Source organism: Micromonospora sp. NPDC023869 (genome assembly GCF_055559695.1).
Window position 1 is genome coordinate 1 of the sequence record NZ_JBVHKD010000005.1, and the last position, 112,576, is coordinate 112,576.

Annotated in this window: 106 protein-coding genes and 4 pseudogenes (1 of these 110 cut by a window edge); 63 read left to right on the top strand and 47 right to left on the bottom strand. The window is 71.9% G+C overall.

Going from position 1 to position 112,576, the window contains the following annotated elements:
* Positions 1-177 precede the first annotated feature (177 nt).
* Together ACZ31C_RS16060 and ACZ31C_RS16065 are read right to left on the bottom strand one after the other, a co-directional pair.
* Positions 178-751 (bottom strand): annotated as a pseudogene (locus tag ACZ31C_RS16060) (flavoprotein).
* Positions 748-2,003, bottom strand: a pseudogene (locus ACZ31C_RS16065) (hypothetical protein). The pseudogenes ACZ31C_RS16060 and ACZ31C_RS16065 overlap by 4 nt, the downstream one beginning before the upstream one ends.
* Before the next feature lie 17 nt (positions 2,004-2,020).
* Between ACZ31C_RS16065 and ACZ31C_RS16070 the strand changes: the two are divergent.
* The 3 genes and pseudogenes from ACZ31C_RS16070 to ACZ31C_RS16080 form a co-directional block, all read left to right on the top strand.
* A pseudogene (locus tag ACZ31C_RS16070) lies at positions 2,021-2,455 on the top strand (pentapeptide repeat-containing protein); the annotation flags it as partial.
* Positions 2,456-2,808: 353 nt separating this feature from the next.
* Positions 2,809-3,513: a hypothetical protein gene (locus ACZ31C_RS16075; RefSeq protein WP_465795958.1), complete on the top strand. Its 705-nt coding sequence runs from the start codon at positions 2,809-2,811 to the stop codon at positions 3,511-3,513.
* Positions 3,514-3,527: 14 nt separating this feature from the next.
* Entirely contained in the window at positions 3,528-4,187 is a 660-nt protein-coding gene (locus ACZ31C_RS16080; RefSeq protein WP_465795959.1) for a hypothetical protein, read from the top strand.
* A gap of 128 nt (positions 4,188-4,315) precedes the next feature.
* On the opposite strand, the gene ACZ31C_RS16085 is transcribed toward ACZ31C_RS16080, so the two are convergent.
* The gene (locus ACZ31C_RS16085; protein ID WP_465795960.1) at positions 4,316-4,864 is read right to left on the bottom strand and encodes an NUDIX domain-containing protein; all 549 of its coding nucleotides are present in this window, start codon (positions 4,862-4,864) and stop codon (positions 4,316-4,318) included.
* A gap of 136 nt (positions 4,865-5,000) precedes the next feature.
* On the opposite strand from ACZ31C_RS16085, the gene ACZ31C_RS16090 reads away from it, so the two are divergent.
* A complete protein-coding gene (locus ACZ31C_RS16090) occupies positions 5,001-5,906 on the top strand; it encodes an aldo/keto reductase (RefSeq protein WP_465796231.1) in 906 nt (301 codons plus the stop codon).
* 57 nt (positions 5,907-5,963) lie between these two features.
* On the opposite strand, the gene ACZ31C_RS16095 is transcribed toward ACZ31C_RS16090, so the two are convergent.
* Positions 5,964-6,512: an SMI1/KNR4 family protein gene (locus ACZ31C_RS16095; RefSeq protein ID WP_465795961.1), complete on the bottom strand. Its 549-nt coding sequence runs from the start codon at positions 6,510-6,512 to the stop codon at positions 5,964-5,966.
* Between the two features lie 116 nt (positions 6,513-6,628).
* On the opposite strand from ACZ31C_RS16095, the gene ACZ31C_RS16100 reads away from it, so the two are divergent.
* The 5 genes and pseudogenes from ACZ31C_RS16100 to ACZ31C_RS16120 form a co-directional block, all read left to right on the top strand.
* Entirely contained in the window at positions 6,629-7,561 is a 933-nt protein-coding gene (locus ACZ31C_RS16100; protein WP_465795962.1) for an oxidoreductase, read from the top strand.
* A gap of 295 nt (positions 7,562-7,856) precedes the next feature.
* Positions 7,857-10,151, top strand: coding sequence for a M48 family metalloprotease (locus ACZ31C_RS16105; protein WP_465795963.1), 2,295 nt, complete (start codon positions 7,857-7,859; stop codon positions 10,149-10,151).
* Positions 10,148-10,570: an effector-associated constant component EACC1 gene (locus tag ACZ31C_RS16110; RefSeq protein WP_465795964.1), complete on the top strand. Its 423-nt coding sequence runs from the start codon at positions 10,148-10,150 to the stop codon at positions 10,568-10,570. The genes ACZ31C_RS16105 and ACZ31C_RS16110 overlap by 4 nt, the downstream gene beginning before the upstream one ends.
* A gap of 87 nt (positions 10,571-10,657) precedes the next feature.
* Complete coding sequence (locus ACZ31C_RS16115) at positions 10,658-12,322, top strand: sigma-70 family RNA polymerase sigma factor (RefSeq protein WP_465795965.1); 1,665 nt, start codon at positions 10,658-10,660, stop codon at positions 12,320-12,322.
* Positions 12,323-12,646: 324 nt separating this feature from the next.
* Positions 12,647-12,955 (top strand): annotated as a pseudogene (locus ACZ31C_RS16120) (hypothetical protein); the annotation flags it as partial.
* Positions 12,956-13,147: 192 nt separating this feature from the next.
* Here ACZ31C_RS16120 and ACZ31C_RS16125 read toward each other — a convergent pair.
* The 4 genes from ACZ31C_RS16125 to ACZ31C_RS16140 all read right to left on the bottom strand — a co-directional run bounded on the left by ACZ31C_RS16125 (position 13,148) and on the right by ACZ31C_RS16140 (position 16,631).
* Complete coding sequence (locus tag ACZ31C_RS16125; RefSeq protein WP_396749382.1) at positions 13,148-13,753, bottom strand: DUF305 domain-containing protein; 606 nt, start codon at positions 13,751-13,753, stop codon at positions 13,148-13,150.
* A complete protein-coding gene (locus tag ACZ31C_RS16130) occupies positions 13,738-14,550 on the bottom strand; it encodes a lytic polysaccharide monooxygenase (protein ID WP_465795966.1) in 813 nt (270 codons plus the stop codon). Before ACZ31C_RS16130 ends, ACZ31C_RS16125 begins: the two co-directional genes overlap by 16 nt.
* 87 nt (positions 14,551-14,637) lie before the next feature.
* The gene (locus tag ACZ31C_RS16135) at positions 14,638-15,948 is read right to left on the bottom strand and encodes a sensor histidine kinase (protein ID WP_465795967.1); all 1,311 of its coding nucleotides are present in this window, start codon (positions 15,946-15,948) and stop codon (positions 14,638-14,640) included.
* Complete coding sequence (locus ACZ31C_RS16140) at positions 15,945-16,631, bottom strand: response regulator transcription factor (protein WP_465795968.1); 687 nt, start codon at positions 16,629-16,631, stop codon at positions 15,945-15,947. Before ACZ31C_RS16140 ends, ACZ31C_RS16135 begins: the two co-directional genes overlap by 4 nt.
* 108 nt (positions 16,632-16,739) lie before the next feature.
* Between ACZ31C_RS16140 and ACZ31C_RS16145 the strand changes: the two genes are divergently transcribed.
* Entirely contained in the window at positions 16,740-17,258 is a 519-nt protein-coding gene (locus ACZ31C_RS16145; protein ID WP_465796232.1) for a DNA mismatch repair protein MutL, read from the top strand.
* A gap of 21 nt (positions 17,259-17,279) precedes the next feature.
* Here the strand turns inward: ACZ31C_RS16145 and ACZ31C_RS16150 are convergent, their stop codons facing one another.
* From ACZ31C_RS16150 to ACZ31C_RS16165, 4 genes are all read right to left on the bottom strand, one after another.
* Positions 17,280-18,107 (bottom strand): DUF72 domain-containing protein, encoded by an 828-nt coding sequence (locus ACZ31C_RS16150; RefSeq protein ID WP_465796233.1) that lies wholly within the window; start codon positions 18,105-18,107, stop codon positions 17,280-17,282.
* A gap of 162 nt (positions 18,108-18,269) precedes the next feature.
* Positions 18,270-19,184, bottom strand: a complete 915-nt coding sequence (locus ACZ31C_RS16155) for an alpha/beta fold hydrolase (protein ID WP_465795969.1) — start codon at positions 19,182-19,184, stop codon at positions 18,270-18,272.
* A gap of 82 nt (positions 19,185-19,266) precedes the next feature.
* A complete protein-coding gene (locus ACZ31C_RS16160; protein WP_465795970.1) occupies positions 19,267-20,013 on the bottom strand; it encodes a hypothetical protein in 747 nt (248 codons plus the stop codon).
* Between the two features lie 125 nt (positions 20,014-20,138).
* On the bottom strand, positions 20,139-21,386 hold the full coding sequence (locus ACZ31C_RS16165; protein WP_465795971.1) for a family 16 glycosylhydrolase: 1,248 nt from the start codon (positions 21,384-21,386) through the stop codon (positions 20,139-20,141).
* Positions 21,387-21,577: 191 nt separating this feature from the next.
* Here ACZ31C_RS16165 and ACZ31C_RS16170 point away from each other — a divergent pair, with 191 nt between their 5' ends.
* A complete protein-coding gene (locus tag ACZ31C_RS16170) occupies positions 21,578-22,303 on the top strand; it encodes a Clp protease N-terminal domain-containing protein (protein WP_465795972.1) in 726 nt (241 codons plus the stop codon).
* A 4-nt stretch (positions 22,304-22,307) separates the two neighbouring features.
* On the opposite strand, the gene ACZ31C_RS16175 is transcribed toward ACZ31C_RS16170, so the two are convergent.
* Both ACZ31C_RS16175 and ACZ31C_RS16180 read right to left on the bottom strand, forming a co-directional pair.
* The gene (locus tag ACZ31C_RS16175) at positions 22,308-22,826 is read right to left on the bottom strand and encodes a hypothetical protein (protein WP_396749364.1); all 519 of its coding nucleotides are present in this window, start codon (positions 22,824-22,826) and stop codon (positions 22,308-22,310) included.
* A 107-nt stretch (positions 22,827-22,933) separates the two neighbouring features.
* On the bottom strand, positions 22,934-23,116 hold the full coding sequence (locus ACZ31C_RS16180) for a hypothetical protein (RefSeq protein WP_465795973.1): 183 nt from the start codon (positions 23,114-23,116) through the stop codon (positions 22,934-22,936).
* Between the two features lie 168 nt (positions 23,117-23,284).
* Here ACZ31C_RS16180 and ACZ31C_RS16185 point away from each other — a divergent pair, with 168 nt between their 5' ends.
* On the top strand, positions 23,285-23,944 hold the full coding sequence (locus tag ACZ31C_RS16185) for a GNAT family N-acetyltransferase (protein WP_465796234.1): 660 nt from the start codon (positions 23,285-23,287) through the stop codon (positions 23,942-23,944).
* 204 nt (positions 23,945-24,148) lie between these two features.
* Here the strand turns inward: ACZ31C_RS16185 and ACZ31C_RS16190 are convergent, their stop codons facing one another.
* Positions 24,149-25,618, bottom strand: a complete 1,470-nt coding sequence (locus tag ACZ31C_RS16190; RefSeq protein WP_465795974.1) for a glycoside hydrolase family 3 protein — start codon at positions 25,616-25,618, stop codon at positions 24,149-24,151.
* A gap of 163 nt (positions 25,619-25,781) precedes the next feature.
* Here ACZ31C_RS16190 and ACZ31C_RS16195 point away from each other — a divergent pair, with 163 nt between their 5' ends.
* Positions 25,782-26,957 (top strand): ROK family transcriptional regulator, encoded by a 1,176-nt coding sequence (locus ACZ31C_RS16195; RefSeq protein ID WP_465795975.1) that lies wholly within the window; start codon positions 25,782-25,784, stop codon positions 26,955-26,957.
* A 76-nt stretch (positions 26,958-27,033) separates the two neighbouring features.
* Here the strand turns inward: ACZ31C_RS16195 and ACZ31C_RS16200 are convergent, their stop codons facing one another.
* Positions 27,034-28,044, bottom strand: a complete 1,011-nt coding sequence (locus ACZ31C_RS16200; protein WP_465795976.1) for an ABC transporter permease subunit — start codon at positions 28,042-28,044, stop codon at positions 27,034-27,036.
* On the bottom strand, positions 28,041-29,048 hold the full coding sequence (locus ACZ31C_RS16205) for an ABC transporter ATP-binding protein (RefSeq protein ID WP_465795977.1): 1,008 nt from the start codon (positions 29,046-29,048) through the stop codon (positions 28,041-28,043). Before ACZ31C_RS16205 ends, ACZ31C_RS16200 begins: the two co-directional genes overlap by 4 nt.
* Positions 29,049-29,145: 97 nt before the next feature.
* Here ACZ31C_RS16205 and ACZ31C_RS16210 point away from each other — a divergent pair, with 97 nt between their 5' ends.
* On the top strand, positions 29,146-29,988 hold the full coding sequence (locus tag ACZ31C_RS16210; protein WP_396749349.1) for an ABC transporter ATP-binding protein: 843 nt from the start codon (positions 29,146-29,148) through the stop codon (positions 29,986-29,988).
* 80 nt (positions 29,989-30,068) lie between these two features.
* A complete protein-coding gene (locus tag ACZ31C_RS16215) occupies positions 30,069-30,968 on the top strand; it encodes a ribokinase (protein WP_465795978.1) in 900 nt (299 codons plus the stop codon).
* On the opposite strand, the gene ACZ31C_RS16220 is transcribed toward ACZ31C_RS16215, so the two are convergent.
* Complete coding sequence (locus tag ACZ31C_RS16220; RefSeq protein WP_465795979.1) at positions 30,950-31,972, bottom strand: helix-turn-helix domain-containing protein; 1,023 nt, start codon at positions 31,970-31,972, stop codon at positions 30,950-30,952. The two genes, ACZ31C_RS16215 and ACZ31C_RS16220, sit on opposite strands and share 19 nt — an antisense overlap.
* Before the next feature lie 71 nt (positions 31,973-32,043).
* Here ACZ31C_RS16220 and ACZ31C_RS16225 point away from each other — a divergent pair, with 71 nt between their 5' ends.
* On the top strand, positions 32,044-32,499 hold the full coding sequence (locus ACZ31C_RS16225) for a rhodanese-like domain-containing protein (protein WP_396749341.1): 456 nt from the start codon (positions 32,044-32,046) through the stop codon (positions 32,497-32,499).
* A gap of 22 nt (positions 32,500-32,521) precedes the next feature.
* Here ACZ31C_RS16225 and ACZ31C_RS16230 read toward each other — a convergent pair whose 3' ends face one another.
* From ACZ31C_RS16230 to ACZ31C_RS16240, 3 genes are all read right to left on the bottom strand, one after another.
* Positions 32,522-33,340 (bottom strand): hypothetical protein, encoded by an 819-nt coding sequence (locus ACZ31C_RS16230; protein WP_396749339.1) that lies wholly within the window; start codon positions 33,338-33,340, stop codon positions 32,522-32,524.
* A gap of 45 nt (positions 33,341-33,385) precedes the next feature.
* Positions 33,386-33,868, bottom strand: a complete 483-nt coding sequence (locus ACZ31C_RS16235; protein ID WP_350693489.1) for a DUF6232 family protein — start codon at positions 33,866-33,868, stop codon at positions 33,386-33,388.
* A 78-nt stretch (positions 33,869-33,946) separates the two neighbouring features.
* A complete protein-coding gene (locus tag ACZ31C_RS16240) occupies positions 33,947-34,426 on the bottom strand; it encodes a DUF6232 family protein (protein ID WP_350693491.1) in 480 nt (159 codons plus the stop codon).
* A 100-nt stretch (positions 34,427-34,526) separates the two neighbouring features.
* Between ACZ31C_RS16240 and ACZ31C_RS16245 the strand changes: the two genes are divergently transcribed.
* Together ACZ31C_RS16245 and ACZ31C_RS16250 are read left to right on the top strand one after the other, a co-directional pair.
* Entirely contained in the window at positions 34,527-35,300 is a 774-nt protein-coding gene (locus ACZ31C_RS16245; protein WP_465795980.1) for an enoyl-CoA hydratase/isomerase family protein, read from the top strand.
* Between the two features lie 68 nt (positions 35,301-35,368).
* Entirely contained in the window at positions 35,369-36,991 is a 1,623-nt protein-coding gene (locus tag ACZ31C_RS16250) for an acetolactate synthase (RefSeq protein ID WP_465795981.1), read from the top strand.
* A 21-nt stretch (positions 36,992-37,012) separates the two neighbouring features.
* Here ACZ31C_RS16250 and ACZ31C_RS16255 read toward each other — a convergent pair whose 3' ends face one another.
* The 3 genes from ACZ31C_RS16255 to ACZ31C_RS16265 are packed head-to-tail and all read right to left on the bottom strand — an operon-like array spanning position 37,013 to position 38,148.
* Positions 37,013-37,429, bottom strand: coding sequence for a PLD nuclease N-terminal domain-containing protein (locus ACZ31C_RS16255; RefSeq protein WP_449947752.1), 417 nt, complete (start codon positions 37,427-37,429; stop codon positions 37,013-37,015).
* 30 nt (positions 37,430-37,459) lie between these two features.
* Entirely contained in the window at positions 37,460-37,762 is a 303-nt protein-coding gene (locus tag ACZ31C_RS16260; RefSeq protein WP_396749328.1) for a DUF202 domain-containing protein, read from the bottom strand.
* Positions 37,759-38,148 carry a DUF202 domain-containing protein gene (locus tag ACZ31C_RS16265; RefSeq protein ID WP_350693499.1) on the bottom strand — a complete coding sequence of 130 codons (390 nt, stop codon included), beginning with the start codon at positions 38,146-38,148 and terminating at the stop codon, positions 37,759-37,761. The genes ACZ31C_RS16260 and ACZ31C_RS16265 overlap by 4 nt, the downstream gene beginning before the upstream one ends.
* A 40-nt stretch (positions 38,149-38,188) precedes the next feature.
* Here ACZ31C_RS16265 and ACZ31C_RS16270 point away from each other — a divergent pair, with 40 nt between their 5' ends.
* The 4 genes from ACZ31C_RS16270 to ACZ31C_RS16285 all read left to right on the top strand — a co-directional run bounded on the left by ACZ31C_RS16270 (position 38,189) and on the right by ACZ31C_RS16285 (position 41,339).
* Complete coding sequence (locus ACZ31C_RS16270; RefSeq protein ID WP_465795982.1) at positions 38,189-38,986, top strand: GNAT family N-acetyltransferase; 798 nt, start codon at positions 38,189-38,191, stop codon at positions 38,984-38,986.
* Positions 38,983-39,396: a hypothetical protein gene (locus ACZ31C_RS16275; protein ID WP_350693502.1), complete on the top strand. Its 414-nt coding sequence runs from the start codon at positions 38,983-38,985 to the stop codon at positions 39,394-39,396. The genes ACZ31C_RS16270 and ACZ31C_RS16275 overlap by 4 nt, the downstream gene beginning before the upstream one ends.
* A 191-nt stretch (positions 39,397-39,587) precedes the next feature.
* On the top strand, positions 39,588-40,367 hold the full coding sequence (locus tag ACZ31C_RS16280; RefSeq protein ID WP_350693504.1) for an electron transfer flavoprotein subunit beta/FixA family protein: 780 nt from the start codon (positions 39,588-39,590) through the stop codon (positions 40,365-40,367).
* A gap of 12 nt (positions 40,368-40,379) precedes the next feature.
* Complete coding sequence (locus tag ACZ31C_RS16285) at positions 40,380-41,339, top strand: electron transfer flavoprotein subunit alpha/FixB family protein (protein ID WP_465795983.1); 960 nt, start codon at positions 40,380-40,382, stop codon at positions 41,337-41,339.
* 101 nt (positions 41,340-41,440) lie between these two features.
* Here the strand turns inward: ACZ31C_RS16285 and ACZ31C_RS16290 are convergent, their stop codons facing one another.
* Both ACZ31C_RS16290 and ACZ31C_RS16295 read right to left on the bottom strand, forming a co-directional pair.
* On the bottom strand, positions 41,441-42,235 hold the full coding sequence (locus ACZ31C_RS16290) for an anti-sigma factor (RefSeq protein ID WP_465795984.1): 795 nt from the start codon (positions 42,233-42,235) through the stop codon (positions 41,441-41,443).
* Positions 42,189-42,791, bottom strand: coding sequence for an RNA polymerase sigma factor (locus ACZ31C_RS16295; protein WP_465796235.1), 603 nt, complete (start codon positions 42,789-42,791; stop codon positions 42,189-42,191). Before ACZ31C_RS16295 ends, ACZ31C_RS16290 begins: the two co-directional genes overlap by 47 nt.
* A gap of 229 nt (positions 42,792-43,020) precedes the next feature.
* Between ACZ31C_RS16295 and ACZ31C_RS16300 the strand changes: the two genes are divergently transcribed.
* From ACZ31C_RS16300 to ACZ31C_RS16365, 14 genes are all read left to right on the top strand, one after another.
* Entirely contained in the window at positions 43,021-43,851 is an 831-nt protein-coding gene (locus ACZ31C_RS16300; RefSeq protein WP_465795985.1) for a DUF4397 domain-containing protein, read from the top strand.
* Positions 43,848-44,498 carry a class F sortase gene (locus ACZ31C_RS16305; protein WP_465795986.1) on the top strand — a complete coding sequence of 217 codons (651 nt, stop codon included), beginning with the start codon at positions 43,848-43,850 and terminating at the stop codon, positions 44,496-44,498. Before ACZ31C_RS16300 ends, ACZ31C_RS16305 begins: the two co-directional genes overlap by 4 nt.
* A 49-nt stretch (positions 44,499-44,547) precedes the next feature.
* Positions 44,548-45,723 carry a cysteine desulfurase family protein gene (locus ACZ31C_RS16310; RefSeq protein ID WP_465795987.1) on the top strand — a complete coding sequence of 392 codons (1,176 nt, stop codon included), beginning with the start codon at positions 44,548-44,550 and terminating at the stop codon, positions 45,721-45,723.
* Positions 45,724-45,849: 126 nt separating this feature from the next.
* Positions 45,850-46,923, top strand: coding sequence for a tRNA 2-thiouridine(34) synthase MnmA (mnmA, locus tag ACZ31C_RS16315; RefSeq protein WP_465795988.1), 1,074 nt, complete (start codon positions 45,850-45,852; stop codon positions 46,921-46,923).
* A gap of 16 nt (positions 46,924-46,939) precedes the next feature.
* A complete protein-coding gene (locus tag ACZ31C_RS16320) occupies positions 46,940-47,941 on the top strand; it encodes a methionine synthase (RefSeq protein ID WP_465795989.1) in 1,002 nt (333 codons plus the stop codon).
* A gap of 35 nt (positions 47,942-47,976) precedes the next feature.
* The gene (locus ACZ31C_RS16325; protein WP_465795990.1) at positions 47,977-48,354 is read left to right on the top strand and encodes a VOC family protein; all 378 of its coding nucleotides are present in this window, start codon (positions 47,977-47,979) and stop codon (positions 48,352-48,354) included.
* Positions 48,355-48,381: 27 nt separating this feature from the next.
* Positions 48,382-49,398 (top strand): ADP-ribosylglycohydrolase family protein, encoded by a 1,017-nt coding sequence (locus ACZ31C_RS16330; RefSeq protein ID WP_465795991.1) that lies wholly within the window; start codon positions 48,382-48,384, stop codon positions 49,396-49,398.
* A gap of 148 nt (positions 49,399-49,546) precedes the next feature.
* Positions 49,547-51,682, top strand: coding sequence for an NAD-dependent DNA ligase LigA (gene ligA / locus ACZ31C_RS16335; protein WP_465795992.1), 2,136 nt, complete (start codon positions 49,547-49,549; stop codon positions 51,680-51,682).
* Positions 51,683-51,837: 155 nt separating this feature from the next.
* Complete coding sequence (locus ACZ31C_RS16340) at positions 51,838-54,327, top strand: putative bifunctional diguanylate cyclase/phosphodiesterase (RefSeq protein WP_465795993.1); 2,490 nt, start codon at positions 51,838-51,840, stop codon at positions 54,325-54,327.
* Between the two features lie 189 nt (positions 54,328-54,516).
* On the top strand, positions 54,517-54,822 hold the full coding sequence (gene gatC / locus ACZ31C_RS16345) for an Asp-tRNA(Asn)/Glu-tRNA(Gln) amidotransferase subunit GatC (protein WP_350693519.1): 306 nt from the start codon (positions 54,517-54,519) through the stop codon (positions 54,820-54,822).
* A gap of 73 nt (positions 54,823-54,895) precedes the next feature.
* On the top strand, positions 54,896-56,371 hold the full coding sequence (gatA, locus tag ACZ31C_RS16350) for an Asp-tRNA(Asn)/Glu-tRNA(Gln) amidotransferase subunit GatA (RefSeq protein ID WP_465795994.1): 1,476 nt from the start codon (positions 54,896-54,898) through the stop codon (positions 56,369-56,371).
* Positions 56,372-56,536: 165 nt separating this feature from the next.
* The gene (locus ACZ31C_RS16355) at positions 56,537-57,694 is read left to right on the top strand and encodes a putative Ig domain-containing protein (RefSeq protein ID WP_465795995.1); all 1,158 of its coding nucleotides are present in this window, start codon (positions 56,537-56,539) and stop codon (positions 57,692-57,694) included.
* 97 nt (positions 57,695-57,791) lie between these two features.
* Positions 57,792-59,285 (top strand): Asp-tRNA(Asn)/Glu-tRNA(Gln) amidotransferase subunit GatB, encoded by a 1,494-nt coding sequence (gene gatB / locus ACZ31C_RS16360; RefSeq protein WP_465795996.1) that lies wholly within the window; start codon positions 57,792-57,794, stop codon positions 59,283-59,285.
* A gap of 126 nt (positions 59,286-59,411) precedes the next feature.
* The gene (locus ACZ31C_RS16365; RefSeq protein WP_465795997.1) at positions 59,412-61,769 is read left to right on the top strand and encodes a transketolase-like TK C-terminal-containing protein; all 2,358 of its coding nucleotides are present in this window, start codon (positions 59,412-59,414) and stop codon (positions 61,767-61,769) included.
* A 93-nt stretch (positions 61,770-61,862) separates the two neighbouring features.
* Here the strand turns inward: ACZ31C_RS16365 and ACZ31C_RS16370 are convergent, their stop codons facing one another.
* The gene (locus ACZ31C_RS16370; RefSeq protein ID WP_465795998.1) at positions 61,863-63,455 is read right to left on the bottom strand and encodes a metallophosphoesterase family protein; all 1,593 of its coding nucleotides are present in this window, start codon (positions 63,453-63,455) and stop codon (positions 61,863-61,865) included.
* 66 nt (positions 63,456-63,521) lie between these two features.
* Positions 63,522-64,685 (bottom strand): PQQ-dependent sugar dehydrogenase, encoded by a 1,164-nt coding sequence (locus tag ACZ31C_RS16375; protein WP_465795999.1) that lies wholly within the window; start codon positions 64,683-64,685, stop codon positions 63,522-63,524.
* Between the two features lie 94 nt (positions 64,686-64,779).
* Between ACZ31C_RS16375 and ACZ31C_RS16380 the strand changes: the two genes are divergently transcribed.
* On the top strand, positions 64,780-65,706 hold the full coding sequence (locus tag ACZ31C_RS16380; RefSeq protein ID WP_465796000.1) for a 2-hydroxyacid dehydrogenase: 927 nt from the start codon (positions 64,780-64,782) through the stop codon (positions 65,704-65,706).
* Here the strand turns inward: ACZ31C_RS16380 and ACZ31C_RS16385 are convergent.
* Complete coding sequence (locus tag ACZ31C_RS16385) at positions 65,700-66,077, bottom strand: PH domain-containing protein (RefSeq protein ID WP_350693533.1); 378 nt, start codon at positions 66,075-66,077, stop codon at positions 65,700-65,702. The two genes, ACZ31C_RS16380 and ACZ31C_RS16385, sit on opposite strands and share 7 nt — an antisense overlap.
* Before the next feature lie 197 nt (positions 66,078-66,274).
* Between ACZ31C_RS16385 and ACZ31C_RS16390 the strand changes: the two genes are divergently transcribed.
* Entirely contained in the window at positions 66,275-68,530 is a 2,256-nt protein-coding gene (locus tag ACZ31C_RS16390) for an EAL domain-containing protein (RefSeq protein WP_465796001.1), read from the top strand.
* Between the two features lie 22 nt (positions 68,531-68,552).
* Here ACZ31C_RS16390 and ACZ31C_RS16395 read toward each other — a convergent pair whose 3' ends face one another.
* Entirely contained in the window at positions 68,553-69,575 is a 1,023-nt protein-coding gene (locus tag ACZ31C_RS16395) for a LacI family DNA-binding transcriptional regulator (RefSeq protein WP_465796002.1), read from the bottom strand.
* A 292-nt stretch (positions 69,576-69,867) separates the two neighbouring features.
* Here ACZ31C_RS16395 and ACZ31C_RS16400 point away from each other — a divergent pair, with 292 nt between their 5' ends.
* The 5 genes from ACZ31C_RS16400 (at position 69,868) to ACZ31C_RS16420 (ending at position 76,588) form a co-directional block, all read left to right on the top strand.
* Positions 69,868-71,139 carry an ABC transporter substrate-binding protein gene (locus tag ACZ31C_RS16400; RefSeq protein ID WP_465796003.1) on the top strand — a complete coding sequence of 424 codons (1,272 nt, stop codon included), beginning with the start codon at positions 69,868-69,870 and terminating at the stop codon, positions 71,137-71,139.
* A gap of 71 nt (positions 71,140-71,210) precedes the next feature.
* Positions 71,211-72,104: a carbohydrate ABC transporter permease gene (locus ACZ31C_RS16405; protein WP_465796236.1), complete on the top strand. Its 894-nt coding sequence runs from the start codon at positions 71,211-71,213 to the stop codon at positions 72,102-72,104.
* A complete protein-coding gene (locus tag ACZ31C_RS16410; protein ID WP_465796004.1) occupies positions 72,101-73,021 on the top strand; it encodes a carbohydrate ABC transporter permease in 921 nt (306 codons plus the stop codon). Before ACZ31C_RS16405 ends, ACZ31C_RS16410 begins: the two co-directional genes overlap by 4 nt.
* A complete protein-coding gene (locus ACZ31C_RS16415; RefSeq protein ID WP_465796005.1) occupies positions 73,018-75,474 on the top strand; it encodes a glycoside hydrolase family 2 protein in 2,457 nt (818 codons plus the stop codon). Before ACZ31C_RS16410 ends, ACZ31C_RS16415 begins: the two co-directional genes overlap by 4 nt.
* Before the next feature lie 484 nt (positions 75,475-75,958).
* Positions 75,959-76,588, top strand: a complete 630-nt coding sequence (locus ACZ31C_RS16420) for a DUF4352 domain-containing protein (RefSeq protein ID WP_465796006.1) — start codon at positions 75,959-75,961, stop codon at positions 76,586-76,588.
* Positions 76,589-76,740: 152 nt separating this feature from the next.
* Here ACZ31C_RS16420 and ACZ31C_RS16425 read toward each other — a convergent pair whose 3' ends face one another.
* The 9 genes from ACZ31C_RS16425 to ACZ31C_RS16465 form a co-directional block, all read right to left on the bottom strand.
* The gene (locus tag ACZ31C_RS16425; protein WP_131052024.1) at positions 76,741-77,055 is read right to left on the bottom strand and encodes a hypothetical protein; all 315 of its coding nucleotides are present in this window, start codon (positions 77,053-77,055) and stop codon (positions 76,741-76,743) included.
* A gap of 73 nt (positions 77,056-77,128) precedes the next feature.
* A complete protein-coding gene (locus ACZ31C_RS16430) occupies positions 77,129-77,254 on the bottom strand; it encodes a hypothetical protein (RefSeq protein ID WP_465796007.1) in 126 nt (41 codons plus the stop codon).
* Complete coding sequence (locus tag ACZ31C_RS16435; protein ID WP_465796008.1) at positions 77,251-77,511, bottom strand: hypothetical protein; 261 nt, start codon at positions 77,509-77,511, stop codon at positions 77,251-77,253. The genes ACZ31C_RS16430 and ACZ31C_RS16435 overlap by 4 nt, the downstream gene beginning before the upstream one ends.
* A 14-nt stretch (positions 77,512-77,525) precedes the next feature.
* Positions 77,526-77,789 (bottom strand): hypothetical protein, encoded by a 264-nt coding sequence (locus ACZ31C_RS16440; RefSeq protein WP_465796009.1) that lies wholly within the window; start codon positions 77,787-77,789, stop codon positions 77,526-77,528.
* A 92-nt stretch (positions 77,790-77,881) separates the two neighbouring features.
* Positions 77,882-78,313: a hypothetical protein gene (locus ACZ31C_RS16445; protein WP_465796010.1), complete on the bottom strand. Its 432-nt coding sequence runs from the start codon at positions 78,311-78,313 to the stop codon at positions 77,882-77,884.
* Positions 78,261-78,965: a hypothetical protein gene (locus tag ACZ31C_RS16450; protein ID WP_465796011.1), complete on the bottom strand. Its 705-nt coding sequence runs from the start codon at positions 78,963-78,965 to the stop codon at positions 78,261-78,263. The genes ACZ31C_RS16445 and ACZ31C_RS16450 overlap by 53 nt, the downstream gene beginning before the upstream one ends.
* Positions 78,962-79,222, bottom strand: a complete 261-nt coding sequence (locus ACZ31C_RS16455) for a hypothetical protein (RefSeq protein WP_465796012.1) — start codon at positions 79,220-79,222, stop codon at positions 78,962-78,964. The genes ACZ31C_RS16450 and ACZ31C_RS16455 overlap by 4 nt, the downstream gene beginning before the upstream one ends.
* 157 nt (positions 79,223-79,379) lie before the next feature.
* Complete coding sequence (locus ACZ31C_RS16460; RefSeq protein ID WP_465796013.1) at positions 79,380-79,574, bottom strand: DUF397 domain-containing protein; 195 nt, start codon at positions 79,572-79,574, stop codon at positions 79,380-79,382.
* A complete protein-coding gene (locus ACZ31C_RS16465) occupies positions 79,567-80,448 on the bottom strand; it encodes a helix-turn-helix domain-containing protein (protein ID WP_465796014.1) in 882 nt (293 codons plus the stop codon). Before ACZ31C_RS16465 ends, ACZ31C_RS16460 begins: the two co-directional genes overlap by 8 nt.
* A 462-nt stretch (positions 80,449-80,910) precedes the next feature.
* On the opposite strand from ACZ31C_RS16465, the gene ACZ31C_RS16470 reads away from it, so the two are divergent.
* The 3 genes from ACZ31C_RS16470 to ACZ31C_RS16480 all read left to right on the top strand — a co-directional run bounded on the left by ACZ31C_RS16470 (position 80,911) and on the right by ACZ31C_RS16480 (position 83,703).
* Positions 80,911-82,689 carry a hypothetical protein gene (locus tag ACZ31C_RS16470; protein ID WP_465796015.1) on the top strand — a complete coding sequence of 593 codons (1,779 nt, stop codon included), beginning with the start codon at positions 80,911-80,913 and terminating at the stop codon, positions 82,687-82,689.
* Positions 82,690-82,843: 154 nt separating this feature from the next.
* A complete protein-coding gene (locus ACZ31C_RS16475; protein ID WP_465796016.1) occupies positions 82,844-83,248 on the top strand; it encodes a helix-turn-helix domain-containing protein in 405 nt (134 codons plus the stop codon).
* A 35-nt stretch (positions 83,249-83,283) separates the two neighbouring features.
* Positions 83,284-83,703 carry a VOC family protein gene (locus tag ACZ31C_RS16480; protein WP_465796017.1) on the top strand — a complete coding sequence of 140 codons (420 nt, stop codon included), beginning with the start codon at positions 83,284-83,286 and terminating at the stop codon, positions 83,701-83,703.
* 88 nt (positions 83,704-83,791) lie between these two features.
* Here ACZ31C_RS16480 and ilvD read toward each other — a convergent pair whose 3' ends face one another.
* Positions 83,792-85,639, bottom strand: coding sequence for a dihydroxy-acid dehydratase (gene ilvD, locus ACZ31C_RS16485; protein WP_465796018.1), 1,848 nt, complete (start codon positions 85,637-85,639; stop codon positions 83,792-83,794).
* Between the two features lie 110 nt (positions 85,640-85,749).
* On the opposite strand from ilvD, the gene ACZ31C_RS16490 reads away from it, so the two are divergent.
* From ACZ31C_RS16490 to serA, 5 genes are all read left to right on the top strand, one after another.
* Complete coding sequence (locus tag ACZ31C_RS16490) at positions 85,750-88,110, top strand: putative bifunctional diguanylate cyclase/phosphodiesterase (RefSeq protein WP_465796019.1); 2,361 nt, start codon at positions 85,750-85,752, stop codon at positions 88,108-88,110.
* Between the two features lie 233 nt (positions 88,111-88,343).
* Positions 88,344-90,209, top strand: a complete 1,866-nt coding sequence (locus tag ACZ31C_RS16495) for an acetolactate synthase large subunit (RefSeq protein ID WP_465796020.1) — start codon at positions 88,344-88,346, stop codon at positions 90,207-90,209.
* A gap of 80 nt (positions 90,210-90,289) precedes the next feature.
* Positions 90,290-90,805 (top strand): acetolactate synthase small subunit, encoded by a 516-nt coding sequence (ilvN, locus tag ACZ31C_RS16500; protein WP_350693563.1) that lies wholly within the window; start codon positions 90,290-90,292, stop codon positions 90,803-90,805.
* A gap of 120 nt (positions 90,806-90,925) precedes the next feature.
* Complete coding sequence (gene ilvC / locus ACZ31C_RS16505; protein ID WP_396749245.1) at positions 90,926-91,939, top strand: ketol-acid reductoisomerase; 1,014 nt, start codon at positions 90,926-90,928, stop codon at positions 91,937-91,939.
* A 293-nt stretch (positions 91,940-92,232) separates the two neighbouring features.
* A complete protein-coding gene (gene serA / locus ACZ31C_RS16510) occupies positions 92,233-93,831 on the top strand; it encodes a phosphoglycerate dehydrogenase (protein ID WP_350693566.1) in 1,599 nt (532 codons plus the stop codon).
* 99 nt (positions 93,832-93,930) lie between these two features.
* Here serA and ACZ31C_RS16515 read toward each other — a convergent pair whose 3' ends face one another.
* Entirely contained in the window at positions 93,931-94,290 is a 360-nt protein-coding gene (locus ACZ31C_RS16515; protein ID WP_449947213.1) for a hypothetical protein, read from the bottom strand.
* Positions 94,291-94,637: 347 nt separating this feature from the next.
* A complete protein-coding gene (locus ACZ31C_RS16520; protein WP_465796237.1) occupies positions 94,638-95,483 on the bottom strand; it encodes an FAD:protein FMN transferase in 846 nt (281 codons plus the stop codon).
* Between the two features lie 216 nt (positions 95,484-95,699).
* Between ACZ31C_RS16520 and ACZ31C_RS16525 the strand changes: the two genes are divergently transcribed.
* Both ACZ31C_RS16525 and ACZ31C_RS16530 read left to right on the top strand, forming a co-directional pair.
* Entirely contained in the window at positions 95,700-96,731 is a 1,032-nt protein-coding gene (locus tag ACZ31C_RS16525; protein ID WP_350693569.1) for a 3-isopropylmalate dehydrogenase, read from the top strand.
* 241 nt (positions 96,732-96,972) lie between these two features.
* A complete protein-coding gene (locus ACZ31C_RS16530; protein ID WP_465796021.1) occupies positions 96,973-98,070 on the top strand; it encodes a branched-chain amino acid aminotransferase in 1,098 nt (365 codons plus the stop codon).
* 118 nt (positions 98,071-98,188) lie between these two features.
* Here ACZ31C_RS16530 and ACZ31C_RS16535 read toward each other — a convergent pair whose 3' ends face one another.
* Both ACZ31C_RS16535 and ACZ31C_RS16540 read right to left on the bottom strand, forming a co-directional pair.
* Positions 98,189-98,935 carry a tyrosine-protein phosphatase gene (locus ACZ31C_RS16535; RefSeq protein ID WP_465796022.1) on the bottom strand — a complete coding sequence of 249 codons (747 nt, stop codon included), beginning with the start codon at positions 98,933-98,935 and terminating at the stop codon, positions 98,189-98,191.
* Between the two features lie 63 nt (positions 98,936-98,998).
* Positions 98,999-99,511, bottom strand: coding sequence for a PRC-barrel domain-containing protein (locus tag ACZ31C_RS16540; protein WP_465796023.1), 513 nt, complete (start codon positions 99,509-99,511; stop codon positions 98,999-99,001).
* 310 nt (positions 99,512-99,821) lie between these two features.
* Between ACZ31C_RS16540 and cimA the strand changes: the two genes are divergently transcribed.
* Positions 99,822-101,405, top strand: a complete 1,584-nt coding sequence (cimA, locus tag ACZ31C_RS16545; RefSeq protein ID WP_465796024.1) for a citramalate synthase — start codon at positions 99,822-99,824, stop codon at positions 101,403-101,405.
* A gap of 140 nt (positions 101,406-101,545) precedes the next feature.
* Here cimA and ACZ31C_RS16550 read toward each other — a convergent pair whose 3' ends face one another.
* A complete protein-coding gene (locus tag ACZ31C_RS16550) occupies positions 101,546-102,541 on the bottom strand; it encodes an endonuclease/exonuclease/phosphatase family protein (protein WP_465796025.1) in 996 nt (331 codons plus the stop codon).
* A 375-nt stretch (positions 102,542-102,916) separates the two neighbouring features.
* Here ACZ31C_RS16550 and ACZ31C_RS16555 point away from each other — a divergent pair, with 375 nt between their 5' ends.
* From ACZ31C_RS16555 to ACZ31C_RS16590, 8 genes are all read left to right on the top strand, one after another.
* Positions 102,917-103,411, top strand: coding sequence for a hypothetical protein (locus ACZ31C_RS16555; protein ID WP_465796026.1), 495 nt, complete (start codon positions 102,917-102,919; stop codon positions 103,409-103,411).
* A gap of 192 nt (positions 103,412-103,603) precedes the next feature.
* Entirely contained in the window at positions 103,604-104,656 is a 1,053-nt protein-coding gene (locus ACZ31C_RS16560; protein WP_465796027.1) for an AAA family ATPase, read from the top strand.
* Positions 104,656-105,672: a DUF58 domain-containing protein gene (locus ACZ31C_RS16565; RefSeq protein ID WP_465796028.1), complete on the top strand. Its 1,017-nt coding sequence runs from the start codon at positions 104,656-104,658 to the stop codon at positions 105,670-105,672. The genes ACZ31C_RS16560 and ACZ31C_RS16565 overlap by 1 nt, the downstream gene beginning before the upstream one ends.
* A complete protein-coding gene (locus tag ACZ31C_RS16570) occupies positions 105,669-106,628 on the top strand; it encodes a VWA domain-containing protein (protein ID WP_465796029.1) in 960 nt (319 codons plus the stop codon). The genes ACZ31C_RS16565 and ACZ31C_RS16570 overlap by 4 nt, the downstream gene beginning before the upstream one ends.
* Positions 106,629-106,681: 53 nt before the next feature.
* A complete protein-coding gene (locus ACZ31C_RS16575) occupies positions 106,682-107,536 on the top strand; it encodes a S1C family serine protease (protein WP_465796030.1) in 855 nt (284 codons plus the stop codon).
* Positions 107,537-107,646: 110 nt separating this feature from the next.
* The gene (locus ACZ31C_RS16580; protein ID WP_350693586.1) at positions 107,647-107,925 is read left to right on the top strand and encodes a hypothetical protein; all 279 of its coding nucleotides are present in this window, start codon (positions 107,647-107,649) and stop codon (positions 107,923-107,925) included.
* A 24-nt stretch (positions 107,926-107,949) separates the two neighbouring features.
* Positions 107,950-108,375 (top strand): alternative ribosome rescue aminoacyl-tRNA hydrolase ArfB, encoded by a 426-nt coding sequence (gene arfB / locus ACZ31C_RS16585; protein ID WP_396749215.1) that lies wholly within the window; start codon positions 107,950-107,952, stop codon positions 108,373-108,375.
* Positions 108,376-108,498: 123 nt separating this feature from the next.
* On the top strand, positions 108,499-109,647 hold the full coding sequence (locus ACZ31C_RS16590) for a cellulose binding domain-containing protein (protein WP_465796031.1): 1,149 nt from the start codon (positions 108,499-108,501) through the stop codon (positions 109,645-109,647).
* Between the two features lie 46 nt (positions 109,648-109,693).
* Here the strand turns inward: ACZ31C_RS16590 and ACZ31C_RS16595 are convergent, their stop codons facing one another.
* Positions 109,694-110,560: a 3-methyladenine DNA glycosylase gene (locus tag ACZ31C_RS16595; protein WP_465796032.1), complete on the bottom strand. Its 867-nt coding sequence runs from the start codon at positions 110,558-110,560 to the stop codon at positions 109,694-109,696.
* Between the two features lie 33 nt (positions 110,561-110,593).
* Positions 110,594-111,877 (bottom strand): hypothetical protein, encoded by a 1,284-nt coding sequence (locus tag ACZ31C_RS16600; RefSeq protein ID WP_465796033.1) that lies wholly within the window; start codon positions 111,875-111,877, stop codon positions 110,594-110,596.
* Between the two features lie 238 nt (positions 111,878-112,115).
* Here ACZ31C_RS16600 and ACZ31C_RS16605 point away from each other — a divergent pair, with 238 nt between their 5' ends.
* Positions 112,116-112,576 carry the 5' portion of a fumarylacetoacetate hydrolase family protein gene (locus ACZ31C_RS16605; protein ID WP_350693595.1) on the top strand. It continues 343 nt past the right edge of the window, so 461 of the gene's 804 nt are visible here — the first part of the coding sequence; it begins with the start codon at positions 112,116-112,118; the stop codon falls past the right edge of the window.

The following is a 112,576-nucleotide window of genomic DNA, read 5'->3' on the forward strand; positions in this document are numbered from 1 at the left end:
AACGCCTTCGTCCTCACCATGGCACTACCACCGGAGCACACCCTGCACTGGTCATACTGGCGGCGAACATCCCAAGCCCAAGCCCGACGATCCCATTACCAGCGCAGACAGGCGAAGTGACGTTGGAGTACTAACCGGACGCTGAACTGCGCCCCCGCCTCGGGCCCCTGAAGTGGTTCAGCGATGGTCACTGCTGCCTCTCGCGGACCTGCCGAGCGGGCCTCGGGTTGCAGTGTCGAACGCCCCCGTCCAGGGGAAGGCTTGCTGCCGCTCGGCTCCGCTACCGGGCGGGTGTGGTTCCCAGCGGTCTTCGGGCCGAGGAGGATGTGTACCCCTTCGTCGCGGAGGCTGGTGACGGCGCGACGGAAGGGTAGGCGCGTGGCGAGGGCGGCGTTGACGAAGGGACGATGACGGTCGTTATCTGCCGTCCGATCAGTTCGGCGACTGCGGTCATGGCGTAGTTGTCGGCGAGACCGAGGGCGATCTTGTTGATCGAGTTGTATGTCGCGGGTGCGATGACCAAGGCGTCGACGACGGGTGGTGAGCGGCGGCCGGAGGGCACTCGGTAGCTGGAGCGCACGGCGACGCCGGTCAACTCCTCGATCGCAGGTACGTCGATGAAGTCGAGGCCGTTGGGCGTGGCGGTGACGGCGGTCGTCCAGGAGTGCTTCTGCGCGGCGCTGATCAGTTGGGTCACGTCGGCGGCGGGGCCAGCAGCGCAGACGACGATCTGGAGGTGGCCGCCGGTCATAGCGGGATCCCGGCCCCTCGTGCAAAGTCGACGACGGCGGTGCGGGCCGAGCCCTTGGCAAGGAGCGCCAGGTCGGTGGCGATGCGCTGAACGGCTGGGCGGCAGCGGATCGCCTCGGGTGCCACCTCGTACGCGGTGCGCAGCGCGCTCAGGCTGTGCTCGTGACGTCCCCACTGGGTGTAGGCGCGGGCGACATCGACGTACAGCGAGGCTTTGCGTTCGGCGATCGTCACCTTGTCCAGGGGTACGGTGCGCGCGATGCCGATAGCCGTTCCGGCGTCGCCGAGGGTCAGGGCGACATTGACCCGGTGAAACAGCACGTTGGCGGCACCGAACCCGGTCCACCGGTCGTTGCCGTCGTAGCCGAGTCGGGCGGCGACGCGGCTCGCTTCATCGAGCATCGCTTGCGCGGTATCACGGTCGTCGTTGCGGGCGGCGGCGACGGCACCTCGGAGGACGAGGGCGCCATAGACGGCTACCGCTTCAGTCGACGCGAGGCGCGTGTCCCGGTCGAGCACACCGGCTGCGTTGCCGGCAAGGGTCACTGCCTGCTTGTCGTGGCCGTTGCTCATCAGGGCGTGAGTCATGATCCGGGCACTGGTGGCGAGCGCGACCGGCTCCGCACTCGTCGCAGCGGCTCGGGTGCTGCGCTCGGCCGCGACCAGGGCCATGCCTCGGTCGCCGACCTTGAGCAGGACGCTGCCGACGACGTGGTAGAGGTCCGTTGCCAGGACTTCGATATGCCTTCTCTGTTCGCCCTGCGCGCTGGCTCTGGCGGGTTCGAGTGCGGACAGCAGCGTTACGAGCTGGTCGAGGGCGCGTTCGTACCGGCAGGCTTGGTAGTCGATCTTCGCTGCGGCCACGGCGCGGGAGAACTGTTGAGCGGACAGCGTCACCGCGTTCGGAACGCGTGGCGAGACGAGGGCGTCGAGTAGTGGCGCCACGCCGGGCGCAGCGCCGACGCCGATCGTCGCCCCGCGTAGCAGATCTCTTCGTCGCACGTCACCATCCGAGCCCGAGTCACCCTGTCCGTCATCGCCAGTATCCGTTTCCACACCGGCATTCGGCAGCTTGGTGTTCACGGTTGCACCGCAGGTGCGCGTCGCCAGCAGGGCCTCGTCGCCCTGTTGCTCCACTTGGCCACGGTCCGTCGGGCCGCGCCTAAGTGCTCGGCGAAGGCGGTCACGCTCATCCGCAGCGCATTGCGCAGCGCGTTCGCCTCCCGGCCGGTCCAGGTCGTCACCGGAGCCATCGCACGTCCCTCCGCAACGGACAGTCCTCGGCCCGGTGATCCTCACCGACATCAGCATCGAACGGTGCGCGTTCACGGGATCCCGGTTCACCGGTAGCCGGCTCGTCGACGTCCGCCTCAAAGACGTCCTGTTCGACAACTGCCGGTTCGACAACGCCACCCTGAACCGCGTCAGTGCCGCCGGTTCGGTGGCCTTCACCGACTGCACCTTCGGACACGGCAACTGGTCGTCCTGCCGCCTGCCCGGCGTCGCCCTGCGTTCCTGCGATCTGAGGCACCTGGAGTTGGAATCCTGCCGCCTCGACGGTGCCGATCTGCGGGGCAGCCGATTGCATGACCTGAGGACACCGTTGGACAACCTGAAAGGCGTCGTCCTCGGTGAGGATCAAATTCCTGATCTCGCCCGTCAAACCGTCGAGGCCCTGAACATCATCGTCCGCGCCGAGGGCTGATCGAAGCCGAGAAACACGCTGATCGCCTTGTCACTTCGGCAGCCATTCGATCGCGGCCAGCTCTGTGCGCTTGTCCGCCACTGCGAGGTCGACGCCGAGGGCCAGCACCGCACCACTCTAGGTGCCGAGAGCGCAGCAGGACATGGCTCGACCGACGGTCGCCAGCCGACGTTTGGCTGTGTTCGAGATCCGGTGTGCTGAGTCAGAGCCGGGCGTGGCTGCCGCGTCGAGGGGAACCGTCGTCGGCTCCGTCCATGTTGGTCGTGCTGCATCGTCTTCCAACACATGGATCGATGGATGTTGACTAGGCTCTTGGGCGACCGGGGGAGGATCACATGTCATCGCGTACGGGGATGAGTGCGTTTCTTGCGGTGGTGTTGTCGGTTGTGCTGGCCGGTTGCGGCACAGATAGCGGCACACCACCACCGGCCGGACTGAGCCCATCGCCAGCGACCGCAGCGCCAGCGCCCAGCGAGGCGGCCTCGGTTGAGCCCGAGGCCGCGCCGGTCAATCCCGTCGAGGTGCTTGCCCGCAATACCCGGCGTGCGTATGCGGCGTGTGGCGGCTGCGGAGGAGTGCTCGCCCTTTCCGGTGTCGACCTACAGGCGGCGATCGACTCTTTGGTTGCCGAGCACTCCAAGCAGGCCGGCCCGCCGCTGACGCGAAAGAACGCGGAGCTTGCCCTCTACGGGCCGTCCGGGACAACGCCGAAGGTGGCGGGGGACAACGTCCAGGGGTACGACGTGTTGTTCTATGACGCGTCGGGCAAGCTGATGCTGGGACGCCAGGTCAAGACGTTCGCCGGCAAGCCCAACCAGTTTCCGAACCGACTCCGTGCCGCGGCGCCGACCATGAAATATGAAGGAGAGCTGCTGGTCCAGGTAGCGCCCGGTGTCGATGCGGCGGCCGTGGAGGGCATGATGAAGGGCTTCTGGGGCAACCGCTCCGATGCGCGGCTGGCGGCCTATCAGAACATGTGGGTGGCGTTTCGGTCTCCGGACGGAAGGCCGCTCGGTTTGTGGATGCCGGGCGCGCGCGGCATGGGCGTGCCGGGCTGAACGGGGGACGACCTGTGGGGATAGACGCCAGCTTGTTCTGCCTGTGTCGACGGGCCCAGCTTGTCCTCGGCAAGCCCGTACGGCATTCGTGGGACGACATCATCTACTTCGCCTACGCGCATCCGAGTGCGCCCAACCACAGTCAGTCGCGGGAGATGTCGGGGGCGTTGTGGAGGATCTTCGCTGAGCATGCCGGCCACCAGTTGCAGGTGATTTACGACTCTCAGCTGGAGTACGACGAGATGTGGGAGCCACCCGGGCCGCCAGCCATGATCGGCGGCGACGAGCCGGATGATATCGAGTTCAGCGACTATCTGGCTGGCTGGCCAGAGGACTCTTTCGCCGACTACTCGAGTGACGGGTGGGATGTGTCGAAGACCGGTTACCTGGCCTGTTTCCGTTGTCGGGAACGGCTCTGCTTGGGGCAGGCGGTACGTGGTGCCGGCGGTCGGGTGCTGTTCTTCCACCGTGGTGGTCCAGAGACTCCCGCCAACTCCCGGCAGCCGGTGCTCAACCGGGCGGCCTGGCGGTTTCTAGCCCACCACTCGACGCATGAGATGCCGATCGTCGTTGGCCCACCATACGACAGAGACATCGACGGTTACGTCGAGATCGGCGGCCTGCGGCCTGACGATGTCCCGTTTGACGACTACCTTGCCAACTGGCCCGGGTAGGCCGTGGCAAGCACCCGGGCACGTCACTCGCACCAACGGACGACGTCACGCCGACAGCCCACCCGAGGCGCGTCACGGTGGTGCTCCCTGGGTGCTCGGCCGCCATGGACCGGCGCGCTCAGAGTGGACTAGGGAACACATCGGTTTGGCGCAAACGGGCAAAGCCGGGTAGCGCGTGGACCGGTGAGACCTAGCTCGACGCCGTCCTCCAGATAGACGCCGCCGTATCCGATGGCGGCGATCGCTGCGGCGACCCGTCGGGCCAGCCGGGGGATGAGCACCTCGCCGATTCGCTCCGGCTCGACGAACTCGATGCGGCTGACCTCGGCGGGGCACAAGCGGATCGCCGCGATCTGCTCCGTGGTGAGTGTCCCGCCGTCGAAGACGAACATGAGGCCGCCATCCCACGGCGGGCTCGGCGGCACCCAGTCGACGCAGAGCAGCTCTCCGGTGGCGATCGAGAGACCCAGTTCCTCCCTGACCTCGCGGGCGCACGCCTCCGCCGGGGACTCGTCCGGTTCCACCGCCCCGCCGGGGATCTCCCGCGCGTCCTGGTATGTCGGGCAGACCACCAACACCCGACCGACCTCGTCCCGCAGGACGATGCCGGCAGCGGCGCGTACGCGTGTGAGGCCGGCGAGGTAGGAGGGGGCGGGCCCGCTCGACGTCTCGGCCATGCACCGAGCCTACGGCCTCGTCCGCGAATGAGACTCGGGTGTGGTTCCTATGCTTGGGCGACGGATCCCGCCCATCTCTGGAGGAACGATGCGGCAACGTGAACTGTCCGGTGGCTCGGGAATGAAGGTCAGCCAAATGTGTCTCGGTGCCATGCCCTTCGGGACCGAGATCGACGAGCCGACCTCGTTCGCGATCCTGGACCGGTTCGTCGAGGCCGGTGGCACCACCATCGACACCGCGAACTGCTACTCGTTCTGGGTGCCCGGTGGGTCCGGTGGCGAGAGCGAGGCGGTGCTGGGTCGATGGTTGGCCAGCCGGGGCAACCGGGACGACCTGGTGCTGGCGTCGAAGGTCGGCTCCGGGCTGGGAGCCGACGGTGGGGCCGAGGGACTCGGCGCGTCGGTGATCCGGGAGCAGCTCGCCGGCTCGCTGAAGCGGCTCGGCGTCGACCATCTCGACGTCTACTACGCCCACCGGGAGGACCGCGAGACCTCCGACGAGGAGACCCTGGCCACGTTCCACGAGGCGGTGACCGAGGGCAGGGTACGGGCGCTGGGCGCCAGCAACCACGCCGCCTGGCGGCTGGCCGAGACGCGGGCGTTGGCCTCGGCGCGGGGCTGGACGCCGTACACGGTGGTCCAGCAGCGCTACTCGTATCTGCTGCCGCGTCCGGCGACCGTGCTGCCGGAGGGCGGGCACGTGCACGCCGGTGACGAGCTGCTGGACCTGGTACGCAGTCGCGATCTGACCATGTTCGCGTACAGCACGCTGTTGTGGGGCACCTACACCCGGGCGGACAAGCCGTTGCCGGAGCACTACGCGCACCCGGGCACCGAGCGTCGGCTGCGGGTGCTGGGGGAGGTGGCGGCCGAGGTGGACGCCACCCCGAACCAGGTGGTGTTGAGCTGGCTGATGGGCGGAGAGCCGGCGATCGTGCCGATCGTCGGGGTCAGCTCGGTGGCGCAACTCGACGAGTGCCTGGCGGCGGCCGACCTGAAGCTGCCGACCGAGCTGCGTCAGCGCCTGAACGAGACTGCCTGAGCTGAGCAGGATCGCAACGTGACGGGCAGGGGACACGCGCGACGTCCCCTGCCCGGCTCAGTCGGCGGCGCGGGCGCGGGCCTCGTCCCAGAGGGACATGTCGCCGGGGTCCTCGCCCGCCTCCGCCGCGTTCCACCACCCGGTGTCCTCGACGTAGTGGGTGAGCCAGGCATGCAGGCTCGGCGAGTCGACGTACCAGGCGGCGTCGGGGTCGCCCGGGTTGGGTTCGAAGAGCAGCACGGTGCCGTCGACGGATCGACAGTCCACACAGGCGTACATGCCGCAGCCCCAGTCGAGGATGGGCAGGACTCCTTCGGGCCAGGCCCATTCCGTACCGGCGTCGTCGGTGCGGGCGGTGAGGTAGATGTCGACGGCCTGGTCGCCGTCGGCTCCGTCGACCAGGCCGAGCAGTTGGTAGTCGGGGCCGAAGCCACCGTTGGCCAGTTCGCCGTAGAGCTGTGCGAGCAGCGGGTGCAGGCGGAAGCCGAGCCGCTGCTCGGCGCGGGCGATGGCGTCCGGAGACAGGGGTGCCGGCAGGTCGTCGGCGATGTCGTCCGCACGGATCCGAGCGGTGATCCGGGCCAGCAGGGCGTGGTGGTCGGGCACGGACAGAACCCTGCCACAGCCCACCGACGCCGACCGCGCTTGACGGGACGGCGGTACGCGGTAAGCCTTGTCACGCCTGCGATGCCGGTCGTCGGCGGTGGGCCGAGGGGTGACGGATGAGGCGCTGGACGTACGACGATGTTCCCGACCAGCGGGGTCGTACCGCGATCGTCACCGGCGCCAACACCGGTCTCGGGCTGGAGACCGCCCGGCTGCTGGTGGGTCGGGGTGCGCGGGTGGTGCTGGCCTGCCGTGACCAGGGTAAGGGCGAGGCGGCCGTGACGCGGATCCGTGCGCAGTTCCCGGCGGCCGAGGTGCGGTGTATCCGGCTGGACCTGGCGGATCTCGACTCGGTCGCCGAGTTCGCCGCCGCGTACCGGGCCGAGCACGACCGGCTGGACCTGCTGGTCAACAACGCGGGTGTGATGTATCCGCCGCTGCGGCGTACCCGGCAGGGCTTCGAGTCCCAGCTCGGGGTGAACCACCTCGGGCACTTCGCGCTGACCGGTCGGTTGCTTCCGGCGCTGCTGGCGACCGAGGGGTCCCGGGTGGTCGCGGTGGCCAGCAACGCGTACCGCACCGGGCGGATCGACTTCGACGATCTGAACTGGGAGCGGCGGCGCTACGGGCGGTTCGCCGCGTACGCGCAGAGCAAGCTCGCCGTGTTGCTCTTCGCGCTGGAGTTGGACCGTCGGCTGAGCGCGGGTGCGCCGGTGCGGGTGACCGCTGCCCATCCGGGGTGGACGTACACCGGTCACAGCCAGGGCCGGGACCGGTTCGTCGACGTCGTCAACGCCGTCGGGCGGTACGTGGCGATGAAGCTCGACGACGGGGTGCTACCGACGTTGCGGGCCGCGACCGACCCGGGGGCGGAGAGCGGCAGCTACTGGGGGCCGGCGCACCGGATGGAGAACTCCGGTCCGCCGGTGCGGGCCGGCCGCAGCGCGCGGGCGCTGGACGTGGCGGTGGCGGCGCGGCTGTGGACGGAGAGCGAACGGCTGACCGGCGTGCCGATCACCGTCGACCCGATCGGCCGTACCGGGCACTGAGGGGCGTGCGGCCGGGCCGGGGAACTGCGCCGCGACCCGGTGGTGATCCGTGGAAGTTCCATCTTTGCCGGCGCTCGCGCGGGTAAATCATCGACGCAGATGTCGAATTGCCGCATCCGGTGGATTAAGGGGCGGAGTAAACGGGGTGGCGCGGCAGGCATAGACCGGAGTAGGGTCTGCGCCTACCCCGCTACGTCTCCCGACTGATTCATGGCCCGGCGGCCTCCCGAGGAAACAATTCTCCGATGGGTGCCGGGTCGCCCTTTGCCCTGTTCGGCCTCGTGGAGGAGTTTCCGTGCAGCAGCACGATCCCGATGCGGCGCAGCCTTACGGCGATCAGCAGAATCAGATTGCCGACACTTCTTCCCCTTCGACGTCACCGCCACTGCCACCGCCCTCTCCACTGCCACCGCCGTCTCCACTGCGCGCGTCCGTCGGCGAGGGGGCTCGATCCGACCCTGGCGGGGGCCGGCTGGCCAACCGTCCGCCCGGCTATCCGAACGCCGTCGTCTGGCTGCGGGTCGGCATCCTGCGGGACTGGCGCGGCGTCCTGGGTGCCTTCCTCGCGGCCTGGCTCTACGTGCCGGTGGCGTTGTTCACCGCGGTGGTGAGCGCAACGGTCGCCGCACTCACGCTCGCGTTCACCGGCGGCGGGATGGTCGCCGACCAGGTGCCGCACGCGGTACGCGACGCCCCGATCATCGGTGGCCTGATCGATTCCTTCCTCCAGCAGTCCGGTGGCCCGATCGGCGCTTTCGTCGGCGCGGCCATCGCATTCCTGATCGGTCTGCTGATCGTTCCGGTCCTCCGGTTCAACGAGGTGGACGGTCTCGTCTCCCTGCTGGCCCAACTGGTCGGAATGGTGGGCGCGGCCATCGTGCTGGGCCTTCTCTACACGCTCTACCGGGTGTTGCTGGAGCACCGATTGTTGCGGGTGTCGGGCGCCCGTGAGCTCAGTCGACGGGAACGCGATCTGATTCTCCCGATCCTGCACGATTGCGCGCAGCGGCTCGGTCTGCCGAATGTGCCGCGACTGCTGGTCGAAGACGATCTCGTCAGCACGAACGCGCGCGCGTACGCCCGGCACGTCGTGGTCACCACCGGTCTGCTCACCGACTCGCCCGAGGAGATCGCCGCACTGCTCAGCCACGAGCTGGTGCACTGGCGCACCGGTGACGAGATCACCTCGGCCTTCGTCCGGGGTGTCGGGCTGCCCCTGGTCCTGGTGCACGCGGTGCCCACCTGGCTGATGCGCAGGTTTCCGCACCCGGCCACGAATCTGTTCGTCTTCCTCTTCTTCTGGCCGGTCCTGCTGACCATGAAGTACCTGGTGCAGCCGCTGCACCGCGCCGACGTGCGGGCGGCGGAGTACCGGGCGGACCTCGGCGCGGTGGCGGCGGGGCACGCCGACGGTCTGCGGGCCGTCCTGGAGCGTCGCCGGTCGTTCGAGAGCGGGCGCAGTGGCTGGGACGAGGCCGTCTGCGCCGAGCACCCGCCGAACGAGCTGCGCCTGGACCGGCTGGAGCAGGTCCAGGCCGCAGGCGACGTCCCGGACACCGAGACGCCACCGAGGCGGGTGGTCGCGCCGGCAGAACTCTTCGGTGGCGACGACCCGGTCAGCGTCCGGCGACCGGCCCTCATCGGTGCCGCCGTCCTGTTGTCGCTCTGCCTGGTCTCCAGCCTGCTCGGGGTCGTGCAGTGGGGCTTCTTCCGGCCGGTGACCGCCGTCGACGGGTACTTCTCGGCGCTTGCGGACCGGGACGTGGACGACCTGGCCGGATGGCTGAGCCCGGAGGTCGAGGCGGCGGTGCGCGGCGACGACCTGCTCGGCAGGATGGTCGAGTCGGCCGACTACCAGCCGCCCTCCGACGTCGACGTCACGGCGATCGAGCGGGAGGAGGACGACGCGACCGCGACGGTCTCGTTCCGGCTCGGCGAGGAGCGCATGGAGGCCGAGCTGACGCTGCGTCGGGACGACGGGTCGACGGCGGGCATCTTCCGGGGCTGGCACGTCGTCGGTGGTGTGTCCAGCCTGGACGCGGTCGCCGGTCAGCCGGGCCTCCTGGTCAACGGGGTGGCGGTCCCGGAGGGCCCGGAGGGGCAGTCGGTACTCTCCGTGCCGGGCGTGTACGTCGTCACCGCTGCCGCCAGCCCGCTGAGCGAGACACCGGCACAGCAGATCACCGTGCTGCCCGGTGCCGGTGCCGCGACGCCGATCCAGGTCGTGCCCGAGTTGAAGCCCGCCGCCCGGTCGACGGTCGACGCGCAGGTGAAGGAGTACCTCGACGGCTGTGCGCGGCAGACCGTCGCCGCACCGCAGGACTGCCCGTTCCGGTTGAGCGGCTACCAGGGTGCCAAGGGGATCACGTGGACGATCACCAGTTACCCCACGCCGCAGATCGACCTGCTCGGCCCGGCGGCGGCGCAGGTCAGCACGCCGTACGAGGAACGGGGCGAGGTGCGGGTGACCGGGACCTACGAGTCCTACTTCGGCGAGGAGGAGTTCAGCGACACCTACACGCTCGCGGTCACCGGCATGGTCACCGCCGCCGGTGAGGAGCTCACCTTTCAACCGGAGGTGGACGAGTGAACACCGGCGGGTCCGCAGCGGGACGCCAACCCGTCCGGCTTCAGATGATCACCACGCTCCGACAGCCGGCCCAGGTTCCGCTCGTCGACTGGATCCACCGGCGGCCGGAGTTCCGAGCCGGGGTACGGGACCTGAGCGGGCGTACCGGCGGGCGGGCCGGCTTCAGTGAGGCCGTCATCATCGCGGTGGTGGCGCAGAGCCTGTTGCCCGGGTTGTTCGCCCTGCTGCAGACGTGGCTCAGCCAGCAGCCCAGCGGTGCCACGGTCCGGATGCGGGTCGGCGAGTCGGAGGTGGAGGTGCAGGTGACCGGGCGGACCGATCCGCGACAGTTGCTGGACCAGGTCACCCGGACCCTCCAGGAGAACCGCGAACCTCCCCGCCCCGAACCGGACTCCGACTCGGCGCGACCGCCCTCGTGAAACCGGCCATGGACCGGCGACAGTCGATATCGTGTGATGTCGTGCTCGGCGGGACCCGCCCGTACGAAGCGGCCTAGGCGGTGCGGTATGACGATCACTGCGGACCACGCCGCGTTGGTCGTCGCCGCCCAGGCGGGGGACCGGACGGCACGCGACCAGCTCGTCTCGGCGCACCTTCCGTTGCTCTACAACCTCGTCGGCCGGGCGTTGAGCGGGCATCCGGACGTGGACGACGTGGTGCAGGAGACGCTGCTCCGGGTGGTCCGTGACCTGCCGACCCTGCGGGCACCGGAGAGCTTCCGCTCCTGGCTGGTGGCGATCGCGCTACGTCAGATCGCCAGTCACCGGCACCGGGTCCGAGCCGCTGTCGACCGGGTCACCATGGTCGACGCGGTGGACCGGATGCCGGGCGGCGGAGATGTGGAGAGCGAGGCGATCCTGCGCCTGCACGTGTCGGACCAGCGTCGCCAGGTGGTGGAGGCGATCCGGTGGCTCGACCCGGCGTACCGGCCGATGCTGGCGCTCTGGTGGCAGGAGTGCGCCGGTCGGCTGACCCGGGGTGAGGTCGCCGCCGCCACCGGCACGACGGTCGCGCACGTCGGCGTGCGCCTGCACCGGATGCGGGAGCAACTGGACCTGGGCCGGACCATCGTCGCGGCGCTGTCGGCCCGTCCGCGCTGCCCGGACCTCGCGTCGACGGTGGGTGGCTGGGACGGACAGCCCACACCGGTGTGGCGCAAGCGGATCGCCCGGCACGTCCGCGACTGCCCGTACTGCGGGGCGGGCGCGGTCGACCGGGTGCCCGCCGAGCGGCTGCTGCTGGGCATCGCGTCGCTTGCGGTGCCGGCCGGCCTGACCGCCGCGTTGATCGCCAAGGGCCTGCTGGCCGGGGCGGCCGGCGGCACCCCGGTCCTGGCGGCGCACACCGTCGCCGGGGCCGTGGCGGTCGGTGGGACGACGGTCGGTGGAGCGACGGCCGCCGGTGGTGCCGCGATCGGTGGAGCGACGGCGGTCACTGGTGGGGCTGCCGTTGGCGGCACGGCCGGGCAGGGCGGCTCGTTGCTGGGCATGTTGACCCAGGCGGTGGTGGCGCATCCGGTGGCGAGCGTCGCCGCCGGGGCGGTGCTGATCGCCGGCACCACCGCCGGCGTCGCGCTCCGGCCGGATCCCGCGCCCGCGCCGCCGCCGGCCGTCGCGGCGCCGGTGACGTCGTCGGCCGCCCCGCCGCGTCCCAGCCCGACTCCGGCGGCCACCACCCCGTCAGCGTCACCGTCCGCGTCACCGACGGCGGTACGCCCGCCCGTGCCGACCGGGACCATTCCACCGGGTACCTGGTCGTTGGAGTCCGTACGGGCACCGGGCCGGTACCTGACCGTGGACGGTGACGTGGCCGGGCTCGCCGAGGTGACCGGGGCCAGCAGTGCCCAGGCCCGTCGACGCGCCACCTTCACGGTCGGTCGAGGTCTCGCCGACCCGGGCTGCGTCACCCTGCGCAGCGCCGACGGGCGTTACCTGCGGCACGCGAGCCTGCGCCTGCGCCTGAGCCCGGACGAGGGCACCCCGTTGTTCCGCGAGGACGCGACCTTCTGTCCCGAACGTGGCGCGACGGCCGCCTCGGTGACGATGCGTTCGCACAACTATCCGCACCTCGTGGTGCACGAACGCGATGTCGGGTTCTGGATCGACTTCCCCGACGGTACGCAGGCGTTCGCGCGGGCGAGTTCGTTCCGGGTCCGTACCCCCTGGTCCTGACCGCCGGGGACGCTTAGAGCGACCGGCAATAGGGCGGTGGAGGCGAGGCGGGTCATGGCCGAGGATGGCAAGGCGGAGGAGGAGGCCATGCCGGTGTGGCATGGCCGACGACGACAACGCCGCCTGCCGACGTGCCAGGGCTCGCCGCAGCCCCGCCAGCCCTGTTGCTGGTCGCTCTCGTCCGGTCGGCGACGGATTTTTCGTAATGCCGGTCCCGCGTGCGCGCCTCCTACTGCGTGAGGCGTCGGCGGCTCACCACCGGTCGTACGCCGCACGCCGTTCGTCCGAGTCGGCGGGAGTGGATATGCGGGTGAGGCCACGGTCATGACCGACGAACTCCCGCCGCCGACCCCGCACCAGGTCGTGGCCGAGCCGGCCGAGCATCCGCCGATGCGTCCGCTGTGGTTGTGCCGCCACTGCGGTCACCCGTGGCCGTGTACGCGCGGCAAGCTCGCCCTGTTGGCCGACTACGAGGGTGCCCCGGTCAACCTCTTCGTCTATCTGGCCGGCTGTCTGCACGAGGCGATCGACGACCTGCATCGCCTCGATCCCTGCCAGACCGGCAGCGCCGCCGACATGTTCGACAGGTTCCTGGGCTGGCCGAACCAACTGAACCGGCGGTACCGGGTGACGCGGATGAGCGGGCACGGCGACCGGCCGACGGGAGGTCGACCGGTGCTGCCCGATCGCGCGGAGCATGCCGACGAGGGCGGTCGGCAGGAGCAGGACCGGCTCGGTTAGCGCCGAGTCCGGTGGCCGCCGGTTAGTACGGGGGACGGCCGGTGCCTCGGCCGTCCCCCGAACTGCCTCTGACGGGCGCGGTGACTACTTGGTCATCAGTTTCAGCATCTGCTGGATCCCGCCCTGCCGGGAGGCGCGTACCCGTTCGCCGAAGGCCTTGGTCTCGGCGTTCTCGCCGCCGGTGCGGACCAGGTTGGCCAGCTCCATCGCGTTGTGCTGGTGGGCCAGGAAGAGGCTCAGGAACGCCGAGTCGAACTCGGTGTCCTTCACCGTCGTCAACGCCTCGATCTCGGCGGGTCCGGTGCCGGGCAGTCCACCGTGGTGAGCGTGCAGGTTGGGCGCGGTGTCGACCTCGGTGGACTTGCCCCAGCTCTTGAGCCAGCCCTCGATCATCGACAGCTCGTCGGACTCGGTGACCTGCACCGCCTGGGCCAGGGTCTTCAGCTCCGGGTCCTGGGCCCGCTTCACCGCGGTGGCGGTCATCTGCAGGGCCTGCCGCTGATGGTGGACGAACATCTGCAGGAACATCACGTCGGTGTCGTTGTACTCGTCGCCGGCCGTGATCTCGGCGACCGTCGTGTCACTCGTCGACACGGGCGGCGGCTGTGCGGCGGGCGAGCTGCACGCGCCGAGCAGGAACGGGACGACCAGGGCGGCGGCGACCAGTCGGCGCCTCACAGCGGCAGCCACAGCGCGAGGGTGTAGATCGAGGGCTCCCAGCTGTTGATCGCGGTGTGGCCCTGCCGGCACTCGTACCGCTTGCCCTCGAACGTCACCACGTCACCGGTGCGGTAGCTGACCCCGGCGGCCCAGGCGTCACCGGCCGGCGGCGGGGCCGCGCTGGTCGGTGCGGCGGTGGTCGGCGCGGTGCCCGGCCGGGTCGGCGCGGTGGTGGTCGGTGCGGCGGTGGGCGCGGTGGTGGTCGGTGCGGCGGTGGGCGCGGCCGTGGTCGGACGGGGGGCGGGCGCGGCACCGCCGCCGCCGACGATCAGGTCGACGCAGTTGTAGAAGGCCATCGGGGTGTCGCCGATGTTCCAGACCGCGAGCAGCCGCTGCCGACCCGGGAAGTTGCTCAGGTCGATGGTGTGCGACACGGTCGCGTCCGGCTGGGCGTTGCCCTCGTCGATCCTGGCGACCCGGTTGCCGTCGATGAAGTACTCCCAGTCGGCGGTGCGGTGCCGGGCGGTCAGTACCCAGGTGAGCGTCACCGAACTACCCACGTTGCGGGCCGGCCAGTCGCGGGACTCGTCGGAGAGGACGGACCACTGGGCCACTCCGCCGTCGCACCGCTGGGACCCCTTGGGCGCCTCGACGCTCTGCGGCTCGAACTGGATCGGGCCGCAGTCGGTGACCGTCCCGGCCGCGCAGAGTGCCTGTCGGCTCGGCGGGTTGGACACGTATCCGTGGGCCTGGGCGGGCGAGGAGACCGCCAGGGTCGAGGCGACCATGCCGAGGGCCACCAGTGGGTAGGTGATCTTCCTGCGCATCTGAACTCCATACGGCTCGCTGCGGCTGTGACGGCGAGGACGCTAATGCGCGGTTCCATAAAGGAGCCTTAACGGCTCCGGAAAGGATCATGAAAGCCGGTGACTGCTCCCGAGTCGCTCCGGAGCGTGGTCGACCGACCTGAGCAGGATCCCGACCCGGGCACCGCCGAGCGGACTGCGGGTGACCACCAGGTGACCACCCGAGGTCTCGGCGGCCCGCCGCACGATGTCCAGACCGAGGCCGGTCGACCCGGCGGCGCTCACGCCCCGCTGCACCGCCCGGGTCGGGTCGGCGATGCCCGGCCCGGCGTCGTCCACCACCACTCCGTCGGGGGACACGCTGACCCGGAAGGCGGTGCCGTCCGGAGTGTGCGCGAAGACGTTGCCGAGCATCGCGTCCACCACCAGGATCAGCTCGCTGCGCGGCATCGGCAGGACCACCGGCACGTCGCCGCCGGTCACCTCCCACGGGCGCTCCTGGTCCTCGGCCAGCACCGACCAGAACGCCAACCGGTCGGCGAGCACCTCCACCAGGTCGGCGCTCTGACCGTCCCGCCCGTCGGTGCCGCGCCGCACCCCGCGGATGATCGAGTCGAGTTCCTCGTCGAGCAGGTCGCAGGCCTGCCGCATCCGCTCGCCGATCGGGCCTGGCGGCATCGCCTCGGCATCGAGACGCAGTGCGGTCAACGGCGTACGCAGCCGGTGGGAGAGGTCGGCGGCCAACTCGCGTTCCCGGTTCATCAGCAGGCGTAGGTCGTCGGCCATCGTGTTGAACGACCGGGCCGCGTCCTGGAGTTCCCGGGGGCCGTTCGGCTCGGCCCGAGCGGTCAGGTCACCGCCGCCGAGCCGCCGAGCCGACGCGGACAGGTCCCGGGTGGCGCGCACCAGCCGGCCGCCGAGCCGGTCGGCGAGCAGCGTCGAGCCGGCCACCAGGACGATCGCCAGGCCACCGAGGACGAACCAGGCGGTCCGTACGCCACGGCGCAGTTCGGTCTCCGGCACGAACACCTCGACGATCACGGTCCGGCCGTCGGCGAGCACGGTGGGTTGCAGGTACGCGACACCGTCGCCGGCCGGGGCCAGCACCGAGCGGCGGTCCCCGGCGGCGTCGCGTACCTGCGCGTCGGTGACGTGGGTGCTGCCGATCGGCGCGCTATCCGGCAGGTGCACGGCGAGCCTCCCGGCGCTGCCCGCCGTGGTGCTGGCCACGGCGTTGGTGAGCAGCGTCGGGTCGGCGTCCATGCCCAGCACGGTGACCAGCGCGGTGGCCTGCTGGCGGGCCTCGCTGACGGCCCGGTCCCGGGCGATCTGCCCGGTGGCGATGGCCAGCGGCACCAGGAAGGCCAGCGCCACCATCGAGGTGATGGCGATGGCCAGCCGGTTCAGCGCCCACCTCATCGCGGGTCGACCATCATCACGCCCACGCCGCGCACGGTGCGCAGGAAGCGCGGCCGGGCGGCCGTCTCCCCGAGCTTGCGCCGCAGCCACGAGATGTGCACGTCGATGGTCTGTTCCTCACCGATCTGCGCCTGGTGCCAGACCTCGTTCATCAGCTCCCGGCGGCTGACCACCTGACCGACCCGCTCGGCCAAGTACGCCAGCACGTCGAACTCGCGCCGCGTCAGTTGCAGCGGTTGCCCACCCAGTTCGGCCAGGCGTTGCCGGGGTCGGATGGTCAGCTCGCCCACGCTGATCGACGGTGGGGTCTCGTTCGCGGTGGGCCGCGCCCGGCGCAGCACCGCGTCGATGCGGGCCAGGATGTGCCCACCGGAGAACGGCTTGGTCACGTAGTCGTCGGCACCGGCGCCGAGCAGGCTGATGATGTCGGTCTCGGAGCGGCGCGCGGTCGCCACGATCACCGGTACGTCGGACACCGAACGGATCATCCGCAGCGCGTCGGCACCGTCGATGTCGGGCAGCCCGAGATCGAGGATGACCAGGTTCGGTCGCTCGGTGCTGACGATCCGCAACGCCTCGGCGGCGTGCCCGGCGGGCCGTACCACGTGACCGGCGTCGGTCAGCGCACGGGTGAGGGCGGCCGCGATGTTCCGGTCGTCCTCGACCAGCAGGATCATCGCCATGGCGTACACCATATGGGTAGATGAGACGATGTCTTCGTGCGATCTTCCTGGTGGGCACCGATCGCGGGGTGGTGCGTCGCCACCGCGTCGAGCATCGTGCTCGCGTCCATGGCGATTCTGCCCGTGTTGCGGGAGCCGGTCGCCCAGGACCAGGCGCTGAGCCCACCGCCTGCGGTGGAGACGCCCGGACCGCCGACGCCACTGCCCTCGTCGGCACCGCCGCCGCCGACGTCGGCGTCACCGCCACCCAGCGTGAGCCGGACCCCCACCCCGAGCGCCACGCCGGAGCCGGTGGAGAGCCGCCGCCCGACGACCAGACCGAGCCGGACCACGGCCCCGACCGTGACCACCGAGGACGGTTGGACGGTGACGGTGGGCGACGACGGCGTCCGCAGCTACGTCCGCTCGTTCCGGGTGGAGGGCGGCCAGGCGGTCGTCCGGATGACCTCGGCGGGCGTGGTCGAGCTGGTCACGGCGACCCCGGCGGACGGGTACGCGGTGCAGAAGGTGCAGAACTCGCCGGACAACATGGCGGTCTACTTCAACGCGCCGAACAGCAGCTTCATCATCCACGCGATCTGGTGGGACGACCGCCCGTTCGTGCAGGTCAGCAAGGTCGGCTCGTAGCACGGGCCGCCGACCGGCGGGTCAGAACAGGGTGGTGGGCTCGATCGGGATCGGCTCGGGCAGCGGTGCCAAGTCGGGCACGCGGGCACGGACCTCGTCGTGGAAGCGACGGGCGAGCACGGGGGCCTCGGCGTTGTCAGGGGTGTGCACGAACACGGTGGGGGAGCGGCCCTCGCGCAGCCAGTCCACGGTGACGTCGACCCAGTGCTGCCAGCCCTCGACCGTCCGGTCGGTGTCGTCGCGGCCGAGATACCGCACGATGGGCCGGTCGGTCAGCGCGTGGGTGCGTAGCGGCATCCGTGGCTTCTTGGTCCAGGCGTCGCGTTCGGCGTCACTGGTCGGCGGGTCGGCGAAGAAGGCGGTGGTGTCGAACGGCACCCATTCGGCGTCCGCCTCGTCGAGCGTGGTCTCCAGCAGCCGCGTGGCGCGCGGCTCGGTGAAGAAGGCGGGATGGCGGACCTCCACCGCGGCCCGGTGGGTGGCGGGCAGCCGGCGCAGGAAGCGGGCCAGCGTGGGTACGTCGTCCGGGCCGAACGAGCCGGGAAGCTGCACCCAGAGGGCGTGGGCGCGCGGGCCGAGCGGTGCCATCGCGTCCAGGAAGACCCGCATCGGCTCGGTGACGTCGGTGAGCCGACGCTCGTGTGTGACCACCTTGGGCAGCTTGACCACGAACCGGAAGTCCGGACCGGTCTGCTGCGCCCAGGTGGCCACCGTGTCCCGGGTCGGGGTGGCGTAGAACGTCGTGTTGCCCTCGACCGCGTCGCACCACCCGGCGTAGTGGCGCAGCCGCTCGGAGGTCGGCAGCGGGTGCGCCAGCAACCGACCCTGCCAGGACTTGTGCGTCCACATCGCGCACCCGACGTGCAGCCGCATACCGCCGACTCCTTCCTCCGCCACTGGTCCGGCGACAGTGCGGGTACCCGGCCGGGCTTGCTTCGCGGCCCGGTGCGGCGCGACCCCGGCTCGACGTACCGTAGCCGGGTGTCCGCTGGCCGGCTGCGGCCGGCCGGGTCAGCGGGCCGGGCCGGCGGAGTCGCCCGGGGCGAGGGACGCGATGAAGTCGAGAATGCGCTGGTTGACCAGCTCGGGACGTTCCAGCGGCAGCCCGTGGCCGGCACCGGCCACGATCTCGGTGCGGACCGAGGGGATCAGCTCCGCCGCCCGGGCCGCCGCCCGACGGGGATCCAGCAGCGAACTGCGCCCGGCCACCAGCAGCTGCACCGGCACGCGGATCGCGCGTAACTCGTCGTCGTCGAACCGGCGAGCTGCGACCGGGCGACCCGACCGCCAGTGCCGGGCTGCGATCATGATCGGGGCCAGTTGCTCGGCGGACTCGACCAGGGCATGGTTGGCCAGCCGCTGGGCGAACCAGGGCCGGGTGCGCCGGGGGGCCAGTGTCGCCAGCGCTCCGGCCAGCATGTTCGCGTAGAACCTGAGTGGCACCTTCTCCAGGCCCCCGGGATCGAGCAGGGTGATCGAGGCCAGCCGGTCGGGCCGGTGCAGGGCCTGGGCGAGCGCCAGGAATCCGCCGTACGACAGGCCGACCAGGTGAACGCCGTCCAGCCCGAGTGCGGTGAGCGTCTCGTCGAGCCAGGCGGCGTTGTCGGTCGTGCTCGGCACCGGTCGGCGTTGCACGCTGCGACCCGGGTCGTCGACGGTGTCCACCGCGTAGACCGGGTGGTGGATACCGAGCGGGCCGGCCTGCGGATACCAGTTGCTGGAGTTGCCCTGAGCACCGTGCAACAACACGATCGGCTCACCCGTGCCGGTGCCGTGGTGGTGCACGTGGACGGTGCCGAACCGCGTCTCGACGTCCCACTCCTGTCGAGGGTGCGGCCACGCGCCCATCGCCGCCTCGTAGGCGGCGAGGAACCTGCTCCGTGCCTGGTCGCTGGTGAATCGTCCGATGCCCGGCGTCGCGCCCACATCGACCTCCCCATGTGGTAGTGCGACCGTACAGCGCCGCGAGCATGTCGCACGGTGGCCGCGCAGGCGGACTCTCGGTCGGCTAGCCGTCGCCGTCGGTGCGGTCGACGGTGAGGCTGGAGACGCCGGAGGTGGCGTCGATGTCGTAGCGGTCCGTGGCCGACTCCCACTCCGGTGGCGTCAGCACCGTGCCGCCGGCCACACCGGACTGGGTGGACCCGTCGACGGTGACCGATCCGGCGCCACCGCCCGCGCGTACCCGCACCGGGGCGTCACCGGCCAGGCGGACGACGACCTGGTTCGCACCGCCACTGAGGACGGTCCGCTGGGTGCCCTTGGCCGACGGCAGGGTCAGCTCGATCCGGCTCGCCCCGGCGGTGAACTCGACGTCGCCGAGCTGGGCGCCCCGCAGGTCGAGGTGCTGTTCCTTGGCGCCGCCGCCGAGGCGCAGGTGCCAGCGTACGGAGTGGTGCAGCACCACCTCGACGATGGCCGGCCCGTCCTGACCGGTGCCGCGCAGGCTGGTGAGCACGTTGCCGTCGGTGAGCGAGACCGCGGGACGCACGCCCGCGTCGCGGGGCGTCGACACCCGGTACGCGTCCGCGCCGAGGTCCTCGGTGCGTAGCCGGACCACGTCGGCGCCGTCGAGCAGGACGAAGGTGGCCTCCCGCAGGTCGTCGGCGCTGCCGGTGACGACGTGCCCGGCCCGGCCGTCGCCGCGCACCGTGACCCAGGTCCAGGCAGAGACCAGCACCACCACCAGGACCAGCAGCGCTCCGCCGAGCCACCACCAGAACCGTCGCCCGTCGGTCGCTTGAGCGTTCTCCACGTCGCCTCCCGTACCTCGGTGACCGCAGTGGGCTACTACCCGCCGGGCCCGTCACCGACTCTTACGGCTGGGAAGGCGCGTGGGCTCACCGCCGACGGCGGTGAGCCCACAAGTACCGCTTGCGGTCAGGCGCGGGACCACTTCTGGTTGGCGGTGCCGGCGCAGTCCCAGAGTTGCAGGCGGCCGCCGTTGTTCGCGTTGTTCTCCCGGACGTCGACGCACCGGTTCGCGCTGAGGTTCACCAGGTCACCGGCGGGGCTGAGGGTGAACCGTTGGGCCGGGTTGCCGTTGCAGGCGACCAGGTTGACCTCGGTGCCGTTGGCGGTACCGGCCCAGGCCGGGTCCATGCACTTGCCCATCGCGCGCACGGTGCCGTCGGCGGCGAAGGTCCACGCCTGGGCGGCGGTGGTGTTGCAGTCCCAGATCTGCAACGGCGCCCCGTCGTACGGGTTGGCGCTGGGGATGTCGATGCACCGTCCACTCTGCTGGCCCCGGATCCGGGTGGTGCCGGTGTTGCCGTCCGGGACGTAGCCGTAGACCCGCACGTAGTCGACGAGCATCTGCTGCGGGAACTGGGTGCTGCCGTCCGGGTAGCCGGGCCAGTTGCCGCCCACCGCGACGTTGAGGATCATGAAGAACGGGTGGTCGAACACCCAGCGGTTGCCGCCGAGCCGGCTCGGGTCGACGCGGAAGAACTCCTGGCCGTCGAGGTACCAGCGGATGCTGTTCGGTTCCCAGTCGACCCGGTAGGTGTGGAAGGCGTCGGCCAGCGGCTGCCCGATGACGCGGCTGCCGGTGATCCCGCCACCACCGGAGTAACCCGGCCCGTGGATGGTGCCGTGCACGGTGTTCGGCTCGCGACCGACGTTCTCCATGATGTCGATCTCGCCGGAGGCCGGCCAGCCGACGTTGCCGAAGTCGTTGCCGAGCATCCAGAAGGCCGGCCAGATGCCCTGACCGCGAGGGATCTTGATGCGGGCCTCGAACCGGCCGTACGCCTGGCTGAAGGTGGCGGCGGTGAGCAGTCGGGCCGAGGTGTACTCGCACCGACCGTAGTGGCACTGGTAGTTGGCCGGGTTCTCCCGGCGCGCGGTGATGACCAGGTTGCCCTGCCCGTCGTGCACCGCGTTGCTGGTGCTGTTGGTGTAGTACTGCCGCTCGTTGTTGCCCCAGCCGTGGCCGCCGATGTCGAAGCGCCACTTGGACTGGTCGACCGGCGTGCCGGCCGAGGCGTTGAACTCGTCCTGCCAGGTGAGTCCGCCGATGGCGGCGGCGGCCGGTGCGGCGGTCACGGGTACGACGAGCAGGCTGGCGACGACCGCCGCGGCGAGGACGGCGGCGCTCCTTCGGAGCCTGCGGGAGATGGTGGACACGATGGGTCTCCTTGGGGGTGGGCGGATGAGGCTGGCGCCCCGGCGAGGAGGGGAGAGCGCTCTCCACATCGCAGTCTGTCGATTTCAAGAAAATTAGTCAAGGTTGTTAACAGCGATCATGGGGTGAGGCGACGCTCGGTGATCGTCAACTCTTGGTTGACGACTGTGGCCCGTCAACCTATGGTTGACGAATGACGAATCCGGTCCAGATGAACAATCCCGTCCGGCTCGACGACCTGATCCAGGCCATCAAGCAGGCCCACCCCGACGCGCTCGACCAGCTCACCGGCGCGGTCATGGTCGCCGACCACATCGGTGACGTCGCCGACCACCTCATCGGTCACTTCGTGGATCAGGCCCGCCGGTCCGGCGCCTCCTGGACCGACATCGGCCGCAGCATGGGGGTGAGCAAGCAGGCCGCGCAGAAGCGCTTCGTGGCCAAGGGCGACGCCGGGCCGACCGACCCGCAGCAGGGGTTCAACCGCTTCACCCCGCGCGCCCGCAACGTGGTGATGGCCTCGCAGAACGAGGCCCGCACCGCCGGCAACGCCGAGATCGGCCCGCCGCACCTGGTGCTCGGGTTGCTCGCCGAGCCGGAGGGGTTGGCCGTGAGGGTGCTGGTCGCCGGCGGCGTCACGGTCGAGGCGGTCCGCGAGGCGGCCACCGCCGCGCTGCCGCCGTCGGTGGGCGAGGTGCCGGATCTGATCCCGTACGACGCGGCCGGCAAGAAGGCGCTGGAGCTGACCTTCCGCGAGGCGTTGCGCCTGGGGCACAACTACATCGGCACCGAGCACATCCTGCTGGCGCTGTTGGAGCAGGAGGGCGGCGAGGGTGTACTGACCGGCCTCGGCGTGGACAAGGCCGCCGTGGAGGCGGGCACCGCGGCGGCCCTGGCCAAGGTCCGGGTGTTCGAGTAGCGGATCAGGATGCGGTGGAGAAGCCGTACCGGTCGGCGTGCTCCGGGTCCTCCGGCTCGATCTGGCGCAGCCCGGCGTCGGCGAGGCGCTTGTTGACCTCGTCCAGATGCTCGCGCACCAGCCGGGCCTCCTCCTCGGTGACCCGCCCCCGGTGCGGCTTTCCGGCGTGTTCGATGGTGCTGTAGTCGATCTTCTCGGTGGCGCGCCGCGCCTTCGGTGGGCGTACCCGCTCGGCGGTCTTGAGCAGTTGGGCCATCGGCATGTCGGTGGCCATCGCGTCGAACTCGCTCGCGGTCAGCACCACCCGACGCGGCTCACCGTTGCCGTGCCGGTCGTGGATCTCGACCACCGCCACGTCCAGCGCGGCGTCGTCGAGGCTCTCCACCTCCACCGGCGTCGCGTCCAGCTGCACGGGCCCGGCCACCAGGTCAGGATGCTCGACGACGACGACGCGGACCGCCTCGTCGTCGGGGCCCAGCACCGTGCCGCTGAAGTCGGAGACGCGAATCGTCTTCTTGCCCATGTGCGCAGTTGCTCCCGTCGTGACCTGTCGGAGGACCAGCTGACGTTACCCGACAGGTGTGCGAAAGGACGCGCTGGCTCGCCGGGTCGCCCCGGGTGCGGGTGGCCTCAGAGGGTGTTGAGAGGGCTGCGGGAGGAGTAGCCCGCCGGCAGCTCGTTCAGATCGTGCCAGGAGAGTGTGCCGAGGTCGGCGCGGTGGCCGCGGTACGAGGGCTGGCCCGGGAAGCGGTCGGCGCACCCCAGTGCCCGTCGGGTCTCCTGCGCGGAGCGGTCATTCGGCTGAATCGGCATGTCCCCCACCGTTCCAAAGAAAGTTGTCCATGTATGGAAATGGATATGACGGTTGGTCGATGGATCGGGTTCCCGGACGAGGCGTTGGTCACCCGATCGGTGCCGCCGCGCGGAGCGCCCGTCGTACCGTGATCGGTGGAGGCCGGAGCGACGCTGCGGAGGTGGACCATGCTCGACCGGCGGCTCCACCTGCACCTGGCGACCTGGCTCGGGCAGTGGCCGGCAGGTCCCGGGCTGCACGTGGTGTGCTCCACCCGGCGCGCCCGCCCGGCCTGGGACGGCCGGTTGCGGCCGGCCGTCGCGATCACCGCCGGTGCGAGCACCGTGCTCTCGGTGGCCCCGGACCGGGTCGCGGCGGTCCGCGAGCTGGCCCGGCGGCCGGAGTCGCTGCCGGACGCCTTGCCGACGGCGGTCGGCCATCCGAGCTGGGTGGTGCACGACGACGTGTTCCGCTGGAGCGTCGCCCCCGCGCCCCTGCCCGATGTCGGTGAGTGGGTGCCGTCCGGCGCCGCCGGCCTGCCGTCCTGGTTACGCCTGTTCGACCGGCCGGTCCTGGTGGTGCGGGACGACCGGGGGCGCTACCTGGCCGGCGTCGGCGTCAAGCGGCACGACCGGCACGGGCACGAGTTGGCGGTGGGCACGGTGCCGGCCGCCCGGGGGCGTGGGCTGGCCCGGCGGCTGGTGGCCCAGGCCGCGCGTCGGGTGCTCGCGGACGGCGCGGTGCCGACCTATCTGCACGCCCGGGACAACGCCGCCTCGGCCCGGGTGGCGGAGGCGGCGGGCTTCCCCGACCGGGGCTGGCGGTCGTACGGCGTCTATCCCGGCTGATCGTCGACCTGACGGCAGGGCGCGGACCGTGAATCCCGGGCCGGATCCACGGTCCGCAGCCTCCCCCCAGGCCCATGTGCGGCTCGATGCGATCACGCTACGTATCCGGCTGGTGGTCGGCAAGTAGCCACCGCGTGGTCCGTGGTGTCGAAAAGTGGACTTGACCTGGCCGGACAGGTCGACGCGGATCGGCTGCGGGGTGACTCAGCGTATGGCTCCGGAGTGTCCGGTCAGGCCCAGCGCCTCGGCGGCGGCCCGCCCGTTGGCGTGGCTGGCGCCGAAGGTGGTGACGAAGGCCCGGACGCCGGCCGGTCGCCAGGCGGCCGGCCACCCCATCTCGACCACCGCCACCGGGTGTGTGGCGGCCAGCGTGGCGGCCAGTTCCGGGCCGCCGGGCAGTCGGTGCAGGTGGCGGCCGACCAGCACGATCGGTCGGGTGCCGGCCCGGCGACGCAACGTCTCCGGGTCGGCCTCGGTCGCCACCACCCGGATCTCCTCGGTGCCGTCGAGGTGCGGGCCGAGTCCCCACGGCACTCGCCCCTCGGCGATGGTCGAGCGGGCGTGCAACTGCACCACCAGTGGCTGGTCGAGCCCGGCCAGGATGCCCTCCACCCGTACCGCCCGGCGCGCGGCGGCATACCCCAGACCGTCCGGGACGGTGATCTCCGGGCGCGCGGTCCGGGTCCAGGCGGCGAGGGCGGTGACGCGGTCGGCGGCCTGCTCCACCCGGGCGCGGTCGAGCCGGCCGTCGCCGAGCGCGGCGACGATCTCGGCGGCGACGGTCTCGACCAGGTCCGCGTCGACCGCGGCACCGATGCAGAGCAGGTCGGCTCCGGCGGCCAGCGCCCGCACCGCACCCGGAGCGATGCCGCCGGCGGCCAGGGTGGCGCCCCGCATCTCCAGCGCGTCGGTGACTACGACGCTGTCGAAGCCGTACCGGTCGCGCAGCAGGTCGGTCAGGACGGCGCGGCTGAAGGTGGCCGGCAGGTCGCCGGTGAGCGCGGGGACCCGGATGTGTGCGGTCATCACCGCCTTCGCCCCGGCGGCGATCACCGCGGCGAACGGTGGCAGGTCACGTTGGCGTAGGAGATCGGGCGACGCGTCCACGGTGGGCAGCTCGTGGTGGGAGTCGGCGATCGTCGCGCCGTGGCCGGGGAAGTGCTTGGCGCAGGCGGCCACCCCGGCGGCCTGGAGCCCGGTGGTCGCCGCCGCCGAGTGGGCGGCGACCCGGACCGGGTCGGCCCCGAACGAGCGGGTGCCGATGACCGGGTTGTCGTCGGCGCTGTTGACGTCGACGGTGGGTGCCAGGTTGACGGTGATGCCCAGGTCGGCCAGCTCCGCGCCGATGGCGTGATAGACCCGGCGGGTGAGGGCCACGTCGCCGATCGCGCCGAGCGCCGCGTTGCCCGGGTACGGGCTGCCGGTGGCGTGCGCCAGCCGGGTGACGTCGCCGCCTTCCTCGTCGATGGCGATCAGCACGTCGGACCGTCCGCCCCGCAGCGCGGCGGTGGCGGCCGCCACCTGCTCGGGCCGGTGGATGTTGGTGCCGAACAGGGTGTGTCCGGCCAGCCCTTCGGCGACCAGCTCGACCGCCCAGTCGGGCGGGACCGGCCCCGGGTACGCGGCCAGCAGGGTGCCCAGCGCCAACCGGCGGAGTCCTGGATCGATCCCCACGGGGGTGTCTCCTCTCGGTGCCGGCCGGTGCGGATCTCGTACCGGGTCGGCCGAGAGCCCTGCTTCCACCCGGCCGATACGCTACGGCTACCCGTTCCAAGGTCGGTTTACTGTTACCAATGCTAGATAGTTAGCAAAGTTTACTAATACATGAGGACATGGCATGAGTGCGACCCGGTTGCCCGGCACCCCACGTCTGTTGCGCGCCCTCAACGACCGTGCGGCGCTGGAACTGCTGCTGGAACAGGGGCCGCTGACCCGGGCTCGGATAGGCGAGCTGACCGGCCTGTCCAAGGTCACGGCGTCCCAGCTCGTGGAGCGGTTGGAGGAGCGTGGCCTGGTCGCCCGGGTGGGTGAGCAGGCCGGCGGGCGGGGGCCGAACGCCCAGCTCTATGCGGTGCGACCGGGCAGCGCGCACGTGGTCGGCGTGGACGTCGGCCCGGAGCGGGTGGTGGCCGCCTGTGCCGACATCACCGGGGCGGTGATCGGGCGGGTCGAACAGTCCACCCAGGACACCGATGACCCGGTCGGCGTGGTGCACAACGCGGTGGTGCAGGTGGCCGGTAGCGCCGGTGCGCACCTGTCGAGCGTACGGCGGATCGTGCTCGGCACCCCCGGCCTGGTCGACCCGGGCACCGGCGACATCACCTTCGCGTTCAACCTGCCGCGCTGGCACCGGGGCCTGCTCGCCGCGCTCCGCGACGACCTGGACACCCCGGTGGTCTTCGAGAACGACGTGAACCTGGCCGCGGTGGCCGAGGCGCAGTCCGGCGCGGCCCAGGGCGTGTCGGACTTCGTGCTGGTCTGGGTCGGTGCCGGCGTCGGTCTGGCGATCATGCTGGGCGGCCGGCTGCACCACGGCAGCAGCGGCGCGGCCGGTGAGATCGGCTACCTGCCGGTGCCCGGCGCGCCCATCCCGCGCGACGTCTCCCGGCGGGCCAAGCCGGCGTTCCAGCAGGTGGCCGGTGCCGACGCGGTCCGCGCGCTGGCCCGCGAGCACGGCTACCCGGACACCGAGGCGGCCGACGCGGTCCGCGCCGCGATCGCCGACGGCACCGCCGGGGGGCCGATGCTCGACGAGGTGGCCCGTCGGCTGGCCCTGGGCGTGGCGAGCACCTGCGTGGTGCTGGACCCGCCGCTGGTGGTGCTCGCCGGTGAGGTGGGCCAGGCCGGTGGGGCGGCGTTGGCCGAGCGGGTGCAGCACGAGGTGGCCGCCATCACGCTGGTCCGCCCCCGGGTGGTCGCCACCGGGCTGACCGAGGAGCCGATCCTGCACGGCGCGTTGCGCACCGCGCTGGACGCCGTCCGGGACGAGGTCTTCGGTTCCACGGTCGGCTGAGCCGCCGTCCATGTGAAGGAATTCTTCAGTATTGGGCCGGAGGCGGCAAGGAGTCGCCGCCTCCGGTTCCCGGTGCTCAGGTCAGGTCGCGACGCCGGAACAGCGCGAAGGCGGCCACGGTGAGCCCGACGGTGAGCGACAGCAGCACGGCCAGGGCCGGTCGCCAGGTCAGCGTGTAGAGACCGTCGCAGTATCCGGAGAGCAGGTTGGTGCAGGCGCTGTCGTCCCAGAGCTCGACCTTCCCGGTGAGCCACGCCCAGACGTAGCTGGTCAGCATGAGCTGGTCCGGCCGGGCCACCTCCACGATCTCCAGCACGATCCGGCCGCCCAGCTCCCACACCACCAGGTACGCGGCCACCGCCCCGAGCGCCGCCGAGGTGTGCCGGCCCATCGTGGCGATCGCGAAGCCGATCGCCGTGGCCAGGAGCACCAGCACCAGGCCCCGGACCCAGATCGCGCCCAACCCGCTCCAGAAGGCCGGGTTCGTCGGCCCGGGATGACCGGCCAGTTGGGCGATCACCCAGAAGGTGACCAGATAGGCCGCCGAGGCGAGCAGGGACAGCGCCAGCACCGCACCGAGCAGCGTGCCGAGCTTGGTGCCCAGCACCGTCATCCGGCGCGGTCGCCACAGCAGCAGGTTCACCACCCCGCCGGAGTTCAGGTCGGCGCCGATCGCCGAGGCCCCCACCAGGAAACCGAACAGCACCAGGAACGCCACGAGGAAGAACAGCAGCGGCTCGGCCTGCCGGGTGAAGGTGAACACGCCGCTGAGGTAGTCGGCGGCCACCGGCAACCGGTCTATCCGTGCCGGATCGACCTCGCTGCAGTCGGACGGCAGGTAGTCGTCGTTGTCCCGGGGATGCTCGCCCCGCTGCCGGGCCAGGCACCGGTCGAACTCCAACTCCAGGCTGCGCCGGTCGTCGGCGGCCTGCTGCTGGGCCGTGGCCAACTCGGCCGGGCTGGGACTGTGCGAACCGGCGATGGTGGTGCCGGCGGTGACCACGAAGGCCAGCGCCAGCAACGCCACCATGAGCTGGACGAAACGGCGGGCGGCCAACCGCTCCGCCTCGGCACGGATCAGGTTCACGCGCCCACCTCCCGGATCCCGAGGTCGATCTCCCGACCGTCAGTGGGGTCGTCCGCCGTGCCGTCCACCTGTCGGGGCACCCCCGCCGGCCCCGGTGCGCCGGTCAGATCCAGGAAGACGCTCTCCAGATCCGGTCGCAGCGGAGTCAGCTCGCGTACCCAGACGCCCTGCTCGCCCAGCGTCCGGTTGACCACCGCCGGATCCGGCACCCCGCCCACCACCAGGTGGTCGGCGTGCCCGGTGACCGCCAGTCCGGCCGCCGCCAGCAACTCCTCGGCCCGGGCCAGGTCGTCGGCGCGGACCAGGCACTCGTGCCGGTCGTGGCCGGCGAGCACCTCCGCCACCGGTCCACTGGCGGCCCGCCGACCTCGCGAGATGATCGTGACGTGGTCACAGATCACCTGGATCTCGGCCAGGATGTGGCTGGACACCAGCACGGTCACCCCGCGTTCGGCCAGCGCCCGCATCAGATCGCGCATCTCCCGGATGCCCGCCGGGTCCAGCCCGTTCGCCGGCTCGTCGAGGATCAGCAGCTCCGGTCGCTTGAGCAGCGCCGAGGCCACCGCCAAACGCTGCTTCATGCCCAGCGAGTAGCCCTTGACCCGCTCGTGCGCCCGGTCGAGCAGGCCGACCTGCGCCAGCACGTCGTCGACCCGGGCGATCGGCACGTCACCGGCCAGCGCGAGCAACCGCAGCGTGCGGTACGCGGTGAAGTTGCCGAAGAACTGCGGACTCTCCACGATCGCGCCCACCCGGCCCGCCACCTGGGGCAACTGCTCCGGCGCGGAGGCACCCAGCACCCGCATCCGGCCCTGGTCGGCGCGGACCAGCCCGAGCAGCGCCCGCAACGTGGTCGTCTTGCCCGACCCGTTCGGACCGAGGAACCCGTGCACCTGACCGGCCTCGACCAGCAGGTCGAAGCCGTCGACCGCGACGCGGCTACCCCGGCGCAGGCTACGGAAGGTCTTCCGTAGACCCTCGATCTCGATGACCGCACTCGTCATGAGCCGCCCTTCGGGTGAGGAATGACACGGCGCCTCACCCTACGGCCGGCGCGTACGCCCATGGGGGCAGCCCGCTGCTGCGTGGTTGGATGGGCGGGTGACTGGTGACCTGATCCCTGGCGCCGGTGGCGCCACCCCCGCCCCCTCACCCGTGGACGCGGATCTGGTGGTCAGCCTCGACGGCGTCGCCGTACGCCGGTCCGGCACCGCCCTGCTGCACGATGTGGACTGGCGAGTCGAGCTGGACGAACGATGGGTGGTGCTGGGCCCCAACGGCGCCGGCAAGACCACGTTGCTCAACCTCGCCGCCGGGCGGCTGCACCCGACCACCGGCACGGCGCACGTGCTGGGCGAGCGGATCGGCCGCACCGACGTGACCGAGCTGCGTACCCGCATCGGGCTCACCACCGCGGCGCTCGCCGAGCGTCTGCCCGCCGACGAGCGGGCCGTGGACGTGGTGATGACGGCGGCCTGGTCGGTGGTGGGCCGCTGGCGGGAGAGCTACGACCCGGCCGACGAGTCCCGCGCCCGGGCGCTGCTCGACCAGCTCGGTGTCGGCGCGCTGACCGACCGGACGTACGGCACGCTCTCCGATGGCGAGCGCAAGCGGGTGCAGATCGCCCGGGCGCTGATGACCGACCCAGAACTGCTGCTGCTGGACGAACCGGCGGCCGGGCTCGACCTCGGTGGCCGGGAGGACCTGGTGGGCCGTCTCGCCGAGCTGGCCCAGGACCCGGACGCTCCGGCGTTGGTGCTCGTCACGCACCACGTGGAGGAGATCCCGCCCGGCTTCACCCACGCGCTGCTGCTGCGCGACGGCGCGGTGATGGCCCAGGGGCTGCTGGAGGACACCCTCACCGCCGACAACCTGACCAAGACCTTCGGCCTGCCGCTGCTGGTCGAACGCCACGGCGAGCGCTACACCGCTCGCGCCGCGTGAAAGGAGGGGTCCCCTGCTAACGCCTGCGGTATAGCAGGGGACCCCTCCTTACACACACGAGCCAGCCGCAGGAGGCTTCCGTGCGCCAGACCCGGGTCGTCGTGGTGGGCAGCGCGAACATGGACCTGGTCGCCACCGCGCCGGCCCTGCCCCGGCCGGGGGAGACCACGCTCGGCACCGACTTCGTCACGGTGCCCGGCGGCAAGGGGGCGAACCAGGCCATCGCCGCCGCCCGCGCGGGTGCCGCCTGCACCTTTCTCGGCGCGATCGGGTCCGACTCGTTCGGGGTGACCCTGCGGGCCCGGATCACCGCCGCCGGGGTCGACGCCAGCCACCTCCGCACCAGTTACGGCGCCTCCGGGGTGGCCCTGGTCATGGTCAACGCCGAGGGCGAGAACGCCATCCTGGTGACGCCGGGCGCGAACGGCGCGATGACCGCGCTCACCGAGGCCGAACTGGCCGCCGTACGCGACGCGGACGTGCTGGTCGCCCAGTTGGAGATCCCGGTCGAGACGGTGACCGAGGCGGCGGTGGCCGCCAAGGACGCGGGCACCCGGGTAGTGCTGAACGCCGCGCCGGCCGTCCCGCTGCCACCGGACCTGCTGGCCGCCGTGGACCTGCTGGTGGTCAACGAGAACGAGGCGCAGACGTACACCGGGCGGGGCCGGGACGAGCCGCAGGCACTGCTCGACCTGGTGCCCCGGGCGGTACTCACCCTCGGCGGGCAGGGCGCCTGGTACGGCGACCGGGACGGCACCGCCGTGCACGTGCCCGCCGTGCCGGTGGACACGGTGGACTCGACCGCCGCCGGAGACGCGTTCACCGCCGCGCTCGCGGTGGCCTGGGGCGAGGGCCGGGACCTGGTCGACGCGGTCCGCTGGGCGGCGGCGGCCGGCGCGGCCTGCGTCCGTCGGCTCGGGGCGAGCGTGTCGCTGCCGCACCGGGCCGAGATCGACCAGCTCTACGTCCCGGCGCCCTGACCGGCGCGGCCGGGGCCGGTCGCGCGCGCCGGGGCGCTGTCGCCGTCGGCGCGGAACGCCCGGCGGTACGCCGACGGTGAGGTCCGCATCGCCCGGGCGAAGTGGTGGCGATAGGTGACCGACGTGTCGAAGCCGACCGCGGCGGCGATCTCGGTGACCGGTGCGTCGCTCGTCTCCAGCAGCGCCAGGCTGGACCGGATCCGCTGGTCGATCAGCCACCGGATCGGGCTGGTGCCGGTGGCCCGGGCGAAGTGCCGCAGATAGGTGCGCGGTGACATGTGCGCCTGCCGGGCCAGCGTCGTCACCGTCAGCGGCTCGCTCAGGTGCGTCAACGCCCAGGCGAGGCTGCCGGCGATCCGGTCGTCGTCCGGGCCGGTGCTCACCGGGGACTCGATGAACTGCGCCTGACCGCCGTCGCGGTGCGGCGGGATGACCAGCCGTCGGGCCACCGCGTTGGCCACCGCCACCCCGTGGTCCCGTCGGACCAGGTGCACGCAGAGATCCAGGCCGGCGGCGCTGCCCGCGCTGGTGGCCACGTCCCCGTCGTCCAGGTACAGCACGTCGGGGTCCACCGTCACCTGCGGGTGGCGGCGGGCCAGCAGGTCGGCGTACCGCCAGTGGGTGGTGGCCCGACGCCCGTCGAGCAGGCCGGCGCCGGCCAGCGCGAACGCGCCGGAGCAGAGGGAGACCACCCGGGCGCCGCCCCGGTGCGCCCGGCGCAGGGCGGCGACCAGCTCGGGCGACGGGGTGCCGTGCACGTCGGGCACCCCGGGCACGATCACCGTCCCGGCGGCGGCCAGGTCGTCCAGGCCGTACGGGCTGTGCAGGGCGGCACCGCCGATCAGCGGCACCGGGCCGGGCCGCTCGGCGCAGAGCCGCAGGTCGTACCAGGGCACGCCGAGCTCGGGCCGGGGCAGCCCGAAGACCTCGGTGACGATCCCGGTCTCGAAGAGCGACATCCCCGGGTACGCGAGCACGGCGACGGTGCGGTCCGCCGGAGTCATGGCGGGATGTTAGCGCAGTACGGCGTCGCCGCCACTCGTCGTCGACGCCGTACCGGTCGAGGATCGGTGCCATGACCCGTGCCTTCGCCGTACCGGCCGCCGCGCCGGACGCCGCCGTCACCCACTTCCTCGCCCGGCTCCGGTACGAGACCGACGTCTCCGACGTGCACGCCGACCTGACCGCCGGGGTGCCCGACCTGGTGGTGGTCGACTCCCGCAGTGACGACGCCTGGGAACAGGGCCACCTGCCCGAGGCCCTGCACCTGCCCACCGCCCGGATCGCCGACCGGGCGGCGGCGACGGTGCCGCCCGGAGCGCGGGTGGTGACGTACTGCTGGGGTCCCGGCTGCGACGGCGCCACCCGGGCGGCGCTGGAGTTCGCCCGGCTCGGCTACGCGGTCAAGGAGATGCGCGGCGGCTACGAGTACTGGGTCCGGGAGGGCCTGCCGGTGGTCACCGGGACCGGGGTCACGCAGCGGCCGGTGGACGAGCTGACCGCCCCCCGCCGCGCCGATTGCGGCTGCTGACCGCAGCCCAGCTCGGGCGGGGTCACCCGGCGTCGTCGCTCAGCTTCTCGCCGCGCCGACGCAGCATGCCCAGGCCGGGAATGCCGGCCACGGCGAGCTTGAGGTCCCGGGTGACGTCGAGCAGGTCGTGCAGGTCCGGACCGACCCGGTCCAGGGTGGCCAGGATCGGCAGGACGTCCGAGGTGAGGTGCTCCCGCAGCCTCGGCAGCTCGTCGACCAGGCGGACGGCGGCCGTGACCTCCTCCTCGCTGAGCTGCTCGACGAAGTGGTTGGCCATCGGGGCGGCCCGGCGCAGCGCCGGCTCGTACGCGGCCAACAGTTCGGCCGCGGTCGCCGCCGCCTCGGCCGCCGCGCCCACGGTGCCGGCGGCCCGCCCGGCCACCGACGTCGCGGCGTCGACAGCGCCCTCGGCCGCGCGGGCCACCCGGTCGGCGTTGGCCACCACCGTGGCGGCGGCCGTCGACACCTGCTCGGCGTTGGCCACCACCGTCGCGGCGGCGGCCGACACCCGCTCGGCCTCGCCGATCACCCGAGCCGCCGTGCCGGTCAGCTCGGTGGCCTGCTGCACGGCGGTGGTGGCCGCCGCGCTGATCACCGCCACCTCGCGGACGGCCACGTCGGCGTCGGTGAGCATCTGGTCGGTGCGCTCCAGGGTCTGCTCGACCCGGTCCACCACGCCCTCGATCCGGTCCACCACGCCGTTGATCCGGTTCAGCAGCTCCTCCACGCCGTCCAGCACCGCGAACGCGCGGGTCGGGACCGCCGCGAACGACGCGGCCTGGTCGAGGGCGGAACGGGTGAGACCGACGACCGAGGTCGGCCGGGGAAGAGGGATCGCCATGGCGTCAAGTGTGCGCCGTCCCGGCCAGCGGCACCGCGCGGCCGGTCACCAGTGGTCTCCCTGCTGCTCGACGGCGCGCTGCACCGCGCGGTAGATCTGCCCGAACCGCAGCGCGTCGGGGGTGCGCAGCACCATCACCTCCTGGCCCCGGTACTGCACCCACAGCTCGTTGACCCGGTTGCCGCGTTCGTACGAGCGGTCCAGCCAGCCGAGCGGGATCTCCAGGAACGGCACCAGCGCCAGCGCGATGACCACGCAGGCGGCGAAGACGATCAGGGCGGGCATCCACTCGCCCCGGTCCGAGGCGGACCAGGCCAGCGAGATCACGCAGACCAACCCGACCAGTGGGGGCAGGGAGAGCAGCAGGACCAGGACGCCCCGGCCGAGCACCCGCCCCCGTACGGCGAGGGTGGTCTGCCCCTTGGCGTGCCAGACGTAGGTCACTTCGGCCATCGGGATGACGTGTCCTGCGGCCCGGATCGACTCCGACGTCACCTGCACCGTGTCGTCCCGGTAATAGAGCGCCATCACTAAGCCTAACCACCTCCGGGCGTTCCGTGTCTGTCACGCGGAGGTCAGCATCGCCTCACACGGAGGTCAACCCGGTCAGCGACGGCGGGGCGGCCGGGCCGGTTCGTTCGCCTCCATGGCCCGTTGCACGGCGCGGTAGATCTGCCCGAAGCGCAGCGCGTCCGGGGTCTGGAGCAGTCGGACCGGGTGTCCGCGCCAGCGGATCCAGACCTCTCGTTGGCGGCTGCCCCGGGCGTACGAGCGGTCGAAGTACTCGAAGAGCTGGTCGGCGATGGGCCCGGCGGCCAGGCCGATCAGCACGGAGGTGCCGATGACGGCGACGGTGACGGTCGGGGACTTGTCGAGCCAGATGCCGATGACGATGCCGATGACGGCGAAGACCAGCGGGACGACCATCGCCGCGCCGAGGGCGCCGCGTCCGGCCAGCACCCGCCAGGACAGGCTGCCCCGGTGGTGCCAGACCTCGCTGATCTCGGTCAGCGGGTACGAGTCGCCGTCGACGGTGACGGCGCGGGAGGTGACCTGAACGGACCTGTCGTCGTAGTACGTGACCATCGCGGGAACTCCGGGTGGTGGGACTGGCGGCCAGACTACGTGTCCGACCAGGTGCGCCGTAAGGTTGGCGGGCGACTTCGACGAGGAAGTGAGGCTCAGCGTGGGTGAGTTCGTGCGGCTGGAGACCAGGGACGGCATCGGCACCATCCGGTTGGATCGGCCACCGATGAACGCGCTCAACACCCAGGTGCAGGAGGAGTTGCGGGCCGCCGCGTCGGCCGCCACGACCGATCCCGAGGTCCGCGCGGTCATCGTGTACGGCGGCGAGAAGGTCTTCGCGGCCGGCGCGGACATCAAGGAGATGGCCGACATGTCCTATGTGGACATGTCCGACCGGGCGGCCGACCTGTCCAGCGCGCTCGGTGCGATCGCCCGGATCCCCAAGCCGGTGGTGGCCGCGATCACCGGGTACGCCCTCGGTGGCGGCTGCGAGCTGGCGCTGGCCTGTGACTGGCGGGTGGCGGCCGAGGACGCCAAGCTCGGCCAGCCCGAGATCAAGCTCGGCATCATCCCCGGTGCCGGTGGCACCCAGCGGTTGGCGCGGCTGGTCGGGCCGGCGCGGGCCAAGGATCTGATCATGTCCGGCCGGATGGTGGACGCCGACGAGGCGCTGCGGATCGGTCTGGTCGACCGGGTCGCGCCGGCCGGTGAGGTCTACGACGCGGCGGTGGCGCTGGTGCAGCCGTACCTGCGCGGCCCGGTGCAGGCGCTGCGGGCGGCGAAGCTCGCCGTGGACGGCGGCCTGGACATGGACCTGAACTCCGCCCTGGCCTGGGAGAGCCAGCTCTTCGCGGGGCTGTTCGCCACCGACGACCGGCGGGAGGGGATGGCGGCGTTCGTGGCGAAGCGGAAGCCGGACTTCACCGGCCGATGAAGATGGTTCACATTCCAGCTACCGGCCAGTAGCGTGTGACTCCGGTCGGCCGACGAGAAGGAGCGGGAATGACGGAGCGGATCGAGGGGCACGGCGGGGAACTCGCACTCGCGGCGCTGCGCGCGTACGGGGTGCGGGAGATGTTCACCCTCTCCGGCGGGCACGTGTTCCCGCTCTACGACGCCGCGTACAAGGCCGACTTCCCGATCTACGACGTGCGGCACGAGCAGTCCGCGGTCTTCGCCGCCGAGGCGGTGGCGAAGCTCCAGCGTCGCCCCGGCCTGGCCGTACTCACCGCCGGGCCGGGCGTGACCAACGGGGTGTCCGGCCTGACCAGCGCGTACTTCAACGCCTCGCCGGTGCTGGTGCTGGGTGGCCGGGCCCCACAGTTCCGCTGGGGCTCGGGCAGCCTCCAGGAGATGGACCACCTGCCGCTGGTCGCCCCGGTCACCAAGCACGCCGAGACGGTGTTCACCGCCGACGACATCCCCCGGGCCGTCGCCGCCGCGCTGCGCACCGCGCTCACCCCGCACCGGGGGCCGGTCTTCCTCGACTTCCCGCTGGAGGCGATCTTCTCGGTGGGCGACGCCGAGTTGCCGACGGCGACGGGCGTCGAGCCGGTCGAGGCCGACCCCGACGAGGTGGCCGCCGCCGCGCGGCTGATCGCCGGTGCGGCCCGCCCGGTCATCGTCGCCGGTTCCGACGTGTACGCCGGTGACGCCGTGGACGCGCTGCGCGCCGCCGCCGAGGCGCTCACCGTGCCGGTCTTCACCAACGGCATGGGTCGGGGCGCGCTGCCGCCGGAGCACCCGCTGGCCTTCGCCAAGGCCCGCCGGGTCGCCCTCTCCGGCGCCGACGTGGTCGTCGTGGTCGGCACGCCGCTGGACTTCCGGCTCTCCTTCGGCGACTTCGGTGACGCCACGGTGGTGCACGTGGTGGACGCGCCGAGTCAGCGCGCCTCGCACGTCGAGCCGGCCGTCGCCCCCGCCGGTGACCTGCGGGCCGTGCTCACCGCGTTCGCCGAGTACACCGGCGAGCGGACCGACCACGGCGACTGGGTGGCGCAGTTGCGCACCGCCGAGGATGCCGCCAAGGCCCGCGACGCCGAGGAGATGGCCGCCGAGACGGACCCGATCCGGCCCGCCCGCGTCTACGGGGAGCTGCGCAAGGTCCTCGCCCGCGACGCGGTCACCATCGGCGACGGCGGCGACTTCGTCTCGTACGCCGGGCGCTACCTGGAGCCGGCCCAGCCCGGTACCTGGCTCGACCCCGGCCCGTACGGCTGCCTGGGCACCGGCATGGGCTACGCGATGGGTGCCCGGATCACCCACCCGGACCGCCAGGTCTGCGTGCTGATGGGCGACGGCGCGGCCGGGTTCTCGCTGATGGACGTCGAGTCCCTGGTCCGGCAGAAGCTGCCGGTGGTGATGGTGGTCGGCAACAACGGCATCTGGGGTCTGGAGAAGCACCCGATGCGGGCCATGTACGGCTACGACGTCGCCGCCGACCTCCAGCCCGAGCTGCGGTACGACCACGTGGTGAGCGCGCTCGGCGGTGCGGGGGAGACGGTCGCCAAGGCGGCCGACCTGGGACCCGCCCTGGCACGGGCGTTCGACGCGGGAGTGCCGTACCTGGTCAACGTGCTCACCGACCCGGCCGACGCGTACCCCCGCTCCTCGAACCTGGCCTGAGCGCGGACCCCGCCCCGGCGGTCACACCTCGGGGCGGGGTTCCTCGCGCGGCGGGTCGCCCTCGCGTCGGCGCAGGTCGTCCTCGCGCCGACGCAGGTCCTCCTCCCAGCGCTGGAAGAGTTCCTGGTCCTCCTTGCGGGACCGCTCCTGGATCGAGCGCAGGAACTCGGGGTCGTCGTCCGGGGCGAGCGGCCGCTGGGGCCCCCGCTCGGCCGGACGCGCGCCCGTCGACCACATGCCGCCACCGTCGGCCTTGCGCTTGCGCCCGGCGACGAACCAGGCGATCGAGCCGATCAGCGGGGCGAAGAGGATCATCAGCACCCAGGCGATTCGGGGTAGGTGACGGATGTCGTCTTCCTCGGCGGACAGGCAGCTGATCAGGGCGCAGACGGCGAGGACGACCTGCACCACGAAGAGGAGGATGTACAGCCGGGCCATGTACCCATCATGTCCTACCCGACGAGATGGTCACACCCCGCGCAGCACCAGCAGCACGCCGAGCAGGGCGAATCCGGCCGTACCCAGCCCGACCAGGGCGAGCGTACGGCCCCCGCCGGCGACCGCGCGGACGGTGATGCTCCGCCGCCAACAGAGCGTGACCACCGCCACCCACCCCAGCACGGCCAGCGCGGCCGGCAGCGCCCCGACGGGGCCGCCGCTGAGGGCGAGCCGGACGGCCAGCAGCACCACCACGGTCATCGCCAGCGCGGTGCGCCGCCAGGCCAGCCGGGTCCGCTCGGGTTGCAGCCCGGGGTCGCGGGTCGCGCTCATCGGCCCACCGCGCCCACCAGTACCGCCACCGTGAGCAGCAGCGCGCCGAGCGCGACGACCAGGGCGAGCACGGCCGGGAACCGGGACGCGGGCAGCTCCCTGCCGAGCCGGATGGCGCGTTCGCTGCGCGCCCAGTGGTCCACCGCCCGCAGCGCGACCACCCCGCCGAGCAGCAGCAGCGCCACCGAGATCACCTCGCGCAGGTAGGACGCCGGCATCTCCGGCAGGAACTGCGCGGCGGCGAGCCCGCCGGCGATCAGCGCCAGCCCGGTACGCAGCCAGGCCAGGAAGGTCCGCTCGTTGGCCAGCGAGAAGCGGTAGTCGGGGGTACGCCCCACCGACCGCATCTCCTGCGGGTCGAACCAATTCTTGATCAACTGCCACACGCAGGTGATTATCCGGTTCCGGTCGGGCATAACTGGAAACATGACGGATCTTGACGCGATCACGTTGCGCACGGCGTACGACACCCACCTGCGGCCGGGACTGCCCGATCCGGTGCCGGACGGGGTCCTGGTGGAGCGGGACGGTCCGTTGTTCCGGGTGCTCGGGCTGGACGGCCGGGGCCTGGTGACCTATCGCGATCTCGGCGGTCTGAGCGGCACCGAGCTGGACGAACTGATCGCCCGGCAGGTGGCGGTCGCCGTCGAGCGCAGCGAGCCGGTGGAGTGGAAGCTGCACGGTCACGACGACCCGGCCGATCTGCCGCAGCGGCTGCGCGCGGCCGGGTTCACGCCGGAGGCGGAGGAGTCCGTCATGGTCGGGCCGGTCGCGCCGCTGGCCTCCGCGCTGCCGGTGGTGCCGGAGGGCGTACGCCTGCGCGAGGTGACCGGCCGTGCGGATCTGGAGCGGATCGCGGAGCTGGAGACGCAGCTCTGGGGCGAGGACCTGTCCGGCCTGGCCGACGGGCTGGCCCGCGAGATCGACGCCGACCCGCAGTCGATCACCGTGGTGGTGGCCGAGGCGGACTCGACGGTGGTCAGCGCGGGCTGGGTGCGGTATCCGGCGGAGACCACCTTCGCCACGCTCTGGGGCGGTTCGACCCGGCCCCAGTGGCGGCGGCAGGGGATCTACCGGGCGCTGGTCACCTACCGGGCCCGGTCGGCCGGTCAGCGGGACCGGACGCTGTTGCAGGTCGACGCCGGTGCGGAGAGTCGTCCGCTGTTGGAGCGGCTCGGCCTCGTCGCGGTCACCAGCACCACGCCCTACGTCTACACTCCGTGATCATGACGCAGCGGCTGACCGACGAGGAGAAGCTGACCCTCAAGACGGGTGCCTTCGGCGCGGTCCTCATGGTCTCGAACGCCGAGCCCGGCCTGCTGGCGGTCTTCCGGGAGAGCTTCGCCGCCTCCGGGGCGATCTCCGACGCCAGCGGGGTGGTGAAGGAGGCGCTGACCAGCGGCCCGCTGCCGAAGCTGCCGCGTGACTCGGCGCTGGAGATCGAGTCGGTGGTGCTGCCGGCGCTGCGTCGGGCGGTCGGCATCCTCACCGAGAAGGCGCCGCAGGACGTCGGCGTCTACCGCGAGGTCGTGCTGGCCGCCGCCGACCGGACCGCGCGCGCCCACCAGGGGGTCAGCCCGGCCGAGGCCGAGGCGATCGGTCGGATCAAGGACGTACTGGGCGACTCGTCCTGACCGACGGCCCCTGCGGTGAGCTGCGTCACGCCGGTCGCGCACGGAAGCCTATGCTACCGACAGGTAACATCGCGTCGTGGGCAACTGCACAGCAGCCCACGGTTGACCTGACGGCAACAGACACGCAAGGCTGCGCCCCAGACCAGGGGCGATTGAGCACACCACCACAGCAGGAGGGTCGTCGAAGCGCGATGAACATCGTCGTACTCGTCAAGCAGGTGCCCGATTCGGGCGCGGACCGCAACCTGCGTACTGACGACAACACCGTCGACCGCGGTTCGGCGAACAACGTCATCAACGAGATGGACGAATACGCCATCGAAGAGGCGTTGAAGATCAAGGAGGCGCACGGCGGCGAGGTGACGATCCTGACCATGGGTCCGGATCGGGCGACCGAGTCGATCCGCAAGGCGCTGTCGATGGGGCCGGACAAGGCGGTGCACGTGGTGGACGACGCCCTGCACGGTTCCTGCGCGGTGGCCACCTCGAAGGTGCTGGCCGCCGCGCTGGGTCAGCTCGGCGCGGACCTGGTGCTCTGCGGTGCCGAGTCGACCGACGGCCGGGTGCAGGTGCTGCCGCACATGCTGGCCGAGCGGCTGGGCGTGGCGGCGCTGACCGGCGCTCGCAAGCTCACCGTCGACGGGAGCACGTTGACCGTGGAGCGGCAGACCGAGGAGGGCTACGAGGTGGTCACCGCCTCGACGCCGGCCGTGGTCTCCGTCTGGGACACCATCAACGAGCCCCGGTACCCGTCGTTCAAGGGGATCATGGCCGCCAAGAAGAAGCCGGTGCAGACCCTGGGCCTGGCCGACCTGGGTGTGGCCGCCGACGAGGTGGGCCTCGCCGGGGCGACCAGCACGGTGCTGGAGCACAGCAAGCGCCCGCCGCGTTCCGGTGGGGTCAAGGTCACCGACGACGGCTCCGGTGGCGCCCAGTTGGTCGAGTTCCTCGCCACCGAGAAGTTCGTGTGAGGGGTGTGGGACATGTCTGAGGTTCTCGTCGTCGTCGAAGCCACTCGGGAGTTCGGCGTCAAGAAGGTCACCCTGGAGATGCTCACCCTCGCGCGCGAGCTGGGCACTCCGGCGGCGGTGGTGCTCGGCGGCGCCGGCGCCGCCGACGCGCTCGCCGGCAAGCTGGGCGAGTACGGCGCGGAGAAGATCTATGCCGCCGAGGGTGAGGAGATCGACGGCTACCTGGTGGCGCCCAAGGCCACCGTGGTCGCCGACCTGGTCAAGCGGGTGCAGCCGGCCGCCGTCCTGCTCGCCTCCTCGCAGGAGGGCAAGGAGATCGCCGCCCGGCTGGCGGTCAAGCTGGACAACGGCATCCTGGCCGACGTGGTGGCCCTGGCCGCCGACGGCACCGCCACCCAGGTGGCCTTCGCCGGCTCGACCGTGGTCACCTCCAAGGTGACCCGTGGCCTGCCGCTGGTCACCGTCCGGCCGAACTCGGTCACCCCGGCCCCGGCCGCCGCCACCCCGGCGGTGGAGCAGCTCACGGTCACCGTCGGCGACACCGACAAGCTGGCCAGGGTCGTGGAGCGGGTGGCCGAGCAGAAGGGCTCGCGCCCCGAGCTCACCGAGGCCGGTGTGGTGGTCTCCGGCGGTCGTGGGGTCGGCAACGCCGACAACTTCGCGCTGGTCGAGGAGTTGGCCGACCTGCTCGGCGGCGCGGTCGGCGCCTCCCGGGCCGCCGTCGACTCCGGGTACTACCCGCACCAGTTCCAGATCGGTCAGACCGGCAAGACCGTCGCGCCGCAGCTCTATGTGGCGCTCGGCATCTCCGGTGCGATCCAGCACCGGGCCGGCATGCAGACCTCGAAGACGATCGTCGCGGTCAACAAGGACGGCGAGGCGCCGATCTTCGAGCTGGCCGACTTCGGCGTGGTCGGCGACCTGTTCAAGATCGTCCCGCAGGCCGCCGAGGAGATCCGCAAGCGCAAGTGAGGCGTGATCGCGAAGCCGCCGCCCGGAACACCGGGCGGCGGCTTCGTCGTCTGCGCCGAGGGAGCTGATCGGCGGGCCGGGGAGCTGAACCGGCCCGCCGATCAGCCCGTCAAGGAGCCCCTCAACAGGCTGTCCCCGGAGTGGGCGGTGTCGTTGTCGTACTGCTCGGCGGAGACGTCGACAACAGAGTACTGCCCGAGGTCGACGTTGGGCGGGAGCGGCAGCAGCACCTCGCTACCGGTGCCGAGCACGCCGATCGAGAACATCTCCATGGTGTTCGGGTTGATGAGCCAGACCTCGTAGTACCCCGGCACGGCCGGGAGATTCGCGACATGCAGATGAAGCTCGCCGCTGTCGAGCACCCGCGCGTCCCCCCGGGCCTGTGCCGGCGTGCCGCCGTACGCGTCGAGCCGGGCGCTGGCCACCACCGTCTGGGCCGGCGCCGGGTCGGTCGAGCCCCCACCCAGCACGACCGCGGTGCCTACCACCCCGACGGCGGCGGCGGCCACCGCCGTGGTCACGGTCGCCAGCCAGCGCGGCACCCGGCCACGCCGGCCCCGTGCCGCCGGGCCCCCGCCGCTGACCGCCGGCCCGCCGGTGGCCACCGGCGTGTCGCCGGTACGCGGACCGGGCGCTCGTCGCCGAGCGTCGGCGGTCAGCCCGGGCAGGTCCTGCGCGGCCCGGATCTCGGACGTGATGCCCTGCCAGAGGTGCTCCGGCGGATCGGGCAGGTCGCGCAGCCCTTGCGTGGCGGCACCGAGACCGGCGACGTGCCGCAGGTTCTCCACCTCGTCACGACAGTGCGGGCAGCCGTCGAGGTGGGTGCGGTCGACCTCCTCCGCCTCGCTCTCACCGAGTGCCAGAAAGACCAGCCGGTCGTGCTCCAGGTGCGGCACCGTCCACCTCCCATCTGCGCTTCAGACTTGCCATGCCGCGTCGGATGTGACTCTTGACGGTACCCAGCGGCACCCCGGTCACCGCCGCGATCTGCTGATGGGTCAGATCGTCGAAGAAGGCCAGCTCCAACATGCGTCGCTGGTCGGCGGGGAGTCGCGCGAGTTCGTCGGCGACCACCAGCCGGTCGACCACGACGTCCGGGTCCACGCCGGGCGCGACCGGCTCGGGCAGTTGGCGGACCGCCTCGGTCACCCGGTTGTCCCGGCTGACCGACCGCAGCCGGTCCACCACCTTGCGCCGGGCGATCCCGAGCAACCAGCCGACCAACGAGCCCCGGGCGGGATCGAAGGTGTCCCGGCCGAGCCAGGCGGCGACGAAGGTGGCCTGGGTGACGTCCTCCGCGTCGCTGCGGTTGACCAGGGTGCTGGTGGCCAGATGGAACACGGCACGGCCGTAGCGGTCGTACGCCTCGCGTAATGCCAGTTCGTCGCCGTGGCGGAACCGGTCGGCGAGGTCGTCCTCGGGTGTCCCCGGCTCGTGCCGGGCCCCGGTCACGGGACAGGTCGCCTGGTTGGGGGCATGCCCGACTGTAGCTCTCACCGGCGCCGTCCCCTCTGTCAGCCCAGCGGCTCCTCGATGTCTCTTCGTCCGGGACCACCCCGCCGGATGCGCTTGCGAGGAAGAAAAGAAAGTCGATTTCCGGCGCATCCAGGCGGCGACGAACCGGCGTAACTCGGGATGTCAGCAACACCAACGAACCAGTACGAACCATCAGGAGGCAGACATGCAGCTCGCGTACCTTCGTCGGGTCGCGGCAGGCGGCGCGGTCGCCGCGCTGACCTTCGTCGCCGCCGGCGTCGCCACCGCCACCCCGGCCTACGCCGCCACCTCGAAGGTCTCCGTCGTGCACGGCATCCCGGACACCCCGGTCGACGTGTACGTCAACGGCGAGAAGACGCTCGAGGGATTCAAGCCCGGTGACGTGGCGGGTCCGCTGGACCTGGCCGAGGGGCGGTACGACATCGCGCTGACCAAGCCGGGCGAGCCGATCGGGCAGGCCATCCTCACCGTGGACGACGCCGAGGTGCCGGGCGGGGCGAACCTCAGCCTCGCCGCCCACCTCGACGCCGAGGGCAAGCCGAAGATCACGCCGTTCGTCGACGACACCGCCAAGGTGGACGCCGGCAAGGCCCGGCTGATCGTCCGGCACACCGCCGCCGCCCCGGCGGTGGATGTCCGCGCCGGTGGCACGCCGGTCTTCGAGGACCTGACCAACCCGAACGAGGCCAAGGGCGACGTGGACGCGGGCAGCGTCTCGGCGGACGTGGTGCTCGCCGGCACCGACACGGTGGTGATCGGACCCGCCGACCTGAACCTGCGGGAGGGGACCGCGACGATCGTCTACGCCATCGGTTCCGCCGAGGCCGAGAACCTGGACATCGTGGCGCAGACCATCACCGGGCTGCACTCGGCGCCCTCCGGCGTGCCCAGCGGCACCGGCGGCGAGGCGGGCACCGGGCTGACCACCGGCTGGTACGTCCTGGCCGGTGCCGGGGTGCTGCTGCTCCTGCTGGGCGGGGTCCGGGTGGCCCGTACCGTCCCGGGTCGCCGGTGAGCGTCGTCAACCGTGCGGCGCTGGCGGCACTCGCCGCCGGCGCCGCCGCGCTCACCGTGGCCGGGGCGGTGGCGGTCGCCTCCCGCCCGTCCGGCAGTGTCGGCGCCGAGCAGGCCGTCGCACTGGCCAGCCCGACCCCGTCGACCGTGGGCCCGAGCGTGGCGGTACGCCCCGGCGGGCTGCCCGACGCGGCGACCCCGGTGCCCCCGGTACGCCTGCGCATCCCCGCCATCGAGGTCGTGGCGCGGGTCGACCCGGTCGGGGTGGACGCGCGCAGCGGCGAGTTCGACGTACCGCCCAGCGTGGACCGGATCGGCTGGTACCGCTTCGGTCCCGGGCTGGAGGCCGACGCCGGTTCGGTGGTGATCGCCGGGCACGTCGACAGCGCGGAGCAGGGCCGGGGCGCCTTCTGGCGTCTGCGGGAGCTGACGCCGGGCGACACCCTCGCGGTCACCGGCGCGGACGGCACGCCACGCGACTACCGGGTCGTCGCCCGGGAGGAGTACGACAAGACGAAGATCCCGCTGGAGCGGTACTTCGCCCGCGACGGCCGGCCCCGGCTGACGCTGATCACGTGCGGGGGACCGTTCGACGCCCAGGCCCGCAGGTATCGCGACAACATCGTGGTGACGGCGGTTCCGGCGTGAGCACTCCGGCCTGCCGTCCAAGCGGGCGCGGTCGTTAGGCTGAGCCGTGATGGCTTACCTGGATCATGCCGCGACCACTCCGATGCTCGGCGAGGCACTGGAGGCGTACGTCGCGACCGCCCGCGAGGTCGGCAACGCGTCCTCCCTGCACGCGTCCGGCCGGCGCGCCCGGCGGCGGGTCGAGGAGTCGCGGGAACGGGTGGCCGCCGCGCTGGGCGCCCGGCCGTCCGAGGTGATCTTCACCGGCGGCGGTACGGAGAGCGACAACCTCGCGGTCAAGGGCATCTTCTGGGCGCGCCGGGACGCCGACGCCGGGCGGATCCGGGTGGTCTCCAGCGCCGTCGAGCACCACGCGGTGCTCGACGCGGTGGACTGGCTGGGCGCGCACGAGGGTGCCGAGGTGGGCTCGTTGCCGGTCGACGGCACCGGTCGGCTGCACTCCGAGGCGCTGCGCGCCGAGTTGGCCGCGCACGGCGATCGGGTGGCCCTGGTCACCGCGATGTGGGCGAACAACGAGGTCGGCACCGTCCAGCGGGTCGGCGAGCTGGCCGCGGTTGCCGCGGAGTACGGCGTCCCGTTCCACACCGACGCGATCCAGGCGGTCGGCCAGGTGCCGGTCGACTTCGCCGCCAGCGGCGCCGCCGCGCTCACCGTGACCGGCCACAAGCTCGGCGGCCCGGTCGGCATCGGCGCGCTGCTGCTGGGTCGGGACGTCGCGGCGGTGCCGCTGTTGCACGGCGGCGGCCAGGAGCGCGACGTGCGGTCGGGCACGCTGGACACCGCCGGCATCGTCGCCTTCGCGGTCGCCGTCGAGGCGGCGGTCAAGGGCCAGCAGGAGTACGCCACCCGGGTCGCCGCACTCCGTGACGACCTGGTCCACCGGGTCCGGCAGGCGGTGCCCGAGGTGGTCTTCAACGGCGACCCGACGGACCGGCTCCCCGGCAACGCGCACTTCTCCTTCCCCGGCTGTGAGGGCGACGCGCTGCTGCTCCTGCTGGACGCCCAGGGCATCGCCTGCTCGACCGGTTCGGCGTGCTCCGCCGGGGTGGCGCAGCCCTCGCACGTCCTGCTCGCGATGGGCGCCGACGACGACCGGGCACGCTCCTCGCTGCGCTTCTCGCTCGGCCACACCAGCACCGCCGGTGAGGTCGACGCGCTCATCGCCGCCCTGCCGACGGCCGTCGACCGGGCCCGGCGGGCGGCGGCACTGCGGACGCCGCGCTGAGGCAGGGCCGACACCCCACGGTGGGACCAGGTGACGCCCGGCTTCGACGCCGGACCGGGGGAGGACCGGGGCGACCGTCGCCCGGCGGCGCGGAGATAGGCTCGGTGGGAAGGGAGCGTGGTCCGGGTGAGGGTGTTGGCGGCGATGTCCGGCGGCGTGGATTCCGCCGTGGCGGCGGCGCGGGCGGTGCAGGCCGGTCACGACGTCACCGGCGTGCACCTGGCGCTGGCCCGCAACCCGCAGACCTACCGCACCGGAGCGCGGGGCTGTTGCACCCTGGAGGACTCCCGGGACGCCCGCCGCGCCGCCGACGTGCTGGGCATCCCGTTCTACGTGTGGGACATGGCCGACCGCTTCCACGAAGACGTGGTCGACGACTTCGTGGCCGAGTACGCCGCCGGGCGTACCCCCAACCCGTGCCTGCGCTGCAACGAGAAGATCAAGTTCGCGGCGGTGCTGGACCGCGCGGTGGCCCTGGGCTTCGACGCCGTGGTCACCGGCCACCACGCCCGACTCGGCGCGGACGGGCTGCTGCGGCGCAGCGTCGACCTGGCCAAGGACCAGTCGTACGTGCTGGCCGTGCTCACCCGCGCGCAGTTGGACCGTTCGATCTTCCCGCTCGGTGACTCGACGAAGGCGCAGGTCCGGCAGGAGGCCGCCGACCGGGGCCTGGCGGTGGCCGACAAGCCCGACTCGCACGACATCTGCTTCATCGCCGACGGCGACACCCGGGGCTTTCTGGCCCAGCGGCTCGGCGAGACGCCCGGCGACGTGGTCGACGCCAGCACCGGCGCGGTGGTGGGCACGCACGCCGGTGCCTACGCGTACACCGTGGGCCAGCGGCGTGGCCTGCACCTGGACCGCCCGGCCCCGGACGGCCGACCCCGGTACGTGCTCTCCATCACGCCGACGACCAACACGGTGACCGTCGGGCCGGCCGAGGCGCTGGAGGTGGCCGAGGTGCGGGCCATCCGCCCGGTCTGGACCGGTGGCCCACACCCCGACGGCCCCATCGAGTGCGAGGTGCAGTTGCGGGCGCACGGTCTCGTGGTGCCGGCCGAGGTCACCGTGGACAGCGACGCGTTCCGTGCCGACCTGCGGCAGCCGGTCCGGGGAGTCGCCGCCGGCCAGGCGGTCGTCGCGTACCGCCCCGATCCGGCCGGTGACATCGTGCTCGGCTCCGCCACGATCACCGACTGACCGGTACCCTTCGGCCGTGAGTGATCAGGTTTGGCCCTGGCCTGCGGGCGCGGCGACCGGCATCGGATCGCTGCCCGGCACCGACATCGCCGAGGCGCAGCGGATCGTCCTCGGTGAGTTGCCCGCCCTGCCCCACCTGCCGGAGCTGCCGGCCCGTGGCCCGGGCGCGGACATGATCGGGCGCGGTGCCGGCCTGCTGGTCGAGCTGCCGGTGGAGCTGTACGCGGCGCGCTGGCGGGTCGCCCTGCGCCCCGGCCGGGACCTGCGCCGCGCCCGGGACCTGATGGAACGCGACCTCGACCAGCTCGCCGAGCAGGCCGAGGAGTACGCCGGTCCGATCAAGGTGCAGGCACCCGGTCCGTTCACCCTCGCCGCCTCGGTCGAGCTGCCGGTCGGCGGCCGGATGGTGCGCGACCCCGGTGCGGTACGCGACCTGACCGAATCGCTCGCCGAGGGGCTGCGCGCGCACGTGGCGGCGGTGGCCCGCCGGGTACCCCGGGCAACCGTCCTGCTTCAGGTGGACGAACCGTCGCTGCCGGCGGTGCTGGCCGGCCGGGTGCCCACCGAGAGCGGCTTCGGCACGTACCGGGCGGTGCAGCCGGAGGACGCGCGGGCGTTGCTGGGCGCGGTGGTGGAGGCGGTCGGCGTACCGACCGTGGTGCACTGCTGCGCCCCGGACGTCCCGCTGGAGCTGATCCGCTCCACCGGCGCGGTCGGTGTCGCCCTCGACCTGGACCTGGTCACCGACCTGGACCCGCTGGGCGAGGCGATCGACGCCGGGCTGGGCCTGTTCGCCGGGGCCGCGCCGAGCACCGCCCCGGCCGGTCGCGCACCGACATCGGCCCAGGTCGCCGACCGGGTCCGCACCATCTGGGACCGGCTCGGCTTCCCGCGTCGCCGGCTCGCCGAGCAGGTGGTGGTCACCCCCGCCTGCGGTCTGGCCGGCGCCACCCCGGCATACGTCCGCGCGGTGCTGTCCGCCTGCCGCGACGCGGGGCGGCGGATCGCCGAGGAGTGAGGTGTCGGCGCGGCGGGCGTGGCAGCATGCCGGGCATGATCGGACGACTGCGTACCACCGTGATCGATTGCCCCGACCCGCGCGCCCTGGCCGCCTTCTACGCCGAACTGCTCGGCCTGCCGCTGATCGAGGAGGACAGCGACGGTGACGAGTGGGTGGTGCTCGGCGGGCATCCCGGCCACCAGCCCCGGATCGCCTTCCAGCAGGCACCCGACCTGCGTCCGCCCAACTGGCCCGACCCGGAACGGCCACAACAGTTACACCTCGATGTGACCGTCGACGACATCGAGGTCGCTGAGCGGGCCGTGCTGGCTTTGGGCGCGCGGCGGCTGCCGGATGAGGGGGAGGGCGAGGGCTCCCGGGTCTACGCCGACCCGGCCGGGCACCCGTTCTGCCTCTGCTGGGAGACCTGACCGTCGCGCCGGCCCATCCGAGCGGGCATGATCGCCACCATGATCAGTCCTGTGCGCGGGTGGGCCGCCGGCTCGCTCCTCGGACTCGCCTACGGTGACGCCCTGGGCAAGCCCACCGAGTTCCTCACCGTGGCCGAGATCGACCGGCGGTACGGCCCGACCGGACCCCGGGACCTGGTCGGTGATCCGGCGTTGGTCACCGACGACACCCAGATGGCGCTCGCGGTCGGCTGGGCGCTGCACGACGCGCCCGCGTACACGGCCGAGATCGTCGAGCCGTTGCTGCGGCAGCGCTTCCTGGCCTGGGCGGCCAGCCCGGACAACAACCGCGCGCCCGGGATGACCTGCCTGCGGGCCTGTGCCGAGCTGTCCCGTGGGCTGCCCTGGCAGCAGGCCAGTCAGGTCGAGTCGAAGGGCTGCGGGGCGAACATGCGGGTCACCCCGGTCGGGCTGCTCGACGTCGACCTCGACACCGCCGCCGGACTGGCCCAGCTCCAGGCGGGGCTGACGCACGGGCACCCGACCGGCCTGGCGGCCAGCGAACTGACCGCGTACGCGGTGCGGCTGCTGGTCGACGGCGCGGCGCCGGCCGAGCTTCCCGGCCGGCTCACCGCGCGGGCCCACGAGCAGCGCGAGGTCTACCGGGGCGACTGGCTCGGTGACCTGTGGCAGCGCGCGGGCGCGGGGTCGCCCGCCGAGTTCATCGCCCTGGGCTGGGACGAGTGCCTGCGGGTGCTGGCCCGGCTCGACGCGGCGCTCGCCGGCCCCGACGACGGCGGCGACCCGTGCCGGTGGACCGGTGAGGGCTGGATCGCCGAGGAGGCGTTGGCGACCGCGCTGTACTGCGCCGTCCGGCACGCCGACGACCCGGTGGGCGCACTGGCCCGGGGTGCCCGGACCGCCGGTGACTCCGACTCGATCGCCGCGCTCGCCGGGGCCTTCGTCGGCGCCGCCGTGGGCGCCACCGCCTGGCCCGCCGACTGGGCCGGTCGCATCGAGTACGCCGACCAACTCGCCGCCCTCGCCGCGACCTGGCAGCGCTGACCGCCGCCCGGCAGCGCGCACCGCTGGTCGAACACGCGCCGCCCTCCGGCGGGGAGAGGCGCTGACCGGCGGGAAGCGGTGGGGTTGTCGGCGAACTGTCCGACCCGCCGGATACCGTGCCGGGGTACCCATCACAGGAGGTCGCGGGGTGTCCGAGGAAGCCATCGGCGAGCAGGTCAGCGCGGCGCAGGAGGCGGCGGCCGGCGCCGAGCCCACCCCGCAGGCCCGGGAACGGCACGCCACGCTGAGCCAGGAGTTGACCGAGCACCAGTACCGCTACTACGTGCTCGACGCGCCGACCGTCTCGGACGCCGAGTTCGACCGGATGCTGCGGGAGCTTGAGGCGCTGGAGGAGGAGTTCCCGGCGCTGCGCACCCCGGACTCGCCGACCCAGCGGGTCGGCGGCACCTTCTCCACCGACTTCGCCCCGGTCGCGCACGCCGAACGGATGATGTCGCTGGACAACGCGTTCGCCGACGAGGAGCTGGCGGCGTGGGCCGAGCGGGTCGAGCGGGACGCGGGCGGCCCGGTGCCCTACCTGTGCGAGCTGAAGGTCGACGGGCTGGCGATCAACCTCACCTACGAGTCGGGTCGACTGGTCCGGGCGGCGACCCGGGGCGACGGCCGCACCGGTGAGGACGTCACCGCCAACGTGCGCAGCATCCGGGACGTGCCCGGCCGGCTGACCGACTCGGCGGAGTTCGGCCCGGTCCCCGAGCTGATCGAGGTGCGCGGCGAGATCTACTTCCCGGTCGCCGCCTTCGCCGACCTCAACGCGGGCCTGGTCGAGCAGGGCAAGGCACCGTTCGCCAACCCACGCAACGCCGCCGCCGGCAGCCTGCGGCAGAAGGACCCACGGATCACCGCGTCCCGACCGCTGCGTCTGGTGGTGCACGGCATCGGTGCCCGGCGCGGCTTCCAGCCGGCCACCCAGTCCGAGTCGTACTCGGCGTTGCGAGCCTGGGGGCTGCCCACCAGCGACCGCTGGCGGGTGGTGTCCGACCTGGCCGGCGTCCGGGACTACATCGCGCACTACGCCGCACACCGGCACGACGTGGAGCACGAGATCGACGGCGTGGTGGTCAAGGTCGACCCGGTGCCGATCCAGGGCCGGCTCGGCTCGACCAGCCGGGCACCCCGCTGGGCGATCGCCTTCAAATATCCACCCGAGGAGGTCAACACCACCCTGCTCGACATCGAGGTCGAGGTGGGACGGACCGGTCGGGTCACGCCCCGGGCGCTGCTCCAGCCGGTGAAGGTGGCCGGGTCCACCGTCGCGTACGCGACCCTGCACAACGCGCGCGAGGTGGAGCGCAAGGGGGTGCTCATCGGCGACACGGTGGTCATCCGCAAGGCCGGTGACGTGATTCCCGAGGTGCTCGGCCCGGTGGTCGAGCTGCGTCCGCCCGACGCCCGGGCGTTCGTCATGCCCACCGTCTGCCCGGCCTGCGGCACCCCGCTCGCCCCGGCGAAGGAGGGCGACGTCGACATCCGCTGCCCCAACTCGCGCAGTTGCCCGGCGCAGTTGCGCGAGCGGGTCTATCACCTGGCCGGGCGCAAGGTGTTCGACATCGAGGCGCTCGGCTACAAGAGCGCCGCCGCATTGCTCGACGCGCAGGTCATCACCGACGAGGGCGACCTGTTCTCACTCGACGCCGACGCGTTGGCCACCTCGCCGTTCTTCGTCAACAAGGACGGCAGCCTCGGCAGCAACGCCGTCAAGCTGCTCGACAATCTCGCCGTCGCCAAGGAACGCGAGCTGTGGCGGGTGCTGGTGGCCCTCTCCATCCGGCACGTCGGGCCGACCGCCGCGCAGGCGCTCGCCCGACACTTCCGGTCGATCGAGGCGATCGACGCCGCGTCCGAGGAGGAGCTGTCCTCCGTCGACGGTGTCGGGCCGACCATCGCGGTGAGCATCCGGGAGTGGCTCGCCGTCGACTGGCACCGCGAGGTGATCCGCAAGTGGGCCGACGCGGGCGTCCGGATGGCCGAGGAGGCGCAGGGGGAGGGGCCGCGTCCGCTGGAGGGGGTGACGGTGGTGGTCACCGGCACCCTGGCCGGCTACTCGCGGGACCAGGCCGCCGAGGCGATCCAGTCCCGGGGCGGCAAGGTCAGCGGCTCGGTGTCGAAGAAGACCGGCTTCGTGGTGGTCGGCGACAATCCCGGGTCCAAGGCGGACAAGGCGGCCGGGCTGAAGGTGCCGATCCTCGACGAGGAGGGCTTCCAGGTGCTGCTCGACTCCGGCGCGGAGGCGGCCCGGGTGGTGGCCCGCGTCGAGGAGTGAGGCACTTGCCGATCTTGCGGGGACTCGCCCGGATACCAACTTAATTACGACTACGACCGATTCGTGGCTGTCGTACCTGGTTTCCGGTCGTCGGGGGCGTTTCATTAGGACACGGCGCGTGAACCCACGCGTCGCGTCCTGTAGCGGGAGGTGTGATGGAGCCGCCCGATCCGCGCAACCTCGTCCCGCCCGGGCGTACCGCGCCGTTCTCGGTCTTCGTCGGCCTCGTGCTGGTCCTGGCCGTGCTGCTCTCCGTCGGGCCGCTGGTCTCGTTCGCCGGAACGCTGCCGGACCTGCCGGCGGCGTTCTGGACGATGGCCCTGCTCGCCGTCGCCTGCGACGCACGCCCGTTCCTGCCGCCCGGCCGGCGGCCCTCCTCGTCCGCGGTCTTCCCGTCGACCTGCTTCATCTTCGCGATCCTGCTCGGCTGGGGTCTCGGCCCGGCGGTCGCGGTGCAGGCGGTCGCCGTGCTGGTCTCCGGGGCCCGGATGCGGCACGCCCCCTGGCGGGTCGCGTTCAACGCCGGGCAGTACGCCTGCTCGCTGGCCGCCGCGTACGCCGTCACCCGGCTCGGGCCCGGCGGCATCTTCGACGGCGGCGGTCTGGGATGGACCGACATCGCCGCGATCGGCGGTGCCGGGGTGGCCTGGTTCGTGGTGAACTACGGGCTGGTCACCACGGCCGTCCGGCTGCGCTTCGGCGAACGGTGGTGGCCCAACGCCCGCCACGGACTGCCGTTCGAGCTGCTCTCCACCGGGTCCCTGCTGCTGCTCGCCCCGGTGCTGGTCACCGCCGCCCGGGCCAGTGCCGCGCTGGTGCCGCTGGTGCTGGTGCCGCTGTTCGCGGTCTACCGGATGGCCCGGCTCACCGTGGAGCAGCATCAGCTCGCCGCCCTCGACCCGCTGACCGGGCTGCCCAATCGCAAGGCGCTGCTCAGCGAGGTCAATGAGCAGGTGCACCGGCACGCCGAGCGCGCCGCACGCGGTGCACCCGGCGCCCGCCTGGCCCTGCTCCTGATCGACCTGGACCGTTTCAAGAACGTCAACGACGCCCTCGGGCACGCCGTCGGCGACCGGCTGCTGGTCGAGGTGAGCGCCCGACTGACCGACGTGGTGCCGGCGTCGGACCTGGTGGTCCGCCTCGGCGGCGACGAGTTCGCCATCGTGATGACCGGGGTGGACGACGTCACCCAGGCCCGCGCCCTGGCCGACCAGGTGGTGCGCGTCCTCGCCGAGCCGGTGCCGCTGGACGGGCTGCCGCTGGACGTCGGCGGCTCGATCGGCATCGCGCTGTACCCGGAGCACGGCGAGGACTTCGCCACCCTGATGCGCCACGCCGACGTGGCCATGTACGACGCCAAGCACCGCAACGACACGGTCGCCGTCTACACCGCGGAGTCCGACCACAACTCCGCCGAGCGCCTGGGCCTGCTGGCCGACCTGCGCCGGGTGCTGGACGCGGGCGCGACGGGCCGCCCCGCCCTGCCCGACGCCCCGGGTGACGCGCCCGTGGCGCCGGACGGCGTGCGGGACGGGGACGCCGCGCCCGTGGCGCGGGACGGGGACGCCGCGCCGGTGGTGCGGGGCGGGGACGGGGCGGCGTTGACCACCTCGGTGGTGCGGCAGCCCAGCGGTGGCCGGTGGTTCCGCCGTCGTCACCGGCCGCCGGTGGTCGCGTCGGACGACGAGCTGATCGCCCGGATCGTCACCGGTGCCGACCCGATCCTGCGCCGTACCGCCCGGCCCGCCGACCCGGCGGCGGTCCCCGGTGAGCCGTGGTCCGGACCGGTCGGCGCCCACCGGCCGGGGGACGAGGGCACGCCCTCCGTCGGTGCCGCGTTCGGCGGTGACCCGGCCGGGGACGCGGGCGAGATCACGATGTACTACCAACCGCAGATCGCCATCGCCACCGGCGAGGTGGTCGGGGTCGAGGCGCTGCTGCGGTGGCGGCACCCGCGCCGGGGCATGGTCGACCCGGAGGAACTGATCCGGGTCGCCGAACAGAGCGCCGTGATGCGCCTGCTCACCCGTCGGGTGGTGGACGACGTGGTCGAACAGTTGGCCAAGTGGTCGGCGGCCGGTCTGGGCCTGCGGGCGGCGCTCAACGTCAGCGTGCGGGACCTGCACACCGGCGAGATCGCCGACCAGATCGCGGACCGGTTGACCCGCTACGGCGTGGCGCCGGACCGGCTGCAACTGGAGATCACCGAGGGCGCGTTGATGGCCGACCCGCGCCGGGTGCTGACCACCATCACCCGATTGCACCGGATCGGGGTCGGCATCGCGCTCGACGACTTCGGCACCGGCTACTCGTCGCTGCAACACCTGCGCCGGCTGCCGCTGTCGGAGGTGAAGGTCGACCGGTCCTTCGTGCTCGGGATGACCGAGGACTCCGACGACGCGGCGATCGTCCGGTCGACGATCGAGCTGGGCAAGGCGCTCGGGTTGCGGGTGGTCGCCGAGGGCGTGGAGGACGAGAAGACCTGGCGGATGCTGCACGCGGCCGGATGCGACGCCGCGCAGGGCTGGTTCTACGCACGGCCGATGCCGGCCGAGGAACTGGTCGCCTGGCTCGGCCGGTACCGACCGGTACGCCCGCTCGGCGGCCACGACGAGCCGGACGTACCCCGCCGCAGCCCTCGGTGACCCGCGGCCGGGCCGCCGTGACGCCGCCCGCCCGCCCAGGTCTCTGTTCGGCGGGAGCCGGACGCCCCCGGGGAGCCGGGGGCGGCGGGCCGGGCGCGGAACAATAGACTCGCTCCGGTCACCGCGCGTCGCGTCGCACGCCGCGCGGTGGGCGTACGCAGACGCAGGACAGCCACGAAGGGGGCACCGATGGCCGCCATCTCCCGCGAGGAGGTCGCGCACCTGGCGCGACTGTCGCGGCTCGCCGTGACGGAGGAGGAGCTGGACACCTTCGCCGGCCAGCTCGACGTGATCCTCCAGGCGGTCGCCCAGGTGGGCGAGGTCGCCGCCGCCGACATCCCGCCGACCTCGCACTCGGTGCCGTTGACCAACGTGCTCCGCGAGGACGTCGTGACGCCGGGCCTGACCCCCGAGGAGGCGCTGTCCGGCGCGCCCGACGCCGAGGAGCAGCGGTTCCGCGTTCCGCGGATCCTGGACGAGGATGTGGCATCGTGAGCGAGCTTCAGCGAGCGGACAATCAACTCAGCGTGGTGCCTCATGACGCCACGCAGCGGAGCGGAGTGGCGTCATGAGCGACCTGACCAGACTCACCGCCACCGAGATCGCCGGGTTGGTCGCCTCCGGTGAGACCTCGGCGGTCGAGGTGACCCAGGCACACCTGGACCGGATCGCCGCGGTCGACGACCGGGTGCACGCCTTCCTGCACGTCGACACCGAGGGCGCGCTCGCCGCCGCCCGCGAGGTGGACGCCCGGCGGGCCGCCGGAGCGGAGCTGGGCCCGCTGGCCGGAGTGCCGGTCGCGGTCAAGGACGTGCTGACCACCCGGGGCGTGCCGACCACCGTCGGCTCGAAGATCCTGGAGGGCTGGCGTCCGCCGTACGACTCGACGATCGTGCAGCGGCTGCGCGCCGCCGGCACGGTGATGCTCGGCAAGACCAACATGGACGAGTTCGCCATGGGCTCCTCCACGGAGTACTCGGCGTACGGGCCGACCCGCAACCCGTGGGACACCGAGCGCATCCCGGGCGGCTCCGGCGGGGGCAGCGCGGCGGCGCTGGCCGCGTACGAGGCGCCGCTGGCGATCGGCTCGGACACCGGCGGCTCGATCCGCCAGCCGGGCGCGGTCACCGGCACCGTCGGCGCGAAGCCGACCTACGGCGGCACCTCCCGGTACGGCCTGGTGGCCTTCTCCTCCTCGCTGGACACGCCCGGCCCGTGCGCGCGTACGGTGCTGGACGCCGCGCTGCTGCATGAGGCGATCGCCGGCCACGACCCGCGTGACTCCACCTCCATCCCGGCCCCGGTGCCGGACGTGGTGGCCGCCGCGAAGCTCGGCGCGACCGGCGACCTGACCGGGGTCCGCCTCGGCATCGTCTCCGAGTTCGTCGGCGAGGGCGCCGAGCCGGGCGTGATGACCGCCTTCAACGAGGCCGTCGACGCGCTGACCAAGCTGGGCGCGGAGATCGTCGAGGTGTCCTGCCCGAACTTCGCGTACGCGCTGCCGGCCTACTACCTGATCGCCCCGAGCGAGTGCTCCTCCAACCTGGCCCGCTTCGACGGGGTGCGCTTCGGTCTGCGCATCGGCGACGACGGCAACCGGTCGCTGGAGGAGGTCATGTCGCTGACTCGGGAGACTGGCTTCGGCCCCGAGGTCAAACGGCGGATCATGCTCGGCACGTACGCGTTGTCGTCGGGCTACTACGACGCGTACTACGGGCAGGCGCAGAAGGTCCGTACGCTGATCACCCGCGACTTCACCGCCGCGTTCGAGCGGGTCGACGCGCTGATCTCGCCGACCACGCCGTTCGTGGCGTTCCCGCTGGGCGCGCGCACCTCCGACCCGTACCAGATGTACCTGGCCGACCTCTTCACCATCCCGACCAACCTGTACGGCGGTCCGGGCATCTCGGTGCCGTGCGGTCTCTCCGACGGGCTGCCGGTCGGGTTGCAGGTGATGGCTCCGACGATGGCCGACGACCGGATGTACCGGGTGGCCGCCGCGCTGGAGAGCGCGGTCGGCACCCTCACGCCGCCGACGCTGTGACGCCGTGCGGGGCGGTTCCGCACCGCCCCGCCGGGCGTCGCCCGGCCCATCCGGTGACACGAGGTCACCGTTCGGACTCATAACGCGTGGTGACGTGCGCGGGTTGGATAGAGTCCGAGCCGCTGGCGAAACGCAAGCATGGGCTTCTAGCCGACTGGAACTGCGATGAAGACGCTGCGGCCGATCACGATTGTCTCGGTGCTCACGATGCTGCTGATCGGCGTCGCCGCGCCCGCTGCCGCAGAACCGGCCGCCGTCGATCCGGTGATCGTGGATCCGGCGGTCGTCACCATCACCGTCACCTCCGCCCCGCCGCCGTCCGGGGTGACCGCCTACGAGCCGTACCCGGGTCACACCTTCACCGCCACCGGTGACGACGAGATCCGGTTCGCGCTGGTCGCCGGTGCGATCCCGCCCGGCCTGGCGCTCTCCTCGTCCGGCACCCTGACCGGGACGCCCACCGTCGCCGGCCGCTTCGCCTTCACCGTCCGGGCCACCGGCTCGCCGAGCGGGGAGACCGCCGACCACCAGGTGACCGTGGTGGTGGTGCAGCCGGTCGTCACCGTGACGTCGCCCGAGCCGGTCTCGCCCTGGTACGTCGGGCAGGTCTATCCGACACACCGGTTCACCGTCTCGGGCGGCACCGCCCCGCACACCGTCTCGCTGGGGTCGGGTGCGCTGCCGCCGGGTCTGTCGCTCACCTCGGCGGGTGTCCTCGCGGGTTCGCCGAGCCAGGCCGGGCGTTACCGCTTCAGGTTGCTGGTGACCGACGCGAACGGCTTCCAGGGGCAGCAGGACGTCACGCTGGTGATCGCCACGCCGGCCGCCGTCATCACCTCGGCCGCGCCGCCGCGCGGTACGGCCGGGCAGACGTACTCGTTCCGGTTCACCGCCGACGGCGACTCCGACATCCGGTTCGGGCTGGCCGCCGGGGCGCTGCCGGACGGGCTCGTGCTCGACCCGGACGGCGCGCTCAGCGGCACCCCGACCGTCGCCGGCACCTTCGACTTCACGGTCCGCGCCACCGGCACCGCCACCAGCGACACCGAGGAGGTGTCGCTGGTCGTCTACCCCGACCCGACGGCCACCCCGTCGGCCTCGCCGACCCCGACCGCGCAGCCGACCGCGTACCCGACTCCGTCGCAGAGCCCGACGCCGACCGCCGCCGCGCCGTCGCCGTCCCGGACGACCGGGGCCTGGCTGCCGGTCACCGGGTCGAACTCGACCCTGGTGCTGATGCTCCTCGGTGTCGTGGCGTTCAGCATCGGCGGCATCCTGCTGGTGGTGGCGTACCGCCGTCGGCAGGGGTTCACCGCGGTGTGACGCCCGACCGAGACCAGGCGGGCGGAGCGGCTAGGCTGGGCGGCGTTGTGTCCGGATGCCGGCGCGGGCCGGCTACCGCCCGAAAGCTGGAGTTCTCATGACCACGACGCTGCCCGCGTACGACGAGGTCGTCGCGCGATTCGAGCCGGTGATCGGCCTGGAGACCCACGTCGAGCTGGGCACGAACACGAAGATGTTCTGCGGTTGCCCGACCGACTTCGGCGGCGAGCCGAACACCCGGGTCTGCCCGGTCTGCCTGGGCCTGCCCGGCTCGCTGCCGGTGGCCAACAAGGCGGCCATCGAGGCGACCATCCGGATCGGCCTGGCGCTGAACTGCTCCATCGCGCAGTGGTGCCGGTTCGCCCGGAAGAACTACTTCTACCCCGACATGCCGAAGAACTTCCAGATCAGCCAGTACGACGAACCGCTCTGCGTGGACGGCTACCTGGACGTCGAGGTGAACGGCGAGACGGTGCGGATCGGCATCGAGCGGGTGCACCTGGAGGAGGACACCGGCAAGACGCTGCACGTCGGCGGCGCCACCGGCCGGATCCACGGCGCGACCGAGTCGCTCGTCGACTACAACCGGGCCGGCATTCCGCTGGTGGAGATCGTGACCAAGCCGATCCCCGGCACCGGCGGGCTCGCCCCCGAGGTGGCCCGGGCGTACGTCACCGAGCTGCGCGACGTGCTCCGCTCGCTCGGCGTCTCCGACGTGCGGATGGAGGAGGGTTCGCTGCGGTGTGACGTGAACACGTCGCTGAACCTGCCCGGCGAGGAGTGGGGCACCCGCACCGAGACCAAGAACGTCAACTCGCTGCGCTCGGTCGAGCGGGCGGTGCGTTCGGAGATGCTGCGGCAGGCGTCGGTGCTGGACGCGGGCGGACGGATCACCCAGGAGACCCGGCACTTCCACGAGGACACCGGCGACACCACGCCCGGCCGGTCCAAGGAGACCGCCACCGACTACCGCTACTTCCCCGAGCCGGACCTGGTGCCGCTCGCGCCGGACACCGCGTGGGTGGCCGAGCTGAAGGCGGCCCTGCCGGAGCTGCCCCGGCTGCACCGGCGTCGGCTCCAGCAGGCGTGGGGGCTCTCCGAGGCGGACATGCAGTCGGTGCTCAACGCCGGTGCGGTGGAGCTGATCGAGGCCACCGTCGCCGCCGGCGCCACCCCGGCCGCAGCCCGCAAGTGGTGGCTGGGCGAGCTGTCCCGGCGGGCCAACGAGACCGGCGTGGAACTGGCCGACGTGGGCGCCACCCCGGCACAGGTCGCCGAGCTCCAGGGGCTGGTCGACGCCGGCAAGCTCAACGACAAGCTGGCCCGTACGGTGCTGGAGGGCGTGGTCGCGGGCGAGGGTTCGCCCACCGAGATCATGGCCAACCGGAACCTGGAGGTCGTCTCCGACACCGGTGCGTTGACCGCCGCGGTAGACGAGGCGATCGCCGCCAACCCCGACATCGCCGACAAGGTGCGCAGCGGCAAGGTCGCCGCAGCCGGCGCGCTGGTCGGCGCGGTCATGAAGACCACGCGCGGGCAGGCCGACGCCAAGACCGTCCGCGAGCTGATCCTGGAGCGCCTCGGCGCCTGAGGTGTAAGGAAGGGACCCTTCTTATCGTCTGGTGTATAGGAAGGGTCCCTTCCTTGCATCCGCACCACCACCCCCCGTCCCCCGACCGGGCGTCAACGACGACGCGCCGGACCCCTGGAGCGCACCGTGAAACAGCACGACATCGACGTCCTCGACGACATCCAGCGCCGGGTGCTCTGGCTCGCCACCCGGATCGTGGACGCGGCCAACCACGACCGCAGCACCGGGGACGGGGTGAAGGCCGGCGGGCACCAGGCGTCCAGCGCCTCGCTGGTCAGCGTGATGACCGCGTTGTGGTTCGCGCACCTCGACGCCGAGGACCGGGTCGCGGTCAAGCCGCACGCCTCGCCGGTGTTCCACGCCGTCCAGTACCTGCTCGGCAACCTGGACCGGTCGTACCTGACCACGTTGCGCTCCCGGGGCGGACTCCAGTCGTACCCGTCGCGGACCAAGGACCCGGACGGCGTGGACTTCTCCACCGGCTCGGTGGGCCTGGGCGCCGCCGCGCCGCTATTCGCGGCGGTGACCCGGCGGTACGTCGACGCGCACTTCGGCGCGCGTCCGCACTCCCGGTTCGTGGCGCTGATCGGTGACGCGGAACTGGACGAGGGCAACATCTGGGAGGCGGTCGCCGATCCGGCCACCACCGGACTCGGCAACGTCATGTGGGTGGTCGACTTCAACCGGCAGTCGCTGGACCGGGTCGTCCCCGGCGTCCGCATCGACCAGTGGCGGGGCCAGTTCGAGGCGGCCGGATGGCACGTGGTCGAGGTCAAGTACGGTCGCCGGCTCGCCGAGGCGTACCAGCGGCCGGGCGGCGCGGCGTTGCGCGACTGGATCGACGCGATGCCGAACGAGCAGTACCAGTCGCTGTTCGGGCTGACCGGGCCGGCGCTGCGCGAGCAGTTCCTGGACGGTGCGCCCGACGGCATCGCCGCGTTCATCGCCGACATCACCGACGAGGACCTCGGCCCGCTCGTCACCGACCTGGGCGGGCACGACCTGGCGGCGCTGCTCGACGCGTACGCCCAGTGCGACGCGGTGACCGACCGGCCGAGCGTGGTGTTCGCGTACACGGTCAAGGGGTGGGGTCTGCCGATCGCCGGTAACCCGCGCAACCACTCGGCGTTGCTCTCCGGTGAGCAGGTCGACGCGCTGCGGGCCGGGCACGACCTGACCCGGGACACCGAGTGGGACCGCCTCGACCCGGCGTCCCCGGCCGGCATCCGGGCCGGGCAGCGTCGGGAGTCGCTGTCCCGTGCGCCCCGCGAGCGTGCGCTCGGGGTCACCGTCCCGCAGGCCACGAACGTACGCGCCAACAAGCCGATCTCCACCCAGGAGGCCTTCGGTCGGGTCCTGGTCGACCTGGCCCGTGATCAGCAGGTGGGGAAGTACCTGGTCACCACCGCGCCGGACGTGGCCACCTCGACCAACCTGGCCGGGTTCATCAACCGGACCGGGGTGTTCGCCCCGACCGCCCAGCGCTCCTGGTCGTCGGAGACGATGCTGCGTTGGACGGAGAGCCCCGAGGGGCAGCACATCGAGCTGGGCATCTCCGAGATGAACCTGTTCCTGCTGCTCGGCCAGCTCGGGCTGTCGTGGGACCTGTCCGGCCAGCCGTTGCTGCCGGTGGGCACCGTCTACGACCCGTTCGTGCTGCGCGGGCTGGACGCGTTCCTCTACGGCACGTACTCCGGTTCCCGGTTCGTGGTGGCCGGCACCCCGTCCGGCATCACCCTCGCCCCGGAGGGCGGCGCGCACCAGTCGACCATCACCGCCAGCGTGGGGTTGGAACTGCCCGGCGTGACCTTCGTCGAGCCCGCGTACGCGGTCGGCCTGGACTGGCTGCTCTGCGACGCGCTCGGGCACATCGCGGGTGCCCCGCAGCCGGTGCCGACGGCCGCGCCGGCCGAGGACGGGGCGTACTACTTCCGGCTGAGCACCCGCCCGTTGGACCAGGCGCCGTTCGAGGCGGCCCGGGCCCGTCTCGGGGACGCGGTGCTGCGCCGGCAGGTGCTGGCCGGAGCGTACCGGCTGGTCGACGCGCACCAGGCGTACCCGCACCTGGCCGACGCGCCGACGGTGCAACTGGCCGCCTCGGGCGCGGTCCTGCCCGAGGTGCTCGCCGCCGCGGCGGAACTGGCCGACGAGGGCGTCGCCGCGCACGTGGTAGACGTGACCAGCCTGGACCGCCTCTACCGCGCGTGGCAGCGCACCCTGCGGCAGGGCGTACGCACCGCCACCGTGCCCAGCGTCCCGGGCGCGCTGCGGTCCGCCTTCGCCGACCGGGTGCCGGTGGTCAGCGTGCACGACGCCGCCTCGCACGCGATGGCATGGCTCGGGTCGGCGGTCGGTGCGGCGGCGGTGCCGCTCGGCGTGGACGAGTTCGGCCAGTCCGGCAGCGTCGCCGAGCTGTACGAGCTGCACGACCTGCTGCCGGGCAGCATCGTCAACGCCGCCCTGGCCGCTCTCGCCCTGCGCTGACCCAGCCGGCGACAGGCGTCAAGATCACGCTCGATCCCGGATCGAGTGGCATCGGGGGCGGAGGAGGCCACTGGATCCAGGATCGAGCGGGGCTCAGCGGGTCGGTGTCGGGGTGGGAGTGATCGGCGGGGTCAGCAGCGGCGTCGGCGGCTGGACCACAGTGCGCTCCAGGTTCACCTGCGCCTGCCCGGTGCCGCCCACGGTGATGTCGTCGTACGCCTGGAGCTGCTTGTCCTGGTCGAAGTAGAGGACGGTCATCGCCAGCGGGGTCGGCTCCTCGCCCTCCAGGCCGCGCAGCCCGGCCCCGCCGGTGGAGCCCTGCACCATCAGCGTGGTCGGCTGCTCGCCCGGCACCTCCGGCAGCGTGTTCACCCGCCGGTCGTGGGTGTGTCCGGCGAGCACCAGCGGGCAGGTGCCGGAGATCGGGCCGGCGGAGGCCGGGTCGTGCACCAGCGCGATGTTCACCGGCCGGGGGGAGCTGCGGATCGTGGCGGCGAGCTTGTCCCCGGTGGCGATCAGCTCGTCGGCGGTGGGCTGGTTGAGCCCACCGCTCGCCGGTGAGGTGCTCTTGTCCGGGGTGAAGCGCGGGTCGCCGATGCCGGCGATGGTCAGCCCGGCGACGGTGGCGGTGGTGTTGTCCAGCACGATCGCGTTCGGCTGCCGGGCCACCGCCGCAGCGGTACGCGGCGAGTCGTGGTTGCCCCGGATGTAGACGTACGGCTTCTCCAGCAGGCTGATCGAACCGACGTAGGAGGCCTCCGGCTCGCTGCCCCAGTCGGTGATGTCGCCGGTGTCGATCACCACGTCGATGCCGAACTGCTCGGTCACCGTGCGGATGAGCTGCCAGGCGGCCGGGTTGAGGTGCATGTCGGAGATGTGCAGCACCCGGGTGGTGCCGGGCTCCGGCTCGTACACCGGCAGGGCCGACACGGTGGTGTAGAGCTGGGTGACGTTGCCGATGAGCCGCTGGAGCTGTTCGGCGTACCGGCCGTAGTCGTTGGCGATCTTGCGTACGTCACCGACAATCGCCGGGGCGTTGACCAGCAGCCCCTCGTACGTGGGCTCCTCGATCGCCTGCGGTCGGACGGTGGCGGCGGCGGTGCCCAGGCTGCCCGCACTGATCGCCAGCGCCAGCGCGCCGGCCCAGGCCGCCCGTCGGGTGTCCCGGAACGCCAGCAGCGCCAGCACCAGCGTGGCCAGCACGGTCGCGCCGACGGTCCGCAGCCCGAGCCGCAGCACACCCTCCTGCACGTCGTCGACGGCCGACTGGGTGGCCCGGTTGATGCTCGCCGGGTCGTCGATCAGGGCCTCGGTGCGGCCCTGGTCCAGCGCGCCCAGCTCCACGGTCAGCCGGGTCGGCCCGTCGTGGCTGTCCAGGAGCAGCGCGCCCAGCGGCGGGATGTCGACGGTGGTGCTGCCGTTGACCGCCGGTGAAACGGACAGTCGGGCCTGGAAGGGCCCGATGTCGGTGCTGACGTGCCCGCCGGCGAGCACCCCGAGCAGCACCCCGGTCAGTGTGACGACCAGCAGCGCCAGTCCGGCACCCAACCGGCGCAGCCCGCTGCGCCGCCCGGCGCGGGGCGGACCGGCGGCGGCGCGCCGTAGCGAGACGAAGCGACGCGGGCGACCGGTCGGGTCGTCCCCGTTCCGATCGCGGTGCGGCTTCTCGTTCTCGTGATCGTCCATGCTGAGATTCTGACCTGCCCGCCTGAGGATCTTGGCAAACCCGAGGTGCTGCGTGTCGAGAATGCCTCAGCTTCGCCCAGCGCCGCCACCTGCGAAAACAAGCCGCAACAAGCGATCATCCTCTGGTGCGGGTCGGCCGCGTCCGTCGTGGTTGGAAGTGCCCACCCAGAATGAGCCGTCCGGCGCGGCGGCGATCGCCCGCAGTCGCCCGTACTCCTCGGTCAGCAGCGCCTGCGGCTGCCCGAGGACGGTGCCGGTGTCGGTCAGCTCGACCAGCCAGAGGCGCTGCCCGCGCAGACAGGCGGTGGCCAGCAGCCGCTCACCGGCGGCTAGGCCGGAGCAGGACGCCTCGTCGGTCGACCACTGCACGATCGGGTCCACGTAATCCTTGTCGCCGCCGCGTCCCTCGACCTCGGGCCAGCCGTAGTTCTTGCCCTTGGTCACCTGGTTGATCTCGTCCCAGGTGTTCTGGCCGAACTCCACCGCGTACATCCGGTCGCCGGCCCAGGTGATGCCCTGCACGTTGCGGTGGCCGAGGGACCAGACCGGGGAGTTCGGGAAGGGGTTGCCGGGCGCGGGCTCGCCCTCGGTGGTGATCCGCAGGATCTTGCCGCCGAGCTTCTTGGCGTCCTGCGACTGCGCGGTGTCCCCGGCGTCGCCGGTGCTGGCATAGAGCTGCCCGTCCGGGCCGAACGCCAGGCCGCCGCCGTTGTGGATGCCTGCCTTGGGGATGCCGGTGAGGATCGGGGTGGGTTTCTCGCCCAGCCGCATCCGGGCGATCCGGTTGTCCTCCTCGGCGGTGTAGTAGACGAAGACCGTGCGGTCCTGCGCGAACTCCGGCGACACGGCGATGCCCAGCAGGCCGCCCTCGCCGGAGGCGACCACGTCGTCGACGGTCTGCCGCTCGGTGATCCGTAGGCCGTCCGGGCTCGACTCCGGGCCGACCTGGACGATCCGGCCGCTGTCGCGTTCGGTGACCAGCGCCCCGCCGTCGGGCAGGAAGGCGATGCCCCACGGCACCCGCAGGCCCTGGGCCAGCACGGTGGCCACCACCTCCTGGCCGCCGCCGGCGGCGCTGGCCGACGGGGTCGGCAGGTTCGGCGGCTCGCCGGCCGGGTCCGGTTCGGGCTCGCCGAGACTGCACCCGGTGGCCGCGAGCAGCAGCGTCGTGCAGGAGGCCGCGAGGAACCCGCGGACCCGACGGGCCGGAGAGTACGGGGGAGCGCTCACCCGCCCGAGCCTAGCCCGCCGTGTCGGTCGGCGTGGAGGTCGGCGGACCCCCGCCCCGGTGGCGGTACGGACGACGGGTCTATCGTCGGCTGGCGTGAAGGTATGGATCCCGCACGACTCCGGTCACGCCCTGCTCGGCGAGCTGCCGCCGCAGATCACCGTCGAGACGATGGAGGACCCGGCGAGACCGCCCTCGTCGGTGGCCGGGGTCCGGTTCTGGGTGCCGCCCTTCCTCGCCACCCGGAAGATCGTTCCGTTCGCGCACGAGCTGCCGGACCTGGCGGTGGTGCAGTTGCTCTCCGCCGGTGCGGACGCCTGGGCCGGCCGGGTGCCGGACGGGGTGATGCTCTGCGACGCCCGGGGTGTGCACGACCCGTCCACCGCCGAGTGGGTGGTGACCGCGATCCTGTCCCGACTGCGGGCCTTCCCGGAGATGATCCGCGCCCAGGCCGAGCGGCGGTGGGCGTACGACGAGGTGGCGCCCACCGACGAGTTGGCCGGCAAGCGGGTCCTCATCGTCGGTGCCGGGTCGATCGGCACCGCCGTGCGGGACCGGCTCGCGCCGTTCGAGGTGGAGTTCACCCTGGTCGCCCGGACGGCCCGCGCCGAGCAGGGGGTGCACGGCGTCGACGAGCTACCCGGGCTGCTGCCGCACGCCGACGTGGTGGTGCTGCTGGTGCCGCTGACCGATCGGACCCGGGGCCTGGTCGACGAGAAGTTCCTGGCCGCGATGCCGGACGGCGCGCTGCTGGTGAACGCCGCCCGAGGGCCGGTGGCCCGCACCGACGCCCTGCTGGCCGAGCTGTCCACCGGCCGGATCTCCGCCGCGCTGGACGTCACCGACCCGGAGCCGCTGCCCGCCGACCACCCGCTCTGGAAGTTGCCCAACGTGCTGATCACCCCGCACGTGGCCGGTTCGGTGCGCGGGCTGCTGCCCCGGGCCTACCGGCTGGTCGGCGAGCAGATCCGCCGGTTCGCCGCCGGTGAGCGGCCGGAGAACGTGGTGGTCGACGGCTACTGAGCCGTCTCGGGTTCGCCCCGGCCGGCCGCCGCCACCAGGCGGGGCAGGTCCTCGCGGCGTACGGCGGGCAGCAGGAGCTGCTCACCGTCGTCGAGCCGGGCGACCGCCCGGCCCCGGGGGTCGGCGCCCAGCTCGGCCACCTGGTCCCAGGGGATCCGTCGCTGACCGGCCAGCGCGCGCAGGCGCAGCCCGCCCAGATCGGCGTCGGTGCCGGCCCGCCACGCCCAGACCGCCACCGCCAGCGGCACCAGCAACACCGGCAGCAGATAGGCGCGGGCGCCGGCCAGTGGCAGGGCGCCGATGGTGGCGACGATCGCCGCCACCAGGATGGCCTGGTTGTGCCGGAATCGGGTGGTGTCGGAGCGAGCCATGTCCCGATGATTGCACCAGGCCGGACGCCGCCCGCAGCGGGCCGTCCCCGAAGCCGGAGCACGTGACCGGACTCACTGTCGACTGGCCGTCACTCCCGGCGAGCTGGCTCGTTCATCGATGTTGGGCGGTGGACTTCACCTGTCGCCGCCCACGCACCGCCGCACCGCCCCAGTGCCCCCTCACGAAGGCGACCGTCGTGCCCGTCGCGTCTGTGTTCCGAGCCGCCGTGTTCCGTGCCGGCGTCCGCTCACCGTTCCTGCCGGAGTCCTGCGTACTCGCGCTGGTCGTGCTGCTGCTCGTAGCCGGCGCGGTCGGTGCGGTCCCGGCCCTGGCGGTGGTGGCGCTCGCCGGAGCGGCCGGTTCCACGCTGGCGGGCGTCCGCCTGTCCCGACTCGCCACCGGCACCGACGTGCCCTCCGGGTCCACCGACGGCGGTCGGCTGGCGCGTCGTCGTGCGGCTCGGCCCCGCCGCGCCGCCGCCCTGCTGCACGGTGCCGTGATGGCCGCCGGTCTGACCGCCGCCGTCCTGCCACTGGCCTCGATGGGACTCCGCCCGACTGCGGCGACGGTCGGGCTCCTCGGCACCGCCGCACTGCTCGTCGGTGGCCTGTCGAGCCTGCCCCGACCGCCGAGACCACCGTGGCGGGTACGGCTGCTGAGGGTGCTGGACGCCGCCGCGCCCGGCGTCTGGCTGGTGCTCGTCGCCTGGCTGCTGCTGCCGTACGCCGACACGGCACCCTCGGTGCGGCTGGTCGCGGCGGTGGCGTTGGGCGTGCTGGCGGTCGACGCGCTGCTCGTGCTGACCGGCGCTCATCGGGCCGGCGGCCTCAGCCGGTGCCGGGCCGGTGCGTCGGCCATCCTGTTCGCGCTGGTGCTGCTGGCGGTGCTGCCGGCGACCGCCGGTCGGGTGGCACTGCTGGCGGTCGGCCCGCTGGTGGCCGGGGTGCTGCTGGTCGCCGCCGGGATGCGGCAGGTGGCGCGGTCGGCGCCCGAACCGGAGGATCGGACGGCCCGGGTCTGGCCGGTGGTGGTGGTCCCGGCGTCGGCGGTGGTGCTCGCCGTCGTCCACCAGTTGCAGGCCGGTCTCCTGCTGGACAACACGGCGGTGCTGCTCGCGCTCGCCGCAGTGCCTCCGTTGGTGGCCCGGGAGCTGGTCCGGAGCGCTGCGGAGTCCGCGGCGTCGTCGGAGCCGGCACCCCCCGGACCGGAGCCGGTCACTGCCGAGAGTCGTGGGCCGGACGGCCGCCCCGGTCTGCTGCGGGCGCTGGCGGCCTGGCCGGACCAGGGTGCGCTGCTGGTGGTGGACCTGCACCTGACCGAGCTGCCCGGCGTGGCACTCCGCGACGACGTGGCCGCCGAGGCGGTGCGCCGGGCACGCGCCGTGGTGACCGCCGGCGACGAGGTGTTCGACCTGGCCGGCAGCGGGCTGGCGGTGGTGACCGACGCCGGGGCGATGCTGGCCTACGCGCTGGGTACCCGCCTGATCACCGAGCTGCGCCGCCCGTACGAGGTGGCCGGCGCGGTGCTGCGCTCGCGACCCAGCGTCGGGCTGGCCGAACTGACCCCCGGTCGCCCGGAGGACGTGCTGCGGCAGGCGGATCTGGCCCGGCGGCGGGCCGCCCAACTCGGCCGGGAGCGGGTCGAGTGGTACGACGCCTACCTGGAGGAGCAACTGGTCCGGCGGCTGGACCTGGAACGGGAGCTGCCCGGCGCGGTCGCCCGAGGCGAGCTGGACCTGGTGTTCCAGCCGGTGGTGGACCTGGCCGACCGCTCGCCGGTCGGCACCGAGGCGCTGCTGCGGTGGCGTAGCCCGGTGCTCGGCACCGTCTTCCCGGCGGAGTTGCTGCCGGTGGCCGAGGACCTCGACATCGTGGGCGAGCTGGGCGTCTGGGTGCTGGACCGGGCCTGCCGGCAGTTGGCGCACTGGTCCGGCGGCGGTCGGCGGCTCTGGATGTCGGTCAACGTCACCACCCGTGAGCTGACCTCGCCGGACTTCGTGCCCCGCACGGCGGCGGTGCTGGACGCGTACGGGGTGGGGCCGGACCAACTCGTGGTGGAGGTGGCCGAGCCCCGGGTGGGTGCCGAGCTGTCCACCGTGGTGGCCCGGCTGGCCGGTCTGCGGTCGATGGGCATCCGGACCGCCCTGGACGACTTCCGGGCCGCGCACGCCTCCCTGGCCCAGCTGCGGCGGCTCCCGATCGACCTGCTCAAGGTCGGCCCGGAGTCGGTGGTGCCGAGCGGCGATCCGGCCGGTCCGCTGCTGGACGTGGTGGTCACCGTCGCCGACCGGTTGGGACTGGAGGTGGTCGCCGAGGGACTGGAGTCGGCCCACCAGGTCGACGGGGCGCAGCGCGCCGGGTGCCGTTACGGCCAGGGCTTCGAACTCGCCCGACCGGCGACTGCGGAACGGGTGGAGGCGTACTTCGAGGAGTTCCCGTCCACGTCACGATGACGATGAATGCGGCTTAACCGGTTCATGGGCGAGACGGGGGCGGACCGGTGCTGCCGCGCGGGGTCAGGTGCGCGGTCTCGTCCTCGACGACCACCGCCGCAGCGCCCTCGATCGCCTGGAGCAGGTGTCGGGCGGCGTGGGCGCCGTACGCGGGGATGTCCCGGCCGAGCGCGGTCAGCGGCGGGTGCACCAGCCGGCACAGCGGGGAGTCGTCCCAGGCCACGATGGACAGCTCGGTCGGGACGGCGAGCTTCATCTCCTGGGCCACCGAGAGTCCGGCGATGGCCATCACGTCGTTGTCGTAGATCACTGCGGTCGGCCGGATCCGGGAGCTGAGCAGTCGGCGGGTGGCCCGCGCGCCCTCCTCGCCGGTGTAGTCGGAGGAGACGGTCGTCGCCTCGGCCAGCCCCAGCCGCTGGCACACCTCGCCGAACGCCCGGGTGCGGGTCGCCGTGTGCAACAGGTCGGGCAGGCCGCCGACCCGGGCGATCCGCCGGTGTCCCAGCGCGTACAGGTACTCCACGGTCTCCACCAGGGCCGCCGCGTCGTCGGACCAGACGCTGGTCAGCCGGCCGGTGCCGGAGGGCCCGCCGATCACCACGGCGGGCAGGCGCAACTCCTCCAGCACCGGCACCCGCCGGTCGTCGGTGCGCAGGTCGCAGACGAGTACGCCGTCGACCCGCCGTTCGCCCCACCAGCGCCGGTAGACCGCGATCTCGGCGTCCTGGTCGGCCACCACCTGGAGGGTCAGCGCGTACGAACGGGCGGAGAGTTCCGCCTCGACTCCACTGATCAGCTCCATGAAGAACGGTTCGATGCCGAGCGTCTGCGCCGGTCGGGCCAGGATCAGCCCGATCGCCCGGGCGGTCGCGCCGGACAGGGCCCGGGCGGCGCTGCTCGGACTGAACCCGATCTCGGCCGCGATGGCGAGGATGCGTTGCCGGGTCGCCTCGGAGACGCCCGGCTGCCCGTTGAGCGCGTACGACACCGCGCCCTTGGAGACCCCCGCCCGCCGGGCGACGTCCGCGATGGTGGGCCGCTTCACCGGCGTACGTCCTCCTGATCGCTCTGCCTGCCCGCCGCGCGCGGTGGCGCGGGCGTCGGGCACCAACGCTACCGGTCGCCCGCCGCTGTCCCGGTGGCGGTCCGACACCGTCTCGATCGGTCGGTCGGACGCCGTCACTTGTTCGGTTCAGCCGACCGGCAGGTCACCGTTAGGCGCTGTTCGTAACGCGCCGTTGACACCGCGAGAGCATGCACTTACGGTCCTAACTTATCCGGTTCAGTCAATGTTCTTCGATTTATTGAGCATTCCCAGCCTGTTTGGAGGAGGGGTCATGAGACGGTCCACGCCCCGGTGGCTGCGGGTCGCAGCCGTGGGTCTGACGGTCGGTTCGCTCGTCGTCGCGTGCAGCGGACGCAGCACCACCGGCGGCTCCGGCGGTGAGGTCACCCTGACGATCAACTTCTGGGGCGACTTCGGCCTGCAGGACCTCAAGACGAAGTACGAGGCGGAGAACAGCAACGTCAAGATCGCCCTCAACTCGGGCGAGTACAACGCCCAGCACGAGGACCTGCAGAAGAAGCTCATCGCCGGCTCCGGCGCCCCCGACATCGCCGCCATCGACGAGGGATTCATCGTCCAGTTCCGTAGCCAGGCCGACAAGTTCGTCAACCTGCTCGACAAGGGCGCCGGCACCTACGAGACCAACTACCTGCCGTGGAAGTGGAAGCAGTCGCTCTCCGCCGACGGTGCCACCCAGATCGGCCTCGGCACCGACGTCGGCGGCCTGGCCATGTGCTACCGCACCGACCTCTTCTCCGCCGCCGGTCTGCCCACCGCGCGTGACCAGGTCTCCGCACTCTGGCCCACCTGGGACAAGTTCCTGGAGGTCGGCGAGGGATACACCGCCGAGACGGGGAAGAAGTTCATCGACAACGCCACCAACCTGTTCAACCCGATCCTCGGGCAGCAGCAGGTCGGCTTCTTCGACGCCGACGAGCAGTTGCAGATGGCGGGCGGCCCCAAGGTCGCCTTCGACTACGCGGTCAGGGCGGCCGACGCCGGGATCTCCGCGAACCTGACCAGCTTCCAGGCCGACTGGGACAAGGGCTTCACCAGCGGCGCGTTCGCGGTGCTGCCCTGCCCGGCGTGGATGCTCGGGCACATCCAGAACACCGCACCCGGCACCAAGGGACAGTGGGACATCGCCACCGTGCCGGGTGGCGGCGGCAGTTGGGGCGGCTCCTTCCTCACCGTGCCGAAGCAGGGGCGCAACGTCGACGAGGCGTACAAGTTCGTGGAGTGGCTGATCCAGCCGGAGCAGCAGATCGAGGTCTTCAAGACGGTCGGCAACCTGCCCTCGCAGCCCGCCCTCTACGCCGATCCGGCGATCGCCGAGTTCAAGAACGAGTTCTTCAACTCCGCGCCGGTCGGGCAGATCTTCCCCAAGATGGCCGAGGGGCTCACCCCGCAGTACCTGGGCCGCAAGAACGGGCCGACCCGGGTCGCGGTGGAGAATGTGATCAACCGGGTGCAGAACGGCACGCTCGCGTCCGGCGCGGCCTGGGCCGAAGCCATCAAGGAAGCCGAGAAGGCCGGCAGGTGACGGTACGGGTGGCGCGGCGCACCCGTACCGCCCGGTCCCTGACCTGGCGGGACCGGCTGCACCGCTTCGACATGCGGTACGTGCCCTACCTGCTGATCGCGCCGTTCTTCCTGCTCTTCCTCGTCTTCGGCCTGTTCCCGATGATCTTCAACGGGGTGGTGGCGCTGCGCCACTGGCGGCTGGACGACCCGGAACTGACCGGCTGGGCCGGTACGGAGAACTTCCGCCGACTCCTCACCGACGGCGACTTCGGCAACGCGCTCTACAACACGTTCGGCATCTTCCTGCTCTCCACCGTCCCGCAACTGCTGCTCGCGCTGGTCATCGCATCGATGCTGAACCGGCGACTACGGGCGCAGACCTGGTGGCGGGTGGGCGCGCTGCTGCCGTACATCACCCCGATCACCGCCTCCACGCTGGTGTTCAACGTCTTCTTCTCCCGCGACTTCGGCATGGCCAACTGGGCGCTCGGCCTGCTCGGCATCGGCACCGAGACGCCGATCGACTGGCGGGCGGACAAACTCCACTCCTGGATCGCCATCGCCACGATGGTCAACTGGAAGTGGATCGGCTACAACGCCCTGCTCTATCTGGCCGCGATGCAGTCCATCCCGCGCGACGTCTACGAGGCGTCGGCCCTGGACGGAGCCGGGCCGTGGCGACAGCTATGGCGGATCACGGTGCCGATGATCCGTCCGGTGGTCATTTTCACCGTGGTGCTCTCCACCATCGGCGGACTGCAACTGTTCACCGAGCCGATGCTGTTCGACCTGAACGCGCAGACCGCCCGAGGTGGCGCCGGCGGTGAGTGGCAGACCGTCGCGCAGCTCATCTACAAGGTCGGCTGGAAGGACCTCAACCTCGGGTACGCCGCCGCGATGTCCTGGGCGCTGTTCCTCATCATCCTCGCGGTCGCGGCCCTGAACACCCTGCTGACCAATCGCATCTCGGGGGGCCGCAGATGACCGCACCGAGCACCACGGAGGCCCGGCCCCGCCGACCAGGCACGCCGCCCGGTGGACGCAGGCGGACCGGGTCGTACGGCCGGGCCCCGCAGGACACCCCGGCGGGCATCGGGACGTACCTCTTCTTGGCGGTGACCACGCTGTTCGCGGCGTTCCCGCTGTACTGGATGTTCGTCATCGCCACCAGCACCGACGAGGCGACCGCCCAGTTGCCGCCGGCGGTCGTCCCGAGCGACCAGTTCCTGGTGAACCTCGACGAGGTCTTCACCCTCCAGGACGTCTACTTCGCCGCCTCGCTGGTGAACAGCGTCATCGTCGCCACCACGGTGACCGCGGCGGTGCTGTTCTTCTGCTCGCTCGCCGGGTTCGCCTTCGCCAAGCTGCAGTTCCGGGGCAGCCGGCCGCTGATGCTCTTTGTGATCCTCACCCTGACCGTGCCCAACCAGCTCGGCGTCGTCGCGCTCTATATCGTGATGGGCAAACTGGGCTGGAACGGTACGCTGCTGGCAGTGATCGTGCCCGGCCTGGTGACCGCCTTCGGCGTGTTCTACATGCGACAGTTCATCGTCAACTCGGTGCCGGACGAGCTGGTCGAGGCGGCCCGGGTGGACGGTGCCACCACCATGCGGATCTACTGGAGCGTGGTGCTGCCGGCGATCGGCCCGGCGCTGGCGGTGCTCGGCCTGTTGACGTTCGTGGCCACCTGGAACGACTTCCAGTGGCCGCTGATCACGTTGAACGGCACCGACTATCCCACCTCGATGGTGGCCATCTCCGACCTGGCCAGCGGCAACTACGTGATCTATCGACGGGTGCTGGCGGGTGCGTTCGTGGCCACGGTGCCACTGTTGGTCGTGCTCGTCATCGGCGGTCGCCGGATCGTCCGAGGAATCATGGAAGGCGCGGTGAAGTCTTGAGCGACGCACGGGGGAGCCGGCCGGACCGGTTGCCGTTGCACGACGGCTGGACCTTGCGGCCGGTGCCCGGTCCGCAGGTGCCACCGGAGGTCGACGGTCGGGTGGTGGCGGCCACCGTCCCCGGCTGCGTGCACACCGACCTGCTCGCGGCGGAGCTGATCCCCGACCCGTACCTGGACGACAACGAGACCGCGCTGGCCTGGATCGGCCGCACCGACTGGGTGTACGAGACCACGTTCGACCGGCCCGACGGCGACCACCAGCGGCTCGACCTGGTCTGCGCCGGGCTGGACACGGTCGCCACGATCACGCTCAACGGGGTCGAGGTCGGCCGCACCGAGAACATGCACCGGGCGTACCGCTTCGACCTGACCCCGCTGCTGCGCGCCGAGGACAACAACCTCGTGGTCCACTTCGACTCCGCCTACCGGTACGCCGAGGCGCAGCGCGACCGTCTCGGCGACCGGCCCAACGCGTACCCGGAGCCGTTCCAGTTCATCCGCAAGATGGCCTGCAACTTCGGCTGGGACTGGGGACCGACCCTGGTCACCGCCGGGATCTGGCAGGAGATCGGCCTGCACGGCTGGTCCACCGCCCGGCTGGCGCGGGTACGCCCGCTGGTCACCGTCGCCGACGGTACCGGCCGGGTGGAGCTGCACGTCGATGTCGACCGCGCCATCGACGTGCCGGTCACCGTGCACGCCGAGGTGGCCGGTGCCACCGCCGAGGTGACGATCCCGGCGGGGAAGCGGACGACCGTGCTCACCCTCACCGTCGACCGACCCGAGCTGTGGTGGCCGCGCGGCCACGGCGACCAACCCCGCTACGACCTGACGGTGACGCTGCGCGGGCCGGACGGTGACGTGCTCGACGACTGGCAGCGGCGCGTCGGTTTCCGTTCGGTACGCCTGGACACCACCCCCGACGCGCACGGCGTCCCCTTCACGCTGCACGTCAACGACGTGCCGCTCTTCGTACGCGGGGTGAACTGGATCCCCGACGACGTCTTCCCCCACCGGGTCACCCGGGACCGTCTGGCGTACCGCTTCGACCAGGCCGAGGCGGCCAACGTCAACCTGCTGCGGGTCTGGGGCGGCGGCCGGTACGAGTCGGACGACTTCTATGACCTGGCCGACGAGCGGGGCCTGCTGGTGCAGCAGGACTTCCTCTTCGCCTGCGCGGCGTACCCGGAGGAGGAACCGCTGCGCACCGAGGTGGCCGCCGAGGCTGCCGAACAGGTGACCCGACTGGCCGGACACCCCTCGCTGGTGCTGTGGACCGGCAACAACGAGAACATCTGGGGCTGGCACGACTGGGACTGGCAGCAGCCGCTCGCCGGACGCACCTGGGGACACGGCTACTACCTGGACCTGCTGCCCCGGATCGTCGCCGAGCTGGACCCGACCCGCCCGTACTGGCCCGGCAGCCCGTACTCCGGCCGGGAGGACGTCCACCCCAACGACCCGGCGTACGGCACCACGCACATCTGGGACGTCTGGAATACCGACGACTACACGAAGTACCGCGAGCACCTGCCCCGGTTCGTCGCCGAGTTCGGCTACCAGGCCCCGCCCGCGTACGCGACGCTGCGGCGGGCCCTGAGCGACGAGCCGTTGGCGCACGACTCACCCGGCATGGCCCACCACCAGAAGGCCACCGACGGCGACCTCAAGTTGCGTCGCGGCCTGGACGCCCACCTGCCCGTGCCGCGCGACTTCGACGACTGGCACTACCTGACCCAGCTCAACCAGGCCCGCGCCATCCAACTCGGGGTGGAACACTTCCGTTCCCACCGGGGCTACTGCATGGGCACCATCGTCTGGCAGCTCAACGACTGCTGGCCGGTCACCTCGTGGGCCGCCGTCGACGGCGACGGTCGTCGCAAACCACTCTGGTACGCGTTGCGCCGGGCCTACGCCGACCGGCTGCTCACCGTCCAGCCCCGCGACGGCGGACTGGCCCTGGTCGCGGTCAACGACGGCGGCCGACCATGGCACGCGTCGACCACCGTCACCCGACTCACCCTGGCCGGCGAGCCCCGCGCGAAGACCACCCTGGAGCTGGAGGTGCCCGCGTACGCGACGGTGACCGTGCCGTTGCCGGCGGAGCTGACCCGGCCGGACGAGGCCCGCGCCGAACTGCTCGTCGCGGACGCCGGCAACGACCGGGCGCTCTGGTTCTTCGCCGAGGACCGCGACATCCCCTGGCCGACCGCGTCCTTTGACGCCGTCGTGGAAGAGGTCGACGGCACCCAGCGGGTACGCGTCACCGCCCGCACCGTCCTGCGCGACCTGATCCTCTATCCCGACCGGCTCGACCCGTCCGCCGAGGTCGACGAGGCTCTGGTGACGCTGCTGCCCGGCGAGTCGACGACCTTCGTCGTGCGGTCGTCGGCACCCCTGGACCCGACCGCCCTCACCAGTCGCCCGGTGCTCCGCTGCGTCAACGACTGACCGCCTGCCGCGTATTCGGCGCCCGCCTTTTGCCTAATCTGTCAGATCCAATTCAGGGTACTGGTTGGCGGGTATCCGACAGAATGTGGCGCCGGGGTCGGGTTCTGCCGTGCTCTGGTCGGGCGCGCCGATTCGTCGCATTGGCTTGACGTCTGACGGTCGAATCAGTATTTCGGCTGGTTCCACAGTGAACTCGTCGAGTGAACCAGGCCGGCCGGACGACCATTTCTGCGGTTAACCGTGGCACCGTTAGAGCGCTTTACTGATTACGCGGTAGCGCTGGACGAGACCCGGGAGACACCACTCGATGACGGCCCCATACGACCCTGCCCAAAACCCGCCCCCCGCTGGTCAACCGCCGACCGCGCAGTTCCCACAGGTGCCCGCAGCACAGTTACCGCCGCCGAATGGCGGTCAGTTCCCACCGCCGCCGCCTGCCCAGTTCGCTGCACCACCCGTAGCCAAGAAGCGGGCCTCGTGGCTGGTGCCCACCCTCATCGGTGTCGGCGCGTTCGTGATGCTGTGCTGTGGTGGCACGCTTGTGGTCGGCTTGGCCGGAGGCGACCAGACGACCGACGTCACCTCCGCGACCAGCGCCGCTCCGGCTGCCGAGGGGGCCGCGCCCGCGCCTGAAGCGGCACCGACGACCAGTGCGGCGGCAGCCGAACCGACCAAGGCGGCGGAGAAACCGGAGCCGGCGAAGTCGAAGACCCCCGGTATCGGCGACAAGGTGCGTGGCGGTGACTTCGAGTTCACCGTCAAGAGCGTGAAGTGTGGCATCTCCCGGGTCGGCAGCGACTTCCTCAACGTTAAGGCGCAGGGCACCTTCTGCAAGGCCATCGTGACCGTCAAGAACGTCACCAAGAGCGCCCAGACCTTTCACGCCGATAGCGCGCTGACCGCACAGGACGCCAGCGGCCGAGAGTTCGAGCCCGACGGTACGGCCGGGATCTACGGCAACAGCGACGCACAGGGATTCCTGGACAAAATCAACCCGGGTAACTCGGTGACGGCGAACGTCTTCTTCGATGTGCCGAAGGGCACCAAACTCAAGAGCATCACTCTGGACGCCGGTTTGTTCACCTTCGCCGAGGATGCTGTCGTGGTCCTTTGAGCGGCCGATCGCCTTCCGGCGGTCGATCGAGGAATCGATGATTGACGCGATGCCCCGCTCGGTGGCCTTCGCTTGATCTCCGGCCCGTCGGCGAGTTCTGCACGTGGCTCGCCGACGGGCCGTATGACCTCCGCAGGATCAGTATTGAGCGATCACTCGGGCTTGGGACGGTGCTCGTCCCAGGCGGCGGAGTGGTAGGCGGAACTCCAGGCGTTCAGGCAGATCCCGATCGCCACGATGATGGCCGCGCCCGCGCCGATCTTGCCCCAGGTGCCGACGCTCGGATCGGAGAGGCGGTCGAGCCCCCACACGGTGACCGCGATCTGCCCGATCTGCACAGCGATGGCGACGAGGTAGAGAAATTTCGTCTCGCCAGAGGCGTCGGCGGGGATCTCGTCGAGCTCTTCGGGGACGAAGTCGGCCAGTGCGTGGTCCTCCTGGCCGGCAGCGCGATCCTTCTCCTCCACGAATTTATAGTAGGCAATGTGACAGGTGGTGGGGGACGAGGAAGTTCGGGCGGCACCGATCGCCCCTGAGTGCTCAGGGACGGGACGACAGCGTGACGGCTTCCGCGAGTTTGGCGTCCAGTTCGTTGTCCGGCAGGTCTTCCTCGGTGAGGATCTTCTGCACCGTGGCTGCCTGGATGTGGCCGATGCTGCCGCTCATCCGAGTCGCTTGAGGTAGTCGCTTGCCTGTTCGGCGGTGTCCTTGAAGCCGCGGCGAGTCGGGGCGACCTCTGCCCCGGCAGCGGCAAGCGCCTCGTGGGTGGCGGTCACGTGCTCGTGTTGGCTGCCGTGCAGGAGGGCGGCCGCCGTTCGGGTCGCCGCCTCGGCCTCGGAGACAGCCTGGTCGAACCCATGTCGTCCCTGCCGGGCGGCTTCGACGGCGGCGCGAAGGGTCGCCTTGACCTCGCCGACAATCATGATGGTGGAGGTTGCTAGCCGAGGATGCCGACGTAGCGGCGGGCGGCCTCCGAGCTGCCCTGCATGAGGGTCATGGCCTCGGCCAGCCGTTGCTTGCTCTGCTCGCCCCGGGCGATGGCCTCGGCGATCGTCGGATGGCCGGTGCCGGCGGCGACGGCACGTAACCGGCTCAGCATCTGCTCGGTGTTCTCGGCGGCGGTCCGGATCTGGTTGATCGTGGCGTTGCCCTGCTCGGCTGCCTGCATCAGTGCCGCCTTGACCTCTTCGATGCTGGCCATGCCGTCCTCCTACTGCTGTCCGCGAAACCGGTCATGTCTGCGTAGTGGGGCGGACACTATCGGAGACGAGCGTGAGGTCGCAGCCCCGGTAGCTATAGGTAGTCGGCTGCGGTGCGCTCCACGTCGGCGATGAACTCTTCAAGCTGCGCCTCGCTGTGGTCGCGGTCCTGTAGCAACTTGCCGAGGAAGACGATCTGCATCTGTAGGGCGGTCTCGGGGTCGAGGTTCTCGATCAGTTCGGTCTCGCCGAGCGCCGCTCGGAGGAGCCCTTCCATCTCCAGCGTGGGGAGTGCCTGCGCGTCCGGGAACTGTGATCGCGTCTCGGATACAAAGCGAGCCACGTCGGTCGGGGAGTGGCTGGTGGGGAAACGCTCGTTCGCCGCGATGGCGAACGCCGCACCGATCACCTGGCTGCCGCCGCGCCATCCGGTCGTCTCCAAGCCGTCCAGGATCTGGTCGACGGTGCCCCAGTCACGACGCGCCATCGCGCGGATCAGGTCGCTGAATTCCGTCCGTACGCTCACGGTTTCGTAACCTCGCTATTCCTTTGCGGATTGAGAGGGCGGAGCGGTGGACGGCGATGCCCGCCACCAGTCCGACCACAACCAGGTGTCCTGCGGTGTCCGGTGCATCGTTGGCGAGACGCTGACCCAGCGTCGGGCTGGCGGTCGGTGTAGTAGTGCTGGCCTGCGTTCCTGTCGGGCCTTGTGGGCCCCGGACGAAGGTGAAGGCTTCACGCGCTGCCGTTACGGTCTTCTGGGTGTTGTCTTGAAGGTCTTCGACTTTCCGGGTCATCGTACTCAGGAAGGATCCGAGGTTCCGTCGGCCGGATTCGCGTTCGACGCTCTCGGCGAGAAGCCTCTCGCCCGAGGGCATGGCTGCTTCGGTGGGTGCCGTGGGTGCGGAGCCGGGAACCACGGCGTTCGAGTAGGCGGCAACGCTGTCGGCTGCCTTGCTGATGAGGTTGGCGAGTCTGACGGCCTTCTCCCTGGCCGCTTCACTTTCCCGCACAGCGCTGGTGAGGTTGGGGTGGCTGCTACCGCGTCCTGCCTCGGCGTAGTGGGTGGTGGCTTGACGGGCATCTTCCTGCGCACGTCGAGCGACGACGGCGGCACCTTGAAGATTCTCGATCACCTGACGTAGCTGAGAGACCACCGCGTCCAGGCCCGCGCTCATCCGATGACGCCCAAATATGCCTCGGCATGTTCCCTGGCAGCGTTGATTCGGCGCAACGTCAGCTCGACCTCGTGAGTGGCGGCGAGCAGCGCCTGCCTGGCGTCCTCCGCCTCCTCGCGTCGGCTGTCGTGGAGAGTGGCGAGGGCCAAGGCGGAGGCGTCATCTAGCTGGGCACTCGCCATGTGAACGCTCGTCTCGGCATCGTCGAGAGACTGGTTGCCGCGTCGGATGGTGGCCTTGACATCACCGATTGGCACGCCAGGACAGTATCCGGATCGAGTGGTTCAGCGCTGCCCTGCCAAGCAAGGGCGTTGTGAGGACCGCCCGCGGTGTGTAGGGCAAGAGGGGAGCCCGTGGACGGGTTCCGCTGACGGAACCCGTCCACGGCCACTGGGTCCGGATGCGCTTCTAGGCTCAGCGGCCCGTTCGGGTGGACGCGAGGAAGGTGGCCCAAGTGGTGGGGGTGAAGGTGAGGGCGGGGCCATGCGGGTCTTTGCTGTCGCGGACGGCGATGATGCCGGGCAAGTTGTCGGCGACCTCGACGCACTCGCCGCCGTTGCTGCCGCTGCGGGTGCTCTTGCGCCAGTGTGCGCCGGTCAGATCAACCATGATGGACCTCCCCGATGATCTTGGTGATCAGGTGTCTTGATTGTGCTTCATCAAGGGCAAGTTGTTCCAGGCTCGCCCATACCTTTTCGTAGGCAGCAAACTCATCGGGGCGATCGAGGTAGAGGGCCCCTGTCCACGACTCGCTGTAGATCACGGGTGGTTCAGGAGTCGCACGGTTCCTGAGCGGGAAGTTGAGCATCACGAAGGAGCCTGCCTCGACGCCACGATGCAATCCCGCCGTGAGCGGCAGGATTCGGATGGTGGCGGTTGGCGTCTCAGCGACTGTCAGCAGGTGGTGCAGTTGACTTGTCATCGTCTCGGGGCTGCCCACCGTGCGAAGCAGGGCTGATTCGGAGAGGATCACTTCCAATGTTGGTGGCGCAGGCATCCTGCGGCTGAGCAGGGACTGGCGCTGGAGTCGGACCTGTACGAGCCGTTCCCGCTCCTCGTTGCTCACCTCCGTGCGGTGCTGGTAGACGCCGAGCGCGTAGTCCCGCTGTTGCAGCAATCCTGGCAGCATCGCCTCGTTGAAGAACCGAAGTCGGCATGCGGCGGATTCGAGGCCGACGTACAGCTCGAACCAGTCGGGGATGGCGTCGCCGTAGGCGTGCCACCAGCCTTTTGCTCTCGTCTCGGTGGCCAGTGCGGTGAGCGCCCGGGTCAGCTCGGCGCGGGCGGCGTACAACTCGCACATGGCGCGGACGTCGACGCCGCGCACGGAGCCGAGGCCGCTCTCGATCCGCCATACCTTCTGTCGGCTGCACTCCAGTGCCTCCGCGGCGGCATCGAGCGTGATGCCGGCCTCGGTGCGCAGGTCACGCAAGGTCCTGCCGAGCTGTCGTCGGGGCACTGTCGACCCCATGTCTTCGGCCACCGCACCCTCCTTCCTGTCGGGTTTTGCAACATCCTGACGGCGGTCGTGGAACTCGGAATTGGTGCTATCAAGCAGCGGAAAAGTATGACGGGACATTCATTGTGATGGTGTTTCCGACCCTACAAGATAAGCCCGACAACAGCGATGACCGCGACGTCGATCCCAGAACAGGTGGTGCCGATTCGTGCGCGCAATATTCCCACAGCCACCGTGCGCCGACGAGAAGCGAGCGGGTGCGCGGTGACCGTCATTACCTGCCCGGACTGCGACGGGATGACCTTTCAGCTGCTGCCGTGCCGGTGCACCAGCTTTGGGAATCGGTTCCTGGCGGAGGAGACCGCCATACCCGCGCATCGTGTGGCGTACCGGGATTGCGAGCAGTGCCGGGGTGCGGGCAGTGTGGCGTACCCGTGTGGGCGCTGTCGGCGGCGCGGGCAACGGCGGGCGCAGGTGGTGCTCAGCGTGGCCAACCTGGACACCGGCGCGGTCGCCTCGCACCGCGTCGTGCCCGGAGGTCTCGACCCGGAGTGCACGCAGTCCGGATGGGTGGTCGACCTGGGCCGGAAGGTGCGCGATCTGGCCGCCCGCATCGGCGCGGCCGTCACCGATGAGGCACCCGAGCTGTGGTTGCCGCAGCAGTGGCGACCCGACGCGCCGCTGGTGCAGCGCCTGGAGCTGGAGGCTCAGGCGATCGTGCGGATGGACTACCTGCCCTGGCTGCTCTTCCTCGGGCGAAGCGAGCCGGTGCCGCCGGTCGATCCGGCCGAACGGCTCGTCCGGCTCTGCGTGCTCGCCGATCTGCTCCTGCTCGACCTGGTGATCGAGGTGCGTCGGCCGGGGATGGGCTGGGACGTCCGGTACGAGGTGCCAGGCTCGCCGGTGCCGGGCTTCCGGAGCGGGCAACCCGACCTGCCGCAGGCGCTGGCCCGCACCGACGTGGCCGACGCGCTCGCGGGGCTCACCGAGCGCGGCCGGGGCGTCGCCGCCCGGCTGGTGCAGCCCGATCGACCGCGCCCGCCCGCCGTGCCGTCCGTCGACGTGGACCAGCTCGAACGGCGGATCCTCGCCGACTGTGTCGACCCGGTCGACGGCTCCGAGCGGCCCGGCGCGCAGGCCCTCTGGCGGGACGGGCGGTGGTGGCACACCAGCCTGCGTGACGGCGATCCGGTCGAGACCTTCGTGGAGCAGCTCACCGGCCAGGTCGTACGCCGGGTGCGGGTGCCGTTGCGGCGCGGCTTCACGCCGCCCGAACCGGCCTGGCTCGGTGCGGAGATCGGCTGGCGGCCCTGCCCGGACTGCGTGCCCGGCAGCCGCCTGCGCAACTGCGACTGCCGCCTCGGCGGCCGTGGGGTGGAGGCGGGCTGTCCACGCTGCCGGGGCGCCGGGCTGCGCACGTCCGCGCTGGCCTGCTTCACCTGCGACGGTACCCACCGGCTGCACGAGGCGGTGGTGCTCACGCTCACCGACCTGCGGCACCGGGTCGTGCACCTGACCTGGCACACCGGCACGCCGGAGCCGGTCACGCTCGTCGCCACCCAACCCGGCGGCAAGCCGGTGGTCCAGCTTCCCGACCGCTATCGGCTCGCCGCCTGGGCACCCGTCCTCGGCGTACGGCCGGAGGACCTCGCCGAAGCCGACGGCGGGCACGAGATCGAGGCGCGACTGCGTGGCGGCCACGTCACGCTGCCCTGCGCCGGAGCCGATCCGGTGGGCGAGCACGTGCGCGCCGCCGGTCGGGGCCAGCCCGCAGGTCGGCTGATCGTGACGGCGGTACGCCCCGACGCGCCGCCGCTGACCGTGCTGATCCGGCTCGCGCTCGGGCTGGACCTGGCGTGTGAGGTCAGCATCTGCGACCTGCGGCACCACGCCGACGATCCGCGTTACCTGAGCGGGCTGCGCTGGTCGGTCGAGCTACGACCGCGTGACGCCCTGGTCCGCCCCGACGAGTGGCCCTACCGCCCGACCCTGGAAGCGGCGCTGGCCTGGTGCGTCGAGTGCCTGACCGACACCATCGCCAGTGCCGCGCCGGCTGACGCGGTGGTGCCGATCCCGGTGCCCGAGTCCGCGCCGAGCACCCTGCCCGCCGACCCGGTGCCGGTGCTGCTGCGGCTGGCCGCCCGACACGTCGGGCAGGTGCTGACCGTGCGGTTCACCCGGGCCGGCTGCACCCTCCACCTGCACGACGACGAGGGCATCCATTTCCTCGCCGAAGCCCCCGACCTGCATGCCATTGAAGGATGAGAGTCGCGCGGCCGTCGGCTGCGGCGGACCCGGTGGTGGCGCTCGTCGACGTCGTCGGCCGACCGACCGGGGAGCGTAGGCTCCGGCGAGTGGAGTACCCGCCGGATTCATGCCGGCCGGGCTTGATCTGTTCGGCGTTGTAGGGAGATGGCCGGTGAGCAGGGCGGTCGAGCAGACGAACCGGGCGATGTTGCGCGCTCGGGACGCGATGGACCGCGCGTACGCGCAACCCCTGGACATCCCGACGCTGGCGAGGATCGCGTACGTCTCCGAGGCCCACTTCATCCGCACCTTCCGGGCGACCTTCGGGGAGACGCCGCACCGGTATCTGCAACGGCGTCGGGTGGAGCGGGCCATGTACCTCCTCCTGCACACCGAGCAGGACGTGACCGAGGTGTGTCTTTCGGTCGGGTTCGGCAGTCTCGGCACGTTCAGCCGTACGTTCCGACAGATCGTCGGCGAGTCGCCCACCGGTTACCGCAAGCGGCGGACGGCCCCCGCCGCGCCGGTGCCGGGCTGCTTCACCAAAGCCTGGACGAGGCCGAGCAGTTTTGGATAAGCAGCAGGTCAGAGCGTTGCACTAGCGTTCCGGGCATGACGATGAACGCAATCAGCCGCTCCCAGGTCTACGTCCTCGACCAGGACGAGGCGCTCGACTTCTACGTGGGCAAGCTCGGCCTGGAGGTGCACACCGACCAGGATCTGGGCTTCATGCGGTGGCTCACGGTGAACATTCCCGGTGACCGGCAGCGCGAGATCCTGCTGGAGAAGCCCGGCCCGCCGAGTCTCGACCCGGCCACCGCCGAGCAGGTCCGCGAACTGCTCACCAAGGGGGCGGCCGGCGGTTTCCTCTTCATGACCACGGACGACGCCCAGAAGAAGTACGAGGAACTCGTCGGCAAGGGCGTCGACATCACCGACGAGCCGATGGAGCGGCCGTACGGGATCGACTTCGGCATCCGCGACCCGTTCGGCAACAAGATCCGCATCGGGCAGATGTCCGTACCCGCCTGAGCGCACCGGGCGCCGGCACCGGGCGTCGGATGTTAGGAAGGGTCCCCTGCTATACGCGAGGCGTTAGCAGGGGACCCTTCCTTTCACCTCATTCGGGGACGCGGCGGTAGGCGCCGTCGCTGGCCGAGGTGGCCATCGAGGCGTACGCGCGCAGCGCTGCGGAGACCGGGCGCTGCCGGTCGACCGGGGTGTACGGGCGGTCCCGCTTCTCCTGGGCGATCCGGCGGGCCTCCAGCACGTCGGCCGGCACGTTCAGGTCGATCGACCGGTTCGGGATGTCGATGACGATCTCGTCGCCCGGCTCCACCAGCGCGATCAGCCCGCCGGAGGCCGCCTCGGGGGAGACGTGCCCGATGGAGAGGCCGGAGGTGCCGCCGGAGAACCGGCCGTCGGTGAGCAGCGCGCAGGCGCGGCCCAGCCCCCGGCCCTTGAGGAACGAGGTGGGGTAGAGCATCTCCTGCATGCCGGGGCCACCCTTGGGGCCCTCGTAGCGGATCACCACCACGTCCCCGGCGACGATCTCCTTGGCCAGGATGGCGGTGACCGCGTCGTCCTGCGACTCGTACACCTTCGCCGGCCCACGGAAGGTCAGGCACTCCTCGGGCACCCCGGCGGTCTTGACCACGCAGCCGTCCGGCGCGAGGTTGCCGTGCAGGATGGCCAGCCCGCCGTCGGCGGAGTATGCGTGCTCCCGGTCGTGGATGCAGCCGTTGGCGGCGTCGGTGTCCAGGCTCGACCAGCGGTTGGTGGTGGAGAACGGCTCGGTGGTCCGCACGCCGCCGGGCGCGGCGTGGAACAGCTCGATCGCCTCCGGGGTGGCCGAGCCGCCACGCACGTCCCAGTCGGCCAGCCACTGCGACAGCGACGGGGAGTGCACCGCGTGCACGTCCCGGTGCAGCAGGCCGGCGCGGTCGAGTTCGCCGAGGATGGCCGGGATGCCACCGGCCCGGTGCACGTCCTCCATGTGGTACTGCGGCGAGTTCGGGGCGACCTTGGACAGGCAGGGCACCCGGCGGGAGATCGCGTCGATGTCGGCCACGGTGAAGTCCATCTCGGCTTCGCGGGCGGCGGCCAGCAGGTGCAGGATCGTGTTCGTCGAGCCGCCCATCGCCACGTCCAGCGCGACGGCGTTCTCGAACGCGGCCCGGGAGGCGACCATCCTCGGCAGCACCGAGGCGTCGTCGTGGTCGTACCACCGCTTGGCGATCTCCACGGCGGTGCGGCCGGCCTCGACGAAGAGCGACCGGCGGGCGGCGTGGGTGGCCAGCGTGGAGCCGTTGCCCGGCAGGGCCAGCCCGATCGCCTCGGTCAGGCAGTTCATCGAGTTGGCGGTGAACATGCCGGAGCAGGAGCCGCAGGTCGGGCAGGCGGAGCGCTCGATGGCGTCGAGCTGGTTGTCGGTGACGGCCTCGTTCGAGGAGGCGACCATCGCGTCGACCAGGTCGATCTTGGAGTGGACGACGCCCTCGATCGCCACCGTCTTGCCGGCCTCCATCGGGCCGCCGGAGACGAAGACCGTCGGGATGTTCAGCCGCAGCGCGGCCAGCAGCATGCCCGGGGTGATCTTGTCGCAGTTCGAGATGCAGACCAGGACGTCCGCGCAGTGCGCGTTGACCATGTACTCCACCGCGTCGGCGATCAACTCCCGGCTGGGCAGGGAGTAGAGCATGCCGCCGTGACCCATGGCGATGCCGTCGTCGACCGCGATCGTGTTGAACTCCCGGCCCACCCCGCCGGCCTCGGCCACCGCCTCGGCGACCAGCCCGCCGAGGTCCTTGAGATGTACGTGGCCCGGCACGAACTGGGTGAAACTGTTCGCGATGGCGACGATCGGCTTGCCGAAATCGTCGTCGGTCATCCCGGTGGCCCGCCACAGGGCCCGGGCGCCGGCCATCATCCGACCGTGCGTGGAGGTCTTCGACCGCAGCTCAGGCATGCGTACCAGTCTTGCACCGTGAACCCCGTGTCGGACAGGCACACGGACCGTGTCCCAACAGATGCACACCCGATCCCCACGACGGAAGCCGATCCGGCAGAGTTGGCGGGGTGCACACACCCCCGGCGTTGATCGGTGTCGCGGTGTCGAGCGCACTGGTCGCCCTCACGGCCGGTGTGCTGTTCGCCCTGTCGGTACGCCGTCGGTCCGCCCCGCACCGCTCGGCGTACGCGTTGCTGGCCGCGGGTGGCGTGATCGCCCTGCTGACCCTGCTGGTCGGGGTGGCGGAGGCGCTCACCGTCGGCGGGCACTGGGCACACGAGCAGGCGCAGCGTACCGGTTGGGCCACGCTGGTCGCGATCGGCACGGCGGCGAGCAGTCTGCTCTTCGGTGCCGGCCTGCTCCGGATGCCCGGGGTCGCCGGCTCGGCGAGTTCCGCCGCCCGGCTGGCCCTGGACGGGGTGATCGTCGGTGCCGCGCTCTGGTTCGTGGGGTGGGTGCTGCTCTCCGAGCCGACCCGACTGCTCGGCGCGGCCACCCCGACGGCCTGCCCGGCGATCCTGGTCGCCTCGGCCAGCGCGGCGCTGAGCACCGGGCTGGCCGCGATCATGGTCTTCCGCGCACCACCGCCCCGGCAGCACCTCGCGGTGCTGGGCGGCGGGATCACCGTGGCCACCGGTGGCGGGTTGGCCATCGCGGCCGGGCTCTGCCAGGGCGGGCCGGGCGTGACCTTCGTCGGTGCGGCGCTGCTCGCCGTGGGCCTGCTCGCCGCCGCGCTGGCGGTCCGCCGGATCGATCCGCCGGACCAGGTCGCCGTCGACGTGATCCGCCGCGACAGCGAGTACGCGGTGGTGCCGATGATCGCGATGGCCGCCTCGGCGATGTACCACCTCTTCCAGGACGGCCGGTTCGACGGTCCGGCCATCGTCGCCGGCAGCATCGAGGGCTTCGCCCTGGTCGCCCGGCAGTACCTCACCCTGCACGACGTGCGGGCCTACGCCCGGCGGCTCGCCGAGCGGGAGGCGCACTTCCGCCAGCTCGCGCACACCGACGCGCTCACCGGGCTGGCCAACCGGCGGGGGCTGTTGCAGTCGCTGCACCGGTCCGCCGAGGCCCGGGTGCCCTGTGTCCTGCTCGGCCTGGACCTGGACGGCTTCAAGAACGTCAACGACATGCGCGGCCACGACGTGGGTGACGCGGTGCTGGCCGAGGTGGGCCGGCGGCTGCGCGGCAACCTGCGCCCCGGTGACCTTGCCGCCCGGCTCGGCGGCGACGAGTTCGCGGTGCTCATGCACGGGGGCCCGGCCGAGGCGGGAGTGGTGGCCGAGCGGCTGCTCAGGGTGCTCGGCGGTGCCTACGAGCAGTCCGAGGGGCCGGTGTTCCTCTCGGTCAGCATCGGAATGGCGGGTTGGGCCGAGGAACCCGACGTCGAGTTGCTGCTGCGGCACGCGGACGCCGCCCTGCGCTACGCCAAGCAGCGCGGCAAGAACCGCATCGAGCGCTACGACGGGGCGTACGACCGGTTGTTGCGTCGCCGCACGACGCTGGAGCACGAGCTGCGCGGCGCGATCGAGCGCGACGAGCTGCGGTTGGTCTTCCAGCCGGTGGCCTCGTTGCCGTCGGTGCGTCCGGTCGGCGCCGAGGCGCTGCTGCGCTGGCGCCATCCGGCGCTGGGCAACGTCCGGCCGGACGAGTTCATCCCGCTCGCCGAGGAGTGCGGGATGATCGCCAAACTCGGCGCCTGGGTGCTGCACCAGGCGTGCTACCAGTTGTCCCGCTGGCTGGCCGAGGGGCACGATGTCTGGGTGTCGGTCAACGTCTCGCCGCGTGAGCTGCACGCCGCCGAGTACGTGGTGCAGGTCGCCGAGGCGCTGCGCGCGCACCACGTCCCGCCGCAGCGGTTGGTGCTGGAGGTCACCGAACACGCGGTCGCCACCGACCTGGACGAGCTGATCCGGCGGCTGACCGCGTTGCGCCTGACCGGGGTGCGGATCGCGCTGGACGACTTCGGGGCCGGCTACTCGTCGCTGGGGCAGTTGCGTCGGCTCCCGATCGACATTCTCAAGATCGACCACAGTCTGGTCGCCGAGCACGAGCCGGTCCGGCCGGTGGGGCAGGACGGCCCGGCCTTCGCGCCGATGGTCGACATCGTGATGCGACTGGGTCACCAGCTCGGGCTCGAGGTCGTCGCCGAGGGCGTGACCAACCCCACGGAACTGGCCGCGGTGGTCGCCGCCGGCTGCCGGTTCGGTCAGGGCGCGCTGTTCGGTTGGGGCGTACCGGCCGAGCACCTGGAGGCGATGCTGGAGGCGGCGACGTCGCCGGGTGCCCGCCCGGCCCGCCCGGTACCGGTGGACGGGACGCCCGCGCGCCCCTTCCAGCCGCCCCTTCCACGTGCGGTCGACGGTGCGTCCGAGCACGTCGGACCCGGTGTGAGCGGCGTGCCGGACGGAACGCGCCGAGATCCGTGAACCAATATGTGGGATCAGTTGACTCATCGCGTGAGATGCGTCAGGCTTGGCCCATGTCGTCGAACCGGTCGCTGCGAGTACTTACCTGAGCGCACTCTCCCTGACTGAGAGTGCGCTGGCCCCGTGCATCTGGCACGCGGGCTTTTTTCTTGCCGTCGAACCCATCGGACGCCGCCGGATCGCCGCGTCCACCCGTGAGCAGCCCCACCCACTCCAGCCGAAGGCAAACCGCCATGACGAGACCCACGCCAGAGACCCTCGCCCACTCCGCCCGGCGGGCCCGTAGCGCCGCCGAGACCACCGACGCCGCCCGCGCCGCCACCCCCACCCCGGCGGTACGCCCCACCCAGGCCCAGTCCCAGGTCTCGGGCGCCGGTTCGCTGGTGCGTTCCCTCGAGGCGCTCGGCGTCGACGTCGTCTTCGGTATCCCGGGTGGCGCGATCCTTCCGGCGTACGACCCGCTCTACGACTCGACCGTCCGGCACATCCTGGTCCGGCACGAGCAGGGCGCCGGGCACGCGGCCACCGGTTACGCGCAGGCCACCGGCCGGGTCGGGGTGTGCATCGCCACCTCCGGGCCGGGCGCGACGAACCTGGTCACCCCGATCGCCGACGCGTACATGGACTCGGTGCCGCTGGTGGCGATCACCGGTCAGGTGGCGCGGCCCTCGATCGGCACGGACGCCTTCCAGGAGGCGGACATCCAGGGCATCACGCTGCCGGTGACCAAGCACAACTTCCTGGTGCAGAACGCCACCGAGATCCCGCGGGTGCTGGCCGAGGCGTTCCACCTGGCCTCGACCGGCCGTCCGGGCCCGGTGCTGGTGGACATCCCCAAGGACGTGCTCCAGGCGCCGACCACCTTCGCCTGGCCGCCCACCCTGGACCTGCCCGGCTACCGGCCCACCCTGCACCCGCACGGCAAGCAGATCCGGGAGGCGGCCCGGCTGATGAGCAACGCCCGTCGCCCGGTGCTCTACGTCGGCGGCGGTGTGCTCAAGGCCGGTGCCACCGAGGGCCTGCGCAAGCTGGCCGAGCTGACCGGCATCCCGGTGATCACCACGTTGATGGCGCTGGGCGCCTTCCCCGACTCGCACCGGCAGCACCTGGGCATGCCCGGCATGCACGGCACCGTCGCCGCGGTCTACGGCCTGCAGAAGGCCGACCTGATCGTGGCACTGGGCGCCCGGTTCGACGACCGGGTCACCGGCAAGCTGGACTCGTTCGCACCGGACGCCGCCGTGGTGCACGCCGACATCGACCCGGCCGAGATCGGCAAGAACCGGCACGCGGACGTGCCGATCGTCGGTGACGCCCGGCACGTGATCGACGAGCTGCTGGCGGCGGTCAACGCCGAGCGGGCGGCGGGCCGTGGCACCGACCTCACCGACTGGTGGGCGCAGCTCGACGACCTGCGTGAGCGATACCCGCTGGGCTACGAGGAGCCCAGCGACGGCACCCTCTCCCCGCAGTACGTGATCAAGCGGCTGGGGGAGATCGTCGGACCGGACGCGATCTACGTCGCCGGGGTGGGCCAGCACCAGATGTGGGCCTCCCAGTTCATCTCGTACGAGAAGCCGCAGACCTGGCTGAACTCCGGCGGCCTCGGCACCATGGGGTACGCGGTGCCGGCGGCGATGGGTGCCAAGGTCGGCATGCCGGACACGGTGGTCTGGGCGATCGACGGCGACGGCTGCTTCCAGATGACCAACCAGGAGCTGGCCACCTGTGCCCTGGAGGGCATCCCGGTCAAGATCGCCGTGATCAACAACGGCAACCTCGGCATGGTCCGCCAGTGGCAGACGCTGTTCTACGGCGAGCGGTACTCCAACACCGACCTCGGCACCCACAAGCACCGCATCCCGGACTTCGTCAAGCTCGCCGAGGCGCTGGGCTGCATCGGGTTGCGCTGCGAGAACGCCGAGGACGTCGACAAGACCATCGAGGCCGCGATGGCCATCAACGACGCGCCCGTGGTGATCGACTTCGTGGTCGGCAAGGACGCCATGGTGTGGCCGATGGTCCCTGCCGGCACCAGCAACGACGAGATCATGTTCGCCCGTGGCGTCCGCCCGACCTTCGACGAGGATGACATTTAGATGAGTGAGCGTAGCGAACGAATCATCGGGCTCAGCCCACTGTCGCGTCATGGCGCGACCGAGCGCAGCGAGGTCGTGGCATGACCATGCACACTCTCTCCGTGTTGGTGGAGAACAAGCCGGGCGTGCTGGCCCGGGTCTCCGGGCTCTTCTCCCGGCGGGGTTTCAACATCGACAGCCTCGCCGTCGGTGAGACCGAGAACCCGGACGTCTCCCGGATCACCATTGTGGTCAACGCCGAGTCCTCGCCGCTGGAGCAGGTCACCAAGCAACTCAACAAGCTGGTCAACGTGCTCAAGATCGTCGAGCTGGACCCGTCGACCTCGGTGGCGCGCGAGCTGCTGCTGGTGAAGGTGCGTGCCGACCGCAACGCCCGCGCCCAGGTCCTGGAGACGGTCAACCTGTTCCGGGCACGGGTGGTCGACGTGGCCTCGGACACGCTCACCGTCGAGGCCACCGGCACCCCCGACAAGCTCGACGCGCTGCTGCGCGACCTCGAACCCTTCGGGATCAAGGAGATGGTGCAGTCCGGCCTGGTGGCGATCGGCCGGGGCTCGCGCGCCATCACCGCCGGCCCCGCCCTGCGGGCCGCCTGACCCGAGACCGCTGGCCCGTCGCGCGGGCCGTCCGAACCGAACCGCCGGCCCGGCTCCTTGAGGCCGCGGCAACCACGAAGCCACGACGGGCCACTGCGGCCGCCGTACGAAAGGGAAGTCATGAGCGTTGAGGTGTACTACGACGACGACGCCGACCTGGGCCTGATCCAGTCGAAGAAGGTCGCCGTGATCGGGTACGGCAGCCAGGGCCACGCCCACGCGTTGTCGCTGCGCGATTCGGGTGTCGACGTGGTGATCGGTCTGCCGGAGGGTTCGAAGAGCCGGGCCAAGGCGGAGGAGCAGGGCCTGCGGGTGCTCACCCCGGCCGAGGCGGCCGCCGAGGCCGACGTGATCATGGTGCTGGCACCGGACACCGCGCAGCGGCACGTCTACGCCGAGTCGATCGCGCCGAACCTCAGCGCCGGCAAGGCGCTGTTCTTCGGGCACGGCTTCAACATCCGGTACGGCCTGATCACGCCGCCGGCCGAGGTGGACGTGGCGATGGTCGCCCCGAAGGGCCCCGGTCACCTGGTCCGCCGGCAGTACGCCGACGGCAAGGGCGTGCCCTGCCTGGTCGCGGTCGAGCAGGACGCCAGCGGCAGCGCGCTCGCGCTGGCCCTGTCGTACGCCAAGGGCATCGGTGGCACCCGGGCGGGCGCGATCAAGACCTCCTTCAAGGAGGAGACCGAGACCGACCTCTTCGGCGAGCAGGCGGTGCTCTGCGGCGGTGCCGCGGCGCTGGTGCAGACCGGTTTCGAGGTGCTCACGGAGGCCGGGTACGCCCCCGAGGTGGCCTACTTCGAGTGCCTGCACGAGCTGAAGCTCATCGTCGACCTGATGTACGAGGGCGGTATCGCCCGGATGCGGTACAGCGTCTCCGACACCGCCGAGTACGGGGACCTGTCCCGGGGCCCGCGGGTCATCGACGGCCGGGTCAAGGAGGAGATGCGCAAGATCCTCAGTGAGATCCAGAACGGCGAGTTCGCCCGCGAGTGGGTCGCCGAGGACGAGGCCGGCCGCCCCAACTTCAGCAAGTGGCAGGCGGAGGGCGCGGCGCACCCGATCGAGGAGACCGGCGCCAAGCTGCGCGGCATGATGAGCTGGGTCGACCGGCCGATCACCGAGACGGCCTGAGATCTCGGCCACCTGAGAGCACTCTCACCGACGGCACCCGGACCCGACGTTCTCCCCGACGTCGGGACCGGGTGCCGTGCTGTTCACCGGGGTGGCTAACGATCGTTAACACGCACGTCACGTCCGGTTTGTGAGGGCACTCACCCCGTGGTCCGGGGCGCGCCGGGCTGGCCGCCCCCTACGATCGCGGTAGGTGCTCCAGGCGGCACCTGACGGCCATGGCCCCGCCCGCGCCGGGCGCAGCGCAGCGTCCCCGCACCGGCCGACCGCTCTGACGACATCTACGAGGACCAATGACTCCTGTCGTACTGATCGCCGAAGAACTCGCCCCCGCCGCCATCGAGGTGCTCGCCCACGACTTCGACGTCCGGCACGTCGACGGCACCGACCGCCCGGCTCTGCTCTCGGCGCTCTCCGAGGCCCACGCCGTCATCGTCCGCAGTGCCACCCAGATCGACGCCGAGGCGATCGCCGCCGCACCGCGACTCAAGGTCGTGGCCCGGGCCGGAGTGGGTCTGGACAACGTCGAGGTGCCCGCCGCCACCGCGCGGGGTGTCATGGTCGTCAACGCCCCCACCTCCAACATCGTCTCCGCCGCCGAGCAGGCCGTCGCGCTGCTGCTCGCCGTCGCGCGGAACACCGCCAGCGCCAGTGCCGCGCTCAAGGCGGGGGAGTGGAAGCGGTCCAAGTACACCGGCGTCGAGATGCAGGGCAAGACCGTCGGCGTGGTGGGCCTGGGCCGCATCGGCGTGCTGTTCGCGCAGCGCATCGCCGCCTTCGGCACCCGGCTGATCGCGTACGACCCGTACATCCAGCCGGCTCGCGCCGCGCAGCTCGGCGTACGCCTGGTCGGGCTGGAGGAGTTGCTGCGGGAGAGCGACTTCATCTCCATCCACCTGCCGAAGACCCCGGAGACCGTGGGCCTGATCGGTGAGAAGGAGCTGTCCATCGTCAAGCCGGGCGTGCGGATCGTCAACGCCGCCCGGGGTGGCCTGGTCGACGAGCAGGCGCTGGCCGACGCGCTGGCCGAGGGCCGCGTCGCGGGCGCCGGTGTGGACGTGTACGCCAAGGAGCCGTGCACCTCCTCGCCGCTGTTCGCCCTCGACAACGTGGTGGCCACCCCGCACCTGGGCGCCTCCACCGCCGAGGCGCAGGACAAGGCCGGTCTGGCCGTGGCCAAGAGCGTCAAGCTGGCCCTGCAGGGCGAGTTCGTGCCGGACGCGGTCAACGTGCAGGCCGGCGGCGTGGTCGCCGAGGACGTACGCCCGCTGCTGCCGCTGGCCGAGAAGCTCGGCCGGGCGTTCACCGCCGTCGCCGGTGGGATCGCCGCCAGCGTCACCGTCGAGGTGCGCGGCGAGATCGTCGACCACGACGTCACGGTGCTCAAGCTCGCCGCCACCAAGGGGCTGTTCAGCTCCGTGGTGGAGGAGCAGGTCACCTACGTCAACGCGCCGCACCTGGCCGCCCAGCGCGGCGTGGAGGTGTCGCTGACCACCCAGACCGACACCGTCGAGTACCCGGTGCTGGTCACCGTGCGCGGCGCGCTGCCCGACGGCCGTACGGTCAGCGTCTCCGGCACGGTGACCCACGCGGGCACCCGGGACATCATCAAGCTGACCGAGGTGGACGGCTTCGACGTGGAGATCGGTGCGGAGGGCATCCTGCTGTTCCTCCGGTACGCCGACCGCCCGGGCGTGGTCGGCACCGTCGGCACCCTGCTCGGCGAGGCCGGCATCAACATCGCCGCGATGCAGGTGGCCCGCCGGGAGGCCGGTGGTGAGACGCTGATGACCCTCACCGTCGACCAGGCGCTCGGTGCCGAGCTGCTCACCTCGGCCGCCGACTCGATCGGCGCGACCGCGGCCAGCGCGGCGGACCTGCGCGACGAGTAGTCCACACGCGACCGACAGGGGCCCGGCCGCCGGCCGGGCCCCTTCGTCGTCCGTCGCGCGGAACCGACCGGGGTGTCGGTGCGCGGCCGGGCGGAGTGGTCAGCCGGGCAGTCGGACGGCCGGCGGCGGATAGACCGAGCCGTCCTGCGCGTCGAACAGCATCAGCCGGTACTCGCCGGCGAATCGCTCGATGTCCAGCAGTACCTGGTCGGGGCAGCCCGGATCCAGGTTCATCTCCACGTGGTCGGCCGCCGCGTGCAGCGGCATCACCGCCCAGGGCGTCCGAAAGCCGTTCGGCCGGTCGGGGTAGCTGGCGGTGATCGCCCGATAGAAGGCCACCACCCGTGGGTCCGGTTGGCGTTCGCCGTGCCGGCCGTTCCGGCACTGCTGCACCGCGGCTCGTACGTCCTCGGGCGTCGCCCCGTCCGGCAGGGCCCACACGCTCAGATCGAAACTCACGGCGGACAGCGTGCCATCCGGTGTGCACCTTGTCGAAAACGGCCCGGTTGCGAGAGCGTTAGCGCGCCGATGGAATCGTTCCAGAAGCTCCCCTGTGGAGCCCTTGCCGCGAATCACGTCAATTCGATAGCGTACGGGTGCGGTTACCGGCCGAGTTCGTGGCAGCGGCCCGTCTTCGGGTGGCGAGGTCGACGTCCGGCCGACCGGCCCGCACCCCTCGATTGCGCGAGCCATGCGCTTTCGTCGCCGACCGGCCTCCACGGTCGTTGCCGCGGCCGTGGAGGCCGATCGTTGCCGTCGCCCACACTCGACACTCTTACCTCGTGCCGATGTGCGCGCCTCCCGAGTCAGCGCCGGGTGGCGAACAACGCGTGGTAGTCCGAATCGGACCGGAACCAGGCGAGTCCGGCCGGCCCGGCGGCGTACAGGGCGGTGGCGTACGCGTCGGCCACCGTCAGGTCGGGGCCGACCACCGTGGCGGCGATCAGTTCGTCGGCGGGCTCACCGGTGTGCGGGTCCACCACATGGCCCTGCCGTCCGGTCACCCCCGAGGTGCCGATCGCGCCCGCCGTCATCTCCAGCACCAGCGGTGCCCGGCGACGGTCGGTCGGGTGGTGCACCGCGATCCGCCATGGCCCGCCGTGTGCGGCGTTTCCGCGTACCACCAGGTCGGCGCCGGCGAGCACGGCGTAGTCGTGGATGCCGGCGGCGCGCAGCCGGGCCGCGGCCCGCTCGACCGCCCACCCACCGAGCAGGCCGCCCGGGTCGAACCCGCCGGGCACCGCCCAGGCGTCGAACCAGCCGTCCGTGGCGGCCCGCATGGCGGCGCACCGGTCGACCAGCTCCGCCAGCGGCGGGTACGAATCGGCGCTGATTTCGTCCCGACGCAGCCGGGACACCAGACTCTCCGGTCGGTGCGGGCTGTAGGTCAGGTCGATGGCCCGCAGCTCGGCGACGGCGTCCCGCAGCGCCTCGCCGACGCCCCGGCGGCCGAGCCACTCGGGGGCGTTCAACAGCAGGCGGTACTCCGCGGTCGAGGTGCGGACGGTGTGCGTGACGGCGATCCGGTCGCCGGCCACCGTGCCGCTGCGGTCCGGCTTCGGGTCGCGGGTGCCCAGCCGCAGGTCGGGCCGGCGGTAGCGAAAGACCGCCGGGTCGATCCAGCGGGTCCGTGGCTGCTCGTCGGTCCACATCGTGTCCGCCCCCTCCTCGACGTCCGCCGCGCCGTTACGCCGACCGTCCGGGCCGGGTGGCCCGTTGGAGATCACCGTAGGCAGCGGACATGACCGCCCCATGAATGCCTCCTGGGAAGGTGCTGTGCGTCGGTGATTTCCCGAAAAGTGGAACACTCGTACCGGGAGGCGGGACGGCAGCGTACCGTCGACCCGATACGAGCGAAGGAGCTGACGGTGGCACGGATCGCGGTGGTGGCCGGAGACGGGATCGGACCCGAGGTGGTCGCGGAGGCTCGCAAGGTCATCGACGCGGTGCTGCCGGGCGTCGAGGCGACCGAGTACGACCTCGGCGCGGCACGTTACCACCGCACCGGCGAGGTGCTGCCCGACTCGGTGCTGGCCGAGTTGGCCGAGCACGACGCGATCCTGCTCGGCGCGGTCGGCGACCCGACCGTCCCGCCCGGCGTGCTGGAGCGGGGCCTGCTGCTCAAGCTTCGGTTCGCCTTCGACCAGTACGTCAACCTCCGCCCGTCGCGCCTCTGGCCCGGCGTGGCCAGCCCGCTGGCCACCGTCAAGTCCGGTGAGGTGGACCTGGTGGTCGTCCGCGAGGGCACCGAGGGCCTCTACGCCGGTGCCGGCGGCGCGTTGCACCGGGGCACCCCGGCGGAGATTGCCACCGAGGAGAGCCTGAACACCCGGCACGGGGTGGAGCGGGTGGTCCGGGACGCCTTCGCCCGCGCCCGTCGGCGCGAGCGGCGCAAGGTGACGCTGGTGCACAAGACCAACGTGCTCACCCACGCCGGCTCGTTGTGGGCCCGCACCTTCGAGGCGGTGGCCGCCGAGCACCCGGACGTCACCACCGAGTACCAGCACGTCGACGCCGCCGCGATGTTCCTGGTCACCCAGCCGCAGCGGTACGACGTGGTGGTCACCGACAACCTCTTCGGTGACATCCTCACCGACATCGCCGCCGCGGTCACCGGCGGGATCGGCCTGGCCGCCAGCGGCAGCATCAACCCGGACGGGACGTACCCGTCGATGTTCGAGCCGGTGCACGGCTCCGCGCCGGACATCGCCGGCCGTGGCGTGGCCGACCCGGTCGCCGCCGTGCTCTCCGGTGCCCTGCTGCTCGACCAGCTCGGGCACGCCGACGCCGCTGCCCGGATCACCGCCGCGGTCAGCGCGGAGCTGGCCGCCCGTGGCCCGGACGTAACCCTGCGTACGGCCGAGGTAGGCGACCGGATCGCCGCGCAGGTATCCGCCTGAGGTTGCCGCTGCGTCGCCGGTGATCCCGGTGACGAGGGTTCGAGGTGCGCGCCGGGCGAACTCCCGGACCTCGGCACGACCCCGCGTCGATCAGCACGTTCCGTGGGCTCCGTACCGGTTGTCGGCTTGCTACCCGCCGGTCGACCTACCCGCTGAACGACCGTTCGGGGTAAGTTTCTGGCACAAAAGTTTCCGGCATGCCCTCGGCGCATGTCGTCGTACCCCCAGGGAGGTCAGCGCAATGAGCGGTGGTGACAAGCTCGACTTCGAGATCCGTCCGAATCCCGCGCCGGTATCCGCCGCCGATCGGGCCGCGCTGCTGGCCAACCCCGGATTCGGTCGGGTGTTCACCGACCACATGATCACCGTCCGTTACGCCGAGGGTAAGGGCTGGTACGACGCCCGGGTCGAGGCGCGCGCGCCGATCCCGATGGATCCCGCCAGCGCGGTGCTGCACTACGCGCAGGAGATCTTCGAGGGAATGAAGGCGTACCGCGCAGCAGACGGCGGGGTGACCATGTTCCGCCCGTATGCCAACGCGGCCCGGTTCAACATCTCGGCGACCCGGATGGCGATGCCGACGCTGCCCGAGGAGACCTTCGTCGACTCGCTGCACCGGCTGATCGAGATCGACCGCGAGTGGATCCCGGAGGGCGAGGACGGCAGCCTCTACCTGCGGCCGTTCATGTTCGCCAGCGAGGTCTTCCTCGGTGTCCGGCCGGCCAACGAGTACCTCTACTCGGTGATCGCCTCGCCGGTCGGGGCGTACTTCTCCGGCGGCGTCAAGCCGGTGACGGTCTGGGTCTCGCCCGACTACACCCGGGCCGGGCCCGGTGGCACAGGAGCGGCCAAGTGCGGCGGCAACTACGCCGCGTCGCTGGCCGCCCAGGCGCAGGCCATCGAGCACGGCTGCGACCAGGTGGTCTTCCTGGACGCGGTAGAACGCAAGTACGTCGACGAGTTGGGCGGCATGAACGTCTTCTTCGTCTACGACGACGGATCGGTGGCCACCCCGCCGCTGACCGGCACCATCCTGCCCGGCATCACCCGGGAGTCGGTGATCATGCTGGCCGAGGCGGCCGGACACCGGGTCGAGGAGCGTGCGGTGACCTTCGACGAGTGGCGGGCCGACGCCGCCAGCGGCCGGCTGCGTGAGGTCTTCGCCTGCGGCACGGCGGCGGTGATCACGCCGATCGGCGTGGTGCGCTTCCCCGAGGGGGAGTTCGCCGTCGGCGGCGGCGCGCCGGGCACGGTGACCATGGGCCTGCGTCAGCAGCTCGTCGACATCCAGCGGGGCAAGGGCACCGACCCGGCCGGCTGGGTCCACCGCGTGCTCTGAGCCGTTGAGATGCAAGGAAGGGTCCCCTGCTAACGCCTACGGCATAGCAGGGGACCCTTCCTCACGTCCGGACGGTGCAGCGCCGTGCGCGCGGCAGCGGCGTCGGGGGTGCGCTCCCTCAGGCGAGCAGGTGGGTGCGCAGGGCGGTGAGCTGTTCGTCGGTGACTCCGGCGTGCCGCAGGTAGTCCTCGACCGAGCCGTGGCCCGCCCGGATCTCGGTGAGGAAGAGCAGCATCGCCTCGGCCGGCGAGGACAGGAACGGCGCGGGCAGCGGCGCGGCGTCGGGCAGGGTGGCGGCGATCCACGCGCTGAACCGTTGCGAGGCCTCGGTGCTCAGCGCGTAGTCCGACGCGATCTCCTCGTCGTCGACGCCGAGCACGGCGAGGGTCAGCCCGCAGACGATCCCGGTGCGGTCCTTGCCGGCCACGCAGTGCACCACCACCGGGCTGTTCGCCGCGTCGGCGACCAGGCCGATCGCCTCGGCCAGCCCGGCCGTGCCGGTGCGGGCCAGGTCGGCGTACCGGTCGGCGAGGTAGCGGGCCAGGTCGGTGTGCGAGTCGTGCAGCCCGGCCCACTCCGCGTGCTCGGGATGGATGTTGCGGTAGGTCAGCCCGTCGAACTCGGGGACCCGGCCGTCCCGCTCCACCTCGTGCGGCCGACGCAGGTCGATGACCGTGCGGACACCGAGCGCCGCGAAGGCGTCCCGGTCACCGTCGCCGATGCGGTGCAGCGAGTCTGAGCGGTAGAGCCGGCCGGTGCGTACGGTCCGGCCGTCGTGCCCCCGGTAGCCGCCGACGTCCCGGAAGTTGAACGTCGTGGTGAACGGGATCCTGCGGTTGACCTCGATGGCGTCCACCCCTGTCACGGTAGACGGCCGGCGGGCGGATGCCCACCGGCCGTCAGGCCGTACGCCCAAGCAGGGGAGTCGTCAGCGGAGGGAGCCGGGCGGGGTGGCGGCGTACGTGTCGTTGTAGTAGCCGCCGAGCTTGTCCCGGTACGCCGGGTCGGTGGCGGTCTCGTCGTACTCCGGAGCGGCCTTGATCTGGTCCTTCTCGCGGTCGACGTAGACCTTCTGCTCCTCGTGGTCGACGTGGTTGACGGTGCCGGCGGGCAGCATGACCTTCTTGCCGAAGATCCACGGCCCGGTGTCGACGACGAGGTAGCTCGCGTTGACCTCCTGGCTGTTGCTGTCGATCTTGCCGATCGACCCGTCGGTGGCCTCGACCTTGTAGCCGACCAGGTTGGCGCCGGCCACTCCGGCCTCGTCCCGGTAACTCCACGGGTCGAAGGCTCCGGCGGGGGCGCCACCGGGCACCGTGCCCTGGTCGCCCTGGATGGTGACGTCCTCGCTCGACACCGCGCGCAGCGTCGGGTCGGGCTGGCCGCCGTGCAGCGCCGGGTCGGGCGTGGCGTGCGTGCTGTCCGGGTTGAGCCTGTCCATGGGGATCTCTCCTGCCCCGACTGCGATCAGTCGTCTCGGAGGAAGGGGTTCGCTGTCCCGAAGACACGTACCCGGCGCGACGTCTTCTACACCCACTGCGGGGAATCCGCCTCGATGTCCCGTCCCGACATGTGGATTGTTTCTCCCGCAGGCTGTCCGAGAGTGGCAGAGTACCCACCGTGACCAGCACCGCCCTCATTATTGGCAACTAGCGCGCCGGCTTCTCCCTCCGCCGAGCGCGCAGACCTCCCGCATCCGCGGGGGGTCTTTTTGTTGCGTCGGCCGGTGCCTGTACGAAGGGATCTCCCCCATGACGTTCCAGGTCTACGACACGACCCTGCGCGACGGTGCCCAGCGCGAGGGGGTCAGCTACTCGGTGGTCGACAAGCTCGCGGTGGCCCGGCTGCTCGACGAGTTCGGCGTCGGCTTCATCGAGGGCGGGTGGCCGGGTGCGGTGCCCAAGGACACCGAGTTCTTCCGTCGGGCGCGTACCGAGCTCGACCTGAAGCACGCGGTGCTGGTCGCCTTCGGCGCCACCCGCCGGGCCGGCGCGGTCGCCGCCGACGACCCGCAGGTGCGCGGCCTGCTCGACGCGCAGACCCCGGCGATCGCCCTGGTGGCCAAGGCCGACCTGCGGCACGTCGAGCGGGCGCTGCGCACCACCGCCAAGGAGAACCTGGCGATGATCCGCGACACGGTGACCCACCTGGTCGCCGAGGGACGTCGGGTCTTCGTCGACGGCGAGCACTTCTACGACGGCTACCGCCACGACCCGGCGTACACCGCGTCCGTGGTGGAGACGGCGCTGGCGGCCGGGGCGGAGCGGTTCGTGCTCTGCGACACCAACGGCGGGATGCTGCCCTCCTGGGTCACCGCGGCCATCTCCGACCTCACCGACCGGATCGGGGTCGCGCCCGAGGTGCTCGGCATGCACGCGCAGAACGACACCGGATGCGCGGTCGCCAACACCCTCGCCGCCGTGGAGGCGGGCGTCCGCCACGTGCAGGGCACCGCCAACGGGTACGGCGAGCGGCCGGGCAACGCCGACATCTTCGCCGTCGCGGCGAACCTCCAGCTCAAGCTCGGGCTGCCGGTCCTACCGGAGGGCTGCCTGGAGCAGATGGTGCGGGTCTCCCACGCCATCGCCGAGATCGCCAACATCGCCCCCGACACCCACCAGGCGTACGCCGGGGCCGCCGCCTTCGCCCACAAGGCGGGGCTGCACGCGAGTGCGATCAAGGTGGATCCGCTGCTCTACAACCACGTCGAACCCGAGGTGGTGGGCAACGACATGCGGATCCTGGTCACCGAGATGGCCGGCCGGGCCAGCATCGAGCTCAAGAGTCGTGAGCTGGGGCTGGATCTGGCCGGCCATCCGGAGACGCTGTCCCGGGTCACCAACCGGGTCAAGGAACTGGAAGCCGGTGGCTGGTCGTTCGAGGCCGCCGACGCCTCGTTCGAGCTGCTGGTCCGCTCCGAGTTGCCGGACGCGGCACCGGCCCGGCCGTTCGCGCTGGAGTCGTACCGGGTGCTGGTCGAGCACCGTGAGGACGGCGCGGTGGTCTCCGAGGCGACCGTCAAGATCCGGGTACGCGGCGAGCGGGTGATCGCCACGGCCGAGGGCAACGGCCCGGTCAACGCGCTCGACGAGGCGCTGCGCGTCGGCCTCGGCCGGCACTACCCAGAGCTGCGCAACTTCGAGCTGGCCGACTACAAGGTCCGCATCCTGGAGGGCAGCCACGGCACCGGCGCGGTCACCCGGGTGCTGGTCGAGACCGCTGACGGTCGGGGCGGTGGCTGGACCACCGTCGGCGTGCACCCCAACGTGGTCGAGGCGAGCTGGCACGCCCTGGTCGACGCGCTGACGTACGGCCTCGACCGCGCCCGCGTGTAACACCGCACCCGGCACGCGCGCCGGGGCGTAGCTCCGCACGCCTTCCGGGTGCGGCCGGGTGCCTCGGGCGTTAGGAAGGGTCCCCTGCTATCGCCTGGTGCATAGAAAGGGTCCCTTCCTTACACCTCAGCCCTTACGCATCACAGCGGGTGCGGTGCCGAGGGCAGGTGGAGGTCGGCGAGGACCATCCGGTGGTCGCTGCCGGGTAGCGGGTGCACCGTCACGGCGCGTACCGCGATCCGGCGGTCGACCAGCACGTGGTCGATCACGACCGGCGGGATGGGGTCACCGTCGTACGGCCCCCAGGTGCCGGCCAGCCCGGCGCCGACCGAGGCGGCGGCGTCGGCGTACCCGGTGCGCAGCAGGGCACGCAGCGGGCCGTGGTCGAGGGTGGCGTTGAAGTCACCGGCCAGGACGCTCAGCGGCCCGTCAGGGGTGGCCGCCGGTTGGGCCGCCAGGTCCGCGCGCCAGCCGGGCACCTGGTCCACCGCGTACGGGGCCGCCGGGTGGACCGACTCAACGCGGACGGCCGGCGCGCCGGGCACCGCCACCGTCGCGTACGCCTGCGTGAAGCTCCAGCCGCCACGGAGCCGGCGGACGCCGCCGTCGCCGATCGGGTGGCGGGCGTAGAGCCCGGAGCCCGGCGTGCCGTCCATCGGGTTGAGCTGCCGATGGGGGAGCAGGTCGGCCAGGCCCAGCCGGTCCAGTTCGGCCTGGGCCGTCGGGGTGAACTCCTGCACCACCAGCACGTCCACCCGCGCCTCGCGGACCAGCGCGACCACCGCCCGTGGGTCGGCGGCACCGGCGAGCAGGTTGGCGGTGAGCACGCGCAGCTCCGGTCCGTCGACCGTCGGCTGCGGCGAGGGCAGCGCGCGGGGCACGACCGCCGCGAGCAGCGCCGCCGTGGTCACCGCCGCGACCACCGCCGGCCAGCGGCGTCGCAGGGCGACCGCGAGCACCACCGGGATCAGGCTGCCGAGCAGCGCGTACGGCGTGAAGGCCAGCGCCTGCACCAACGGTCCCCGGTCCAGCCCGGCCAGCCGGACGACGGCCCACCCGGCTCCGGGGGCGACGGCGAGCCAACAGAGCACGGTACGTCCGGACAACGTCGACGGCCGGCCGAGGATGATCGCCACAGCAGGCAGGGTAGCCGCCACCCGGCGACCGGCGGAGATGCATGACGTACGCGGGCGACCGAACAATTCTCGCGCCTCATTCGTGAATGCGCCTCTCACAATTAGTGGTGTTGATCCGACATTGCTCCAAAGCGTGAAGGGTTATTGACCGAAGGTATTTTCCGGTGTTACGTTCCTGCTGGTCGGGTGGTCGCGATCAGGGAGATTTTCCCAGCTCAGAGCGCATGTCGATCATCGAGTAAGGCCGTTTGCGAGTGCACGAGAGAATGCGGCATCCGGCGTTCGAAGGTCATTGCGGCCCGACGAGGAAAAGGCAATATCCGCCCCGCGTGTCGCGGGTCGGCGTATCCCCACGGTCACCAAGGGAGACCTGTCATGACCAGATTTTTCCGACGTAAGGCGGCCGCGGTGTCGATCGCGGCCTTGGCCCTGGCCCTCGCTGGCGGTGGTATCGCCGCGGCGAAGCCCACTGTGGCGGGCAACCAGCCCACCGCCCGCGCCACCGCGCAGCAGCCGGCGGTCACCACCGCCTCGATGAACAGCGCCCGGGCCCTGCTGGCCAAGGGTGAGGTCGCCGCGGCCAGCACCTCCGGGTACGCCACGGCGGTCAACGCCAACGGCACCAAGGCCCGCGGCGACGGGGTCGTGATCAAGTACGGCGTCGGCCAGTACGAGGTGCAGTTCGGCAGCAGCGTCGCCACGGGCATCTACGTGGCGACGATCGGCCAAGCGGGCTCGTGCTGCGTCCCGCCCGCCGGGGAGGTCTCGGTGGCACCCCGGCTGCTCACCCCGAACGGGGTGTTCATCCAGACGCGCAACTCCGCCGGTGTTGCCGCCGACCTGCCGTTCTTCGTGATCGTGCACCGCTGAGCGGGGCACGACCACCGGCCCCCACCCGTGCGGTGGGGGCCGGTGGTCGTTGCGTTCCCGGACGACCCGCCCGACCAGTTTCGTGCCGTCCGGCCCGGTTCCACGCCGTGACGGTGGCGGTCGACCCGTCTGGGCCGGGCAGGGCCGGTAATTCCGACGTTTGCCCGAGGTGCGCCTCGGGAAGCAAGCACCGTGACGGACATCTCGGACACCATGGCCAGCCTGCCCACCCCGGTCGATCCGGACGCGACCGCCGCCGAGCTGGACCAGACGCTCTTCGAGGTCAAACGCGTGATCGTCGGGCAGGATCGGCTCGTCGAGCGCCTGCTCATAGCCCTGATCGCCGACGGGCACTGCCTCCTGGAGGGCGTGCCGGGGGTGGCCAAGACGCTCGCCGCGCAGACGCTCGCCACGGTCGTGGGCGGCACCTTCTCCCGGATCCAGTTCACCCCCGACCTCGTCCCCTCGGACATCGTCGGCACCCGCATCTATCGGGCGTCGAAGGAGAGCTTCGACGTCGAACTCGGGCCCATCATGGCCAACCTGGTGCTCGCGGACGAGATCAACCGGGCCCCGGCCAAGGTGCAGTCCGCGCTGCTGGAGGCGATGGCCGAACGTCAGGTCTCGATCGGCGGGCGCAGCTACCGGGTGCCGGAGCCGTTCCTCGTGCTGGCCACCCAGAACCCGATCGAGTCGGAGGGGGTCTACCAGCTCCCCGAAGCGCAGCGTGACCGCTTCCTGATGAAGATCCTCGTCGGTTACCCGGACGGCGCCGACGAACTGGCCATCCTCTACCGGATGAGCGCCGATCGACCACGGGCCCGTCCGGTGCTCGACGCGGATCGCCTGCGCGCCTTCCAGCGGCAGGCCACGCAGGTCTTCGTGCACCACGCGATCGCCGAGTACGTGGTCCGTCTCATCCTCGCCACCCGGGATCCGGTCCGATTCGGGCTGCCGGAGATCGCCCCGCTGCTGGCGTACGGCGCCAGCCCGCGCGCCACCCTCGGCCTGGTCGCCGCCGCGCGGGCGCAGGCGCTGCTGCGCGGCCGGGAGTACGTGCTGCCCGAGGACGTCCGGGAACTCGCGGGCGACGTGTTGTCGCACCGGCTGGTGCTCTCCTTTGACGCGGTAGCCGACGGGGTGACCGCCGAGGCCGTCGTGCGCCGCCTGGTGGAGGTGGTTCCGCTGCCTCGGGTGGCGGCCACCGGCCAGCCCGAGTACGCCCCTGACCTGGCCGCCGCCTGATGGCCCGCCGCCCCGCCCCGGTGCCCGTACCGGCCGATCCGGTGCTCGCCGACCTCACTCCGGACCAGCGGCTGCGTCGGCTGGAACTGACCGTCACCCGCCGCCTCGACGGCATGCTGCACGGCGAGCACCGGGGCCTGCTACCCGGTCCGGGCAGCGAACCCGCCGGCAGCCGGGAGTACCGGCCCGGCGAGGACGAGGTACGCCGGATGGACTGGTCGGTGACCGCCCGGACCACCGTGCCGCACGTCCGGCAGGTGGACGCCGACCGGGAACTGACCACCTGGCTGCTGGTGGACGCCAGCCCCAGTATGGAGTACGGCACCGCCGAGCTGGACAAGCGGGAACTGGCGGTGGCCGCGGTCGCCACGGTCGGCTTCCTCACCACCGGTCCGGGCAACCGGCTCGGCGCCCAGGTGCTCACCACCTCCGGGCTGCGTCGGCTGCCGCCGCGCGGTGGGCGTACCCATCTGCTCGGCCTGCTGCGCGGGCTGCTGGCCGAACCCCGGGTGGGCGGCCACGACGGGCCCGGCGGGCCGTCGCCCGGCACGGCCGACCTCTCCGACGCGGTGGCGGCGGTGCACCGGGTGGCCCATCGGCGCGGCCTGGTGGTGGTGGTCTCCGACTTCCTCGACGGTCTGCCCGACGATCCCCGGCTGCCGGCCACCTGGGAACGCCCGCTGCGTCGGCTGGCCGTGCGGCACCAGGTGCTGGCGGTGGAGATCACCGACCCTCGTGAGCTGGACCTGCCGGACGTCGGCCTGATCACCCTGGCCGACCCGGAGACCGGCGAGCGGCGCGAGGTGTGGACCGGCGACCGGCGGCTGCGCGAGCGGTACGCGGCAGCCGCCGCCGCCCAACGAGACCAGGTCCGGGACGCGGTACGCCGGTCCGGCGCGACCCACCTGAGCCTGTGCACCGACCGGGACTGGGCGACCGACGTCGTGCGGCACGTCCACGCGCAACGGCGGCTGGCCGCCGCCGGAGCCGGACCGAACCGGGGAGGTGCGGCATGATCTGGCAGTCACCGATGCGGCTCTGGCTCCTGCTCGGCGTGCTGGCCCTGGCGCTGGCCTACCTGGTGGCGCAACGGCGGCGCAGCCGCTACGCGGTCCGCTTCACCAACCTGCGGCTGCTCGACCGGGTCGCGCCCCGGCGACCGACCTGGCGGCGGCACCTGCCCGCCGGTCTCTTCCTGGCCATGCTGGCGCTGCTGGTGGTGGGTTTCGCCAGACCCACCGCCGAGGTGCGGGTGCCCCGGGAACGGGCCACCGTGATGGTGGCGGTGGACGTGTCCACCTCGATGCTCGCCGGCGACGTGGACCCGGACCGGCTCACCGCCGCCAAGAGCGCCGCCCGGCGGTTCGTCGACGGTCTGCCGGACGAGTTCAACGTCGGGCTGGTCGCCTTCGCCGGCAGCGCGGCGGTGCTGGTGCCGCCGAGCACCGACCGGGAGGCCCTGCACGACGGCATCGAGCGTCTCGCCGAGGGGGTGACCGGCGTGCAGGGCACCGCGATCGGCGAGGCGATCAGCACCTCGCTGGGGGCGGTGAAGGCGTTGGACGAGGCCGCCGCGACCCAGCCGCCACCGGCCCGGATCATCCTGCTCTCCGACGGGGCGAACACCTCGGGCATGGACCCGATGGAGGCCGCCGCCGACGCCGTCGCGGTCGAGGTGCCGGTGCACACGATCTCGTTCGGCACGCTGAGCGGCTTCGTGGACCGGGGCGGTCGGCCGATCCAGGTGCCGGTGGACGGGGAGACGTTGCAGGCCGTCGCCGAGCAGACCGGCGGCGTCTTCCACGAGGCCGCGACGAGCGACGAGCTGCGGGCCGTCTACGACGACATCGGCAGCTCGGTGGGCTGGCGCAAGGTACGGCAGGACGTCGCGTCCCGGTTCATCGGGCTCGGACTGGTGTTCGCGATGGGTGCGGCGTACGGCTCGATGCGGTGGTTCTCCCGCCTGCCCTGATCCGCCCCGACGACCCGGCCGACCCGGGCCCGCCACACGTGAGGAGCGTACGAATGGCAGTGCAGACCGGACTGGGTGAGCCACGCGGGCCCTGGTTCGTCTCGCCGGACCTTCGCCCGGACGGGCGGGGCGGACCGGACGGGACGAGCGGTGACCGGGCGGCGTGGAGTTGGCGCCGCCGGCTGCTGGCGGGGCTGGCCGTGGTGACGCTCTCCACCGGATCGGGGGCGTTGGCCGGGGGCTGGGTGGCCGGTCGTGACGGTGTGCCGGGTCCGGCTGCGGCGTCCGCCGCCCCGGTGCCGGCCGAGCTGGTCACCGCGGCCGAGAAGACCGTGCCCGGAGTGGTGTCGGTGCTGGTGGGCGACGGGGGCGGCGCCTCGGCGACGGGTTCCGGGTTCGCCGTCGACACCGAGCAGCACATCATCACCAACGACCACATCCTGGCCAAGGGACGCGGTGCGGTGACCGTCGAGCTGCCGGACGGCCGGCGGCTCGCGGCGGAGGTGGTGGGCCGGGAACCGGGCAGCGATCTCGCCGTCCTCCGGGTGCCGTCCTCCGCCGGGTTGACGGCGTTGCCACTGGCCAAGCCGGGGTCGACCCGGGTGGGCGAACCGGTGCTGGCGGTCGGTTCGCCGCTGGGGCTGCCGGGCACGGTCACCGCGGGGATCGTCAGTGCGCTGGACCGCCAGGTCCGCCTCGGCGACAACCGGCACCGGGCGGTGCAGACCGACGCCTCGATCAACCCGGGCAACTCCGGTGGGCCGCTGGTCAACGCGCGGGGCGAGGTGGTCGGGGTGAACACCGCGATCGCCACCATCGACGGCAACGGCTCGATCGGCATCGGGTTCGCCATCCCGATCGAGCAGGTGCAGCAGACCGCCGACACGATCATCGGCAAGGGCGGCTGATGTCACGTACGGTCACTGTCCGATTACGTGCGGATGCGCGGTCTGTCGGGTTTCTGGCGTTAGAAGATCGGAGAATGGAAATATTACGCTGAGTATGGATACTGGCGTGGGTGGAGCGTCCTCTCATCGCGGTCCTCCTGCTGGTGGGCCTCATCATCGGAAGTGGTGTCGGGTCGTCGTACGCGCGGGCCCGGCGCGGCTGGAACGACTATCAGGCGGCGAAGAAGACGGTGCCCGGCGCGCGCCGCGCTGCCTGGCTGCTGATCAAGGTGGTCACCACCAAGGTCGGGGTGATCGCCCTGTTGCTGGTCGGGGCGGTCGCGTACGCGGCGGTCGGTGGCGACGAGTCGACCGTGCCGGAGTCGAATCCGAGCAGTGCTCCGAAGTAGCCGCCGGCACGTTAGCCTCGGTGCGTGGACGACGGACTGCGGGTGACCGACCGGTGGAGTGTCCCCGCCGCCGAGCTGCGGGAGCGGTTCTCCCGGTCGTCCGGGCCCGGCGGCCAGGGGGTCAACACCACCGACTCCCGGGTCGAGCTGAGTTTCGACCTGGCCGGGTCGCCCAGCCTGCCGGAGTCGCTGCGGGCGCGGGCGCTGGAGCGGCTCGCCGGTCGGCTGGTCGACGGCGTGCTGACCATCGCCGCCAGTGAGCACCGGGCGCAGCTCGCCAACCGCGAGGCGGCCCGGGAGCGGCTCGCCGCACTGCTGCGCGAGGCGGTCGCGCCGCCACCCCCGCCGCGTCGGCCGACCCGCCCGTCGCGGGCCGCCAAGGAGCGTCGGCTCGCCGAGAAGAAGCGCCGCTCGCAGCGCAAACGCGACCGCCGGGCGGACGGCGAGTAGCGCGGCGCGGGGCGGTGGTTGCGTCCGTCGATTGATGAACGTCGTTGCGTCTGGTTGACTGTCGGCGGGAGCGCCAGGGCCGGTCACACCGCAGCCACCACACGTGACGGGAGTCCCTCCACCATGCTCCGAAGGTCCCTGCTGACCGCCTCCACCGCCGCCGTCGCGGCGGTCGTCCTCGCCCTCGCCGCCGGCTCGGTCGCGGCCCCTCCCTCCGCCGCCGCACCGGCCGCCCTTTCTGCCGACAATCGACCGGCACTTGCCGTCGCCGCTGCCGACCCGGTCCGCGTGATGCCGCTCGGTGACTCCATCACCGGCTCGCCGGGCTGCTGGCGGGCGGTGCTCTGGAGCCGCCTCCAGTCTGCCGGGCACACCGCCGTCGACTTCGTCGGCACCCTCGGTCCGCAGGGCTGCGGCCAGCCGTACGACGGCGACAACGAGGGGCACGGCGGATACCTGGTGACCAACGTGGCCAACCAGAACCTGCTGCCGGGCTGGCTGTCGGCCACCCGCCCGGACGTCGTCCTCATGCACTTCGCCACCAACGACGTGTGGAGCAACGTCGCTCCGGCCACGATCCTGGCCGCGTACGGCCGGTTGGTGGACCAGATGCGAGCCGCCAACCCCGCCATGCGCGTCCTGGTTGCGAAGATCATTCCGATGGCGCCGAGCAGTTGCCCCGAGTGCGGCCAGCGGGTCGTCGCCCTCAACAACGCCGTCGACGGGTGGGCGGCGGGCAAGACCACCGCCCAGTCGCCGATCGTGGTGGTGGACCAGTGGACCGGCTTCAGCACCACCACCGACACGTACGACGGGGTGCACCCGAACGCCGCGGGCGACCAGAAGATCGCCGACCGCTGGTACCCGGCGCTGGTGGCGGCCCTGACCGGCGTACCCACGCCCACGCCCACCGCGACGCCCACCCCTCCCGCGACGCCCACCCCTCCCGCGACGCCCACGCCGCCGTCGGGCGGCTGCGTGGCGAGCTACCGGGTGGCCGGACAGTGGCAGGGCGGATTCCAGGGAGAGGTGACTGTCCGTAATGGAGGGTCGACCGCGATCGCCGGTTGGACGGTGCGATTCGACACCGCCGACGGTCAACGGATCACTCAGGCGTGGGGGGCCGAGGTGGTCCAGAGCGGAACGACGGTCACTGCCCGTAACGCGGGCTGGAACGGCGTGCTGGCCTCGGGTGCCCAGACCACGTTCGGCTTCCTGGCCAGCACCGGCGGCACCCCCACCGTCCCGACGGTGAGCTGCACGGCCTCCTGAGCATCGGTGCGGGGCCGCGTCCAGCGGAGGTGGCCCCGCCCGGTTGTCAGACGGGGATCGCCGCCAGCAGCCGATCGCGCAGCATTGCGGCCCGCTCGGCGAAATCCCGCTGCGCCCCGGCGTACGCGGCCCGCCCCTCCGGGGTCTCCACCCGCACCGGCGGGTAGCCGAGCGCCGCCAGGTCGTACGGCGAGGCCCGCATGTCCAGCGTGCGGATCTCCCGGGCCAGCGCGAAGGCATCGGCGACCAGCTCCGACGGCACCAGCGGGGAGAGTTTGTACGCCCACTTGTACAGGTCCATGTTGGCGTGCAGGCAGCCCGGCTGCTCGTGGTCGTGCTGCGTGTCCCGGGTCGGCCGGAGCACGTTGAGCGGGCGGGCCGGCTCGGTGAAGAATCGGTACGCGTCGAAGTGGCTGCACCGTACGCCCCGCTCCTCGACGACCTCGGCGGTGCGCTCCGGGCTCAGCCGCAGCGGCCAGGCGCGGTGCCGGACCTCGTCCTGGTTCTGCCGGTAGACCATCGCCCACTCGTGCATCCCGAAACAGCCCAGGTGGGCGGGGCGTCCCGAGGTCGCCGCCAGCAGGGATCCGATCCAGCGCACCGACTCGGCACGACGGGCCAGGACCGCCCCGGTGTCGAGGACGACCCCACCGTCGACCAGCCGGTAGTCCGGACCGAAGTCGACCGCGTCCGCCTCGCGCAACAGCACCCCCACACCCGGATGCCATCGGCGCAACTGCGCCGGCCGGCACGAATAGTAGGTGAAGAGGAAGTCCTCCACCGGATGCTTCTCGCCCCGCCTGCGACGCTCCAGGTGCCCGCTGAGCCAGCCGTCCACTCGCTCCTCGTGGGCGCGGCGGCGTGCCTGCCAGTCGGCCGCGTCGAGCACGGCGGGGGCGAGGGCGGCGGTCATCGTCCCAGGGTACGACCGCCGCCCGACCGCCGGTCAGGGCACGTCCACCCGCACGCCGGCGGAGAAGACCCCGCTGCGCAACTCCAGGTGCCGGGGCGGCTCCGCGCCGTTGACCGTGAAGACCAGCGGCAGCACCGTACGACTGCCCGCCGCCATCGGCTCGGCGAAGACGTCCCGCCCCCGGTTGGCCCGCCGGGTGGCCTGCTCGTCGGTAGTGACCCAGTTGCCGTCCGCCAGGTACGCCCGCTGCAACTTGCCGTGCCAGCTCTGGTGCTCCGGGGTGACGTTGCGCACCCCCACGGTCGCCTGGCACTGGCGGGCGCCCCGGCCCGGCTCACAGGCCATCCGATAGACGGTGAACTCGAACGCGTCCTCGGTCAGCGGCACGCCGATCCCACCGCTGATCCCGGTGCCCTTCCAGGCGCCGCTGGTCGGCTGGCTGTCGGTGTCGATTGCGGCGACCCGCCGGGTGGCGGTCCACGCCGCCACACCGATCGTGACGATGAGCACCGTCGCGGCCACCGGCACCACCAGCCAGACCGGCGGCGTACGGCGACGGACCGGGGGCCGGGGCGTGGCCGGGCGCGGGTACACCGTCCCCCGTCCCTCCGAGGCCAGCGCGGCGGCGACCGGTCGCCTGCGTCGACGCCAGGTGACGAAGCCGATCACGCCGAGCACCAGCACCGCGACCGCACCGGCCAGCAGCGCGGGCGCCTGGTGCCGCCAGCCCGACTCCGCCGCACCGGCCGCCGGTGCGTCCGGCGACGTCCAGGTGGCCGACGCGCAGTCGTACGGCTGCTGGTCGTCGGTGCCGTAGGCGCAGGCGGGCGTGGTCAGCGGTTGCTGCGCGGAGGCGGCGGTCAACGTGGTGTCCAACGTCCTGGTGCTGCGCGGCGGCAGGCTCAGACGCCAGGTCACCTCGGTCGCCGGTGACCCGTCGGGGCGTACCTCCCGGCCGCCACCGCTGATCGTCGTCGCCGTGGCGCCCTGCGGCAGTTCCTGGCGCACCGTGGTGGAGACCGGCGCATCGCCCCGGTTGCGGACCTCGATCCGGTAGCCGGGCGCGGCGGTGTTCTGCGGTCTCACCGCCACGCTGACCTCCGGCCTGGCCACCGGCGGGGCGACCCGGGTCGGCGTGGGCACCGCTGGCGGGGCCGACGGCATGGTGGGCTCGGGCGTGGCGGCTGCCGCGTGCGGCCGACCGGGCGCCGGTGCGTCCGGGGCGGTGGCCGCCGGCAGGACCGGCAGCGCCGTGAGCAGACCGACGCAGTGCACGATCGCCGCGAGCTTCCTGTGGTGTCGTGTCGATGCAGGCATGCGAACGAACCTCCGCAGCCGACGCTAGGTGCGCGCGCACGTCGTGCGGGTACGAAGCGACGAATCCGGCCCCGACGCTGATCGTCGCAGGTATGGTGCGCCACCGTCGATCCGGCCGGACCGCATCGGCCTGGCCGGTCCGGTCTGCGACGCGACGGGATTGGCCTGGGCGGTCCGGTCTGCGACGCGACGGGATTGGCCTGGGCGGTCCGGTCTGCGACCGGACTAGATTGGCCTGGTGCGTATCGCTCGTTTCGCTCATGCCAAGGGAATGTCGTTCGGTGTCGTCGAGGGGGAGCCGGAGGCGGGCCCGCAGGGGCTGACCGTCGCCGAGATCACCGGACACCCGTTCGGCCAGATCACGTTCAGCGGTGTCCGGTGGGCGCTGTCCGACGTCCGCCTGCTCTCGCCGATCCTGCCCAGCAAGGTGGTCTGTGTCGGCCGCAACTACGCCGAGCACGCCGCCGAGCACGGCAACGAGGTACCGAAGGAGCCGCTGCTCTTCCTCAAGCCCTCCACCTCAGTCATCGGCCCCCGGGACGCGATCCGCCTGCCCGAGTTCAGCAAGCAGGTGGAGCACGAGGCGGAGTTGGCCGTGGTCATCGGCGCCCCGGGTGCCCGCCGCGCCGACCGGGCCGCCGCCGAACGGGCGATCTTCGGCTACACCTGCGCCAACGACGTCACCGCCCGGGACCTCCA

Excerpts from the sequence above, each read along its gene's own strand:
- ACZ31C_RS16280 (WP_350693504.1), top strand. The coding sequence starts at position 39,588 with ATGAACATCGTCGTACTCGTCAAGCAGGTGCCCGATTCGGGCGCGGAC.
- ACZ31C_RS16340 (WP_465795993.1), top strand. The coding sequence starts at position 51,838 with ATGGAGCCGCCCGATCCGCGCAACCTCGTCCCGCCCGGGCGTACCGCG.
- gatB (WP_465795996.1), top strand. The coding sequence starts at position 57,792 with ATGACCACGACGCTGCCCGCGTACGACGAGGTCGTCGCGCGATTCGAG.
- gatC (WP_350693519.1), top strand. The coding sequence starts at position 54,517 with ATGGCCGCCATCTCCCGCGAGGAGGTCGCGCACCTGGCGCGACTGTCG.
- ACZ31C_RS16075 (WP_465795958.1), top strand. The coding sequence starts at position 2,809 with ATGAGTGCGTTTCTTGCGGTGGTGTTGTCGGTTGTGCTGGCCGGTTGC.
- ACZ31C_RS16590 (WP_465796031.1), top strand. The coding sequence starts at position 108,499 with ATGCTCCGAAGGTCCCTGCTGACCGCCTCCACCGCCGCCGTCGCGGCG.
- ACZ31C_RS16570 (WP_465796029.1), top strand. The coding sequence starts at position 105,669 with ATGATCTGGCAGTCACCGATGCGGCTCTGGCTCCTGCTCGGCGTGCTG.
- ACZ31C_RS16185 (WP_465796234.1), top strand. The coding sequence starts at position 23,285 with ATGCTCGACCGGCGGCTCCACCTGCACCTGGCGACCTGGCTCGGGCAG.
- serA (WP_350693566.1), top strand. The coding sequence starts at position 92,233 with ATGACTCCTGTCGTACTGATCGCCGAAGAACTCGCCCCCGCCGCCATC.
- ACZ31C_RS16285 (WP_465795983.1), top strand. The coding sequence starts at position 40,380 with ATGTCTGAGGTTCTCGTCGTCGTCGAAGCCACTCGGGAGTTCGGCGTC.
- ACZ31C_RS16355 (WP_465795995.1), top strand. The coding sequence starts at position 56,537 with ATGAAGACGCTGCGGCCGATCACGATTGTCTCGGTGCTCACGATGCTG.
- ACZ31C_RS16370 (WP_465795998.1), bottom strand. The coding sequence starts at position 63,455 with ATGGACGATCACGAGAACGAGAAGCCGCACCGCGATCGGAACGGGGAC.
- ACZ31C_RS16430 (WP_465796007.1), bottom strand. The coding sequence starts at position 77,254 with ATGAGCGGCAGCATCGGCCACATCCAGGCAGCCACGGTGCAGAAGATC.
- ACZ31C_RS16300 (WP_465795985.1), top strand. The coding sequence starts at position 43,021 with ATGCAGCTCGCGTACCTTCGTCGGGTCGCGGCAGGCGGCGCGGTCGCC.
- ACZ31C_RS16255 (WP_449947752.1), bottom strand. The coding sequence starts at position 37,429 with ATGGCCCGGCTGTACATCCTCCTCTTCGTGGTGCAGGTCGTCCTCGCC.
- ACZ31C_RS16440 (WP_465796009.1), bottom strand. The coding sequence starts at position 77,789 with ATGGCCAGCATCGAAGAGGTCAAGGCGGCACTGATGCAGGCAGCCGAG.
- ACZ31C_RS16405 (WP_465796236.1), top strand. The coding sequence starts at position 71,211 with ATGCGGTACGTGCCCTACCTGCTGATCGCGCCGTTCTTCCTGCTCTTC.
- ilvN (WP_350693563.1), top strand. The coding sequence starts at position 90,290 with ATGACCATGCACACTCTCTCCGTGTTGGTGGAGAACAAGCCGGGCGTG.
- ACZ31C_RS16600 (WP_465796033.1), bottom strand. The coding sequence starts at position 111,877 with ATGCCTGCATCGACACGACACCACAGGAAGCTCGCGGCGATCGTGCAC.
- ACZ31C_RS16230 (WP_396749339.1), bottom strand. The coding sequence starts at position 33,340 with ATGGCGATCCCTCTTCCCCGGCCGACCTCGGTCGTCGGTCTCACCCGT.
- ACZ31C_RS16175 (WP_396749364.1), bottom strand. The coding sequence starts at position 22,826 with ATGGGCAAGAAGACGATTCGCGTCTCCGACTTCAGCGGCACGGTGCTG.
- ACZ31C_RS16410 (WP_465796004.1), top strand. The coding sequence starts at position 72,101 with ATGACCGCACCGAGCACCACGGAGGCCCGGCCCCGCCGACCAGGCACG.
- ACZ31C_RS16090 (WP_465796231.1), top strand. The coding sequence starts at position 5,001 with ATGTGTCTCGGTGCCATGCCCTTCGGGACCGAGATCGACGAGCCGACC.
- ACZ31C_RS16460 (WP_465796013.1), bottom strand. The coding sequence starts at position 79,574 with ATGGTTGATCTGACCGGCGCACACTGGCGCAAGAGCACCCGCAGCGGC.
- ACZ31C_RS16270 (WP_465795982.1), top strand. The coding sequence starts at position 38,189 with ATGACGGATCTTGACGCGATCACGTTGCGCACGGCGTACGACACCCAC.
- ACZ31C_RS16195 (WP_465795975.1), top strand. The coding sequence starts at position 25,782 with ATGAGTGCGACCCGGTTGCCCGGCACCCCACGTCTGTTGCGCGCCCTC.
- ACZ31C_RS16205 (WP_465795977.1), bottom strand. The coding sequence starts at position 29,048 with ATGACGAGTGCGGTCATCGAGATCGAGGGTCTACGGAAGACCTTCCGT.
- ACZ31C_RS16140 (WP_465795968.1), bottom strand. The coding sequence starts at position 16,631 with ATGGCGATGATCCTGCTGGTCGAGGACGACCGGAACATCGCGGCCGCC.
- ilvD (WP_465796018.1), bottom strand. The coding sequence starts at position 85,639 with ATGCCTGAGCTGCGGTCGAAGACCTCCACGCACGGTCGGATGATGGCC.
- ACZ31C_RS16150 (WP_465796233.1), bottom strand. The coding sequence starts at position 18,107 with ATGTGGACGCACAAGTCCTGGCAGGGTCGGTTGCTGGCGCACCCGCTG.
- ACZ31C_RS16085 (WP_465795960.1), bottom strand. The coding sequence starts at position 4,864 with ATGGCCGAGACGTCGAGCGGGCCCGCCCCCTCCTACCTCGCCGGCCTC.
- ACZ31C_RS16100 (WP_465795962.1), top strand. The coding sequence starts at position 6,629 with ATGAGGCGCTGGACGTACGACGATGTTCCCGACCAGCGGGGTCGTACC.
- ACZ31C_RS16225 (WP_396749341.1), top strand. The coding sequence starts at position 32,044 with ATGACCCGTGCCTTCGCCGTACCGGCCGCCGCGCCGGACGCCGCCGTC.
- ACZ31C_RS16450 (WP_465796011.1), bottom strand. The coding sequence starts at position 78,965 with ATGAGCGCGGGCCTGGACGCGGTGGTCTCTCAGCTACGTCAGGTGATC.
- cimA (WP_465796024.1), top strand. The coding sequence starts at position 99,822 with ATGACGTTCCAGGTCTACGACACGACCCTGCGCGACGGTGCCCAGCGC.
- ACZ31C_RS16235 (WP_350693489.1), bottom strand. The coding sequence starts at position 33,868 with ATGGCGCTCTATTACCGGGACGACACGGTGCAGGTGACGTCGGAGTCG.
- ACZ31C_RS16180 (WP_465795973.1), bottom strand. The coding sequence starts at position 23,116 with ATGCCGATTCAGCCGAATGACCGCTCCGCGCAGGAGACCCGACGGGCA.
- ACZ31C_RS16575 (WP_465796030.1), top strand. The coding sequence starts at position 106,682 with ATGGCAGTGCAGACCGGACTGGGTGAGCCACGCGGGCCCTGGTTCGTC.
- ACZ31C_RS16170 (WP_465795972.1), top strand. The coding sequence starts at position 21,578 with ATGACGAATCCGGTCCAGATGAACAATCCCGTCCGGCTCGACGACCTG.
- ACZ31C_RS16330 (WP_465795991.1), top strand. The coding sequence starts at position 48,382 with ATGATCGCCACCATGATCAGTCCTGTGCGCGGGTGGGCCGCCGGCTCG.
- ACZ31C_RS16400 (WP_465796003.1), top strand. The coding sequence starts at position 69,868 with ATGAGACGGTCCACGCCCCGGTGGCTGCGGGTCGCAGCCGTGGGTCTG.
- ACZ31C_RS16555 (WP_465796026.1), top strand. The coding sequence starts at position 102,917 with ATGACCAGATTTTTCCGACGTAAGGCGGCCGCGGTGTCGATCGCGGCC.
- ACZ31C_RS16495 (WP_465796020.1), top strand. The coding sequence starts at position 88,344 with ATGACGAGACCCACGCCAGAGACCCTCGCCCACTCCGCCCGGCGGGCC.
- ACZ31C_RS16240 (WP_350693491.1), bottom strand. The coding sequence starts at position 34,426 with ATGGTCACGTACTACGACGACAGGTCCGTTCAGGTCACCTCCCGCGCC.
- ACZ31C_RS16530 (WP_465796021.1), top strand. The coding sequence starts at position 96,973 with ATGAGCGGTGGTGACAAGCTCGACTTCGAGATCCGTCCGAATCCCGCG.
- gatA (WP_465795994.1), top strand. The coding sequence starts at position 54,896 with ATGAGCGACCTGACCAGACTCACCGCCACCGAGATCGCCGGGTTGGTC.
- ACZ31C_RS16250 (WP_465795981.1), top strand. The coding sequence starts at position 35,369 with ATGACGGAGCGGATCGAGGGGCACGGCGGGGAACTCGCACTCGCGGCG.
- ACZ31C_RS16540 (WP_465796023.1), bottom strand. The coding sequence starts at position 99,511 with ATGGACAGGCTCAACCCGGACAGCACGCACGCCACGCCCGACCCGGCG.
- ACZ31C_RS16260 (WP_396749328.1), bottom strand. The coding sequence starts at position 37,762 with ATGAGCGCGACCCGCGACCCCGGGCTGCAACCCGAGCGGACCCGGCTG.
- ACZ31C_RS16115 (WP_465795965.1), top strand. The coding sequence starts at position 10,658 with ATGACGATCACTGCGGACCACGCCGCGTTGGTCGTCGCCGCCCAGGCG.
- ACZ31C_RS16565 (WP_465796028.1), top strand. The coding sequence starts at position 104,656 with ATGGCCCGCCGCCCCGCCCCGGTGCCCGTACCGGCCGATCCGGTGCTC.
- ACZ31C_RS16145 (WP_465796232.1), top strand. The coding sequence starts at position 16,740 with ATGGCGATTCTGCCCGTGTTGCGGGAGCCGGTCGCCCAGGACCAGGCG.
- ilvC (WP_396749245.1), top strand. The coding sequence starts at position 90,926 with ATGAGCGTTGAGGTGTACTACGACGACGACGCCGACCTGGGCCTGATC.
- ACZ31C_RS16435 (WP_465796008.1), bottom strand. The coding sequence starts at position 77,511 with ATGATTGTCGGCGAGGTCAAGGCGACCCTTCGCGCCGCCGTCGAAGCC.
- ACZ31C_RS16135 (WP_465795967.1), bottom strand. The coding sequence starts at position 15,948 with ATGAGGTGGGCGCTGAACCGGCTGGCCATCGCCATCACCTCGATGGTG.
- ACZ31C_RS16310 (WP_465795987.1), top strand. The coding sequence starts at position 44,548 with ATGGCTTACCTGGATCATGCCGCGACCACTCCGATGCTCGGCGAGGCA.
- ACZ31C_RS16480 (WP_465796017.1), top strand. The coding sequence starts at position 83,284 with ATGACGATGAACGCAATCAGCCGCTCCCAGGTCTACGTCCTCGACCAG.
- ACZ31C_RS16520 (WP_465796237.1), bottom strand. The coding sequence starts at position 95,483 with ATGTGGACCGACGAGCAGCCACGGACCCGCTGGATCGACCCGGCGGTC.
- ACZ31C_RS16130 (WP_465795966.1), bottom strand. The coding sequence starts at position 14,550 with ATGCGCAGGAAGATCACCTACCCACTGGTGGCCCTCGGCATGGTCGCC.
- ACZ31C_RS16595 (WP_465796032.1), bottom strand. The coding sequence starts at position 110,560 with ATGACCGCCGCCCTCGCCCCCGCCGTGCTCGACGCGGCCGACTGGCAG.
- ACZ31C_RS16385 (WP_350693533.1), bottom strand. The coding sequence starts at position 66,077 with ATGGCTCGCTCCGACACCACCCGATTCCGGCACAACCAGGCCATCCTG.
- ACZ31C_RS16325 (WP_465795990.1), top strand. The coding sequence starts at position 47,977 with ATGATCGGACGACTGCGTACCACCGTGATCGATTGCCCCGACCCGCGC.
- ACZ31C_RS16220 (WP_465795979.1), bottom strand. The coding sequence starts at position 31,972 with ATGACTCCGGCGGACCGCACCGTCGCCGTGCTCGCGTACCCGGGGATG.